Below are 115,343 nucleotides of genomic sequence, written 5' to 3' on the forward strand. Positions count from 1 at the left end.
TGTTCCTCTGTCTGGCCATCGCGGTGAGCTGCACGGCACTCGCCCTGCGGTCCGCCCGCCGCCTAGGCGGCGGGCGCTCCAGCGCGAAACCGGTCAACGGGCGATCTCGGTGACCCGCGACTCGCGGACCACCGTCACCCGGATCTGACCGGGGTACGTCAACTCCTCCTCGATCTGCTTGGCCACGTCCCGAGCCAGCACCGCGGCACCGATGTCGTCCACGTGCTCCGGCTTGACCATCACCCGGATCTCCCGGCCGGCCTGCATGGCGAAGACCTTCTCCACGCCGCCCTTGCCACCGGCGATCTCCTCGATCCGCTCCAGGCGCTTGACGTACGCCTCCAGGCTCTCCCGCCGGGCGCCCGGCCGACCGCCGGAACAGGCGTCGGAGGCCTGGGTGAGGACGGCCTCGACGGTCTGCGGCGGCACCTCGTTGTGGTGCGCCTCGATCGCGTGCACCACCTCTTCGCTCTCGCCGTACTTGCGGGCCAGATCGGCGCCGATGATGGCGTGGCTGCCCTCCACCTCGTGGGTGAGTGCCTTGCCGATGTCGTGCAGGAACGCGGACCGCTTGATCAGGGGCACGTCCAGACGCAGCTCGGCGGCCATCACGCCGGCGATGTGGGCGGTCTCGACGAGGTGCTTGAGCACGTTCTGCCCGTACGACGTCCGGTAGCGCAACCGGCCCAACAGGGTGATCAGCTCGGGGTGGATCTCGGTGATGCCGACCTCGACGAGCGCGTCCTCGGCGGCCCGCCGGCAGAGCTGCTCGACCTCCTGCCGGGCCAGGTCGTAGACCTCCTCGATCCGGTGCGGGTGGATCCGCCCGTCCAGCACCAGCTTCTCCAGGGTGAGCCGCCCGACCTCGCGGCGGACCGGGTCGAAGCAGGAGAGCAGCACCGCCTCGGGGGTGTCGTCGATGATCAGGTTGACCCCGGTCACCGACTCGAAGGCACGGATGTTGCGCCCCTCCCGGCCGATGATCCGGCCCTTCATCTCGTCTCCGGGCAGATGCAGCACGCTGACCACGCTCTCCGCGGTCTGCTCGCTGGCCACCCGCTGGATCGCATCGACCACGATGTGGCGGGCCCGCTGCTCGGCGGTACCGCGTGCCTCGGCCTCGATGTCGCGGACCAGCAGCGCCGCTTCCCGCTTGGCCTGCCCCTCGATCGCCTCGATCAGCTCCGCCCGGGCGGCCTCGGCGGTCAGCCCGGCGACCCGCTCCAGTTCGCACCGACGCCGAATCTCCGCCTCGGCCAGCTCGGCCTCCCGCTGGTCGAGTGCGGCCGACCGAGCGGCCAGCGCGGCGCTCGCGGCGCTCAGTTGCCGTTCGCGCTCGGCGAGCCGCTCGACCTCCTCGGTGTGCAGGCGCTCCCGCTCGTCCATCCGGGCTGCCCGCCGGTCCACCTCGGCGGCCTGCTCGCGGGTGGTCGCGGCGAGTACCGCCACCTCGCGCTCACCGCCGCGCCGAGCGGCCGTACGCAACTGCTCCGCGTCGGCTTCGGCCTGCTTGTGTGCGCGCTCCAGGACCGTGTCGGCCTCGGCGCGGGCATCGTCGAGCACCCGGCGGGCCTCCGCCCGGGCCGCCTTCGCCTCCGCCTTCGCCGCGGCGGCCTCGGCCCGCGCCGCCGCGGCTGCGGACTTCGCCACGTCGATGGTGCTGTTCGCCTCGTCAGCCGCGCTGCGTAACGCGGCGAGGGACTGCTCCTGCCGATCCTTCTCGGCGATGAAGGCCGGGTCCGCCGTGGGGGTGCTGCGCATCCCGCGCAGTGTCCGCAGACCGATCGCCAGCGCGCCGATGACCACGAGGATCAGGATCAGGACCAGGACGAGGAGCACCGTGTCGAAGGCGCTCATGCGGGGACTCCGCGCGGACCACCGGTCAACCTGTGCCGTCCCGCCATGGCCGCCTCCCCTGAACGTCGGCGCCGCAGCAACCGTGCCGGAGGCACGCTCCTGCGGCTCTGGACGCCCGACCGGAGCGACTGGCCGTGGGTAGGTTCCTCCACCGGCGGTGCCCGCAGGCACCGTCGGTGGAGAGTGCAGTTGTCGCGTCAGCCCCGGACCGGCCTGTCCGGAGCTGGCGTATCAGGCCGGCGAGCCGACCAAAGCGTTGCTGTTCTGTTACGCGATCTATGTTGTGCGCTTAGCCTGCGCTGGTCGGGCAATGTGAGCCTGTATGGCGAGGCTAGGTCTCCAAGGGTGCTCTGGTCAAGAACTCATGATCAAACCCCCCGAACGGAGAGAAGTTGCGTCGTCACCCAGCGCTGCTGCCTGTGCGGACACAGGCGGACAAACGCCGCGACGACCGGGATCGGCGATCGTTGTTCCACCCGACTTCCATGAAGTCGGGGCATTCCAGCTCGGCTGATACCCCGACTTCATTGACCTCGAGTTGATCGTGGCACGTCCGACCCGGCCGGCCAGATGCCCCCGACAGGCACGGGCCAGGCCGAGGACCGCGGACCGACCCGCCAAGGACCGAAAACGGGACCGCGCCGAGGGAGCGGAACCGGCCGGACCGAGGGCCGGAAACGGACCACGCCGAGGGACGGAAACCGGTCGGACCGAGGAACCGGAGACGGTCACGCCGCGGAACCGGAGACGGTCACGCCGAGGGACCGGAGACCGGCCAGACCGAGGACGGAGCTGCCTTCGCCAAGGACCGGAAACGGACCGCGCCAGGGAACCGGAGACCGGCCGGGCCGAGGAACCGGAGACGTGGCCGTGGACGGCCGGTCAGTCAGCCGACCGGCCGTCGCGCTCGATCTCGCTCTCCGCCTCGGCCAGGGCGTCCGCGTCGATCTGCTCGGCGAACTCGGCGGCCTCGGCGCTCTGGGCGGCGAGGGCGTCCTTCACCGCTCGGATCGCCACCCCCGGCGGGTAGCCCTTGCGGGCCAGCATCCCCACCAGCCGACGGAAGACCGCGTCCGGCTCGCCCCGGGCGGTACGTAGCTTCCGCTCGACCAGCGCCCGCGCGGTCTCCTCCTCGGTCTCCTCGCTGAGCTCACCGAGCGCCTCGCTCGCGACGTCGCCGTCGACGCCGCGCTGCCGCAACTCGTTGGCGAGCGCCCGCCGGGCCAGGCCACGCCCGGTGTGCCGGCTGCTCACCCAGGCCCGGGCGAACGCGGCGTCGTCGATGATGCCGACCTCGTCGTAGCGGTCGAGGACCTGAGCGGCCACCTCCTCGGAGATGCCCCGTTTCGCCAGGGCACCGGCCAGCTCGGCGCGGGTACGTGGTCGCACGGCGAGCTGCCGCAGGCAGATCTCCCGGGCCATCTCGGCCTCGTCCCGGGGCGGGACGGGGGTGGTGGCCTCCGCCAGGTCAGGCTCCTCGGCCCTCGCCCGGCGCCCACGGCGAGGGCGAGGCGTGGTGGCATCGCCCGAGCGGGGTGGGCTGGCATCCCAGCCTCGCCCCGCGCGGGCTCGTCGTCCTGCCACAGGTCAGATCAGAAGTCGACCGGCGGCAGCTCGGGGCCGCCCGCCGCGTCGCTCCCGGCAACCCCGACGCCGAGCTTCTCCAGGATCTTCTTCTCGATCTCGGCGGCCACGTCCGGGTTCTCGCGGAGGAACTCGCGAGCCTTCTCCTTGCCCTGGCCGAGCTGGTCACCGTCGTACGTGTACCAGGCGCCGGACTTGCGAATGATCCCCTGCTCCACGCCCACGTCGATCAGCGAGCCCTCACGGGAGATGCCCTTGCCGTACATGATGTCGAACTCGGCCTGCTTGAACGGCGCGGCGACCTTGTTCTTCACGACCTTGACCCGGGTCCGGTTACCGACCACGTCGGTGCCGTCCTTGAGGCTCTCGATGCGGCGGACGTCGAGCCGGACCGAGGCGTAGAACTTCAGCGCCCGACCACCGGTGGTGGTCTCCGGGCTGCCGAACATCACACCGATCTTCTCGCGAAGCTGGTTGATGAAGATCGCCGTGGTGCCGGTGTTGTTGAGCACACCGGTGATCTTTCGCAGCGCCTGGCTCATGAGCCGGGCCTGGAGGCCGACGTGGCTGTCGCCCATCTCGCCCTCGATCTCGGCACGCGGCACCAGCGCGGCCACCGAGTCGATCACGATGATGTCGAGCGCGCCCGAGCGGACCAGCATGTCGGCGATCTCGAGCGCCTGCTCACCGGTGTCGGGCTGGGACACGAGCAGCGCATCGGTGTCGACACCGAGGGCCTTCGCGTACTCCGGGTCGAGCGCGTGCTCCGCGTCGATGAAGCCGGCGATGCCGCCGGCCCGCTGGGCGTTGGCCACCGCGTGCAGGGCGACAGTGGTCTTACCGCTGGACTCCGGGCCGTAGATCTCGATGACCCGGCCACGCGGCAGGCCGCCCACGCCGAGCGCCACGTCGAGCGCGATGGAGCCGGTCGGGATCACAGCGGTCTGGATGACCGGCCGCTCCCCCAGACGCATCACCGAGCCCTTGCCGAACTGCTTGTCGATCTGAGCGAGAGCAAGGTCGAGTGCCTTCTCCCGGTCAGGCGCTGCCACCATCGTTGCCACCCCTGCCTTCGCCGGCGTCTTTGCTGAGCTTCGCGTCACGCGGACACGCTAGGCGCTGGGTCCGACAGAAAACCAGCCGACGGGCCGCGAGCTGTGGACGAGCACCCCGCTGTGGACAATAGCCGAACAGGTGTACGACTAGGCAAGCGACACGCGGATCGGCGGAAACCGCTGCTCAGCGTAGCCGTGCCGGCACCCGGTCGGGATAGGCCGCGCAGACCGCCCGCCACACCACATGCGTCTCCTCACCCGCGGCGAGGGCCTGCTCGATGGTCCGTCCACCGAGCTGGGCGAGCACCTGGTCGCTGGCGATGCTGGCCGCGTAGCCGGGGCCGAAGGCCTCCTCCAGCCGCGCCCAGAAGTCGGTCAGCCGCACGTGATCAGTCCTCCTCGTCCGGTGCCCCCGCCGGCACCGGCCGCAACGCTAGCGCCACCAGGGGCACGGTGGCGACCGCGGCGAGCAGGGTGAGGACCGGATAACCGGCGGCCCGCATGACAAACCCGCTGGCCGCCGCGGCCACCGCGCCGGCCAGCCCCATCGTCAGGTCGGAGAAGCCCTGCACGCTCGGACGGACGACCGCCGGCACCGACTCCGAGAGCAGCGTGGAGCCCGCCACCATGGTGCCGGACCAGCCCAGCCCGAGCAGGACCAGGCCGATCGAGAGCCGGGGCGTGTGGTGCCCGGCGGTCCCGGCGACCGCGCACGCGGCGAGCAGCAGCACGACGCCGAGGAGGATCACCGCCCGCCGGCCGAGCCGGTCGGTGAGCCAACCCACCACCGGGGAGAGCGCGTACATGCCCGCGATGTGCAGGCTCAGCACGATGCCGACCACCCGCAGCACGTCCGCGTCGCCGTGCGACTCACCGAGTCGCACCGGGGTCATCGACATGACCGCCACCATCACCATGTGGCCCACCGCCACCGCGGCGATGCCGAGCCGGGCGGCGGGCAGCCCGCGTACCACCTGCCAGGCCGCGCGCATCCCGGCTCCGCGCCGGGCGGTCGTGGCCGGTGGGGTGACGGCCCCGGCCGGTGGGGTGACCTCGGAGGCGGCGGCGGGCGCCACCGGCGCGGCGGGTGCCGCCAGCCGGCGCGCGGTCAGCAGCGGGTCGGGCCGCAGCAGCGCCAGCAGTACGCCGGCGGCGAGCACGAACGCGGCAGCGCTGAACGCGAACGGCCCGGCCAGCGGCGGCAGACCCCAACCGGTGGTGGCGTGGTCGGCCAGGTCGGCGAAGTTCGGAGCGGCCACCGCGCCGATCGTGGTGGCCCAGACGATCAACGAGAGCTGGCGGCCCCGCCGAGCCGGCTCGGCGAGATCCACGGCCGTGTAGCGGGCCTGGAGGTTGGCGGCGGTGCCGCCACCGAAGAACAGCATGCCGAGGAAGAGCAGCGGCACGAAGTCGGTGACCGTGGCGAGCACGACCAGCACCGCCCCGACGGCACCGGCCAGGTACGCGACCGCGAGCCCGGGCCGGCGGCCGTGCCCGTTCATGATCCGGGTGACCGGAACCGCGAGCAGCGCCCCACCGACCACGGAGGCGCTCTGCGCCAGACCGGCCAGCGCGGTGCCGGCGACCCGCGCGGCGAGCAGTGCCCCCACCGAGATGCCGATGGTGACACCGATTCCGCCGACGATCTGGGTGCCGAAGAGCAGGCGCAGGGTGCGCCGCTGGATCGGCGCGACGTCCGGACGCACCGGCGTCGGCGCGGTCAGTTCGGTGGCCATGCAGCTCCTCGCGGGCAGGGGTACCGAGGGCCTTCATACTCGCGCACCCGTCCGCCACCCAGCCCTGTTGATCATGAAGTTGTTGTGCGTCGACCCGGCGTGTCGGGACAATAACTTCATGATCAACGCGCTGGCCCGGCCCGGCGGCGCGAGGGGGTCAGCCGAGGGTGCGGGCGGCGACGGTGAGGTCGGCGACCAGCCCCTCGTACGCCTTGTCCTGGTCGTCGGCGCGCAGCACCGCCGACGGGTGGATGGTGGCGAGCAACTGGGCCGGTGGAGTGTCGGCCAGCTTCCCGGCGCTGTCCACCGGCACGCGCTGGAAGTCCTCCGGGTGCTGAGCGGAGGCCGGCCAGGGCAGCAGCTCGCCGCGCTGCCGGGTGACCCGGAACGCCGGACCGAGCAGCGCCTTGGCCGCGGTGGCGCCGAGCACCACGACGACCTCCGGACGCAGACGGGCGAACTCCGCGACCAGCCAGGGCCGGCAGGCGGTGATGTGCACCTGGTCCGGCGTCTGGTGGATGCGCCGTTTCCCGCGCAGCGAGAAGCGGAAGTGTTTCACGGTGTTCGTGAGGTAGATCGAGCCGGGATCGAGGCCGGCGTCGTCGACCGCCCGGCGGAGCAGCCGGCCGGCCGGACCCACGAAAGGCAGGCCCTTCTGGTCCTCCATGTCGCCGGGCTGCTCACCCACGAACACCACCCGGGCGCTCTCGTCGCCCCGCCCGAAGACGGTCTGCGACGCGTCCCGGTACAGCTCGCAGCCGCGGCAGCCAGCAGCCGCCGCGCGCAGTTCGTCGATGGTGTCCGCCTCCGGCGGGATGAACCGTTGGGCGCCGGGAGCGTTCGCGGTCTGCTCGGCCATGCGGACTGTTATACCCGTTCGGGGATCGATACCGGGTACGCCGCCCCCGCGCCGGACGCCCACGCGCCGACTCCGCAGCCGCACCGGGCCCCGAGTCCGTGCCCACGCGCCGACTCCGCAGCCGCACCGGGCCCCGAGTCCGGGTGCGGCAGGGACGCGGTCGCACGGCCGGCCCGGATCGGCCCGGCACGCCTCAAGCGGCGAAGCCTCCCGGGTACGGCGGTCGGACGGCCCGGGCCAGCGTGTCGGCGAGCGGAGCGATGTCGGCGTCGGCGAGCGAGCTGACCGTGATCCGCAGGCCCGGTTCGGCGGCGATCCGGTACAGCGCACCGGGGGCGACCGACCACCCGGCGTCACGCAGCGCGGTCACCGCGCTGGTCTCGTCCGGAACCGGCAGCCAGACGTTGATACCGCTGTGGCCCCGTGCGTCCAGCCCACGCTCGGCGAGCGCGCCGCGCAGTGCGGACCGCCGCCGCTCGTAGCTCTCCGCCGCGCGGTCGACCAGTTCGGCGACGGCCGGGTCGCGCCAGAGCGCGAGCAGCAGCCGTTGCAGCACGGTGGAGACCCAGCCGGCGCCGACCCGGGCCCGACCGGCCACCCGGGCCACGGTGGTCTCGTCGCCCACCAGCACCGCGATCCGCAGGTCCGGGCCGAAGGGCTTGCTGGCCGAGCGGAGGAACGCCCAGCTTCCGGTCGCCCCGGCCAGCGGGTGCAGCGGTACGCGGGCGAGTTCGGCGGCGTGGTCGTCCTCGATCAGCAGCAGGTCCGGCCGATCGGCGAGGAGCTCCCGCAGCGCCGCCGCGCGGGCGGCGGAGACCGCGGCGCCGGTCGGGTTCTGTGCGCGGCTGGTCACGACCAGGGCGCGGGCTCCGGCCTCGAGCGCGGCCGACACCCCGGCCACCATCGGCCCCTCGTCGTCGACCGGTACGCCGACCGGGCGTAGCCCCAGCGCGGCGATCAGGTCGAGCAGGTTGGCCCAGCCCGGGTCCTCCACCGCGACCGCGTCGCCGGGGCGCAGGTGAGCGCCGAGCAGCCGTTCGATGCCGTCGAGCGCGCCGCCGGTGAGGGTCAGCTCCCCGGCCGGTACGCCGTCGCCGGCCAGCCGGGCGCGGGCCGCCTCGGCCAGCTCGGGGAGCACCCCGCCGCCCGAGTAGCCGATCGGAGGTCCGGCGTCGACGGCGAGGGCGGCCAGGTGGGGGCCGAGCGACGGGAGCAGGGACGGGTCGGGCTCGCCGGCGGAGAGGTCGCGCAGACCGGGTGCGGGCGGCGGACGCAGCGCCGAGCGGCGGGCCGCCACCGGCGGGCGCGGCCGGACCCGGGTGCCGTGCCGGCCGGCGGTGGCGACCAGCCCACGCTGGCGGAGCTCCTGGTAGGCGCGGGCGACGGTGGCCGGGCTGACGGCCAGCTCGGCGGCGAGGGCGCGGACCGGCGGTAGCGCGGCGCCGGGCGGCAGGGCGGCGGTGCGGATGCCGGACTCGATGCTGGCCGAAATCTCGGCGGCCGTCGCCCCAGTGACCTGATAGCGTGCTGACACAATTTAGATATTGTACTAGAACAAAGGCGGACGCGATGGCCACCCCCGGAATCGACCCGACCACCTACCCCCGGACCGAGCGGACGACCGCGAAGCGCCCCCGCGACCGGATGAGCTACGACCGGGCGGCCGTGCACGCGGTGCTGGACGAGGCGCACCACTGCGTGCTCGGGTTCACCGTGGACGGCGAGCCACGGGTCCTGCCGACCATGCACGTACGCGTCGGCGACACGCTCTACCTGCACGGCTCCACCGGCAGCCGGCCGCTGCTCGCCGCCCGAGGCGACGGTTTGCCGGTCGCCGTGGCGGTCACCCTGCTCGACGCGCTGATCTACGCCCGGGCCCAGTTCCACCACAGCGCCAACTACCGGTCGGTGGTCGCGCACGGCACCGCCCGACTGGTGACCGACGAACGGGAGAAGGCCGACGTGATGACAGCTCTGGTGGAGAAGGTCGCCGCCGGACGCAGCGCGGACAGCCGCCCGCCGAACCGCAAGGAGCTGGCCGAGACCGCCGTGCTGGCGCTGCCGCTGCACGAGGTCTCGCTGCGCGGCCGCGCCAGTGGCGTAGGCGACGAGGAAGCCGACCTCGACCTGCCGCACTGGGCCGGGGTGGTGCCGCTGCGGCTCACCCGGGGCCGACCCGAGACGGACGCCGGCGTGACCGCCCCGATCCCGGCGTACCTGCGCCCGAAGCGCTCGCCCTGGCTCGACCCGGCGGTCCTGGGCGGTGAGCACGTGGTGCTCGAACCGCTCGCCCTCGCGCACACCGACGAACTGCACGCCGCCACCGCCGACGCGGAGGTCTGGCGGCACCTGTGGCGTCCCCTGCCGGCCGACGCCCCGGCCACGGCCGCGGTGATCACCGAAGCGCTGGCCGCCCACGACCGCGGCGAGCGGGTGCCCTGGGTGCAGCGTTGCGCGGTCACCGGCGCGGTGGTCGGCAGCACCTCCTACTACGAGGTGGACCCGCAGCGCCGGTCGGTGGCGATCGGCTACACCTGGCTCGGGCGGCCCTGGTGGCGTACGGGGATCAACACCGAGGCGAAACTGCTGCTGCTCACCCGCGCCTTCGAGGACCTGGGCGCGGTCCGGGTGGTCTGGCACACCGACATCCGCAACGAGCGCTCCCAGCGGGCCATCGAACGGCTCGGCGCGACCCGCGAGGGGGTGCTGCGGATGCACCGACGGCGCCCGGACGGCTCGTGGCGGGACACCGTGCAGTACGCCCTGACCGTCGAGGCGTGGCCGAACGCACAGCAGGCGCTGCGGGAAAGGCTTCGCCGGACGGTGCCGGCGGCGTGATGATGGCCGGCGTGCTGGGGATCACCGACATCGGAACGTACGTGCTGGGCACCGTCGCCATCATCCTGCTGCCCGGGCCCAACTCACTGTTCGTGCTCTCCACCGCCGCCAAGCGCGGCGTGGCGGCGGGCTACCGGGCCGCCGGCGGGGTCTTCCTCGGCGACGGGGTGCTGATGTTCCTCTCCGCCGCCGGGGTGGCGTCCCTGCTCAAGGCGTACCCCCCGCTCTTCCTCGTGATCAAGTACGCGGGCGCCGCGTACCTCGGCTACATGGGTCTGACCATGCTGCGCGGGGCGTGGCGGCGCTGGCGCGACCGCAACGACCCGACCACGCCGCGGCTGATCGACGCGGCGGAGCCGGCGGAGATGCGCAGCCCGTTCCGCAAGGCGCTGGTGATCAGCCTGCTCAACCCCAAGGCGATCCTCTTCTTCGTCTCGTTCTTCATCCAGTTCGTCGACCCGGCCTACCACTGGCCGGCGCTCTCGTTCGTGCTGCTCGGATTGATCGCGCAGGTGACCAGCGCGCTGTACCTGACCACGCTGATCTTCACGGGCACCTTCCTGGCCACACAGTTCCGTCGCCGCCGCCGGCTCGCGGCGGGCGCCACCACCGGCATCGCCGCCCTGTTCCTGGGCTTCAGCCTCAAGCTGGCGACCGCGAGCATGTAGCCGGCCGGCCGGCGTGGTGCGCGTCGGGCGCCCGGCTGCGAGCAGGTAGCCGGGCGCCGTAGGTTCGGCTCAGGTGCCGTCGCCGCCCCCGCCACCACCACCGACCCCCGGGCCGCCCGCGGTGCCGCCGAGCCCGGTACCCGGCTGGAGCGGCTCGTCCGGCGGGCGGCTGACGTGCGCGGACTCGGTGATCTTTGCGGACCAGTCGGCATGCGCGGCAGCCGCCGCGTGCCGGTTGATCGCCTCCCGCACCCAGCCGTCCACGATGCCCACCCAGTCCCGCTGCTCGGCGCCGACATGCCAGGCCCGGAAGCGGCTGATGCTCTGGTGGGTCAGCCCGGCCAGGGCGAGCCGGCGGTCCATCCAGAAGATCACCTCCAGGCCGGCCGAATTGGCCACGAAGATCAGCTCGAGTTCCGTGATCGGTCCGGCGTAGAGCGGGGCCACCCAGAATCCGATGCGCTGGTGCAGCGGCAGCGTCTGCTCCACGCCGGGCAGCCGCGCGTCCACCAGCCCGGCCTGCCGCAGGGTGAACCCGAGGGTGTCCAGCGCGGCGAGCACGTGTCCCTGCGTGGGCAGCGGGTGCACGAAGACCGGCACCATCGCACCCTGGTCGAGCGCCGGATCGATCGCGACCTCCGTGCGCAGGCCCATCCGGAGGCTGAGCAGCGGCACACCGCCGAAGATGGTCACCGGGGTCTCCCAGGGCACCGGGAACTGGAACGGGATGGTACGTCCCCGGCCCGCGCGGAGCACGAACGCGCCCGACAGGGCCGCGCCGTGGAACTGCACCAGTCGGCGCGGTGCCGACGGGTCGTCCGGCTCGGCCGTGGTCACCAGGCCGAGCCGGACGTGCCGCACCGGCACATCCGTCGAGCCGGCGGTCACCGTCACCCGGCCGGGCAGCCGCAACCCCGGCCTGGTGCTCGGGTTGGTGAGCGCCGTGTGCACGGTCAGGCCCGTCCAACTGGACTCCGGCGACACCCCCGTGAACCGCACCGGACCCCCTACCTCGCACCCACGTCCACCCCGCCGGCGACAGGGCTACGCCTCGCCGAGCAGGTCCAGTGACGCCCGCCAGAGTCGCTCCGCGGCCTCCGGGTCGAGCGCGTACGCAGCCACTCCGCGGTTCATGCCCGGCTGGTTGAGTGACGCCTCTTCGCAGTCCTCGAAGTAGCGGCCGCCGACACCGGCGAGCCCCGGCCAGGTCGCGACGAGGACGCTCGTGGCGGCCCCCTGCTCCGGCGACTTGAACTCCTCACCCGACGACGCCGCCGCCTCGACCTCCTCCTGGCTCATGTAGCGCGTCAGGTTCGAATCGAGGATGGCGCCCGGGTGCACGGCGTTGGCCCTGATCCCCTCCCCCGCCCACCGTCGGTCCGCCTCGACGGCGAAGAGCACGTCGGCCGTCTTCGACTGCCCGTACGCCACCCATGGGTCGTACGGGCGCCGCTCGAAGTTGATGTCGTCGAAATCGACCGGAGCTGTCAGGTGCCCGCGGGAGCTGAGCGAGACCACGCGGGCGTCGCCCGCCGTTGCCAGCGCGTCGTGCAGACCGGTGGCGAGTGCGAAGTGCCCGAGGTGGTTGGTGGCGAACTGGAGTTCCCAGCCCTGGCGGGTGCGGGTCAGCGGGGGCGCCATGACGCCGGCATTGTTGATCAGGATGTGCAAGGGCCCCTGCCAGCCCCTGACGAACGCCCGCACCGAATCCAGGTCGGCGAGGTCGAGCGGGGCTGCGGTCACCCGCCCGGCGCCGCCGGCGAGCTCGCCTGCAACCCGCTGACCCGCCTCGATGTTGCGGACCGCGAGGGTGACCTCGGCGCCCGCCCGAGCGAGCGCCCGTGCGGTCTCCACTCCGATGCCTCCGGCCGCGCCGGTGACCACGGCCCGGCGGCCGGAGAGGTCCACCCCGGAAACGACCTCCGCGGCGGTGGATCGGGCGTCGAACGGGGTGCTGACACGCTGGTTGGCCATACCCGGTTCCTTCCCGCTACGACGGCGCGCACACGGCCCCAGACGCTTCTGCTGTCGCCGTTCAACCGCCCGAATGCCAGCGGACCCCGACCGGTGGCCGGGGTCCGCTGCGTCACTCGTCCGAGTCGTCCGTTTCGGTCAGGGACCGGAGGTCACCTCAGCCGGCGGCCGCGGGGCACCGGGTCGGTCTCGTCGTCGAACTCGCCGATGACCTCTTCCAACAGGTCCTCCAGCGCCACGAAGCCGACCGGCCGGGTCGGGCCGCCGCCGTTGCGCACCAGGGCGAGCTGGGACTGGCGGGCACGCATGGCGGCGACCGCCTCGGTCACCGACGCCTCCGCCGGCAGGATGAAGGCGTTGCTCATGAGGTCACCGGCCACGGCCTGCTGGCCCGTGGTGACCGCGCGCACCGCCTCCCGTACGTGCACCAGACCGCAGACGTCGCCCGCCGCGTCCAGCACCGCCAGCCGGGACCGGCCGCTCTCCCGGCTGACCTGCTCGATCCGCTCGGCGGAGTCGCCCCGGTAGACCGTCACCATGGTCGAGAACGGCTCCATCACCTGGGCCACCGTGGTGCCCTGCAACTCCAGCATGCTGGTCAGCAACTGGTGCTGCTCGGCGCCGAGCAGCCCGTGCTCCCGGGACTGCTCCAGCAGCATCCGCAGCTCGTCCGGGCCGTGCACCTGCGCCAGCTGGTCCTGCGGGTTGACGCGGGCCAGCCGCAGGATCGAGTTGGCCAGCGCGTTGAGCGCGCTGAGCACCGGCCGGGAAACCCGGGCGAACGCCCGGAACGGCAGCGCCAGCAACATGGCCGAGCGTTCCGCGTCGGTGATCGCCCAGGACTTCGGCGCCATCTCACCGACGATCAGGTGCAGGAAGGTGACCAGCGCCAGCGCGAACACCAGCGCCACGATGTGGCTGGGCGCCTCCGGCAGCCCCACCGCGTGCAGCACGGGACTGGCCAGGTGCTCGATCGCGGGCTCGGCGAGCGCACCGAGGCCCAGCGTGCACAGCGTGATGCCGAGCTGCGCGCCGGCGAGCATCAGCGACAGCTCGCGTACGCCGTCCAGTGCGGCCCGCGCGGCCCGCCCGCCGCCGGCCGCGGCCTGCTCCAGGCGGTACCGCTTGCTCGCGACCAGGGCGAACTCGGCGGCCACGAAGAACCCGTTCAACGCCAGCAGCACCGCCGAGGTGAACAGGGCAACCCCGGGGCTCATGCCGACACCTCCGGGCGGTTGCCGGACTCGGTGACCCGCAGGCGCACCGAGTCGGCCACGTGCCGGTCGACAGCGAGCACCTCCACCAGGGCGCGCGGCTCCGCCTCACCGTCCTCGGCGTCGGGTGCCAGGCTGATCTCGAGCCGGTCACCGACCTCGGGCACCCGCCCGAGTTCGCGCATGACCAGGCCGGAGAGCGTGTCGTACTCGGGCGCTTCGGGCAGTGCGATGCCGGTGCTGTCCGCCACCTCGTCGATCCGCCAGCGGGCCGGCACGACCCAGGAGCCGTCGGCCTGCTGAGCCGGAGCCCGTTCCGGCGGGTCGTCCTCGTCACGGATCGGGCCGACCAGCTCCTCGGCGATGTCCTCGAGGGTGATCACCCCGGCGAAGCCGCCGTACTCGTCGACCACGCAGGCCAGCTGCCGATGGCCGGACCGTAGCCGGTCCAGCACCGTCGGCAGCGGAAGCGTCTCGGGCACCAGCAGCGGCGGTACGGCCACCGCGCTCACCGGGGTGGTGGCCCGCTCGTGCTGGGGTACACCGAGCACGTCGGAGATGCCGACCACCCCGACCAGGTCGTCCACCCCTTCCGCGCCCTGGACGGGGAAGCGGGAGTGGCCGGTGTCCAGCAGCTCGACCACCCGGCTGACCGGCTGGTCGGCGCGTACGGTGTGCACGTCCACCCGCGGCACCATGGCCTCGCCGGCGCTGAGCTCGCGGAAGTCCAACCCCCGGTCGAGCAGGGTGGACATCTCCACGTCCAGGTGCCCCTCGTTGCGGGACTCGGCGATGATCTGTTCGAGGTCCTCCGGGGTGGCGCCGCTGGGCAGCTCCTCGATCGGCTCGATGCCGACGCGACGCAGCAGCCGCACCGCGGACTTGTCGAAGAGCCGGACCACCGGGCCGGCCACTCTCAGGTACATGAGGGTCGACCGCGCGAGCGCCCGGGCCACCGGTTCGGCGCGGGCGATGGCGAGGTTCTTCGGGGCCAGCTCGCCGAGAACCATCTGCACCACGGTGGCGATGATGAGGGCGAGCGCGACGGACAGGGGCAGACTGAGCGACTCGGCGACCCCGGCGAGGCCGAGCAGATCGGCCAGGCCGGCACCGAGGTACGGCTCGGCCGCGTAACCGACCAGCAGGGCGGTGACGGTGATGCCGAGTTGGGCTCCCGAGAGCATGAAGGAGAGCCGGCTGGTCACCTCGAGGGCCCGGGCGGCGGGCTGGTCGCCCTCCTCGGCAAGCTGGCGCAGCTTGCCCCGGTCCACGGCGACGAAGCCGAACTCCTGGGCCACGAAGTAGCCGGTGAGTGCGGTGAGAACGATGATCAGGACCAGGCCCAGGACGATCAGCACGGGAGGTTCAGGGCTCCTCGCAACCGCGTCGGGACCATCGGATGCCGGGCACGACCCGGCTGGCTACTGCTGCCCTCCTGGGCAGAAGAGTCGATCATGCGGGTCATTTTATCGGCGATGGCTGTACGCCCGCTGAAGGTGGGGCGAAGGCTCCCGGTTGTCCGGTTCGATTGCCGAGCCGACGGATCGGGTGACAAGGGCACCTCGGTGCGCGCCGTCAGCGGTTGGCCAGTTCGTCGACGTCGAGGAGGGTGGGGTCCACCCGACCGGCGCGGTACGCGGCCCGCCCGATCATCTGGGCGGCCACCGGAGCCGTGGCCAGCTGGAAGACCGCGACCAGCACCACCATCCCGAGATCGCCCGACGTACGCAGCCGTAGGGCGACCCCGGCCAGCAGGAGCACCACGCCGAGCGTCTGCGGCTTGGTGGCGGCGTGCATCCGGTCCAGCACGTCCGGGAAGCGCAGCACACCGATCGCGGCGACCAGGGCGAGCAGCGCACCGGCCACCAGGCAGACGGCGCCGAGCCAGTCGGCCACGATGCCCAGCATCAGGCGCCCTCCCGGACCGCGAACCGGGCCAGCGAGACCGAGCCGACGAAGCCGAGCAGCGAGAGCACCACCAGCACCGGCAGCGTGCCGGTGTGCCGGTTCACCGCCGCCTCGGCGGCGACCGCGCCGACCATCGTGGCGAGCAGCATGTCGGCGGCGACGACCCGGTCGAGCAGCGACGGACCGCGGTAGAGCCGGACCAGGACGAGCAGCGCGGCCGCTGAGAAGAGTCCGGTGAGGACGACGGCGAGGAACGTGGTCACGAGTTGTTCTCCTTCTCGACGTGAGCGGTCTGCAGCTGGCGCACCTCGGCGGGCGAGCCGATGGTTCGGACGATGCGGCGCTCGATCTCGCGGACCCGCGCCCGGTTGTCGGCCAGGTCCTGCGGCCGGCGTACGTCGAGCACGTGCAGGTAGAGGACGCCCGCTTCCCGGTCCACCTCGAGGATGAGCGTGCCCGGGACGAGTGAGACCAGCTCGGCGGTGAGCGCCAGGTTGAGATCGCTGCGGACCCGCAGCGGTACGGCGATGATCGCGCTACGCGGCTGGAAGCCGGGCTGCACGGCGATCCGGGCCACGCGCACGCTCGCGACGGCCAGTTCGGCGACGAATCGGCCGGCGAGCACCAGCAGCGCCCGCGGGCGCAGCCGGCCGCCGAAGGTGACCGGCGGCAACGGGTAGAAGACCAGCACCGCGGCCGCCACCAGCAGCCCGGAGAGCAGGTTGCCCCAGGTGAACTCACCCCAGAGCAGATTCCAGATCAGCACCAGCCAGCCGAACGCGAACGCCTGGTCGCGCCAGGTCGCCACCCGGCCGCGCAGCCGGCCGGGTCGCTGCGCGCCGGTTCCGCCGGTCACGGTGTACCCCCCGGGAAGACGGCCCGGATGTACGGGGTGCGGGCACGCAGGTCCTCGGCCGCGTCGGCGGTCACGTCGAAGAGCGGCCCGCCGGCCACGGTCAGCACCAGCCCGAGCGCGACGAGAGCCGCGGTGGCCCCCACCATCAGCGCGGGAAGCCGTACGGCCGGTTCGTCGGTGGCCAGCCGGGGCGACCGCCAGAAGGCGATGCTCCACACCCGGGAGGCCACGTAGAGGGTGAGCAGGCTGGTGGCCGTCCCGGCCGCGACCAGGGCGATGGGCAGCGCGCCGCCGACCGCGACCCCGGCCTGGAGCAGGCCGAGCTTGCCGAGGAAACCGGAGAACGGCGGAACGCCCGCGAGGTTCATCGCCGGCACGAAGAAGAGCACGCCCAGCAGCGGCGCCAGCCGCGCCAGCCCACCGAGCAGCCGCAGGTCGGTGCTGCCGGCGCGCACCTCGACCAGACCGGCGACCAGGAACAGGGTGGTCTGGATGGTGATGTGGTGCACCACGTAGAAGATCGCGCCGGAGAGCCCGGCCACGGTGCTCAACGCCACCCCGAAGATCATGTAGCCGATGTGGCTGACCAGCGTGAACGAGAACAGCCGCTTCATGTCCGACTGGGCCACTGCGCCCAGGATGCCGATCAGCATGGTCAGTCCGGCCACCACCATCAGCAGTGGTGCGACCTGCCGGTCCGGGAAGAGCAGCGTCTCGGTCCGGATGACCGCGTACACACCGACCTTCGTGAGCAGGCCGGCGAAGACGGCGGTGACGGGAGCCGGCGCGGTCGGGTAGCTGTCCGGCAGCCAGGCCGACAGCGGGAAGATCGCGGCCTTGACGCCGAACGCGAGCAGGAGCATGAGCTGCAACGCCAGCCGTACGTCGTCCGGCAGCGCGTCCAGGCGCTGAGCGAGCTGGGCCAGGTTGAGCGTGCCGGTGGCGGCGTACACCAGCCCCACGGCGGCCAGGAAGATCATCGACGAGACGATGCTGACCACCACGTACGTCGAGCCGGTCCGGATCCGGACCTCGGTGCCGCCCAGCGTGATCAGCACGAAGCTCGCGGCGAGCAGGATCTCGAAGCCGACGAAGAGGTTGAACAGGTCCCCGGCGAGGAACGCGTTGGTCACGCCGGCGGTCAGCACCAGGTAGGTGGGGTGGTAGATGGTCACCGGGGCGCTCTCGCCAACGTCCCCCTGCCCCTGCCCGATCGAATAGAGCAGCACGCAGAGGGTGACCGCCGAGGAGACCACCAGCATCAGCGCGGCCAACTGGTCGGCGACCAGCACGATCCCGACCGGCGGCGGCCACGCCCCGACGGCGAGCACCACCGGTCCGTGCCGGTACGCCTCGACCAGCAGCACCGCGGCGACCGCCAGGGTGGTGGCCAGGCCGGCCACGCTGATCCCCCGTTGCAGCCGCGGCCACCTGCCCAGCACCAACGTCAGCGCCGCGCCGAGCAGCGGCACCACCACCGGCAGCGGCAGCAGGCGGTTCACCGGTCCACTCCCCGGCGCGGGTGACCGCTCATTCGACACCGTCCCCGCGCCGCAGCCGGCGGCGCGCCGGCTCCGGGTCGACCTGCTCCGGATCGGCGTCCGCCCCCTCTCCGCCGAGGTCCACGGTGGCCGCCTCGTCGCGCTCGGCGCGGCGGACGATGTGCCGGTCCTCGATGTCGTCCGGCACCTCGTCGTCACCGGTCAGGTACCAGCTGCGGTATCCGACCGCGAGCAGGAACGCGGTCAGCCCGAAGGTGATCACGATCGAGGTGAGCACCATGGCCTGTGGCAGGGTGTCGCTCATGTCCTCGACCGGGCCGGTGCCGACCACCGGGGCCACGCCGGGCCGACCGCCCAGCATGATCAGCAGGTTGACCCCGTTACCCAGCAGGATGATGCCGAGCAGGATCCGGGTCAGGCTCCGCTCCAGCAGCAGATTCACGCCGCAACCGACGAGCACGCCGACGATGATCACCAGCACCAGCGTGGGGCCCGGCTCGCCGCCGGTCACGTGCCCTCCTCCCGCTCGACGGCGAGCCCCCGGGCGCCGCCGCCGGCCGCCTCGATGTGCCGGTCCACCTCGGCGCCCAGGCTGCGCAGGATGTCCAGCATCAGCCCGACCACCACCAGGTAGACGCCGATGTCGAAGAAGAGCGAGGTGACCAGGTAGAAGTCGCCGATTCCGGGCAGGTACAGGTCGACGCGGGCGCTCTGCAGCACCGAGCCGCCGGCCAGCAGCGAGACCACCCCGGTGCCGACCGAGACGGCCAGCCCCGCGCCGAGCACGGTGCCGGCGCCGATGGGCGCGGCCTCGGCCAGCTCGTACCGGCCGCCGGCCAGGTAGCGGACGACCAGGGCGAGGCTCGCCACCAGGCCCCCGGAGAAGCCGCCGCCCGGCGCGTTGTGGCCGGAGAAGAGCAGGAACAGCGAGAACAGCACCACGGTGTGGAAGATCAGGCGCGTCACCACCTCCAGCACGATCGAACGCTGCCGTTCCGCCAGGCGGGCACCGCCGCGCAGCCAGATCGGGCGGCCGGGCCGCTGCGCCCGGGCGCCCCGCTGCTCACGGCGAGGCCGGGGCCCGGTGCGCGAGCGCTCGAAGGCCAGGCTGGCCACCCCGGTCGCGGCCACCACGAGCACCGCCATCTCGCCCATCGTGTCCCAGGCCCGGATGTCGACCAGGGTCACGTTGACCACGTTGCGGCCGTAGCCCTCGGCGACCGCCAGGTCGGGGAAGGCCGCCGAGATGGTGGGCGCACCGCGGGCGCTCGCCGCGACCAGTGCGAGGCCGGCGGCCACCAGTCCGACCGCCGCGCCGATGGCCCGGCGTAGCCACCGGCTGCGGCGCAGTGGCCGGGCCGAGAAGCGGGTCGGCAGCCGACGTAGCACCAGGACGAAGACCGCGATGGTCGCGGTCTCCACCAGGAACTGGGTCAGCGCCAGATCGGGTGCACCGTAGAGGACGAAGAGCATTGCGGTGCCGTATCCGGTGACCCCGACCAGCAGCATCGCGGTCAACCGATTGCGGGCGCCCACCGCTAGCACCGCCGCGACCCCGAGCACCACGGCGACGACTAGTTGCAGCGGGGTGTCCCAAAGGACGATCCGTTCGCCCCACGGCCGGGCCGCGAACATCGCGCCGCCGGGCAGCACGACGAGGACGATCAGGATGGTGCCGAGGTACTGCGGGAGGGAGCCGCGCTGCGTGGCTCCGGTGACCTCGACGGCGAACCGGTCGAAGCGGCCGATCACCCATTCGTATCCGGGGTTGCCGCCGACGGGTGCGCGCAGCCGGGCCAGCAGCGGGGCCAGCGGACCCCGCAACGCGAAGAGCGCGCCGCCGGCGACCAGCACCAGCGCCGACAGACCGAGTGCCGGGGTCAGGCCGGGCCAGAGCGCCAGGTGCGTGTGGGCCGCGCCGGCCAACTCGGCGTACGGACGGAACACGACGTCCAGGCCACCGGCGAGGGGACCGGCGACCAGTCCCGCGACGGCGAGCAGGGCGGGGGGCACCAGCAGCGGCGCGGCGATCCGGTTGAGCTGGGCGGGCGCCACCCCGGGTCGGTCGGCGAAGGCGCCCCACAGGAAGCGCGCGCTGTAGGCGACGGTGAGGACGGTGCCGGCCACCAGTCCGGCGAGGATCACCGGCTGGTCGGTGAACGCGGCGAAGGCCGCCTCCTTGGCCACGAACCCGACCAGCGGGGGAATCCCGGCCATGGATGCCGCCGCGAGCAGCGCCACGACGAACAGCGGGGTGGCGCCGTGCCGCAGCCCGGACAGTTCGCGTAGGTCCCGGGTGCCGGCACCGTGATCGATCACGCCGACGACCAGGAAGAGTGCCGCCTTGAACAAGGCGTGCGCGAGCAGCATGGCGAGCCCCGCCAGTGCGGCGTCCGGGGTGCCCGCCCCGGTCAGCACCACCAGCAGGCCGAGCTGGCTGACCGTGCCGTACGCCAGCAGCAGCTTCAGATCGGTCTGCCGCAGCGCCGCCCAGCCACCGACGATCATGGTGGCCAGACCCGTGACGAGCACCACCGGACGCCACGGCCCGACGGTGGCGAGCACCGGCGCGATCAGCCCGATGAGGTAGATGCCGGCCTTGACCATGGCCGCCGCGTGCAGGTACGCGCTCACCGGCGTGGGCGCCGCCATCGCCACGGGCAGCCAGGAGCTGAACGGCAGCACGGCCGACTTGGACAGTGCGCCGGCGAGGATCAGCAGCACGGCGGTGACCAGGTAGCCGCCGCCCGGCAGTGACCCGGCGGCGATCTCCGACCACCGGTAGGTGCCGGCGTGCTCGCCGAGCAGGATGAAGCCGACCAGCATGGCCAACCCGCCCAGGGTGGTGACCATCAGCGCCTGGGCCGCCGCCCACCGGCTGGACCGACGTTCGGTGCTGTGCCCGATCAGCAGGTAGGAGAAGATCGTGGTCAGTTCCCAGCCGACGTAGAGCAGCAGCAGGTCGTCGGCGAGGACGACGCAGAGCATCGCCCCGGCGAACGCGACCAGCACGGCGGTGAACCGGGCCAGCCCGAGTGAGCCGGGGCTGAAGTACCGGGCGCAGTAGATCAGCACGAGGGTGCCGACCGCGCCGACCAGCAGGGTCATCAGCCAGTTGAGCGTGCCGAGCCGGAAGGCGAGGTCGAGCCCGAGCTGCCCGATCCACGGGTACGTCTCGACCACTGCCCGGCCGTCGCGGACCGTCGGGGTCTGCGCGAGCGCCCAGCCGAACGCGGCGGCCGGCGCGAGAGCCAACGGGTAGCAGGCGCGTGCCCCCCACCACCGGACGAGCAGCGGCGCGAGGAGTGCCGCCACGAAGTGGAGGATCAGCAGTACGAGCACCCGCACTCCCGGTCGAGGTGGCAGCGGCGGACGCCTCCGGCGGGTCGGCGCCTAGCTGTGATCAGACGCCAGTTCTGCGCTCTCCGGGGGGATTTACGCAAAGTCACGCGCATTGTCCGTGTTCCGGGGCCTACCGCCTGCACCCCTGCCCGAACCCGGCCGCCCCGACCTCGCCAACCGACCAGCCCGACCGAACCGGGCCGACCTGCCCGACCCAACTGGCCCGACCTGCCCGACCCAACTGGCCCGGCCTGCCCGGCCCCACTGGCCCGACCCGCCCGACCCCACTCGCCCGACCCGCCCTACCCCACTGGCCCGGCCCGCCCGACCCCACTCGCCCGACCCGCCCTACCCAACCGTCCCGGCCCGCCCGACCCGCCCTACCCAACCGTCCCGGCTCGCCCGACCTGGCCCGCCCGGCTCCGGTCCGGATCGGTCCGCCCGGGTCCGCACGGCCCGCCCGGTTCAGTCTCTGGCGATGATCGACTCGGCTTCCTTGATGTCGGGGTGTCCATGACGTGTGGATGCCCCGACATCAAGGAAGCCGAGTTGACCTTGAACTCCGTCAGCGCGCGCCGCCACGGACAACCGGCGCAACCAACCAAGCCCGCCCCGGCATGAACGCAACCGCCGCGGCCACCACCAGGGCGCCGAGCGCACCCGGGCCACGGCCGCACACGTGCCAAGCGGGCCGGCCGCACACGCGTCGAGCGGCGCGGCCCCACACGCGTCGAGCGGCGCGGCCCCACACGTGCCAAGCGGGCGCGGCCCCACGTGCCAAGCGGGCGCGGCCGCACACGTGCCAAACGGGCGCGGCCCCACACGTGCCAAACGGGCGCGGCCGCGGACTCAGCCGGCGACGACGCGGGCGGCGGGACCCGGGTCGGTGGCCCGCACCGACCCGGCGGGGTACGGCTCGGGGCCGGTCCGATCCTCGATCGCCGGCTCGGCCAGCAGGTCGGCGCGCCCGAGCTGCCGGGCAACCCGCTGCACCACCCGCTCGGCGGCGGCCAGCGAGCGCACCGACAGCAGGCGGCCCCGGCTCTCGCGGCGGAGCACGAAGTAGTGCACGGCGGCGCGGACCTGTCCGCGGTCGGCTGCGCTGGCGTGCGCGGTGGAGACGACCAGCTCCCGCAGACAGCGGCCCAGCCGCTCGGCGAGTTCCAGCTCGGGGCCGCGCAATCCGGCGCGGACCGCGGCGAGATGACTGTCGACCTTGCGGATGAGCACGTCGCTGCCGGGCTCGATGTTCCGCTGCTCGACGGCCATCCGATCCCCTCCACCCTTACCGCGTCGCGAGTGAAGTTACTTTATGTTGTGCTGCACAAGCAAGCAGTTAAGTGAGACTTAATACGTCAAGTGTCATATCCACGGTTGAAGGTTTTATAGACGGACATACCTTCCGCTCGTCGACGCGGGTAGTCGCAGGCGCGCGGCAGTATGGATGGGTGGCGGATGTGGCAGCCGGCCCCGAGGCGGGCGGCATGGATGTGCTGGGCGGATTCGGCCCGGCGACGCGGGAGTGGTTCACTGCCGCCTTCGCCGCGCCCACCGCCGCCCAGACCGGGGCCTGGCGCGCGATCTCCGCCGGCCGCAACGCGCTCGTGGTGGCGCCGACCGGCTCCGGCAAGACACTCGCCGCCTTCCTCTGGTCGCTGGACAGGCTGGCCCGCGAGCCGGCTCCGGCAGACGCCCGGCAGCGGTGCCGGGTGCTCTACGTGAGCCCGCTCAAGGCGCTCGCCGTCGACGTGGAGCGCAACCTGCGCGCGCCGCTCGCCGGTATGCGCCAGGCGGCCACGCGGCTCGGCGTCGCGCCGCCCGAGATCACCGTCGGGATGCGCACCGGCGACACCCCGGCCGACGAACGGCGGGCCTTCGCACGCACCCCACCGGACATCCTCATCACCACACCGGAGTCGCTCTTCCTGCTGCTCACCTCCGCCGCCCGCGACTCGCTGCGCGGCGTGCAGACGGTCATCGTCGACGAGGTGCACGCGGTGGCCGGCAGCAAGCGCGGCGCCCATCTCGCGCTCTCCCTGGAACGACTCGACGAGCTGCTGCCCGCACCGGCTCAGCGGATCGGCCTCTCCGCCACCGTCCGTCCGATCGACGGCTGCGCCCGGTTCCTCGGCGGCGCCCGGCCGGTCGACGTGGTCCAGCCGGCCACCGCGAAGACCATCGAGGTCACCGTCCAGGTTCCGGTCGAGGACATGACCCGGCTCGACGAGCAGGAGCAGCCCCTCGATGACGAGCTGGGCGGGCCGGGTCCGCGCCGCGCGTCGATCTGGCCGGCCGTCGAGGAACGGGTCTACTCCCTGATCCGGGCACACCGGTCGACCATCGTCTTCACGAACTCCCGGCGCAGCGCCGAGCGACTCTGCGCCCGGCTCAACGAACTGGCCGCCGAGGAGCTGACCGCCGGGCCCGACGGCGTACGCGACACGGAGGCGTACGCCGTCGGGCCGCTGCGGGCACCCCGACCGCCGGCCGAGGTGATGGCCCAGTCCGGCGCCGCGGTCGGGGCCGCACCGGTGATCGCCCGGGCCCACCACGGCAGCGTCTCCCGCGAGGAGCGCAAGCACATCGAGGAGTCGCTCAAGTCGGGGCAGCTGCCCGCCGTGGTCGCCACCTCCAGCCTCGAACTCGGCATCGACATGGGCGCGGTCGACCTCGTCGTGCAGATCGAGGCACCGCCCAGCGTCGCCGCCGGGCTCCAGCGCGTCGGCCGCGCCGGGCACCAGGTCGGCGCGGTCTCCCGCGGGGTGGTGTTCCCGAAGCACCGTGGCGACCTGCTCTCCTGCGCCGTGGTCGCGGAGCGGATGGGGGCGGGCGCGATCGAGGAGTTGCACTTCCCGCGCAACCCGCTCGACGTGCTGGCTCAGCAGATCGTCGCGATGGTGGCGCTCGAGCCGTGGGGGGTCGGCGACCTGGCCGCCGTGGTCCGCCGGGCGGCGCCCTTCGCCGAGCTGCCCGACTCCGCCCTGCACGCGGTGCTCGACATGCTCTCCGGCCGCTACCCGTCGACCGCCTTCGCCGAGCTGCGCCCCCGGCTGGTCTGGGACCGGGCCACCGATCTGCTCACCGGCCGACCCGGAGCGCAGCGGCTCGCGGTGACCAGCGGCGGCACCATTCCCGACCGAGGTCTCTTCGGTGTCTTCCTGGCCGGGGCCGAGCGCGCCGCCCGGGTCGGCGAGCTCGACGAGGAGATGGTCTACGAGTCGCGGGTCGGTGACGTCTTCCTGCTCGGCTCCTCCTCCTGGCGGATCGAGGAGATCACCCCCGACCGGGTGCTGGTCTCCCCCGCGCCCGGGCAGGCCGCCCGGATGCCGTTCTGGAAGGGCGACACCGTGGGCCGGCCGGTCGAGCTGGGCCGGGCCATCGGGGCCCGGGTGCGTGCCCTGCTCCGGCAGAGCGACGAGGCGGCGACCGCCGCCCTGCGCGCCGGTGGGCTCGACGACTGGGCCGCCGGCAATCTGATGGCCTACCTGCGTGAACAGCGCGCGGCCACCCGGTCCCTGCCGGACGACCGCACGATCGTCGTCGAGCGGTTCCGCGACGAGCTGGGTGACTGGCGCCTCGCGGTGCACAGCGTGCTGGGTGCTCGGGTCAACGCACCCTGGGCGCTGGCCATCGGGCGGCGGCTGACCGAACGCTACGGGGTGGACGCCCAGGTGATGCCCTCCGACGACGGGATCGTCGTACGCCTGCCGGACACCGTCGACGAGCCGCCCGGCGCCGACGTGGTCGCCTTCGAGCCCGACGAGATCGCCCAGCTCGTGGAGGAGTCGGTCGGCACCTCCGCGCTGTTCGCCGCCCGGTTCCGCGAGTGCGCGGCCCGGTCGCTGCTGTTGCCCCGCCGCGACCCCCGCCGCCGGCAGCCGCTCTGGCAGCAACGCCAGCGCGCCGCCCAGCTGCTCGACGTCGCCCGGGAGTACGCCGAGTTCCCGGTCACCCTGGAAGCGGCCCGGGAGTGCCTGCAGGACGTCTTCGACCAGCCGGCACTGGCCGGGATGATGCGCGACCTGGCCGCCCGCCGGGTCCGCCTGGTCGAGGTGGAGACCAGCCAGCCGTCGCCGTTCGCCCGCTCGCTGCTCTTCGGGTACGTCGGCGCCTTCCTCTACGAGGGCGACGCCCCGCTCGCCGAGCGGCGGGCCGCCGCGCTGGCGCTGGACTCGGCGCTCCTCGGTGAGCTGCTCGGCCGGGTCGACCTGCGGGAGCTGCTGGACCCGACGGTCCTCGCCGAGTCGGAACGGCAGCTGCGCTGGCTGACCGAGCAGCGCCGCCCACGCGACGCCGAGGACGTGGTCGAGCTGCTGCGCGTGCTCGGCGACCTCAACGCGTCCGAGCTGGCCGAGCGAGGGGTACCGGCCGGCTGGCTCACCGAGTTGGAGGCGGCTCGCCGGGTGCTGCGCGTACGTATCGGCGGGGAGGAACGCTGGGTCGGTGTCGAGGACGCGGCCCGGCTGCGCGACGCGCTCGGCGTGGCACTGCCGGTCGGCGTGGCCGAGGCGTACCTCGCTCCGGTCTCCGACCCGCTCGGCGATCTCGTCGCCCGGTACGCCCGCACCCACGGGCCGTTCGCGGCGGCCAGCTGTGCCGCCCGGTTCGGCCTCGGCGTCTTCGTGGTGGAGCAGACGCTGCGCCGGCTCGCCGCCACCGGCCGGGTGGTCTCCGGCGAGTTCACCCCGGACACCGTCGGCACGCAGTGGTGCGACGCCGAGGTGTTACGGCTGCTGCGCCGTCGTTCCCTGGCCGCGCTGCGCCGGGAGATCGAACCGGTGCCGCCGCGGGCGCTCGCCGCATTCCTGCCCCGCTGGCAGCAGGTCGGCTCGTCCGCCCGGGGCGTGGAGGCGCTGGCGGCGGCGGTGGAGCAGTTGCAGGGCACGGCGGTGCCGGCGTCCGCGCTGGAACGACTGGTGCTGCCGGGCCGGGTCGCCGACTACTCGCCCGCTCAGCTCGACGAGCTCTGCGCCAGCGGCGAGGTGGTCTGGGCGGGCTCCGGAGCGATCTCCGGCGGGGACGGCTGGGTCACCCTCGCGTACGCGGATGCCGCTCCGCTGCTGCTTCCCCCGCCGGACGAGGCGCTGACGCCGACGCCGCTGCACGAGGCGGTGCTCGACGCCCTCTCCGACGGACAGGCGCTGTTCTTCCGCGGGCTCGCCGACCGCGTCGGCTCGACCGACGACACCGCGCTGGCCGCCGCCATCTGGGACCTGGTCTGGGCCGGCCACCTCACCAACGACACGCTGGCTCCGCTGCGGGCGGTGCTCGGCGCCGGCGGAGCACACCGCTCCCGGCCGTCGGCGCCACGCACCCGCTACCGTCGTCCCGGCCGGGTGGCGCTACCCACCCGCAGCGGCCCACCGACCGTGGCCGGGCGCTGGTCCCGCCTCCCGGACCGGGACACCGACCCGACCCGCCGGGCGGCGGCGCTGGCCGATTTGCTGCTGGAGCGGCACGGCGTACTCACCCGGGGCGCGGTCGTGGCCGAGCAGGTGGTCGGCGGCTTCGCCGCGGTCTACCCGGTGTTGTCCGCGCTGGAGGAACGCGGCGCGGCTCGGCGCGGCTACTTCGTCGAGGGGCTGGGCGCGGCGCAGTTCGCGGTGCCCGGAGCGGTGGAGCGGATCCGGGCGTTGGCCGAGCCGGCCGACGGGTTCCGGGGCCCCGGCGGACCCACCCTGGTGCTCGCCGCCACCGATCCGGCCAACCCGTACGGGGCCGCGCTGCCCTGGCCCGACCGTGCGATCGACTCGGGCGACGGCGACACCCCGGCGACCGGGCACCGGGCCGGCCGCAAGGCGGGCGCCCTGGTCGTCCTGGTCGCCGGCGACCTGGTGCTCTATGTGGAGCGGGGCGGGCGGACCGTGCTCTCCTTCACGGACGACGCCGACGTGCTCGCCGCGGCTGGTAAGGCGCTGGCCGACGCGGTGCACTCCGGCGCGCTCGGGGCCATCTCGGTGGAGCGGGCCGACGGTGAGGCGGTGCACGCCTCACCGCTGCGCGACGCGTTGACCGCCGCCGGTTTCCGGGCCACCCCCCGCGGCCTGCGCCTACGCGGCTAGGCCGTGGCTGGCGCGGGGCGCGGCCGTCGACGCCGGCTGATGGCGGCGGGCCGGCCGCGCGGCCGTGCGCCGGCGCGGGGCGTGGTCGTTCAGCCGAGGCCGGCGAGCACCTTCTCGTAGCGGGGGCGGTCGGCGGCCGGAGTACGCGTCGCCAGATAGTTGAGCACCACCGCACCCCGCCGGTACGACTGTCCGCTCCAGATGTCGGCGATGTCGCTCGCGCTGATCTCGTCCGGGAAGACGTACACCGTCACGGCATCCGTGGCGATGATCTCCGAGCAGCCCAGCCCGAGTCCGTCCGGCCCACAGTCGACCGACAGGTCACGGGGGTTGGGCACCTTCAGGCCGGCGGCCCGGAACGCGTCGACCACCTGCTTCGCGCCGGGAGCACCCGCTGGGCGGCGCGGCAGCACCACCGGTGGCGGGCTGGCCGGTCGGCGCTCGGTGGGCTCCTGCACGGCCGGGGCGTCGTCGGCCGGTGGAACCACCGGAGTCGCAGGACCGGAGCTGGACCCGGCGACGGGCGCACCGGTGCGGGGCGGTGAGACCACCGGGGACGGGCTGGTGGTCGGGGTGCTGGACGCTACGGCAGCGGCCGTGGGCCGTTCCGCGTCGCCGCATCCGGCGGTGAGGGCGACAGCCACGACGAGCACCGCGACCGCGGGCATTCTCCGATGTGTCACCAGGGCAGTCTCTCCAATCCGGCCGGACGGTGGGAGTGGCCGGTCGGCCAGTGCCGCTGTCCCATATCCGGCAGGAGGAGTCGCTCGGTGCGCCGCCAGGGCTCGCGACCGCGAAACTCGCGCGCCATCTCCGCGCCGCCCCGCTACCGTCGCCCGTCGACGCGGACAACCGGCGCGTCGGGCCGACGCGGACAACCGGCCCGACACGCTCAGCCGGGCCGACGGGGCCAACGGGCGGACGAGGGCGACGCGGACAACCGGGCCGACGGGCGGACGGCGCGACGCGGACAACCGGCCTGATGGGCGGACGGGGCGACGCGGGCCGACGGGCGGACGAGGGCGGACGGCGGACGAGGGTCGACGAGAGCCGACGAGGAGTTACGGCATGGGCCGGATCACGGTACGGGCGGCGGAGCCGGGAGACCGGGCGAAGGTGGACGCGCTGCACGAGCGGGAGTGGGGCGGCCCGTACGTCATCGCTCACGACACCCGGTACGACCTGCGTACGCTGCCGACGCTGGTGGCCGTGGACGGCGCCGCCGCCGTGGTCGGTGCGCTCGCCTACCGGTGTGACGCCGAGGGACTGGAGGTGGTGAGCCTGGTGGCCGCCGTACCCGGCGGAGGGGCCGGCACCACTCTGCTGGAGGCGGCCGCGTCGACGGCGCGGGCGGCGGGCCTGCACCGGCTCTGGCTGATCACCACCAACGACAACCTGCGGGCGCTGCGTTTCTACCAGCGGCGCGGCCTGCGCCTGGTCGGGGTGGATCCGGGGGCGGTGGACCGGGCGCGCCGCCTGAAGCCGGAGATCCCGTTCGTCGGCGAGGACGGCATCCCGCTGCACGACGAGCTGACCCTGGAGTTGCGTACCGCCGCTGGACGCTAGCCGGCGCGACGGGGTTGGGCACAACCCGGTTCGCTGACCCGGGGCGACGGTTAGCCTGCGAGCCATGCCCGCCACGCCCTGGATCTCCCTGACCACCGACTACGGCCTGACCGACGGCTTCGTGGCCGCCTGCCACGGGGTGATCGCCCGGATCGCCCCGGCCGCCCGGGTGATCGACGTGACCCACCTGGTCCCACCCGCCGACGTGCGCCGCGGGGCGGCCGTACTCGCCCAGACCGTTGCGTACCTGCCGGTCGGGGTGCACGTGGCGGTGGTCGACCCGGGTGTCGGCACCGCACGTCGAGGCGTCGCCCTGGCCACGCCGGGCGGGCTGCTGGTCGGACCGGACAACGGGCTGCTGCCCGACGCCGCCGACGCGCTGGGCGGGGTCACCGGCGCCGTCGAGCTGACCAACCCGGCCTGGCTGGCTCGGCGGGTGTCCGGCACGTTCCACGGCCGGGACGTCTTCTCGCCGGTCGCGGCCCGGCTTGCGCTCGGCGCGCCGCTGGCCGAGGCCGGGCCCGCGATCGATCCGGCCGGGCTGGTCCGGCTGCCCGAGCCGATCGTGGCGGCGGATCCCGCCGGCTTCACCGCCGAGGTGTTGACCGTGGATCACTTCGGCAACGTGCAGCTCGCCGCCACGGCCGAGCTGCTGGGGGAGCTCCCCCCGATGGTGCGGGTGACCGCGCCGGCCACCCCGCCGCTGCCGGCGCCGGAGCCGGTCGAGGACGGCGCGCCGGGGCGTACGGCGGTGCGCGGGCGGACGTTCGGTGACGCCCGGCCGGGCGAACTGGTGGTGCATCCCGACTCGGCCGACCGGGTGGCCGTGTCGGTCAACGGCGGCCGGGCGGTCGACCGGCTGGGCGTACGCCCGGGTGACCTGGTCCGGATCAGCGGCTGACGGCGGATCCGGCGTCAGCCGGCTCGACCTTCCCGCGCCGGCTCCGCCGACGGGGCCCGGGCCGGGGCACACGGTCCCGGCCCGGGGCCGTGGTCAGCAGCGCGGCACGGTGCCGCCGTAGACGGCGGAGATGTACGCGTTGCTGACGTACTGGCCGGTGGCGAGGCGGTCCCACCGGTTGGTGGTGCGGAACGGACCGGCGACGGTCTGCCCGGTCGCGTAGCACTGGATCGGCACATTGGCGTAGCGGGCGGCGAGCCCGCGGGAGGGGTACGTGGTGCTCGCACCGGTACGGATGTTGAGCGGCCCGTCACCGACGACGCCGTGCGGACCGGAGCCGGTCCAGAGGTAGGCCACGTCCACCCACGCGTTCGTGGTGAGCAGCAGCCCGTCCCAGAAGGTCCCGTCGGCCAGGTCGATGCCGGCCGAGTTGAGCACCACCCGGCCGAACTGGTCCCGCCCGCCGTTGTAGCCGTCCTGGTAGGCGGCCTGGGCCTGCGGTCGGCCCTGCGGCAGGTTCTTCCAGTTCTCCCGTACGGCGCTCGGGTTCCAGTAGTCGTCCCGGGTGTTCCACGGTCCGACGTCCCAGACCGGTGCGTACGTGCAGCGGCTGCCGCTGGTGGTGCAGACCCGGGCGGTGTAGTCGCCGGTGTTGTTCGGGGCGAGCCCGCGACGGGACGGCAACGCCACGAAGTGGTCCCGTGGCTGGATGATCCGCCCGTTCGCGGTCACCTCGCCGACCAGGCCGATCCGGGTGGCGAAGACACGATAGGTACGGCCCGGGCTGGCGGCCGTGACCGCCGCGACCGCGTCGGCGGTGAGTCGTACGGCGCGGACCGTGACGACGGCTCGGGAGTCGCGGGCGGTGAGGACCAGCCGGGTCTGCACCTGTGTGACAGGTTGGTCGAAGACGGCCGTGGTGGCACGCCACTCGGTCCAGCCCCCGCTCGTGCGCCAGCCGCGCACGTGGGTCTCCAGCGTGGCGCCCGGCGTGACCTGTGCGGCGACGTCGGCGCGGATCCGGGTGGCCGGCCTGGGCAGGGTGCGCGGCGCGCTGTGGAGGATGCCCTCGGCGACGCCGCCTGGGCTGTGGGCGGGCCGCGCGGCGCTCGGCCGGGCGTCGTGCAGGCGGAGTCCGGCCGAGGTGGATCGGACGTTCGCGTCGTCGCCGTCGACGGCGGAGAGGTCGATGCTCCACTGCTGGCCGCCCGTCGTGGGAGCGCCGTCCGTCGTGGGAGCGGAGAAGGCGGTGGCGAGTGGTGGAGCGGCCGGCACCGGACCGGCGGCGGGCACGAGCGCGGCGGTGAGGGCGACGATCAGCGAGGCGAGGAGGACGGGTCGGAGGTGACGATGATGATGTCTCATGGGCAAACTCCTCAGAACTCCCTGATAGTGCCCATGTCAGGAGATCAAGCGTAAGCACAGTACAAATAGCGATACACACGAATCCGGCTCGGCCGAGGGAGAATGGCAGGATGCCCGAAGGCGACACCGTCTGGAACACCGCCCGCGTCCTGCACCGGGCGTTGGCCGGCGCGACGCTGACGGCGAGCGAGTTCCGGGTGCCGCAGCTCGCCACAACCGACCTGGCCGGGTGGACCGTGCGCGAGTCGGTCGCCCGCGGCAAGCACCTGCTGCTCCGGCTCGACGCCCCGGCGGGCGGTGACCCCGCCCCGACCGCCCGGCCCGCCGGCACGAACGCCGTCGCACCGGGCGCCACGACGGACGCCGGGGAGGCTCCCGGAGCACGCTGGACGCTTCACTCGCACCTGCGGATGGACGGCGCGTGGCGGGCGTACACGCCGGGGGAACGCTGGGCCGCGCGCCCGGGTCACCTGATCCGGGTGGTGCTGCGCAGCGCGGACGCCGTGGCCGTCGGTTACCACCTGCACGAGTTGGCGCTGGTGCCCACCGTGGAGGAGGAGCGTCTGGTCGGCCACCTCGGCCCGGACCTGCTCGGTTCGGACTGGGATCCGGCCGAGGCGGTACGGCGGTTGGCCGCCCACCCCGACACGCCCGTCGCCGAGGCCCTGCTCGACCAGCGCAACCTGGCCGGGGTGGGCAACCTCTACAAGTGCGAGCTGCTCTTCCTGCGCGGCGTCTCGCCGTGGACGCCCGTACGCGCGGTGCCCGACCTGCCCGGCCTGGTGGCCCTCGCGCAGCGGCTGCTCGCCGCCAACCGGGGGCGCTGGACGCAGAGCAGCACCGGCTCGCTGCACCGGGGGCAGACCACCTACGTGTACGGCCGGCGAGCCCAGCCGTGCCGCCGGTGCGGCACGGCGATTCGCAAGGAGGAGTTGGGCGAGCGGGTCACCTACTGGTGCCCGGTCTGCCAGCCCGACCCGGCCCGTTGATGGGCCGACCGCGGCGCCGGCGAGCTTGCCCGACCGCCCAGCCGGGCCCTGACCTGCCCGTCCGCCCGGCGGAGCCCGGAGCGGAACATCCGGCCGAAGCCGTACCACCCGCTGCCCAGATTGGGACGATTGGGTAATTCCTAACCCGACCCCGACGTCGCATGCTGCGATTGGACGTTCACCAGACGTCAGCAGAGCCGGCCCGACCGGATCCGCCACGCCGGGGTGGCGGCGGTCGTGCCCCGAGCCCGGGGAGAGCCATGGCGATGTTCCGCAGACTCCGGACCACGTGGGCGGACCGCGTGATGCGCGGCGGCAACGGCCGTTCCGCCGACGGCGGACAGGCGGCGACCGTGCCGGCGGCTCGGGCCGCCGAGGAGACGGTCGAGGCCGCACCGGCCAGCCTGGATCCCGCCGCCGTTCCGCGTTACTTCGGTCCGGTGCCGAACTTCGCCCGCAGCCCGCTGCCGGCCTGCGACGCCGACGGCCGGGTGCTGCCCGGGACCGGGCTGCGCAAGTTCGTCGACGCGTTGCCCGGACCGGGTCCGCTCGGCCGCACCCAACTGGGTGGGTATCTGCCGGTGGCGGTGCCGGACACCATCACGTATCCGGGCTGCGACTATTACGAGATCGGCCTCCAGCAGTACGCGCAGCGGCTGCACCGGGACCTGCCCGCCACCCGCCTGCGGGGCTACCGGCAGCTCAACCTCGGCACCGACGAGTCCGGGCACAACACGGTGGCACCCCCCGGCCGCCCCTGGCACCTCGGCCCGCTGATCCGTGCCCGGCGCGGCCGGCCGGTGCGGATCAAATTCATCAACCAGCTGCCCACCGGCCGCTCCGGCGAACTCTTCCTGCCGGTCGACGAGACGCTCGGGGGAGCCGGCATCGGTCCGCTGGACGGCCCGGCGCCGTACCCGCAGAACCGGGCGGTGCTGCACCTCGCGGGCGCGCAGACCGGCTGGATCAGCGCGGGCAACCCGTTGCAGTGGGTCACCCCGGCCGGCGAGATCACCCCGTACCCGACGGGAGTCGGCCTGCACCACGTGCCGGACATGCCGCCGCCCGGAATCGGTGCCACCACGCTCTACTACCCGAACGAGCAGAGCGGGCGGCTGATGTGGTTCCACGACAACACGCTCGGCCTGTCCCGGCTGACCGTCTACTCAGGGCAGATCGCGCTCTACCTGCTCACCGATCCGGTGGAGGAGCAGCTCGTGGTCGACGGGGTGCTTCCCGGCGACGAGCTGCCACTGGTGATCCAGGACAAGACGTTCGTGCCGGACGACACCCAACTCGCCGAGGAGGACCCGACCTGGGACCGGGACCGCTGGGGAGCGCGGGGCAGCCTCTGGTTTCCGCACGTCTACCAACCCCGGCAGAATCCGTACCACAGCGAGGGGATCAACCCGACCGGACGTTGGGACTACGGACCCTGGTCGCGTACCGCCGACGGGGACCCCGACCGCGACGGCGGCCCGGGCCCCGTGCCGAACCCGCACCACGATCCGGTCGCCGCGGCCGAGGAGCCGCCGCTGGCCCCGGGAGTGCCACATCCGAGCGCGGTTCCCGAGGCGTTCGGCGACACCCCGCTGGTCAACGGCGTCGCCTACCCCTACCTGGAGGTGGAGCCGCGGGCGTACCGGTTCCGAATCCTCAACGCCTGCCTGGACCGGGGTCTCAACCTCCAGCTCTACCGGGCCGTCTCGGACGCTCCGATGTGGGACGACGAGGGAAACCTGCTCGACGCCGACGCGGGTGAGGTGCCGATGGTGCCGGCGGCAAGAGCCTCCGGCCGGCCCGTGGACTGGCCGGCCGACGGACGCGACGGAGGGGTGCCCGACCCGCGCGCGGCCGGCCCGGAGCTGATCCAGGTCGGCAACGACGGTGGCCTGCTGCCCGCGCCGGTGGTGATCCGCAACCGTCCGGTCGGCTACCGGTACGACCGGCGCGACCCGACCGTGCTCAACGTCGACGGACACGCGCTGCTGCTCGCTCCCGGTGAACGTGCCGACGTGGTGGTGGACTTCTCCACCGTGCCACCGGGCGGCACGCTGATCCTCTACAACGACTGCCCCGCTCCGCTGCCCGGCTACGACCCCCGCTACGACCACCACACCGACGCGCCCGACCGCACCGCCGAGGGCGGCTCACCCCCCACCCGCCCCGGGTACGGCCCGAACACCCGCACGCTGCTCCAGTTCCGCGTACGCGGCGCCCCGGCGGCGCCGTACGACCTGACCCGGCTGCGCGAGCGGCTGCCCCGGGCGTACGCGGCCAGCCAGCGTCCGCCGATCGTGCCGCACCCGGCGTACGACGCGGCGATCGGTACCCGGACGCCGCGCGAGACGGTGGTCCCGGTGCACGCCGCGAGCGTCACGTTCACCCCGGCCGGCGGTGCCGTCCCGGTCGCGGTGCCGATCACGGTCAAGGCCGTGCAGCAGGTCTTCGAGCCCGGGCACGGTCGGGCCGCCGTCCGTCTCGGCGTCGCCCACCCGCACGCCGGGCCGCTCGCCCCCGCCACCCTGCCGCTCGGCCCCGGCGACCCGGCGACCGAGATCCTCTTCGCGGCCGACCCGGCGGTGCCGATCGGCGCCCCCGCCGACGGCACACAGGTCTGGCGGATCGTGGGCAACAGCCGGCAGACCGAGGCACTGCGCCTGGACGGCTGTGACCTCCAGGTGATCAACCGGGTCGGCTGGGACGGCACGATCCGCCCACCGGCGCCCGGTGAGCTGGGCTGGAAGGAGGTCATCCGGGTCAACCCCCGCGAGGACGTCGTCGTCGCGTTGCGCCCGGTCGCTCCGGCCCTGCCGTTCAAGATCGGTGACAGCGTCCGGCTGCTCGACCCGACCCGGCCGGCCGGCACCCGGACCGGCTCGACCCCGGTCAGTCCGTTCGACGGCCGGCCCGCCCTGGTCGTGAACCAGCTGGTGAACCTCGGCTGGGAGTACCGCTGGCACAGCCAGCTCGGCGGCCACCGCGACCTGGGCACGAACCGCCCGCTCGTGCTTCGGGTGTCGCCCAAGGCGCCCACCGGGCTGACCGCCACCCCGGCGCCGGGCTCGGCCACCGCGCTGCCCGCCATCACGCTCGCCTGGACCGGCAACGGCGGTCGCCCGCCGGCCACCAGTCACCTGCTGCAACGGGCGACCGACGCGTCCTTCACCACCGGGCTCACCACGATCACCGTGGCGGCCACCGCCACCCGGTACACCGACGCCACGGTCACCCCGGGGGTCACGTACCACTACCGGATCCGGGCGGAGAACGCCGTCAGCTGCTCGTCCTGGTCGAACAGCGTGCCCGCCTCGGTGCAGCTCACCGCACCGGCCGGGCTGACCGCGGCGGTCCCGCCGGCCGCCCCGCTGCGGGTCGCGTTGCGCTGGTCGAACCGATCCTTCGCCACCGGCATCGACGTACAGCGGGCCACCAATCCCACCTTCACCAGCGGCCCGGCCACCACCGCCGTCGGGGTCGGCGACAACCACCTGGATCCGGCGGTCGCACCGAACACCACGTACTACTACCGGGTGCGGACCACCTATCTGGGCGCCGCCTCGCCATGGTCGACGGTGGGCACGGTGACCACCCCGCCGGCTCCGGCGACGCCCGGCGCGGTGACCGTCACCGCCAGCGCACCGGAACCCGACACCGCGACGGTGGTCCTGGGCTGGTCACCGGGGACCGCGCCGGGGCCGGGTGCCGGGTTCAGCGTCCAGCGCGCCCTCGACCGGGAGTTCAGCCGCGAGGTCGCCACGTTCACGGTCACCGGACGGAGCTTCACCAACACGGGACTGGCCCGTGGCGTCACCTACCACTACCGGGTCCGCGCCTTCAACGTGGTCGGCAGCTCCCCCTTCACTCCCCCGACAACAATCACCACCCCGCCCTGACCCCCATCCTCACCTCACCGGTGGCCGCACTTTCACGGAAAGAGTGGCTATTCCGCGCGGAATAGCCACTCTTTCCGTGAACGAGTGCCCGAGCGACGGCGGAGGGGTGGGGTTAGGGGCGGGGGGTGGGGGTGCGGAGTTCGGCGAGCGCGCCGGCGACGCCGTGCAGCAGGTCGGTCGCCTCGGTCAGCCGTGCCGCGGCCGGGTGCGGAGCATCGGGCCGGGCATCCTCGGCGACGTAACCGGCCGCGGCGACCACGAGCCGCTCGTACGCGGCCACCCCGCTCTCCAGTTGCTCGGTGAGGACCCGGTGCGTGTCGGCCAGGGGGGCCCGCGCGTCGACCGGCGCGAGCCGGAGCGCCCTTTCTACGCTCGCCACCCGGTGGGCGAGTTCCCGCAGCGAATGGTCGGCGACGTCGGCCTCCCGCAGGGCCGGCTCGGCCAGCCCGGTCAACCGCTGCCGCATGCCGGAGAGGGTGAGCCCCGCCCGGTCCAGCCGGGTCCAGGGCTCGGCCGCGCTGGTGCCGCGCAACGCCACCCTTGCGCGGACACGACGTACCTCGGCGACCACACCGGATCCGGCCGGCAGCCGCTCGACGGCGGCGACCAGCCGGGCCGCGGATCGGGCGGCGGCCTCGGCCGGGTCGACCGGCGGAGGCGCCGGCTGGGCGGCGAGAGCCCGCAGGTCGATCCAGCGCCACGCGGCGAGGGCCACCGCACTGCCCGCCGCGCCGGCCCAGGCCGCGTCCAGCAGCCCGAGACCGGCGTACGGGGTGAGGACGGCAGCCGCGCCGCCGAGGCCACCGGCCAGCACGCTCCACCGTCGTGCCGACCGGCGAAGTCGGGCCAGCCGCCGGAAGTAGCGCGTACGCTCGTCTGCCACCCTGCCTCCTCTGGCCGGCCGCTCAGCCGGCGGCGGTGGTGTCCCCGGTGCCGCGCTCGCGGGCCATGGTCGCGCGGAGTTCGTCGAGGCGGGCAGCGGCGGCCGGGTCGGCCGCCGGAGCAGCGGGCTGCTCGCCGCCCTGCCGCTGCTGCACACCGAGTTGCTCACCGGCCATGCTGGACCGGATCTGCTCCAGCCGCGCCGAGCCGGCCGAGTCGAGAGTCGCCTTCTGGATCTCCAGCATCCGGCCCTCGGTCGAGTTGCCGGCCAGCTCGGCGCGGCCCATCGCGTTGGCGTACCGGCGCTCGATCCGATCGCGGACCTCGTCGAGCGAGGGGGTGGTGCCCGGCGCCGTGAGCGCCGACATCGACTCCAGCGAGCGGGCCACGCCCTCCTGCATCTTCGCCTGCTCCAGCTGGCTGAGCAGCCGGGTGCGCTCGGCGAGACGCTGCTGGAGGATCATCGAGTTGTTCTCCACCGCACGGCGCGCCTGCGCTGCGGCGGCGAGCGCCTGATCGTGCAGGGTCTTCAGATCCTCGGCGGACTGCTCCGCGGAGACGAGCTGGGTGGCCAGGGTCTGCGCGGTCTGCTCGTACCGCCCCGCCTCGGCCTCGTCGCCCCGGGCGCGGGCCTGATCGGAGAGCACGAGCGCCTGGCGGGCGTTGGCCTGGAGGCGCTCGACCTCGGACATCTGCCGGGAGAGCTTCATCTCCAGCTGGCGCTGGTTGCCGATCACCGCGGCGGCCTGCTGCACGAGCGCCTGGTGCTGGCGCTGCGCCTCCTCGATCGCCTGCTGGATCTGGACCTTCGGATCGGCGTGCTCATCGATCCGGGCGCCGAAGAGCGCCATCAGGTACTTCCACCCCTTGACGAACGGGTTCGCCATCTCCGCGGTATCCCCTCAGTAGCGTCGCTTCGCCTGCACGAGCCGGACGGAACGACGGACCACCGGCGCGGCAGCTTCCCCATCGTCTCAGCCGGGCACCAGACCGGCACCCGTACCGGCAAGCAGGCGACCGACACCGTCTGCGATCAACCCTACGCGGAGGGAGCGAGAGCGGCTACGGCTGCGAAGGAGACTCAGGCAGCGCAGACCACGTCACGGTCGCGCTCCGTGGCGCGGACCCGGGTGCTGCGCAGAGTGGCCTTGAGCGGCGACTCCTGGCGTACGGAGACGGCGACCGTGCCGTCGGAGCTGACCTGGCGAACGGCTCGACCAGTGGCCTTGGCGGCCGGAGCCGACGACACCGGGGTGGACCCGGCCGGCTCGTCCTGTACGGGCACCAGCACGTTCGGCATCTGCTCGGCGAGCGCGACAGTGTCGCTCACCTCGCGCAGCAGCTCGGACAGGCGCGCGCCCAGCGCGTCGCAGATCGCGGCCAGCAGCTCGCTGGACGGCTCCTTCTGGCCACGCTCGATCTCGGAGAGGTATCCGAGGCTGACGTTGGCGGCGGAGGAAACCTCGCGCAGGGTGCGGTGCTGCCCCTGCCGGCGTGCCCGCAATGCGTCACCGACCACTCGGCGTAGCAGGACCATCGCACCTCCCCCTCTCCGACCGCATTCTCCCCGGCGGCACGGGTCGAACGCGGTGGACCGCGCCGGCACCGACCGACGGAGTCTTCCCACAACGGTACCCGTTGCCCGGCCCGGCGACATCCCGCCCCGCCCGTCGGATCGCCGCGGCCGGCCGGCGTCGACGTCGACCGAGCCGGCGTCCGCACCGCTGGTGTCGCGGTCGGCGTCCGGTCGGCCTGGCCGGTTTTCGACGTCCTGTCGGCCTAGCCGGCGTCGGCCAGGTCGGCGGCGTCCGCCTCGTGGATCCGCTCGGCGAGCAGGCGCAGCGCCTCGATCACCGCGGCGGAGCGGATGTGGTCGCGGCCACCGGACAGGTCGAGCTGCCGCACCGAGGAGCCACCCGGCCCGGCCACGGCCACGTAGACCAGCCCGACCGGCTTGCCGTCCTGCGGTTCCGGGCCGGCCACCCCGGTGGTGGCCAGACCCCAGTCGGCGTCGCAGCGCCGCCGGCCGCCCTCGGCGAGCGCCACCGCGACGTCGGGATCGACCGGGCCGCGCTGGGCGAGCAGATCGGCCGGTACGTCGGCCAGCTTCGACTTCAGTTCCGTGGCGTAGACCACGAGGCCGCCCCGGTAGACCCCACTCACCCCCGCGATCTCCACCACCGCGGCGGAGAGCAGTCCGCCCGTCAGCGACTCGACGGTCGCCAGCGTCTCGTGCCGCTGGGACAAACTGTGCACGACCCCGGCCGCCGCGCTACCGACCGGCCGCTCCCCGTGCGCGTCGCTCTCCATGCCCCCATCCTTCCCCCACGAGCCGGGCCGAACCGCACCGCCCCACCGGCCATCCGCCCCAGGACTTCCGGGGCGGGGGTCAGGCGTCGGGGCGGGGGCGGCGCAGGCGTACGGCCTGGGCCAGGTAGTCGAAGCCGGTGGCCACGGTCACCACCACGGCGGCGCCCATGATCCAGGGACCGACCGGGGCGAGCGCGGCCGGCATCGGCCAGAGGTACCAGGCGATGGCGATGATCTGGAGCGCCGTCTTGATCTTGCCACCGCGGCTGGCCGCGATGACACCGTGCCGGATCACCCAGAATCGCATCGCGGTGATGCCCAGCTCACGCACGAGGATGAGCGCCGTCACCCACCAGGGCAGCCGGTCGTACCAGGAGAGCAGCACCAGGGCGGCACCGGTGAGCGCCTTGTCGGCGATCGGGTCGGCCACCTTCCCCACCGAGGTGACCAGCCCGAACCGGCGCGCGATCCAGCCGTCCACGAGGTCGGTCGCCGAGGCGAACGCGAAGATCAGACAGGCGGCGATCTGCCAGCCGGCATGCGCCATGGCGGAGACGACCACCGTGGCCGCGAAGACCGGTACCAGCACCAGCCGCAGCGCGGTGAGCGCGTTGGCCGCGTTGAGCAGCGGCACCGGGCCGACCACCCGAGCCGGCGTGGAGTCGGTCGCCTCGGTCACCGCCTCACCCCGTCCGGCCGGCCGTGGCGTCTGCCGTACCCCACCACGTGGCCTCCCCGCTCCGTCCGGGCCCGCCGTCACCGTGCCGCGCCGGGCGCCGCCGAGATCATCTCATCCGGTACGGCCAACAGGTCGACCCCTTCGGTGCCGGTCACCGTTGCGCGTACCAGGTCGCCCGGGCGCAGCGCGGTCAGGTCGACGCCGCCGCCCTCGGGTGCGACCAGGGTGGTGGAGCCGTCCACCTCGGGTGCCTGGTGCGCCGCGCGCCCCTCCACGACGCCGTCGTCGATCGAGTCGACCAGCACCTCGACCGTCGAGCCGAGCCGCTCCTCGGCCCGCTGCGCGCACAGCTCGTCGGCGAGCGCGCTGAGCTTGTCGTACCGGCGCTTGATCGTCGCGGCGGAGACCTTCCCGGGCAGCCCGGCGGCCTCCGTGCCGTCCTCGTCGCTGTAGTCGAACACACCGATCGCGTCGAGTCGTGCCTCGGAGAGGAACCGGACGAGCTCGTTCACGTCGGCCCGGGTCTCGCCGGGGAAGCCGACGATGAAGTTGCTGCGCGCCCCCGCCTCGGGCGCGAGGGCCCGAGCGCCGGCCAGCAGCTCGAGGAACCGGTCGGTGGAACCGAACCGGCGCATCCGGCGCAGCACCGGCTCGCTGGAGTGCTGGAACGACAGGTCGAAGTAGGGCGCGACGCCGGGCGTGGTGGCGATCGCCTCGATCAGGCCGGGCCGGGTCTCGGCCGGCTGGAGGTAGCTCGCCCGCACCCGGACGATGCCGTCGATCGCGGCGAGCTGCGGCAGCAGCTTCTCCAGCGCGCGCGGGTCGCCCAGGTCCTTGCCGTACGAGGTGGAGTTCTCGCTCACCAGCACCAGCTCGCGGACACCCGTCTTGGCCAGCCACTCGGCCTCCGCGAGCAGCTCGTCCGGCGTACGCGAGACGAACGCCCCACGGAACGCGGGGATGGCGCAGAACGCACAGCGCCGGTCGCAGCCACTGGCCAGCTTCAGCGAGGCGACCGGGCCGGTCTCCAGCCGGCGGCGCAGCACCGGGCGCAGGTGGGCGGGGGTGTGCTCGTCGGCCTCGACGGCGGCGCGGGTCGGGGTGCCGTGGCCGGGCAGCGACACCGCGGCCGCACGGCGGTTGACCGGGGTGAGCGGAAGCAGTTCCCGCCGGTCGCGCGGGGTGTGCGCGCCGACGCGCTCACCGGCGAGCACCGCGTCGAGCCGGGCGGCGATGTCCGGGTAGTCGTCGAAGCTGAGCACCGCCTGCGCCTCCGGCAGACTCTCGGCCAGCTCCCGGCCGTACCGCTCGGCCATGCAGCCGGCCGCCACGACCCTGGCGCCGGTGTCGGCGGCGGCGAGCAGCGTCTGGATCGAGTCCTGCTTGGCCTTCTCCACGAAGCCGCAGGTGTTGACGACCACCACGTCGGCGCCCTCGCCGTCGGTGGTGACCTGCCAGCCGTCGGCGTGCAGCCGGGCGGCCAGCTCCTCCGAGTCGACCTCGTTACGGGCACAGCCCAGGGTCAGCAGGGCGACGCGGCGGCCTTCGGCGGCGGGCTCCACGTCGCGGCGCGACGCCGGACGTGCGGAGCTGGAGTGGTCAGAAGCGGAGGTGGCAGACACCATCCGAGGGTACCGGGCCGTCCCGGAGCGCCCGTCAACGGCGGCCCGGCTGGCGAGCGAGAGCGCCATTGATCACCAGCCACCCCCGCTCCGGCGCGGTTGTGCCCGCGACGGCTCAGACCGTGGTCGCGCCGACTCGCACCAGGCGGTCCAGCAGGAAGACCTCGGTGCCGCCGAGGCCGACCGAACAGAAGACCGAGATCTGTTCCGGGTCGGTCCGGCCGGGCTCGGCGCCCGCGAGCACCGCAGCGAGGTCTCGCAGGCGCTCGGCGTGCGGGGGCTCGGCGGCCAGCATCGGCGGGGTGTACGCGCCCGCCTGGGCCGGCGAGTCGGTGGCCAGGACGTCGGCGGCGGCGAGCAGGTCCGGACCGAACTCGGCGCGGTCCCGCTGTTTGAACCCGACGGCGTTCACGTGCGTACCGGGCGAGATATCGGCGGCGTCGACCACCGTGGTGGGGCTGGTGGTGGCGAGGACCACCACGTCCCGGCCGGCGACGGCCCTCGCCGAGTCGTCCACCGCCCGGGCCGCGATGCCCAGCTCGGTGCGGACCCGGGCGGCGAACGCCTCCCGCCGGGCGGCCGAGCGGCTGTACACGGTCACCTCCCGCACCGGGCGCACGGCGGCGGTGGCCCACACCTGCGTCCAGGCCTGCCGACCGGAGCCGATCACGCCGACGGTCGCCGCGTCCGGGCGGGCCAGGACGTCGACCGCCACCCCACCGAGTCCGCCGGTACGCCTGGAGCCCAGCTCCTCGCCGACCGCCACCGCCCGCACCGCGCCGGTCCGCCCGTCGTGCAGCACCACGAGCTGCTGGGAGTCCGGGTGTCCGAACGTGTCGTACGAGCGGTAGCCGTACCACTCGCCGATGAGGTGACCGGCGGTCAGCACCATCCGACCTCCGTCCAGCGACGCCGAGGCCCGGGGCGGGGCGGCCAGCCGTCCTTCGTACGCGGCCAGCAGGGCGGCACGCATGGCGTCGACCGTGGTGGCGGCGTCCAGCGCGGCAGACACCTCCGCGTCGGAGTAGAAGAGGGTCATGACCGGTAATACTGCAAGTTAAAGCGAGGTTTAGGTCAACGCGTCGTGGCGTGGTCGACCCTTACCCGCCGACGTCACGCCCGATGATCGCCAGGAACCCCGGCGCGCAGTGCTACCGTCGGGTCCGGTGGCGCTGGTTCGGCCACCCCGGACGAGCGGTGGGCGTACCCGGTCAGGCGAAGACGCCCCGACATGTGTGAACCGACTCGTCCCGGCCCCCTCTGGTCCGGGCGCTGTGCGAAGGTGGCGGCGATGGCCTGGATCGTGCTTGTGCTCTCCGGACTGCTCGAGACGGCGTGGGCGGTCGCCCTGGACCGCAGCGCCGGGTTCAGCCGCCCCCTGCCCTCGGTGGTCTTCGTGGTGGCCCTGGTGTGCAGCATGGCCGGCCTGGCGTACGCCCTGCGCGACATCCCGGTCGGCACCGGATACGCGGTCTGGGTCGGCATCGGCGCGGTGGGCACCGCCCTGGTCGGCATGCTCGCGTTGAACGAGTCGACCAGCCTGCCCCGGATCCTCTGCCTCCTCCTCGTGATCGCCGGCGTGGTCGGCCTGAAGTTCTTCCACTGAGCCGCGCCGCCCACCGACGGGCCGGCCGAGCCGCGCCGCCCGCCGAAGGGCCGGCGCCGACTCTCGACCGGACGGCGCTGGTGCGCACCCGACCGGCGCGATCCACCGGCATCGACCCCCGTGCGTACGCCGGCGTCGAACTGGGTAGTGCTCCGCCGACAGCCACTGCTCTCACCACGGAGGACGTCATGGCCGACATTCCGAGCACCGCCCGCCCCCGCAGCAGCGCGGCGCGCGTCTGCACGATCCTGGGCTTCGTCTTCGCAGTCCTCGCGCTCTTCCTGTCCCCGCTGATCTTCGGGGTGATCGGCTTGATCCTCGGCATCGTCGGCGCGGTGCTCGGCGACAAGCCGCTCGGCTGGTACGCGGCCGCGGCGAGCGTGGTCGGGGCGATCCTCGGCTTCATCATCGCCATGGCGATCATCAACTCCTGACCGGCGATACCCGGAGCCCGCCGGTCGGCCGGCGGGCTCCGTCGTGATCCGCCGCGGGCGGTCGACCACCACCACCGGCGGTGTCAGTCGTCGCCGCCGCCGCGGATGCCGGCCAGGACCTCCTCGAGTTCGTCCGGCTTGACCAGCACGTCCCGGGCCTTGGAGCCCTCGGAGGGCCCGACGACGCCCCGCGTCTCCATCAGGTCCATGAGCCGGCCGGCCTTCGCGAAGCCCACCCGCAGCTTCCGCTGCAGCATCGAGGTGGAGCCGAACTGCGAGGTGACCACCAGCTCGACCGCCTGCAGCAACAGGTCGAGGTCGTCGCCGATGTCCTCGTCGATCTTCTTCTTGCTCTCCTGCGCCACGGTCAGCACGTCCGAGCGGAACTCCGGTTCGCGCTGGTCCTTGCAGAACTTGACCACGTCGGCGATCTCGCGCTCGGTGACCCAGGCACCCTGGATGCGGATCGGCTTCGACGCACCCATCGGGAGGAAGAGCCCGTCGCCACGGCCGAGCAGCTTCTCCGCGCCGGGCTGGTCGAGGATGACCCGCGAGTCGGCCAGCGACGAGGTGGCGAACGCGAGCCGGGACGGCACGTTCGCCTTGATGAGACCGGTCACCACGTCGACCGAGGGACGCTGGGTGGCCAGGACCAGGTGGATACCGGCAGCCCGGGCGAGCTGCGTGATCCGGACGATGGAATCCTCCACGTCCCGCGGGGCGACCATCATCAGGTCGGCCAGCTCGTCCACGATCACCAGCAGATAGGGGTACGGCCGCAGCTCCCGCTCGCTGCCCGGCGGGGCCTTGATCTCGCCGTTGCGCACCTTGCGGTTGAAGTCGTCGATGTGCCGGACCCCGTTGGCGGCGAGGTCGTCGTAGCGCATGTCCATCTCGCGGACGACCCACTCCAGCGAGTCGGCCGCCTTCTTCGCGTTGGTCACGATCGGCGTGACCAGGTGCGGGATGCCCTCGTAGCCGGTCATCTCGACACGCTTCGGGTCGATCAGCAGCAGCCGCACCTCGTCGGGGGTGGCCCGGGTCAGGACCGACACCAGCAGCGAGTTGAGGCAGCTCGACTTGCCGGCTCCGGTGGCCCCGGCGATCAGGATGTGCGGCATCTTCGCGAGGTTGGCCACCACGAAGCCGCCCTCGATGTCCTTACCGAGCGCCACCACCATCGGATGGTGGTCGGCGGTGGCGGCCCGGGAGCGCAGGACGTCGCCGAGGGAGACGTTCTCCGGGTCGGTGTTGGGGATCTCCACGCCGACCGCGCTCTTGCCCGGGATCGGGCTGAGGATCCGTACGTCCGGCGACTTGACCGCGTACGCGATGTTGCGGGAGAGCTGCGTGATCCGCTCGACCTTGACGCCCGGTCCCAGCTCCACCTCGTAGCGGGTGACCGTCGGCCCCCGGGTGAAGCCCGTCACCGCGGCGTCCACATCGAACTGATCGAAGACGCCGGTGAGCGCGGCGATCACCTCGTCGTTCGCCTTGCTCCGGGTCTTCGGCGCCGCCCCGCTGCCCAGCAGGTTGGCCGGCGGCAGCGTGTAGTCGCCCGCCACCCCGGTCAACGCGAGCTGCTCGGCCCGGGTGGGCAGGGGCGAGTGCTCCGGCGGTTCGGCCGGCTTCCGGCTGACCGGCACCTTGGTGGGCGGCGTGCGGGTCAGCACGAGGGTGTCCTGCAGGTCGACGCCGTCGAGGTCCTCGAAGGCCTCCGGGTCGACCGGCGGCGGCTTACGCTTCGTCGGCCGCTTCCGGGCCGGCTTGGCCGGGGCCTCCGCCGGCTCTTCCTCCTTGGACGGCGAGGCGACCAGCGTGCCGGCCAGCATCCCGAGCCGTTCCGGAATCTTGTTGATCGGGGTCGCGGTGACGACCAGCAGCCCGAACAGGAGCAGCAGGATGAGCAGCGGAATCGCCACCCAGGCGGTGACCGCCCGCTCGAGCAGGCTGCCGATGCCTGCGCCGAGAAGACCACCCGCGAAGTCACGTTCCGCCGGGTCGACCGGATTCTGTCCGATGTGCAGCATGGCCGCCGTGGCGAGCAGCATCGACCCCCAGCCGACCAGCCCACGGCCGCGGTGCTCCGGGTCGGCCGGCTGGCGCATCAGCCGCCACGCGCCGATCCCGAGCAGCACCGGTACGACCACGGAGATCGCGCCCAGGAAGAGGCGTACGGTGTCGGCCAGCCGCTCCCCCACCGGGCCCGCGCCGGAGAACCAGATCCCCACGGCGCTGAGCAGCGCGAGGCCGAACAGCAGCAGCCCGGCCCCGTCGCGCCGGTGCTCCGGATCGAGCTCTCGGGCCGACGCGGCCTGACGGCCGGCGGCCCGGACCGCCCAGCCCATCCCGTGCGCCAGTCCCATCCACAGCGCACCGAGCGCGCGTCCGACGTAGACGGCGGGGCCCGGACGGGTGGCGCGGGTGCGACGCCGGACCGGGGCACGGGTCTTCTTCGCCGGTTGGCGGGCGCGGTTGTTCGTCGCACCGCGCGGCGACGCGCCGCGCCGCCGGCTCGCCTGAGAGGTACGGCCCGCCATAGCATCACCGTAACGGCGCGGCCGGGCGGATCGCCGCTTTTCCGGGTCGTGTCCGCGCGTCGCAGCGCGGACTCCGCCGCATGACGTGATATCTGCCTCAGAAGGGATGCCCGATGGCGTCGCCGGGTAGCGAGGACGGTCCGGACGGTCCCCTGGCCGGACACCCGCGACGGCTGCGACCGCTGACCGGCGAGCTGATCGCCGCCGTGCTGGGCAACCGCGGGTACGCCGTGACCGCCGACGCCGACGGCGAGCTGGTCGGCCGCTGGGAGGACAACCTGGTGTGGTTTCTGCGGCTGGGCGAGGCCGGTGAACTGCTGCAGATTCGCACGATGGTCGCGCCGACCTTCCACATCGAGCAGGTCCCGGCGCTGCACGCCTTCTGCAACTCGTGGAACCACGAACGGCTCTGGCCGAAGGCGTTCGTACACGTCGACGACGACGGTGCGGCCCGGGTCTGCGGCGAGGTGATCACGGACCTGGAACGGGGCGTCACCCCGCACCAGCTGGACCAGCTGCTCGACTGCGGCATCTCCACCGGCTGCCAACTCGCTGCGGCGGTCGGGCGACTTCCCCGGGGGCCCCTGCCGTGAGCGGACCCGGCGGGAGGCCCCGTCGTGAGATGAGCGGGCCCGGTGGTCCGCGCGGCGGCGACACCAGCGGTCCCGCCGGCCGCCCGGACCGTGGCGCCCGCGGACCCGGCGGACGGCCCGCCCCGCCCGGTGACCTCGGCCTCGTCGGGCACGGCCGCGCGCCGGCCGGCCGCAGCCGCGAGCTGATGGCCGCGCTCGCCGAGGTTCGCGACCAGCCCGACGGTCCGGCGCGACTGGTGGAGCTGGAGCGGATCGCCGCCCAGGCCGACGCGGCCGGCGACGACCGGTCCGCCGTCGAGGCGCGGATCGCGTTGATCGAGACGGCCCTGCTCCACGGTGAACGGTGGCGGCTCGTCGAACCGGCACGGCGCTGCCTGGACGTCCTCGACCGCCGCCCGGAGATCTTCACGGAGGCCGAGGGTGAGCTGCTGACGCGCTATCAGCGGTACGCGATCGAGGCGCTGCTCGGCACCCCACGCGTCGGACTCGACCAGGCCCGGACGGTCGACGACCTGGCCCGCCGGATCGGCGCCGACGCCGAGGCGGTGGCCGAACTCCGCTGCCGGATCGCCGACCACCTGGGCGACGAGCCGACCGCCCGGGAGTGGTACGAGCGCTGGGCGGACGCCGAACCCGGCGCGGTCGGTGGCTGCCCCGGCTGCGCGCCGGCGCGGCGGGCGGAACTGCTCGCCGGCTGGGGCGACCAGGCAGCCGCGCTGGACGAGCTGCGCAACGTCCTCGACGGCGCGGTCGACTGCACGGACCAGCCGGAGCGGGCACTCACCGCGGCGCTGCTGCCCTGGCTACGTCAGGGCGAGCCGGAGCGGGCCGGCGCCGCACACGTACGGGCGTACCGGCGGCACCGTGACGAGTCGGGTTCCTTCCCGCACCTCGCCACCCACCTGCGGTTCTGTGTGCTCGGTGGACATCCGGGCCGGGCGCTCGACATGCTCGCCGAGCAGCTGCCCCGACTCGACCACCCGTACGACGATCTGTCCGCGATGGAGTTCGCCGCCGCCGGCGCGCTGGTCTGCAACCTGGCCGTCGAGGCGGGGCTGGGCGGGCGCACGGTGCGCCGACCGGCGTACGGGCAGCGTCCGGCCGCCGAACTCGATCTCGCAACGCTCGGCGGCGTACTGCTCGGTGTGGCCACCGAACTGGCCGGCAGCTTCGACGCCCGCAACGGCACCGGGCACCAGTCCGGCCGGATCGCCGCCTGGCTGGCCGAACGGCCGGTGGCCGTACCGGTGCCGCTTCCCGCGGCGGACCCGGTCGACGGGACGGAGGCCCCGGACGACGATCCGGAGCCGGCCGACCTGGAGCCTTCACCCCTGACGCTGTCCATGATCACCGATGCGCTGGACCGCCGTGGCGACCGGTACGTGGTGGAGTCGGGCGCGACGGTGGTCGGTCGCTGGGGCGATGCGGTGATCCAGTTCCGGCAGCTCGGGGAGCGGGGCGAGATCCTGCACGCCCGGTCGCTGGCCACCCGTCGTCTCCCGGCCGCCCGCCGTGGCGAGGCGTACGCGTTCTGCAACGCCTGGAACCACGACCGGCTGCTGCCGAAGGCGTACGTGCACGACCCCGACGGTGAGCTGGTGCTGGCCGGCGACGTGAGCACCGACCTGGCGCACGGGGTGGCCCCGGCGCAGCTCGCCGTGTTGCTGAACGCCGCGATCACCACAGGCGTCGCGTACGCCGAAGCGGTCGCGGCGCTGCCCTGACGGCCACCCGGCCCGTGCCATTGCGGCCGGGCCGGTGGCGCGTCGGTCCGGTCAGACCTCGACCACGGTGGGCACGATCATCGGGCGGCGGCGATACGCGTCGTTGACCCAGCGCCCCACCGTGCGGCGGACGATCTGCTGAAGCTGGTGGGGGTCGGTGATCCCGTCCGCGGCAGCCCGGTTCAGCGCCTCGGTGACCAACGGAACGACGTCGTTGAACGCCCCCGGGTCCTCCGAGAAGCCCTTGGCCGAGACGGTCGGGCCGGCGACCACCTTGCCGGTAACCGAGTCGACCACGACGGTGGCGGCGATGAACCCTCCGTCACCGAGGATCCGCCGCTCGGTCAGCAGCGACTCGCTCACGTCACCGACGGCGAGACCGTCGACGTAGACGTACCGGCTCTTCACGTGGCCGACCAGGCTGGCCCGCCCCTCGACCAGATCGACGACGTCGCCGTCCTCGCAGAGCACGACCCGGTCGGCGGCCACCCCGGACTCGATGCCGAGCCGGGCGTGCGCGCGCAGGTGACGCCACTCGCCGTGCACCGGCATCAGGTTGCTGGGCCGCACCACGTTGAGCAGGTAGAGCAGCTCGCCGGCCGGGGCGTGACCGGAGACGTGCACCTTGGCCACGTCCTTGTGCACGACCACCGCGCCGGCCCGGGCCAGCCGGTTGATCACCCGGTAGACGGAGGTCTCGTTCCCCGGCACCAGGGAGGAGGCGAGCACCACCGTGTCGCCGGGGGCGATCGTGATGTGCCGGTGGTCGCCGCTGGCCATCCGGCCCAGCGCGCTCATCGGCTCGCCCTGCGAACCGGTGGACATCAGCACGATCTGCTCGGGAGGCAGCGTGGTCGCCTCCTCGATCCCGACGACCAGACCGGCCGGGATGTTGAGCAGGCCCAAGTCCCGGGCGATGCCCATGTTGCGGACCATGGACCGGCCGATCAGCGCGACCTTGCGGCCGTGCTCGGCGGCGGAGTCGAAGACCTGCTGCACCCGGTGCACGTGCGAGGCGAAGGAGGCCACGATGATCCGGCCCTTGGCCTTCGCGAAGATCGAGTCGAGCACCGGCCCGATCTCCCGTTCCGGGGTGACGAACCCGGGGATCTCCGCGTTGGTGGAGTCCGACAGCAGCAGGTCCACACCCTCCGCGCCGAGCCGGGCGAACCCGGCCAGGTCGGTGATCCGGCCGTCCAGCGGGAGCTGGTCCATCTTGAAGTCGCCGGTGTGCAGCACCAGGCCGGCAGGAGTACGCACGGCCACCGCGAGCGCGTCCGGGATCGAGTGGTTCACCGCGAAGAACTCGCACTCGAACGGGCCGAGCTGCTCCCGGCCCCCCTCCCGCACGGTGAGCGTGTAGGGCTGGATGCGCCGCTCGGCCAGCTTCGCCTCGACCAGGGCGAGGGTGAACTGCGAGCCGACCAGCGGGATGTCCGGCTTGTGCGCGAGCAGGTAGGGCACCGCGCCGATGTGGTCCTCATGGCCGTGGGTGAGCACGATCGCCTGCACGTCGTCGAGCCGGTCCAGGATCGGCCCGAAGTCGGGCAGGATCAGGTCCACGCCGGGCTGCTCGACGTCGGGGAAGAGCACGCCGCAGTCGATCACCAGCAGCTTGCCGTCGTACTCGAAGACGGTCATGTTCCGACCGATGGCGCCGAGCCCGCCGAGCGGGATGATCCGCAGCCCGCCCTCCGGCAGCGGTGGGGGGAGTTCCGCCTCGATGTGCGCCTCGGTCACGCTTGCACCTCATTCTGCGACGCCGTCATCGGGCGTCCGTCGTGTCGTTCGGTCATTCGGAAAGCTCGAGGCCCGCTGCGGCGAAGTCGGCGCGCAGCTGGGTGATCTCGTCGTCGGTGGCGTCGACCAGCGGGGGCCGCACCGGCCCGGCGGGCAGGCCGGCCACCTTCAGGCCCGCCTTCACCAGGATGACTCCCTGGGTACGGAAGATGCCCGTGTAGAGCGGCAGCAGCCGGCGGTGCAGGGCGAGCGCGGTGGCGTTGTCGCCCGCGTCGTACGCCTCGATCATCTGCTTGGTCAGTGCGCCGGTGAAGTGGGTGGAGGTGCCGACCACACCGACCGTGCCGACAGCCAGGGCGGGCAGCGTGAGCGAATCCTCCCCGCTGTAGAAGGCCAGGTTGGTGCGGCTGGTCACCCAGCTGGTCGCCGTCAGGTCGCCCTTGGCGTCCTTCACCGCGACGATCCGCCCGTGCTCGGCGAGGCGCACCATCGTCTCGGTGGCGATCGGCACCCCGGCGCGGTGAGGGATGTCGTAGAGCATCACCGGCAGCCCGGTGGCGTCGGCGACGGCGGTGAAGTGTCCCAGCAACCCGCTCTGCGGCGGCTTGTTGTAGTACGGCGTCACCACGAGCAGCCCGTGCGCGCCCGCCTTCTCGGCGGCGACCGCCAGCTCGATGGTGTGCCGGGTGTCGTTCGTGCCGACCCCGGCCACGACCTTGGCCCGGTCACCGACCGCCTCCGTGACGACCCGGATCAGGCGCTCCTTCTCCGCGTCGCTGGTGGTCGGCGACTCGCCGGTGGTGCCGTTGACCACCAGCGCGTCGTTGCCCTGCTCGTCGACCAGATGGTTCGCCAGTCGAGCGGCGCCGTCGAGGTCGAGCTCGCCGTCGGCGGTGAGCGGGGTCACCATCGCGGTGAGCACCCGCCCGAAGGGACGGGACACCGCCCGGGCGGGGGTGTCAGGGTGGTCGTGCGTCATCCTCTTAACCTAGCGGACGACCCGGGAGCACCCGCCGGGGAAGGGCTCAGGAGAGCTGGGGTCCACGCGATCAGCTTCACCTCGGGCTGCGCCATCTCCGGCCTCCTCGGGCTGTCGTGGCGGGCCGGGCCGCCACCCGGATTCGACTCGCCCGGTGCGACATCGGTCACCCGGTTGCGGGCCTGGCGAGCAGTCGCGCCGTGCCCTCGGGTCAGACGTACAGGGACGTGAACGGGGCCCAGGGGAGATTGCGCAACACCGAGAAGGCGAGCCAGGCGGTCATGAAGCCGACGATCATCTTGTTGCTGATGCGCAGCTCCGGCAACCGCCAGCCGAACCCCTGCCGGCCCGCCCAGGCGACGAAGAGGTATGCCAGGAAGGGCAGCGCGAAGACGAAGAGGAAGTGGTGCCGGGCGGCGGCGGGCAGGTCGCCGTGCACCACGTACCAGAGCGCGCGGGTGCCGCCGCAACCCGGGCAGTCCAGGCCGGTGGTCAGCTTGAGCAGGCAACTGGGCGCGGCCGTGGGATCCGACCGGGTCGGATCGCTGATCAACGTGTAGGCGATGCCCAACCCGACGCAACCCAGCGCGGCCAGCGGCACGGCCCACCGGGGCGAGCGATCGTAGAGCCGGACCACGAACCGGGTGAGCCGGTCCTGCTCCGGCACCGGATAGGGCGGCGGGTATGCGGCAGTGGCATCCGTCGGCCAGCCGGCCGGTGGGGTCGTGCCGGGAGCCGCGACAGCTCCGTGAGCCGCGCCGGTTGCAGGAACCGCGCCGACCGGCGGCTGCGGTGGGACGGCGGGCTCGTCAACGCTCGTCACGCGATTCACCGTACACCTGCGACGCCGAGCAGCGCGGCGGCCAGCGGACCGGCCAGGTCGCCCGCGGCGGGCGGCGCCACCGAGTCGAGACCGAGCCAACCGGCGAGCCGGTAGAGCTCCGCGGCGAGCGCCACGGCGGTCTCGCCCGGGTCGGCGCCCGGCTCGACCCAGGCGGCGGGTATCAGCAGCGCAAGTGCCTTCCGGTCGGCCTTCAGGTCGACCCGAGCGGTGAAGCGCTCCCCTTGGAGGAAGGGGAGCACGTAGTAGCCGTGCACGCGCTGCGGGGCCGGGACGTAGATCTCGATGCGGTAGCTGAAATCGAAGAGCCGCTCCGTGCGGTTGCGCTCCCACACCAGCGGGTCGAAGGGGCTGACCAGGGTGTTGCTCCGTACCCAGCGCGGTAGCCGGGCCGAGGCGTGCAGCCAGGCGGGCTGCCGCCAACCCGCCACGGTGACCGGCAGCAGCTCGCCGGACTCGGTGAGCTCGGCGATGGCCTGCCGGGCTCCGGCGACCGGAAGCCGGAAGTAGTCGCGCAGCTCCAGTTCGGCGGCCACCCCGAGCGACCGGGCGGCCACCGCCACCAGCGTCCGGTACGCCTCGGCGTCGGTCGGGGTGGGGGCGTCCAGCGCGGCAGCGGGGAGCACCCGCTCGGGCAGGTCGTAGCGGCGGGCGAACGAGGTGGTGCGCTCGGCCGCGCTCACCTCGCCGGCCCAGAAGAGGAACTCCAACGCCCGCTTCACCGCCGACCAGTTCCACCCCCAGTTGCCGGTCTCGCGAGGCGCGTCGTGCTCGATCTCGGCTGCGGTCAGCGGACCCCGGGCGGCCACCTCGTCACGTACCCAGGCCACCAGCTCGGGTTGTTCCTGAGCGATCCGGCGCATGCCGCCCCAGGCCTCGCTGTGTGCCCGGGCCATCCGCCAGCGCAGCGCCGCGTGCAGCCCGACCGGGACCAGGGACGCCTCGTGCCCCCAGTACTCGAAGAGATCGCGGGGCCGGCGGTAGGCCGCCGTGTCGAGCAGGCTGGTCGGATAGGGCCCGAGCCGGCTGTAGAGCGGCAGGTAGTGCGCGCGTTGCAGCACGTTGACCGAATCCATCTGGATCAGCCCGACCCGGTCCAGCACCCGGCGCAGGTGACGACGGGTGGGCACGCCGGTGGGCGCGGGATCGGCGAAGCCCTGGGCGGCGAGCGCCACCCGGCGGGCCTGGGCGAGCGAGAGCGATTCCGGAGCGGCCATCGCGGCGACCCTAGCCCAACCCACCGACACCACGGCGCGGACACTGGACGGCTCGCCCAAAGGGACATAGAACGGACGCGTGCTGACCATCCGTCCCGAGGAGCCCGACGACGCCGAGGCGATCGCCCGGGTGCACGTACGAGGCTGGCAGGCCGGTTACGCCGGCATCATGCCGGACGAGGTGCTGGGCCGGCTGAACGTGGCCGCCTGGGCGCAGCGTCGACGCGACCTCGGCACCGCCGCCCCGGAGCACCCGTTCACCACACTGCTGGCCGAGTCCGGCGACGCGGGGATCGTCGGCTTCGCCTCCTTCGGGCCGTACCGGGTCGACCAGGATCGGGCCAACCTCGACCAGACCCGCGGCGAACTCCTCGCCCTGTACGTCGACCCGGCGCACTGGGGCGACGGTACGGCGAAAGCCCTGTTCGCCGCCGCCTGTGCGGGGCTGACGTCCCTGGGTTTCACCGGCTACCGGGTCTGGGTGCTGGAGGAGAACCATCGGGCCCGGCGGTTCTACGCGCGGGCCGGGCTGTCACCGGACGGTGAGTGGACCACCTACCCGGTTCCGCTCACCGGCGGGCGCCCGCCCGTCCGGCTCGTCGAACTGCGGTACAGCGGGCGCCTGGTCGCCTGATCCGGACGGGACCAGCCAGCGGCGGACCGGCAGGAAGGCCAGCAGCGCGAGGCTGATCCACACGTACGTGTTGCTGCCGAGGAAGCCGTCCAGCCCGGTGAAGTCCTGCTCCCAGGACCAGACGATCCGGCTGATCAGGAGTCCGTACCCGACGAACGCGGCGGCCAGCAGCAGACGGCGCCGCAGGGTACGGGCGGAGGCGGCCATGGCGTTGTCGACCAGGAGGATCAGCGCCGGCAGCAGCCAGACCAGGTGGTGCACCCAGGTCACCGGGCTGACCAGGCACATCACGGCGCCGGTCAGCGCCAGCCCGGTCGCCTCGTCACCGACGGCCGCGGCGACGCGGGACCGCCACGTCCAGAGAGCCAAGGTGCCGAGTACCAGCACCAGCCAGGCTAGGGTGCTCGGGTGCTCCGGGTCGAGCCGGGCCACCACCCCACGCAGCGACTGGTTGGAGACGAACGCAAGCTCGCCGACCCGGCCGGTGTTCCACAGCGCCTCGGTCCAGAACTCCCGCGAGGCGTCCGGAAACAGCGCGGCGGCCACCAGGGTCGCCGCGGCCGTGGTGACCATCGAGGTGACGGCCGCCCGCCAGCGCCGGGTCACCAGCAGGTAGACGATGAAGATGCCCGGAGTCAGCTTGATCGCCGTGGCCAGCCCGATGCCCACGCCGGCCCAGCGGTTGCCGCGCGGCAGCAGCCGGAGCAGGTCGACCGCGACCAGGAAGAGCAGCAGCATGTTGACCTGGCCGAAGTTGACCGTCTCGCGCATCGGCTCGTACGCGGCGGCCAGGCAGAGCGCCACGGCGAGGACGAACCAGCGGGTCCAGCCCGCCCGCCGGGAGATCGGATCGATCAGCCACCAGAAGAGCACCACGGTCACGACGACGGTAGCGGCCACGCCGACGACGATGGCGGCCAGCCACGGGAGGTACGCCATCGGCAGCATGACCAGGGCGGCGAACGGCGGGTAGGTGAAGCCGTACTGGGTCAGCGGCCGAAGGTAGTCGTAGATCTCCCCACCGTCGTGCACCCACCAGTTGAGCGCACCGTAATAGACCTGGAGATCGAAGAAGCCGTGCCGGACGGCCGCGACGGAGAGGAAGGCGCTCACCGCGACGGCGAGCAGCAACACGCCCACCACCTGCGCGACCGTCCTACTGGCACCCTGCACGATCGCCGCCTCCCTCGCCCTGCGTAGGCTCACGTCCCATGGCTCTCGGGTACGTCCGCCCGGCGCGTCCGGAAGACGCCGGCGAGATCGCACGCATCCAGCTCGCGACCTGGCGGGTCGCCTATCGCCGGATCCTGCCCCGGCACGTCCTGGAGAACCTGGACGAGGCGTGGCTCGCCCGGCGGTGGACCGCCGCGGTGCAGGAACCGCCCTCGGACGCCCACCGGGTGCTGGTCGCCGTCGAACAGGCCGAGCAATCGTATCTTGTCGGGTTCGTCGCCTCCGGGCCCGCCGACGCCGAGGCGCTCGCGCCGAACGAGCCGGCCGAGTCGCTCGGTGGCGGCGTCGCGGCCGTCACCGATCTGCTGGTGGAACCACGGTGGGGCCGGCGCGGGCACGGCAGTCGGCTGCTCGCCGCCAGTGTCGAGCTGTGGCGCTCCGACGGCTTCGACCGTGCGGTGGCCTGGGCGTTCGACGGCGACGAGGCGACCCGCAAGTTCCTCACCAGCACCGGTTGGTCGACCGACGGGGCGGCCCGCGCCCTCGACGTGGACGACATGCTGGTCCCCCAGCTTCGCCTGCACGTGGCGCTCGCCGCCGAGCCGGCCCCCGCCCCGCCCGCCCCGGCCGCGCCGGTCGACTGAGCGACCCGCCGGCGGGCCGGGGGCGTTCGGTTCAGCCCTTGTCGGAGCCGTCGTTGGCGTCGCGCACGAAGTAACGCTGGAACACCACGAAGATGATCGCCACGGGAATCGTGGCGAGCAGGGCAGCGCCGAGCTTGAGCGGGTACTGGCTGCCCTTGCCAAGTGACCCGCTGACCAGGTCGGCCAGACCGCGCGGCAGGGTGAACAGGTCCGGGTCCTGCACAGCCACGAGGCTGTGCGGGAACTCGTTCCAGGAACCTTGGAACGACAGGATGGTCAGGGTGATCAGCGCCGGCTTCGCCATCGGCAGCACCACCGACCAGAAGGTGCGGAAGACGCTCGCACCATCGATGCGGGCCGCCTCCTCGACGCTCACCGGGACCGACTCGAAGAACTGTTTCATGATGAACACGCCGGCCGCGTCGGCGAGCAGCGGCACGACCAGCCCGGCGTAGCTGTTGTAGATGCCGAGCTGGTTGAGCACCAGGAACTTCGGGATGAGCAGCACCACCGGGGGCACCGCCATGACCGCGACGACCGTGGCGAAGAGCCAGGCGCGGCCCCGGAACCGCAGCCGGGCCAGCGCGTAGCCGGCCAGCGAGTCGAAGAACACCCGGCCGGCCGTCACGAGCACGGTGACCAGCAGCGAGTTGCCCAGCCACAGCGGGAAGTTGGTGCCCGCGAAGATCCGCTCGAAGCCGGCCAGCGAGAGCGGGTCGGGCAACGGTGAGAGCGGGTTGGCGGACGCATCGGGCTCGGTCTTGAACGAGTTGCCGAGCTGGATCACGAACGGGTAGAGGAAGACCAGCCCGAAGAAGATCAGCGTGGCGTACCCCAGGACCCGGGAGACCAGGCTGCGGCCGGCGTGGCGCCGCCGCGCGGGTGTCGCCACGGCCGGCGGGCGGTCGGTCAGCACGGCCATGTCACGACCCTTCCGGTACGCGTCGACGCCACCGGCCGCGCGGCCGGTCGACCGGGTCACGGTCGGCCATCACCCGGCGCTGGATCAGGGTCAACACGATGATGATCAGGAACAGCACGAACGAGATCGCCGCGCCGGAGCCGTAGTCGAACTCCCGGAACGCGGTCCGGTACGACAGGTAGGCCGGGGTGAGGGTGGTCTTGGCGGGGTCGCCCTGGCTCATCACGTACACCTGGTCGAAGACCTGCCAGGAGCCGATCAGGCCGAGCGTCACCACCAGGAACATGGTCGGCTTGATCATCGGCAGCGTGACGTAACGGAAGCGCTGCCAGCGGCCGGCGCCGTCGAGGGTGCTCGCCTCGTCCAGCGCCACCGGCACGTTCTGGAGGGCGGCCAGGAACATCAGCATGAACGTTCCGCTGGTGGTCCAGACCACCAGCGTGATGATCGAGACCATCGCGACGCTCGGGCCGGAGAGCCAGTCCCACCAGCTCAGCCCGAACGGGCCGCCGCCGGTCAGTGCGGCGGGCGGCTGGTCGACCCCGAGCGCGCCGAGAAGCAGATGCAGCACGCCCCGGGGGTCGGCGAACCACTGGGGGCCGGCGACGCCGACCAAGCCGAGCAGCTTGTTGACCGCGCCGGAGTTGGCGAAGAGGAACAGGAAGACCACGCTGATCGCCACCGAACTGGTGACCGACGGGAAGTAGAAGGCGCTGCGGAAGAAGCCCTTCCCCTTGAGCCTCCGGTTGTTAACGATCAGCGCCAGGCCGAGGGCGAGCGCGGTCTGCACCGGCACCACGATCCCGACGTAGTAGAGGTTGTTCCGGAGACTCGTCATGAAGTCACGCCGGTCCAGCCCGTCCTCGGCGAAGAGCCGGGTGTAGTTCTCCACCCCGACGAACGGCACGTTCCGGGTGAACGGGCTGCCCTGGCCGTTCCAGTCGGTGAGGCTCACCCAGAGCGCCATCAGGATCGGCAGCAGCAGGAAGAGCCCGAGGATCACGATGACCGGCGCGACGAAGAGCCAACCGGCGAGATTCTCGTTGCTCCGCGTGCCGCGTCCGCGCCGCCGGGGCGCGCCACCGCGTACGGGCACCCGCGCCGGCGTTGCCTGCGTTGCCATCTCCCCTCCCTCACGAGGTAGGAGGTGCGAGGTGAGGACCTCCTGTCAGACAGGAGGTCCTCACGCACACCTCAGCCGCCGAGCGCCGCCTTGGCGTTCTTGTCGAAGTTCGCCAGGATCGTCTTCGGGTCACCGGTGGCCAGCCCCTGCAGGCCCGCTTCGAGATCACGCAGGACGCTGTCCATCTTCGGCGCGTTCACCGGGCCCTGGGCGTACTCGGCACCGTCGATGAAGGGCTTGTCGGCCGGGAAGGCGCTGACGTACTGGTCGCGGACGGACTGGCGGGACGGCATCACACCGAACGCCTGCGCGAAGGACATCTGCTGCTCGCCGCTGGTCATCGCCTCGACGAACTTGATCGCCTGCTCCTTGTACTTCGACTTCGCCGCGATCCCCCAGCACTGGGTGAAGGAGAGCGTGCCTTGCCCCTTCGCGCCGGCCGGCAGTGGGACGACCTTGTACTTCACGTTCGGGAAGTCGTTCTGCAGGGCGCCCTTGATCCAGTTGCCCTCGATGGTCATCACGGCCTTGCCCCGGCCGAACGCCTCACCGGACCAGCCGGCGTCCAGCTGCTTCGGGTACTGGGCCAGCCCCTTGGTGAGCAGGTCCTTCACGTACTGGAGGGCGGCCAGGTTCTCCGGCGTGTCCGCGGTGGGCTGCTTGCCGTCCTCGCTCATCAGCCAGCCGCCGTTCTGCACCATGAACGCGCCGACCCGGTCGCGCGTGTCGCCCAGCGCCAGCGGCACCTGCCCCTTCGCCTTGATCTTCTGGGCGGTAGCGGTGAGCTGATCCCAGGTGGTCGGGACGTCGGCGTCGGTCAGACCGGCCTTGGCCCACAGATCGGTGTTGATTTCCAGCGCCAGCGTGGAGAAGTCCTTCGGCGCGCAGTAGAACTTGCCGTCGTAGGTGAACGTGGTGCGCAGGCTCTCGTAGAAGTCACCGGTATTGCTGATCTTGTCACCGTACGGTTCGAGGGCGCCGACGCTCGCGTAGTCGGCGAACTGGGCCGCGTCGACGTAGAAGACGTCCGGTGGGGTGCCGCCGGCGAGGCCCTGACCGAGCTGCTGAGTGAGGTCCTGCGCGGGTGTCACGGTGGCGGTGTTGCCCGAGGCACTGGCCCACTTGGCCGCCGCGTCCTGCACGGCCTTGGTCTCGGCGTCACCGGACGAGCCGATCAGGATCTGCAGGTTGGCCGGCCCGCTGGACTGGGCGGTGCCCTCGGAGTTGTCGTCGAAGCCGCTGCCACAGGCGGCGGAGCCTAGTAGTGCGACGGCGGCGAGGCCGGCCACCGCCACCCGGGCGAGGGGTCGAGGTGCCATCTGGTTCTCCTGTTCGGGGATGGGTTAAGCGGTGTGCCGGAGCACCAGCGAGGGCTGGAGCAGCACGGGTTCGGGGGACTGCTGGTCCCCGTCGAGGACCGCGGTGAGCAGGTCCACGCAGCTGGCGGCGGCCTCGCCGAGGGGCTGACTGACGCTGGTCAGCCCGACTGCGGCCGCTACCGGGGTGTCGTCGAAGCCGACCACCGCGACGGCGGGGTCCATTGCCCGTACCGCCTGAAGAGCGCCCAGGGCCAGCGAGTCGCTGGCGCAGACCACGGCGGTCGGGGGTTCGCCGGAGTTGAGCAGGTCGCGCATCGACCACTCACCCTCGGCGATGCCGTCCTCGACCGCGCGGTCCAGTCCCGCCGGGTCGATCTCGGCGGCGCGCAGGCTCTCCCGCCAGCCGCTGCGGCGGTCGTCGCCGACGCCGGAGCCGGCGGGCCAACCGAGGAAGCCGACCCGGCGGTGGCCGCGCTCGAGCAGGTGCTCGGTCGCTCGGGCGGTGCCGGCCGCGCCGTCGACGTCGACCCACGGGTGCGCCGTGGGGTCGTCCCAGGGACGGCCGAAGGCGACGAACGCCACCTCCCGTTGGGCCAACCAGGTCGTCCGTGCGTCGCCGTGGTCGGTGCCGGTCAGCACGAATCCGTCGAGGTCGTACGCGCTGAGCAGGTCGTCGTAGGCGGCGATCTCCCGCTCGGTGTCGCCGGCGGTGTAGAGCAGTACGCGGTAGCCGGCCGCTTCCGCGGTCTCGGTGAGGCCGTGCAGGAAGCGGTCGAGCACCGAGCCGTTGATGCCGTCCCGGGTGGGTTCGATCCGCATGGCGATGAGCCGCGAGCGGCCGGTGCGCATCTGCCGGGCGGCCTGGCTGACGCGGTAGCCCAGGACGGCGATCGCCTCCTGGACCCGCTGCCGGGTCTCCTCGCGCACGATTTGCGGGGTGTTGAGCACGTTGGACACGGTCTGGCGGCTGACACGGGCGTGCCTGGCCACCGTCGCGATGGTCACCTTTTCGGCCACAAAATCCCTCTCGCCATCTTGAACGATCCAATTTGGATAAGGCAGGATTGGATCGTTCAAGTTTCTGGAATGTTTCGCACTTTGCACTGGCCGGAACAGCTTTGTCAAGACGTCGTTCCGTGCAGTGACAGGATCTGGAGCCACATCGTGACCGAACGCCAACTGCAACCCCTGCTGCACGAGTTGGTGGGCGTCGTCCTCGCCCCCACCAGCGCGCTGGGGGACGCGGCCGGGCAGATCCGCCCGACCGGAGTCCAGGGCGTCTTCCACGCCGATGCCCGAGTGCTGTCCCGGGCCGAGCTGCGGGTCGACGACCAGGAACCGGAGAGCCTGGCCCGGGCGGCGGTGGGCCCGCACGGCGTACGTTTCGTCGCCCTGGCCAGGTGGCTCGGCGACCCCGGCGCGGACCCCACCGTCCGGGTCGAGCGGCTCCGCCAGGTCGCCTCCGACGGGCTCAGCGAGGAGATCCGCGTCGTCTCCACCGCCGCCGTGCCGGTACGTGCCGTCGTGAGCGTCGACCTCGCCTGCGACCTGGCCCCCATCGAGGTGGTCAAGACCGGCGGTGCCACCGAGCCACTGGAGGCCAAGACGGGCGAGCCCGGCACGTTGGTCTGGGCCGGGTCGGGCATCACGGTCACCGTGACCGGCGAGGGCGCCACGGCCGAGGCGACAGGTGAACGGGCCGCCGCGCCCCGGCTCAGCTGGCCGGTCGAGCTACCGCCCCGCGGCCGGGTGGTGCTGCGTTGGCGGCTGACCGTCGACGACCCGCGGGCGGTCGTGGTCTGCCCGCCGGGTGAGCCCGAATGGTCCCGGCCACGGCTGCGGGCCGACGACCGCCGGCTGGTCCGGCTCCTCGACCGCAGCCTCGACGACCTGCGGGGCCTGCGGCTGGCCGAGGCGGGTGCACCGGGGGACGTCTTCCTCGGCGCCGGAGTCCCCTGGTTCCTCACTCTCTTCGGGCGGGACAGCCTCTGGGCCGCCCGGATGATGCTGCCACTCGGCACCGACCTGGCCGGCGGCACACTGCGGGTGCTCGCCCGGCGGCAGGGCACCCGGGTCGACCCGGCCACCGGCGAGGCACCCGGCAAGATCCTGCACGAGCTGCGTCGGCACGAGTTCGCCCCGGGCGACGGCCTGCACCTCCCGCCCGCGTACTACGGCACCGTCGACGCCACCATGCTCTGGGTCAACCTGCTCCACGACGCCTGGTGCTGGGGGCTGCCCGCGGCGCAGGTCGAGCCGCTGCTGCCGTACCTGGAGGCGGCGCTGCACTGGATCGGGGAGCACGCCGACGCCGACGGCGACGGCCTGGTCGAGTACATCGACACCACCGGGCGCGGCCTCGCCAACCAGGGCTGGAAGGACTCCGGCGACGCGGTCCGGTTCCGCGACGGCACCCTGGCCGCGCCGCCGATCGTGCTCGCCGAGGTTCAGGGGTACGCGCACGAGGCCGCGGTCAAGGGAGCCCGGCTGCTGGACGCGTTCGGGCGCCCCGGCGGGGACCGCTGGCGCGAGCACGCGGCCGGGTTGGCGCGCCGGTTCCGGGCGGCCTTCTGGGTCGACGGGCCGTACGGGCCCGCTCCGGCTCTCGCGCTGGATCGTGACAAGCGGCCCGTCGACTCGCTGACCAGCAACATCGGCCACCTGCTCGGCACCGGCCTGCTCAACGCCGAGGAGGAGGCGCAGGTGGCCCGGCTGCTCGGCACCGATGCGCTGGCGGGCGCGTTCGGGCTGCGCACCATGTCCACCGACGACGCCGGGTTCAGCCCGCTGTCGTACCACTGCGGCTCGGTCTGGGCGCACGACACCGCGATCGTGCTCGGCAACCTCGCCCGGGCCGGCTTCCGAGACACCGCCCTCACCCTCGCCGACGGCCTGCTCGGCGCGGCCGAGGCGTTCGACTACCGCCTGCCCGAGCTGTACGGCGGCGACGACCGCTCGCTGCTCGGCCGGCCGGTACCCTACCCGGCGGCATGCCGGCCGCAGGCGTGGGCCGCAGCCGGGGCGGTGCTGCTGCTCCAGGCCGCCACCGGGCTCTACCCCGATGTGCCCGCCGGCACGGTCCGGCTCGCCCCGCTCGCCGGCGCACAGCTCGGCGCGGTCGCGACGGAGCGCCTGACCGTCGCCGGCACCCCGGTCGACGTGACGGTGGACGGGGCCGGGCGGCCGACGATCAGCGGCCTCCCGGCCGGCCTGACCGTCACGGTGGACGCGGCGCCGACCGTCCCGGCCCAGCGCCCCGCCCCCGCCGACCGCCCGGTCCAGGCGTAGTCCTCCGGGCCCACCCTCCCTTGGTTGATCATGAAGTTGTTGCCGCCCGCTGCGGCGTGTCGCGGCAACAACTTCATGATCGACGGGGTGGGGCGGTGAGTTCGGCGATCACCTCGTCGTCCTCCACAGCGCCGGTGGGGTGGAAGCCGAGGGACGTGTAGAGGGCAGCGGCCGCCTTGTTCTCCGGGTGGTACGACAGCCGCACCGGCGGCTGCCCGTCCCGCGCCGCCAACCATCCGGCAAGGGTCGCCACGGTGGCCCGCCCGATCCCCCGCCCCTGCTCAACGGCATCGATGATCATGCCGCCGATCCAGTACGAGCCGTCGTCGTCGACGCCCCACATGACGTGTCCGACGACCGTCTCGTCCGCGTACACGGCGAGGGAATTCCACACGTCGCCACGCATCGTCAGCAGCAGGTAACGCGCGGCCAGCGCTGCCACCCAGTCCCGCTGGTCGTCGCGGGGCGCCACGTCGGCCACCACCCGCCAGTTGTCGTCGTCCACCGACCGCAGGGTGATGGCGCGTCCGTCCCGATCCTGGTGCCCAGCATCGATCATCGGGGCAGCCTAGAAGCGACCACGGTACGACGGCTAACGATTTCCGCCGATGGACCGCTCAGCCGAGCAGCGGGTCCAGGCCCACGGTGAGACCGGGACGGTCACCCACCGCGCGCACGGCGAGCAGGACGCCCGGCATGAACGAAGCCCGGTCGTACGAGTCGTGCCGGATGGTCAGGGTCTCGCCGGTGGTGCCGAACAGCACCTCCTGATGCGCGACGAGCCCGGTGGCGCGTACGGCGTGCACCCGTACGCCGTCGATCTCCGCACCCCGCGCACCCGGCACCTCGTCCTTCGTGGCGTCCGGCACCGAGCCGAGGCCCGCCTCCGCGCGAGCCCGGGCGATCTGCCGGGCCGTGTGCGTCGCGGTGCCGCTCGGCGCGTCGAGTTTGCGGGGATGGTGCTGCTCGATGATCTCGACCGACTCGAAGTGCCGGGCGGCCCGCGCGGCGAACTGCATCATCAGCACCGCGCCGATGCCGAAGTTGGGGGCGATCACGACGCCGACGCCGGGCCTGTCGGCCAACCAGCCGCGTACTCGTTCCAGCCGTTCCTCGGTGAAGCCGGTGGTGCCGACCACGGCGTGGATGCCGTTCTCGATGCACCAGCGCAGGTTGTCCATGACGACGTCCGGGGTGGTGAAGTCCACGACCACCTGGGCGGCGGCGTCGGCGGCGGCCCGGAGGCCGTCGCCCTGGTCGATCGTCGCCACCAACTCCAGGTCATCGGCGGCGTCGACCGCCTTGCACACCTCGGCACCCATCCGGCCACGCGCACCCAGGACGCCGACCCGCAACGGCTCGGCCGGGTTTGTCTCCCGCTCTTCACTCACGGGGCACAACCTATCCCAATCAGGACGCGACCGACCCCCGCGGGCGGCAGGTGCGGTGGCTCCCGAACCCGTACGTCGGGTCAGCCGGTCGCGAAGTCGTCGGCGCCGAAGGGGCCGACCACCGCCAGCGACATCGGCCGGGCGAGCAGGTCGGCAGCGAGCGCGTTGACGTCCTCGATGGTCACCGCGTCCACCCGGGCGAGCAGCTCGTTCACCGGCATAAGGTCGCCGTAGAGCAACTCCCCCTTGGCCAGCCGGCTCATCCGCGAGCCGGTGTCCTCCAGGCCGAGCACGAACGAGCCCTTCGACATCCCCTTGCCCCTGGCGATCTCCGCCTCGGTCAGTCCGTCGGCGGCCACCCGGGCCAGCCCGGCGCGGGTCAGCTCCAGAACCTCGTCCACCTTGCCCGGGGCGCAGCCGGCGTAGACGGCGAAGAGGCCGCTGTCGGCGTACTGGCTGGCGTAGGAGTAGACCGAGTAGGCCAGCCCCCGCTGTTCGCGGATCTCCTGGAACAGGCGGCTCGACATGCCGCCGCCGAGGACGTTGTTGAGCACGCCGAGGGCGAACCGTCGATCGTCGACCCGGTCGATTCCCGGGCAGCCGAGGATGACGTGAGCCTGCTCGGTCTCCTTCGTCTCCACCAGCGTGGCGGCGGGACGGGTGCGTACCGCCGGGGCCGCCGGACGGTGCGGCGCCGGCGCGGCCGGATCGGTGTCCAGCGGCGTACCGTGCAGCGCCTGCCGGACCAGGTCGACCACCGCCGTGTGGTCCAGGTTGCCCGCGGCGGCGATGACGATCTGCGGGGCGGTGTAGTGCCGGCGGTAGAAGTCCTGGATCCGCGGGCGGGTCATCGGGGTGACCGTCTCCTCCGTGCCGGAGATCAGCCGGCCCAGCGGGTGGTCGCCGTAGACGGCGCGGGCGAAGAGGTCGTGCACCTCGTCACCGGGCTCGTCGTCGTGCATGGCGATCTCCTCGAGGATCACGCCGCGCTCGGTCTCCACGTCCGCCGCGTCCAGCACCGAGTCGGCCACGAGGTCGCACATCACGTCGATCGCCAGCGGCAGGTCCTCGTCCAGCACGCGGGCGTAGTAGCAGGTGTACTCCTTGGTGGTGAAGGCGTTCGTCTCGCCACCCACCGCCTCGATCGCCGAGGAGATCTCCAGCGCGCTGCGCTTACGGGTGCCCTTGAAGAGCAGGTGCTCCAGGAAGTGCGCGGCACCGGAGTCCGGGCCGGTCTCGTCCCGCGAGCCGACCGACACCCAGATCCCGAACGACACGCTGCGCATGGCCGGGATCGCCTCGGTGAGCACGCGCAGCCCGTTGGGGAGCACGGTACGCCGCACCGTGCCGCCCAACGGGTCCTCGCTGATGGTCCGGGTCACCGCCCGACCGGCGACGCCGGAACGCGCTGTCCCGGCCGCCGCCACCTCCCGTCGACGCGCAGGGAACGGCGCACGCTGGGCCCGACTCACGGAAACCTGCTCTCACTTTGACGAGGGGTGGGTGGAACGAGAAAAAACCGGCCGGACGGTGCCCGTAGGGGGCACCGTCCGGCCGGTCGGTGATCAGCTGTGCCGGGTCCGACGGCGCGGACGCGACTCGCCGCCGCCCTCGCCACCTTCGCCACGCTCCGAGCCACGGCCACCGCGCTCGCCACGCTCGCGCGGAGCCCGCTCGCCGCGCTCACGGCCGGCCGGACGCTCGCCGTCGGCGGCCTCCGGGGCGGCCGGCGCCTCGGCGCCCTCGGGACGCACCTTGTCCAGGTAGATCTTGCCGCGCTGGTCGATGTCGGCGATCTCCACCTCGACGCGGTCACCCACGTTGAGGAAGTCCTCCACCTTCTCGACCCGCTTGCCGTCGCCCACCTTGGAGATGTGCAGCAGGCCGTCCCGGCCGGGCAGCAGCGAGATGAACGCGCCGAACGCGGCGGTCTTCACCACCGTGCCGAGGAACCGGTCGCCGACCTTCGGCAGGGTCGGGTTGGCGATCGCGTTGATCCGCTCCACCGCCGCCTGGGCGGACGGGCCGTTGGTCGCGCCGACGTAGATCGTGCCGTCGTCCTCGATCGAGATCTCGGCGCCGGTCTCGTCCTGGATCGCGTTGATGGTCTGGCCCTTCGGGCCGATCACCATGCCGATCTTGTCGACCGGGATCTTGACGGTGGTGACCCGCGGCGCGTAGTCGCTCATCGTGGCCGGGCCCTCGATCGCCGCCTGCATCACGTCGAGGATCGTCTGCCGGGCCTCGTGGGCCTGCTGGAGCGCGCCGGCCAGCACGTCCGACGGGATGCCGTCGAGCTTGGTGTCGAGCTGGAGCGCGGTCACGAACTCCCGGGTGCCGGCGACCTTGAAGTCCATGTCGCCGAAGGCGTCCTCGGCACCGAGGATGTCGGTCAGCGTCACGTACTGGGTCTTGCCGTCGACCTCGTCGGAGATGAGGCCCATGGCGATACCGGCCACCGGCGCCTTCAGCGGCACACCCGCGGAGAGCAGGCCCAGCGTCGAGGCGCAGACCGAACCCATCGAGGTGGAGCCGTTGGAGCCGAGCGCCTCGGAGACCTGCCGGATGGCGTACGGGAACTCCTCGCGCGAAGGCAGCACGGGGATCAGCGCCCGCTCGGCGAGCGCGCCGTGGCCGATCTCGCGCCGCTTCGGCGAGCCGACCCGGCCGGTCTCACCGGTCGAGTACGGCGGGAAGTTGTAGTTGTGCATGTAGCGCTTGGACTTCTCCGGGGAGAGCGTGTCCAGCGCCTGCTCCATCCGGAGCATGTTGAGCGTCGTGACACCCAGGATCTGGGTCTCGCCACGCTCGAAGAGCGCCGAGCCGTGCACCCGCGGCAGCACGCCGACCTCGGCGGTCAGCGGGCGGATCTCGCGCGGGCCACGGCCGTCGATACGGACCTGCTCGCGCAGCACCCGGCTGCGGACCTCGGACTTGGTCAGCGACCGGAACGCGGCGGAGAGCTCCTTCTCGCGGCCCTCGAAGCGGGCACCGAGCTCCTCGGCGACCCGGGACTTGATCCGGTCCAGGGCCTCCTCGCGGTCGGCCTTGCCGGCGATCTTCAGGGCCTCGGCCACGTCGGCGCGGGCCAGCTCGGCCACCGCGTCGTACGCGTCGTCGTTGTAGTCGAGGAAGACCGGGAACTCGGCGACCGGCTTGGCAGCCACGTCGGCGAGCTCGCTCTGCGCCCGGCACAGCTCCCGGATGGCCGGCTTGGCGGCCTCCAGGCCGCTGGCCACGACTTCCTCGGTCGGGGCGGGGGCGCCACCGGCGACCAGCGCCACGGTGTGCGCGGTGGCCTCGGCCTCGACCATCATGATCGCGACATCGCCGTCCGGCAGGGCCCGACCGGCCACGACCATGTCGAAGGTGGCCCGGGCCAGCTCCTCATGGGTGGGGAAGGCGACCCACTGACCGTCGATGTGCGCCATCCGGGTCGCCCCGATCGGGCCGGAGAACGGCAGGCCGGAGAGCTTGGTCGACATCGACGCGGCGTTGATGGCCACGACGTCGTACGGGTGCTGCGGGTCGAGCGCGAGGACGGTCTCGACGACCTGGACCTCGTTACGCAGGCCCTTGACGAACGACGGGCGCAGCGGCCGGTCGATCAGCCGGCAGGTGAGGATGGCGTCCTCGCTCGGGCGACCCTCGCGACGGAAGAACGAGCCGGGGATCCGGCCCGCGGCGTACATCCGCTCCTCCACGTCCACGGTCAGCGGGAAGAAGTCGAACTGCTCCCGCGGCTGCTTGCTGGCGGTGGTGGCGGAGAGGACGACGGTCTCGCCCAGCTGGGCGATGACCGAGCCGGCGGCCTGACGGGCGAGGCGACCGGTCGAGAAGGTGATCTCACGGGTGCCGAAGGACCCGTTGTCGATCACGGCGGTGCGGGATTCGGTGCCGAGGTTGGTCTCGGTCATGGTGCGGTAGTGCTCCTTCGCATCGGAGGGCTCGCGACGCGGGAAGCTGATCAGACGGCCGGTCTTCGATCGAAGCGCCCGGGCCACGGCGGAATGCCGGGTACCCCGGGGGCCACTACCGGAGACCGGTGCGCTGACCGGCTCCCTACTCGATTGGTCGCGCTGCCCTGTTTTCTTCCTGCGGTACCGGAGCGGGGGAGCGGCCGGATGGCCACTCCCCCGTCACGTCACCGACGCAGACCGAGCCGCTCGATGAGCGACCGGTAGCGGTTGATGTCCTTCTTCTGGACGTAGTTGAGCAGCCGGCGGCGACGGCCGACCAGCAGCAGCAGCCCACGGCGGCTGTGGTGGTCGTGCTTGTGCACCTTCAGGTGCTCGGTGAGCTCGGCGATCCGCTTGGTGAGGACCGCGACCTGCACCTCGGGCGAACCGGTGTCGCCCTCGGCGGTCGCGTACTCCGCACGGATCTTGGCCTTGGCTTCCTGGTCGAGCGCCATGTTCTCCCTGTTTCGGTGGGTTGATCACTGATGTCCGTCACCCCGGTCGATGGACCGGAGCCGGACCGGCACCTCGCACCCGCGGCGTCGAGCAGGCACGCGAGGCCCCCGTCGGTCATCCGACGTCCCCGCCAGACTACCAGCCGTGGCCGCGCCCGCCGGGCAAGGGCGGTGGGGTGCCACGCGGACGGCCACGCCGCCGCCGGGCGGTGGGCCGGTGGGCCGACCGGTGGTGGGCCGACCGGACCGAGGAAGTCAGCCGAGCGCCTTGCGGGTCCGCTCCACGTCCTGGTGCATCTGCGCGACCAGCGGCTCGATCGAGTCGTAACGGACCTGGCCGCGCAGGTGCGCCACGAAGTCCAGCGCCAGCCGCTCGCCGTAGAGGTCGCCGGAGAAGTCCAGGGCGTACGCCTCCACCCGCCGCTCCCGTCCGGAGAAGGTGGGGTTGGTGCCGACCGACACCGCCGACATCAACGGCTCCCGCTGGCCCCGCCGGATCAGCCGGGCCGCGTACACCCCGTCGGCGGGGATCGCCGCGTACCGGTGGCAGAGCAGGTTGGCGGTGGGGAAGCCCAGTTCGCGGCCGCGCTGGTCGCCACGGACCACCACGCCCTCCACCCGGTGCGGCCGGCCCAGCGCGGCCGCCGCCGCGCCGACGTCACCGGCGTCGACGCAGGAGCGGATGTACGTCGAGGAGAAGACCGTGCCGTCCGTGGACACCAGCGGCGCGCCCTCCACCGCGAAGCCGAAGGTCCGACCCAGCCGCTCCAGCAGCGCCACGTCACCGGCGGCCCGGTGCCCGAAGCGGAAGTTGTCCCCGACCACGACCTGCGCCGCGTGTAGGTGCTCGACCAGCACGTCGTGCACGAACGCCTCCGCGGAGAGCCGGGAGAACTCGGGCGTGAACGGCACCACGCAGAGCACGTCGACGCCGAGCGCCTCGATCAGCTCGGCCTTACGGGCCGGCTCGGTCAGCACCGCCGGGTGCGAGCCGGGCCGGACCACCTCGGCCGGATGCGGATCGAAGGTGACCACCACCGACTGCAGGCCCAGCTCCCGCGCCCGGGCGACGGTGTGACCGATGGTCGCCTGGTGCCCCCTGTGCACGCCGTCGAAGACACCGATGGTGACGACCGACCGCCCCCATCCACCGGGCGCCGCGTCGTACCCCCGCCACCGCTGCATGCCGCTCCTCCCCTGGTTCCGTCACCGGTTCCCCGGCGCCTGCTGTCTCCACCGATGCCGGTGTCGGCCGGCTGCCGCCCGTCAGGCCGGGGCGAGCACGATCTCCGCCCGGGCGCGACCCTCCCGCTCGCTGACGATAGCGATCAGGCCACCGGCCGGATCGAAGACGGCGTACGGACCGGCGATGCCGGCCGGCTCCAGTGGCCCGCCGTGCGAGAGCACCGCGGCCTCGGCGGCGGTGGCGTCCCGGCGTGGGAAGAACCGGTCGGCCGCCGCGGCGAGCGGCAGGTTGACCACGTCGGGGGCCCGCTGCTCCAGCTCGTCGAGGGTGGCGGCCTCCGTGAGGGAGAAGCTCCCCACCGCGGTACGTCGTAGCGCCGTCAGGTGCCCGCCCACCCCGAGCGCGAGGCCCGCGTCCCGGGCGATGGCCCTGATGTACGTGCCGGACGAGCAGGTGACGTCCACGTCCACGTCCACCACGTCGGGCTGGTCCCGCCGCACGGCGAGCAGTTCCAGCCGGGAGACGGTGACCCGCCGGGCCGGCAGCTCGACGGTCTCCCCTTCGCGCACCCGCTTGTACGCCCGCTGCCCGTTGATCTTGATGGCGCTGACCGCGCTCGGCACCTGGTCGATCTCGCCGGTCAGCGCGGCGAGCGCGTCCCGGACGGCCTCGTCGGTGACCTGGCCGGCGGGGACGGTGCGAACGACCTCACCCTCGGCGTCGTCGGTGACCGTCGCCTGCCCGAGCCGGATGGTCGCGGTGTAGCTCTTGCCCGCGCCGATCACGTAGGTGAGCAGCCGGGTGGCCCGCCCCACTCCGATGACCAGCACACCGGTCGCCATCGGGTCGAGCGTGCCGCCGTGCCCCACCCGCCGGGTCCGGGCCAGGCGGCGGATCCGCGCCACCACGTCGTGCGACGTCATGCCGCCGGACTTGTCCACCACGATCAGGCCGTCTGCGCTCACGGCCGCCAAGCCTGCCAGAAGCAACCGAAGGGCCACGCGTCGACACCGTGCTCGGCGGCGGACATCACCGCCACCGCCGGCCGGACGACTCCCGCCCGGGCCGTGACCGAACGCTGATCAGCGGACCGCGCCGACGACCGCCCACCCGCCGGAGCGCATTCGGAGCAGCAACGCGACCAGGCGGAGGACCACGAAGAGGGTGAGCCCGGCCCAGATCCCACCCAGCCCGAGATCGAGTCCGTAGGCGAGCCAGATCGCGGGGAGGAACCCGCCCAACGCCGCCACCACGGTCAGATTGCGCAGGTAACGCACGTCGCCCGCGCCGATCAGCACGCCGTCCAGGGCGAAGACCACCCCGGCCAGCGGTTGCATCGCGACGAACCACGGCCACGCCACCATGGCCTGGTCGCGCACCGCCGGATCGGAGCTGAACAGGGACGGCACGACGCCGGCCCCCGCGCCGATCAACACCGCGAAGGCGACCCCGCAGACGCCGCCGAGCAGGCCGATCCGGCGGGCCAGCGCCCGGGCGCCGGCCTCGTCGCCGGCGCCGAGCGCCGCGCCGACCAACGACTGCGCGGCGATCGCCAGCGCGTCGAGGACCAGCGCGGTGAAGAACCACAGCTGCAGAGCGATCTGATGCGCGCCCACCGCCGCCGCGCCGAAGCGGGACGCCACGGCCGTCGCGGAGAGGAAGCTGGCCTGGAAGGCCACGCCCCGGATCAGCAGGTCCCGGCTGAGCACCAACTGCTGGCGGATCAAGCGGGGGCGGGGCCGCAGCGACACCCGCTCGCGGGCCAGCGCCGCGGCGAAGAGCCCACCGGCGAGGGTCTGGGCGAGGACGTTGGCGACCGCCGAGCCGGCCAGGCCGAGCCCCGCCGGGTAGACCAGCAGCGGGCAGAGCAGCGCGGAGAGCAGGTTGGGGCCGAGCACGAAGAGCAGCGGGCGACGGGTGTCCTGGACACCGCGCAGCCAGCCGTTGCCGGCGGCGGCGAGCAGCAGTCCCGGGGCACCCAGCGCCGCGATCCGCAGCCACACCGCGGCGGCGTCGGCCACCTCGCCGGAGCTTCCGACGAGGGTACGCGCCAGCGGCCCGCCGCCGAGCTGCATGGCGACGGCGACGAGCACTCCGACGCCGAACGCGAGCCAGGACGACTGCACGCCCTCGGCCACCGCGGCGGTCCGGTCCCCGGCGCCGAACCGGCGGGCCGACCGCCCCGTCGTCCCGTACGCCATGACGGTGCCGAGCCACGCGGTGAGCGACATGACCGTGCCCCCGACGGCGAGGGCGGCGAGCGGTTCCCGACCGAGGTGACCGACCACCGCGGTGTCGACCAGCACATAGAGCGGCTCGGCGGCGAGTACGACGAGCGCCGGGAGGGCGAGTCCGGCGATCCGTCGCGCAGCGACGGGCGGGGCGGGGGCGGTCTGTGTCATCGCCGCAGATCCTGACAGAAGTTTTGTAAGGATCGCAAGAGTGGTGATGACTTACAGCTGACCTCCGGACGCCGGTCGCGGGGAGTTGATCGGCTCCACTGCACGAAATCGGGGTGCCGAGGCGGGAGGTAACCCCGATACCAACGACCAATGGATCAACGGGGACCCGGCCGGATCATCTGCCCCGCGCTCGCCCTACTCGTGGCGCGGGTGCGCGGGGTGCGCACCGAGGTGGCCGGGACGGAAGTCGGGCCGGCCGGTGGTCGGGCGGCCCGAGCGGGTGCCCCGAGGCGCGGTGACGCTGTCGGCGCGGCGCGTCGACGGCGTCACCGCCGGCCGGTACGGGTCACTGACGGGTGTCCATCGACGTCTGCAGTGCGCGGCGGGCCTGCTCGCGGGCCTCGTCGACGGGCTTGGGCTCGGGCTTGGGCTTGCTCTGCATGTGGTGCTCCCTTCCAGGGCGTGAGCCACCGGCGAGCGGCGGCCGGCACGGGCGATCCTGCGAAGCACCGCTACGGCGGTCCGGGGTCACCGGAGCGGCCGGTCGGGCGGCGCGGACCCGGGTCTGTCGACCCTGGAAGGAGGCGGGACCGGGTGCGGCACCACCCCCACGGCCTGCGCCGATGGGCACGACGCGAGCCGTTTCCCAAATTAGCGTTCAGTCAGCCGGGTCGCGTGTGGTTCCCGGCATTCGGACGGTCGGGACTGTGCCGTCAACGGGCCAGGAAGTGCCAACCCAACCACCACCAGAAGCCGAAGAGTCCGATCCGGCCCACCGGCACCGGACCCACCTCGTAGCGCATCACGTACGCGCACATCTCGCCGAGGGTCGGGATCCGGGAACCGTCGCGGCGGGCCAGCCACTCCAGGACGGCGAAGAACGCCAGCGAGGCGAGGAAACCACTGATGGCCAACGCCCGCATCATCGCCGCACCAGTTCCCAGAACGCGCCCAGCCAGGCGAACCAGGCCACCGAACGGATCAACTGGCCCTCGAGCAGCGGATCGGCCAGCCGGGAGAAGGTCGGGAAGTCATCGCCCGCCGCGACCACGAAGGTGACGCCCTCGAAGACCCCGAACACCACGATCGGCAACACCCACCAGGCGGCGCCGGAACCGAGCCGGGTCGGGGCGGGCCGACGTGGCACCCGGTTGCTCAGACCGAGCCAGATCAGTAGGCCGCCGGTGCCGAGGACGTAGAGATTGGCCTCGGTGGAGAAGGAGGCGAACCGGCCACCAACCAGCGAGAGGCAGGCCAGCACCGGAATGGAGAAGGTGGGACGGTCCCAGGCGCGCGGCGCCTCGACGGTGAGCTCGCGGGGCTGCTCCATCCCGTGATTCTCCCTGCGCTCGCCGCCTGCGGAAAGGCCGGCGGCACCGCAACACGCGGTGCCGGGCCGACGAGGACGATGCGCCCGGGCCGAACCCGGATCAGGAGGCGGCGGACGGGATCACCGCGGCGTCGAGCTGCCCGCGGATACGTTCGACGACCTCCTCGGCCGTACCACGTCCGGTGAATCCGGCGGCGAAGCGGTGCCCGCCGCCGCCCAACGCGAGCGCCACGCGGCTGACGTCCACCCCGCCCTTGCTGCGCAGCGAGACCGCCCACTCGCCGGGCGCGGTCTGCTTCAGCACGCAGCTGACGTCTGCCTCGGCCGTGCAGCGCACCGAGTCGATCAACGCCTCGAGGACGTACGGGCGCTGATCGTGCCGGGCCAGATCGTCGAGGGTGGCCCAGGTCCAGACCAGTCCTCGACCGCCGGCCGGAGCCGGCTCGAGCCGGGCCCGCCCGAGCACCTCGCCGAAGAGCCGCACCGCACCGAACGGACGGGTGTCGAAGACCCGACGGGAGATGTCGCCGGGACGGATGCCGGTGGCCAACAGTCGGGCCGCCAGGTGATGTACCGCCGGGGTGGTGGCCTCGAAGCGGAACGAACCGGTGTCGGTGGTGAGCGCGACGTAGAGGCACTCGGCGATCCCGGCGTCCAACCCGACTCCGAGCCGGGTCAGCAACTGCTCGGCGACCACCGAGGTGGCGGCCGCGTGCGGGTCGACCAGGTTCACCCCGCCGAAGCGGGTGTTCGAAGCGTGGTGATCGAGCACCAGTGACGCACCTGCCGTGTCCAGACGATCGACCAGCTCACCCAGGCGCGACTCACTCGCCGCGTCGAAGCAGATCACCAAATCCGGATCCGGGTACGCCTCGGTCGCCGGCACCAGCAGGTCGAGCCCCGGCAGGCCCTGGAACGGCACGGGCACCTCCGGTGGGCCCGGGAAGGTCGCCTGCATTCCGCGTACGCCGAGCCGGCGCAGACCCAGCGCGAAGCCGAGCATGCTGCCCAGGGCATCCCCGTCCGGATTCACGTGGCAGATCAGCAGCACCCGCGCGTCGGGCGACAGGTTCCGTAGCAGCGACTCGGCAGCCGCCCAGTCGCCCGCGCCCGGGCCGGAGTCGACCGGGGTCGCCTCGACGACGGCGGCCGTGCCGGACGACCCGCTCACCGCCGTTCCCCGCCGGCTGGCGGGTTGTCGTCCTCGGCGTCCTCGGTGTCCGCATCGTCGTCCTCGTCGAGCCGGTACGGCTGGGCGTCGCCGGCGTACTGGGCGCTGGCCGCGATCCGCTGCACCTCGGCGTCGGCGCTGCGGGCCGCCGCGAGCAGGTCGTCGATGTGCTTGACCTGGTCCTGGACGTCGTCGAGGACGAAGGTCAGGGTCGGCGAGTGCCGCAGCCCGAGGGCCTTGCCCACCGTGCTGCGCAGCATGCCCTTCGCGCTCTCCAGCGCGGCGGCCGTGCCGGCCTGCGCGGCGGCGTCGCCGAGTACGGTGTAGAAGACCGTGGCGTCGCGCAAGTCAGCGGTGATCCGGGCATCGGTGATGGTGATCATGCCGAGCCGCGGGTCCTTGATCTGGCTCCGCACCACCGACGCGACCAGTTCGCGCACCCGCTCCGCGTGCCGGCGTACCTTGGCCGGATCCGTCATCTCGCCACCTCCACGGTGTCCCGCTCCCGGCCGGGACACGGCCACCTGACGCGCCGCCGGCCCGACCGGCCAACATCTCGAACACTACCCGCGCGGTCTCTCCCGGCGCGCGGAGCCGGGGGCGGCGCCACCGAGGGGGCGACGCCGGCCGTGGCCGCAGTTCAGTCGTCCTCGCCGTAGAGCCGACGACGGACCGACAGCAGTTCGGTCTCGGGACGGCCGGCGACCAGGCGCTCGCACGAGTCGAGCACCTCCCGGACGTGCGACGCCTCGGCGGCCACCACGGCCACCGCCACCTGTGCCCGACCGTGCAGGTCGAGCGCCCCCACCTCGGCGGCGGAGACCTCGAAGCGGCGCAGCGCCGCGACGATGGGTCGTACGTATGATCTCTTCGCCTTGAGCGACCGGGAGTCGCCTGGCAGCAGCAGGTCGAAGACCGCGGTTCCGGTGAACATCGCCCCGGACGATACCCGCAGCCCACCCGGCATGATCAAGGGGTTTACGCCGTACGGCGTAAACCCCTTGATCAGCGTGTCAGCACGGGATCAGACCCGCGGCTTCTCCCGCATCTCGAAGGTCTCGATGATGTCGCCGACCTGGAAGTTGTTGAACCCTCCCAGGGTCAGACCACACTCGAAGCCCTCCCGGACCTCCGTGGCGTCGTCCTTGAACCGCTTCAACGAGTTGATCGTGAGGTTCTCGGCCACGACCGCCCCGTCCCGCAGCAGACGCGCCTTCGCGTTGCGGCGGATGAGACCGGAGCGGACGATACAACCGGCGATGTTGCCGATCTTGGACGAGCGGAACACGTCGCGGATCTCCGCGGTGCCGAGCTCGACCTCCTCGTACTCCGGCTTGAGCAGCCCCTTGAGCGCCGCGTCGATCTCCTCGATGGCCTGGTAGATGACGGTGTAGTACCGAATCTCCACGCCCTCGCGGTCGGCGATCTCCCGGACCTTGTTGGCGGCCCGGACGTTGAAGCCGATGATCGTGACCGCCTCGGTCGAGGCGCTCGCGAGCATGACGTCGCTCTCGGTGATCGCACCGACGCCCCGGTGGATGATCCTGAGCTGGACCTCCTCGGGGATGTCGAGGTTGAACAGCGCGTCCTCGAGAGCCTCCACCGAACCGGAGACATCGCCCTTGAGCACCAGGTTGAGCGAGGTCTTCTCGCCCTCCTTGAGCTGCTCCATGAGCGTCTCGAGAGTGGCCCGGCCGCGCGAGTTGGCGAAGGACGCCGCCCGCCGCCGTGCCTGCCGCTGCTCGGCGATCTGCCGCACCGTGCGGTCGTCCTCGGCCGCCAGGAACGTGTCACCCGCTCCGGGCACCGCGGTCAGACCGAGCACCAGCACCGGACGGGCCGGGCCCGCCTCGGCCACCGCGTTGCCGTTCTCGTCGAGCATCGCCCGGACCCGGCCGTGCGCCCCACCGGCGACGATCGAGTCGCCCGCCCGCAGGGTGCCCTTCTGCACCAGCACCGTCGCCACCGCACCGCGGCCCTTGTCCAGGTGCGCCTCGATGGCCACACCCTGCGCCGGCCCGTCGATCGGAGCGGTCAGCTCCAGCGACGCGTCGGCGGTGAGCAGGACGGCCTCGAGCAGGTCCTCGATGCCGATGCCCGGCTTGGCGGCCACGTTGACGAACATGGTGTCGCCGCCGTACTCCTCGGCGACCAGGCCGTACTCGGTCAGCTGCTGGCGGACCTTGTCCGGGTTCGCCTCCGGCTTGTCGACCTTGTTGACCGCCACCACGATCGGCACGTCCGCCGCCTTGGCGTGGTTGAGCGCCTCGATCGTCTGAGGCATCACACCGTCGTCGGCCGCGACCACCAGGATCACGATGTCGGTGACCTGAGCACCACGGGCACGCATGGCGGTGAACGCCTCGTGACCCGGGGTGTCGATGAAGGTGATCGCCCGTTCCTCGCCGTCGTGCGGGACGTGGACCTGGTAGGCACCGATGTGCTGGGTGATGCCACCCGCCTCACCGGCCACCACGTTCGCCTTGCGGATCGCGTCGAGCAGCTTGGTCTTACCGTGGTCGACGTGACCCATGACGGTCACCACCGGCGGCCGGCTGACCAGACGGTCCTCCGCCACCTCGGCGTCGAGGTCGATGTTGAACTGCGCGAGCAGCTCACGGTCCTCGTCCTCCGGGCTGACGATCTGCACGTTGAAGCCAAGGTGCTCACCCAGCAGCAGCAGGGTGTCGTCAGAGCAGGACTGGGTCGCCGTCACCATCTCGCCCAGGTTGAACATCTCCTGGACCAGCGAGCCCGGGTTGGCGTTGATCCGGTCGGCGAAGTCCGACAGCGAGGCGCCACGGGAGAGCCGGACGACCTGACCCTGACCCCGGGGGGCGCCCGAGCTCATGGTCGGGGCCGACAGGTTGTCGAACTCCTGTCTGCGCTGCTTCTTGGACTTGCGACCGCGGGTCGGCCGACCACCCGGACGCCCGAAGGCACCCGCGGCGCCACCGCCACGGCCACGACCGCCGCCACCGGGGCGACCGCCGCCACCGGCCGGGGCACCCGGACGGAAACCGCCACCCGGAGCACCGCCACCGCCGCCCGGACCGCCACGGTAGCCACCGCCACCGCCGCCACCGGGGCCACCGCGGTAGCCACCGCCACCGCCGCCGCCACCGCCGGGACCGCCACGGAAGCCACCGCCACCGGGACGACCCGCGCCGCCGCCGGGGCCACCACGACCGCCACCGGGGCCGCCGGGGCGACCGGTGGTGGGGCGCTGGCTCGGCATGGAGGCCGGGCTGGGCCGCGGCGGCATCGAGGCCGGGCTGGGCCGCGGCGGCATGCCGGCCGGGCTCGGCCGGGGACCGCCGGCACCAGCGGCCGGCGGCCGCTGCTGCTGGCCGCCCTGGATGCCGAACGGGTTGTTACCGGCGCCGCGCGCCGGCGGACGACCACCCGGTCGGGGACCCGGACCCGGGGTCGGGCCACCGGGACGACCGGCCGCCTGGGTACCCGGACGCGGCGGTACCGCGTTCGGACCCGGACGCGGACCCGGACGGGGACCGCCCTCGGCCGGAGGCTCCCGGCGGACGTTCTCCCGCTGCTGCTGGCGGGCGGCCTGCGCGGCCTTGACCGCGGCCTCCTGCTCAGCCTTGAGAGCGGCGGCGCGCGCCTCGGCGGCCGCCACCTCGATGTCGTGCGCGCTCGCCGGCTTGGCGACCGGGGTCGCCGGCTGCGGCGGGCCGGGGACCGGGCCCTTGGGCTTCGGTCCAGGGGTAGCCGCGGCCGGCCGCCGGGGCGGCATGGGCCGAGCCGAGACCCGAGGGGTACCCGGGGTCGGCGCCGGCGTCGGCGTCGGGGATGGCGTCGGGGTCGAGGTCGGCGCCGGGCTCGGGGCCGCCGCCGGGGCGGACGGCGCCGACGAACCACCGGCGGACGCGACGAATGCGCCCCGCAGCCGTCGGGCGACAGGCGCCTCAACGGTGCTGGACGCTGACTTCACGAACTCGCCCATCTCCTTGAGCTTGGCGAGAACGGTCTTGCTTTCGACCCCGAGCTCTTTCGCAAGCTCGTGTACGCGGGCCTTACCTGCCACTGCACTCCTCACTCCGAGGTCGTGCGGGCAGCACCCGCAGCGACCTCACTCGTGCACTTGAAGCCTGGTCATTTCTGCGACTTCATCGTGTGCTCATGTCGGTCGTCCTACCCTGCTAGCGACCCGCGCCCGGTCGGGATGACCGGACGTCGTGGTTGGCGCATCGATGTGCTCCGCAAGCTCACCGTGGTCGAGGACCCCGGCGATGCGCAGCGCCCGCCCGAAGGCGCGTCGCCGCACTGCCAGCGCGAAGCAGGCCGGATCCGGGTGCATGTTCGCTCCCCGACCCGGCAGTCTGCGGTCTGGATCGGGCCGGAGACTGTAACCAGCCTCGTCGCCGACCGCTACGACCCGCAGCAGTTCGCCGGCCGGCGCTCGCCGCCGACAACCCACACAGGTGCGCTCCGGCTGCGCGCGTCGTGCCACTGAGAAAGTCTACCCCTAGCTGCCGGAGATCGCGCTGCCCGGCTCCCGCACGTGATCAGCTCCGCTCCGACCCGCCGGTGCGGACTGCTCCGCGTCGGAACGAATGTCGATGCGCCAACCGGTCAGACGGGCGGCCAAGCGGGCATTCTGCCCCTCACGACCGATCGCGAGCGAGAGCTGGAAGTCCGGCACGGTCACCCGGGCGGTCCGGGTGGCCAGGTCGACCACCTCGACCCGCAGTGCCTTCGCCGGCGACAACGCGTTGCCGACGAAGGTGGCCGGGTCGTCCGACCAGTCGATGATGTCGATCTTCTCGCCGTGCAGTTCGCTCATCACGGCCCGGACCCGCTGACCCATCGGGCCGATGCAGGCGCCCTTGGCGTTGACACCCGGCGCGGTGGAGCGAACGGCGATCTTCGTACGGTGACCTGCCTCACGCGCGATCGCACCGATCTCCACGGTGCCGTCGGCGATCTCGGGCACCTCGAGCGCGAAGAGCTTCTTCACCAGCCCCGGGTGGGACCGGGACAGGGTGATCTGCGGTCCGCGCAGACCCTTGGCGACGTGCACCACGACGCACCGGATGCGCTCACCGTGCACGTAACGCTCGCCGGGCACCTGCTCGGACTGCGGCAGGACGCCCTCCAGCTTGCCCAGGTCGACGCTGACGATGCCCTTCTCGGCCCGCGCCTCGTGCGCCTGCACCACGCCGGTGACCAGGTCACCGTCCCGGCCGACGTACTCACCGAAGTGGGCCTCGTCGGTGGCCTCCCGCAGCCGCTGGAGGATCACCTGCTTGGCGGTCATGGCGGCGATCCGGCCGAAGTCGTGCGGAGTGTCGTCCCACTCCCGCACCACCGCGCCCTCGTCGTCCAGTTCCTGCGCGTACACCGAGGCCGCGCCGGACTTGCGGTCGATCTCCACTCGTGCGTGCGGCTCGGCACCTTCGGTGTGCCGATACGCGGTGAGCAACGCGGTCTCAATCGCCGCGAGGATCGTGTCGAACGGGATCTCCCGCTCGCGCTCGAGTGCGCGCAGCGCCGCGAGGTCGATGTTCACCTCTCCTCGTCCTCCACATCTTCGTCGTCGATCTCGTCTGAATCACCGGTCTCACCGGTGTCATCGAACTCGTCCGCCTCATCGATCTCGTCGAGGCGGCTGAACTCCACCTGCACCCGCCCGGGGCCGAGTTCGGCGTAGGCCCACTCCGCGCGGCCGGTGTCGGTCTCCAACACCACGCGCTCGTCGTCGGCCGTCACGATCCTGCCGGTCACCTGCCGGTCGCCGGTCGGCTGCTCACCACGCTGCTCCGGCAGCGCCGCGGCGGCCCGGGTGGTCACCTTGACCAGCCGGCCGACGTTCCGCCGCCAGTGCCGGGGCAGCGTGAGCGGCCGGTCCACGCCCGGCGAGCTGACCTCCAACTGGTACTCGCCGGCGACGATGTCACCGCCGGTCTCCTCCGCGGAGTCGAGCGCGGCGGAGACCGCCCGGGAGACGTCCGCGACGGCGTCCAGGTTGATCCCGCCGTCGGCGTCCACGATCACCCGCACCACGTGCCGCCGGCCGGCCCGGGAGACGGAGAGGTCCTCGAGGTCGTAGCCCGCCTCGGCGACCACCGGCTCGATCACGTCCCGCAACCGGTTACGCCGGGCGGCGAGGTCGCCACCGCGGGGGCGCTCCGCGCCGCGGGGCCGCCCCGTCGACCTGGTGGCACGGCCACGCTGCGTCATCTCGCACCCTCTCCTACCAAGCGGCGACCCTTGTCCCGCCCCATGCCGGCACGCCACCGGGGCGGACGCGCCCGGTGGCTGCGCAGAGCGTAACGCGCCGCGCAGCCACCCGGCCGGGCGGCGCACCGACAGCGATGCCCCACCGACCGTGGCGGATGGTGTTGACTTGTGCGGTGGTCAGAGGCACGAATGCACAGCGCATCGACGCATCCCGGCATTCCCGGCGCAATCTGCTGCGCACCGGAGGGCTGTTGGCCCTCGGTGCCGCGGCGGCACCGCTGACCGCCTGCGACCCCTTCGGCCGCGAGGAGGCGGCACCCCGGCCGCCCGACCCGCTGCGGCCGCTGCTCGACGAGTCGCTGGCGCTCGCCGCCGCGTACCGGGACGCCGCCACGGCGCACACCGACCTTGCCGCACGGCTCACCCCGATCGCCGAGGCACACCAGGCGCACGCCGCCGAACTCGCCGGGGTTCTGGGGGTCGACCTCCCGTCGGCCGGCGCGACACCGGGCAGCAGCACCGCCACCGACCCGGACGCCACCATCGCCGACCTTCGGCAGCGGGAACGCGTCGGCCGGGACGGCGCCGTGACGGCCTGCGCCGCCGCACCCGCGGCACGTGCCGCGCTCGTCGGCTCGATCGCGGCCGCCCGCGCCACCCACCTGGAGGCCCTGAAGTGAGCGAGCGCAGCGCACCGCCCACGCCCGCCGAGGCGCTCGCCGCGGCGCTCAACGCCGAGTACGCGGCCATCTTCGCCTATGGTCCGATCGGGGTACGGCTCTCCGGCTCGGCTCGCACGGACGCCCGGCAGGCCGAGGCCGCGCACCGGCGCCGCCGGGACGCGCTGGTCGTGCAGCTCAGCACGGCGGGCGCCACCGTCCCGCCGGACCGGGCCGGGTACACGCTGCCGTTCCCGATCACCGACCGGGCGAGCGCGCTGCGGCTGGCGATCGAGGTCGAGGAGCGTACGGCGGCGCACTGGCGGGCGGCGCTGGCCGCCACCAGCGGCAGCGATCGTGACCAGGCGCTGGACGCCCTGGTCGACTACGCCGTGCGGGCCACCCGCTGGCGGCGGACGGCGAAGATCACCCCGCTGACCGTGCCGTTCCCCGGTCGATCCACCTGAGGCGTCCGGAGCGGCGCAGATCACCACCGGTTGCGGACCGCATACCAGGTATGCATACTCCGGGCCATGTCCATCCGTCACGGGCTGCTCGCCCTGCTCGAACGCGGCCAGATGTACGGCTACCAGCTGCGCGCCGCGTTCGAGGAGTCGACCGGCTCGACCTGGCCGCTGAACATCGGGCAGGTGTACACCACGCTCGCCCGTCTCGAGCGGGACGGGCTGGTGCGTTCCCTGCCGGAGAGCGAAGCCGGGCAGCGCCCGTACGAGATCACCGACGCCGGCCGGGCCGACCTCACGTTGTGGTTCGCCACCCCCGTGAGCCGGACCGACCGGCCCCGCGACGAGCTGGCGATCAAGCTGGCTCTCGCACTCACCACCCCCGGGGTGGACGTACGGTCGGTGGTGCAGACCCAGCGCGCCGCGACCATGCGGACGTTGCAGGAGTTGACCCGGTTGAAGTACGCCAGCGACCAGCCGGAGGAGCTGCCCTGGCGGCTGGTGCTGGACGCCATGGTGTTCCAGGCCGAGGCCGAGGTGCGTTGGTTGGACCACTGCGAGACCAGCCTCGTGCGCTACCGGCCCGGCGTTTCTGGACGGCGACTGCCGGTCGAAGTGGACGGATCCGCCGAGGCGGTGCTACCGACCGACGAGGAGGCGCGGCGGTGAGCGGAGTGGACGGCGCCGTCCTCGAGCTGCGTGACGTCCACCGCACCCACGGCACCGGCCCGGCCGCCGTACACGCCCTGCGTGGAGTGAGTCTGGCCGTGCAGCCCGGCGAACTGGTCGCTGTGATGGGGCCGTCCGGGTCGGGCAAGTCCACCCTGTTGGCGCTGGCCGGCGGCCTCGACAGTCCGACCGCCGGGGAGGTACACGTCGACGGGCAACCGCTGGCCTCGCTCGACCGTCGCGGGCTGGCCCAGCTGCGCCGACGCCGGGTGGGCTACATCTTCCAGGACCTCAACCTGCTGGGCAGCCTGAACGCGGTGGAGAACGTGGCGCTGCCACTGGAGCTCGACGGCACCGGGGTGCGGCGCGCCCGCGCGCTGGCCCTGGCCGCGCTCGCCGAGGTGGGCCTGCCCGAACTGGGCGACCGTTTCCCGGACCAGCTCTCCGGCGGTCAGCAGCAACGGGTGGCGATCGCCCGGGCGCTGGTGGGTGAACGGCGGCTGGTCCTGGCCGACGAGCCGACCGGCGCGTTGGACTCGCAGACCGGCGAGGCGGTGCTGCATCTGCTGCGCCGCCGGGTGGACGCCGGCGCGGCCGGACTGCTCGTCACCCATGAGGCGCGGCACGCCGGCTGGGCGGACCGGGTGATCTTCCTACGCGACGGGGTGCTGGTCGACTCGACGGCACCGTTGAGCAGCGTCGAGCAGCTGTTGAGCGGCAGCGGCCGGTGACCGTACGCCCCGGCGCCCGTATCCGCCTCCGGGCCGACTCGCGACCGGCGGACCCGCCGCCGTCCGTCGTCGACGGCCGGCGGCGCGGCGCCGAACTGATCGGGTCGTGGCGGGCGGCGCTGCGTATCGCCCGGCGGGAGGCGCGACGGGCCCGCGGCCGGACCGGTCTGGTGCTGGCCATGATCACGCTGCCGGTGCTGGCGTTGACCTTCCTCGCGGCCAGCTACGACATGTCGGAGCTGACCCGGAACGAGCGGATCGCCCGCCAGGTCGGCATCGCCGACGCCAGGCTGAACTGGGCCGGCGATTTCCCGGTCGTCCAGGACGAGTGGGGCGAGGAATGGTTTCCCCGTGACGAAGCGGGCGTGACCGCAGGCGTGCCGCCCACCACCGAACTGGTCACGCGGCTGCTCGGGCCGGGGAGCCGGGTCGCCGAGGTGCGCGGATGGATTCCGGTCGACCTCAGGGTGGACGGTCGGCGGAACAACCTCGTCGGCCGGGCGCTCGATCTCACCGATCCGCTCGCCCGGGGTGCGGCGCGGCTACGGGAGGGACGGGCTCCGGCCGGTCCCGACGAGATCGCGGCGAGCCGGGCCGCCCTACGGGACCTACGCGCACGGCTCGGCGACACGGTTTTCCGCGCGGACGGCGGCTCGTACCGCGTCGTCGGGGTGGTCGAGTTTCCGGACGACCTGGGCCCGCTCATCGCCCTGCACCCGTCCGCGGTTGCGCCCCCCGAGCCCGGGACCACCGAGGCGAGCTGGCTGGTCGACCTGCCGAGGACGATGAACGCCGGCCTCGTCCAGCGGCTCAACGAGCGGGGCTTCGTCGTCATCAGACACACCGGCGCCGACGAGCATCCGTTCCTGCACGCCTGGCCCGGCTCGGGTACCGCCGACGTGGGTGACCTCGGCACCGGCGTGCTGATCAGCGGGCTGGGTCTGCTGGAGGTGGTGCTGCTCGTCGGACCCGCCTTCGCGGTCGGCGTACGCCGGAGGCGCCGCGACCTCGCCCTGGTCGCGGTGGCCGGTGGAGATGCCGCACAGCTGCGCCGGGTGGTACTGGCCGACGGGGTGGTGCTGGGTGTCCTCGGGGCCGCGGCCGGTCTGCTGCTCGGCGTGGTGGCGGCGTTCGCCGCCCGTCCCCTCGTCGAGCAGTACATCTTCGGCGCCCGCTTCGGCGGGTACCGCTGCTGGCCAGTGGCCTTGGTGGCGATCAGCGGAGTCGCGGTGCTGGCCGGGGTGCTCGCCGCGCTGGCACCGGCCTGGACGGCGGCCCGGCAGGACGTGGTGGCCGGATTGGCCGGCCGGCGTACCCCACCCCGCAGCCACGGCCGCTGGTTGGCGCTCGGATCGGCCCTGACGGCCGGCGGTGCCATGATCGCCGCTTTCGGTGCCACCCAGACCCGCACCTGGGTGATTCTCATCGGCCTGATCCTCGGCGAGCTGGGCCTGGTCTTCTGCACCCCCACGCTGATCGGCCTGCTCGCCCGCCTCGGCCGGGCGTTGCCGCTGGCACCGCGGATCGCACTGCGCGACGCGAGCCGCAACCGCGCATCCGCCGCACCCGCCATCTCCGCCGTGATGGCCGCCGTCGCCGCGAGCGTCGCGCTCGGCACCTACCTGGCCAGTGACTCGGCCCGGGACGCCAAGAACTTTCAGCCCGGCGTGCCCAGCGGGACGGCGCAGTTGTTCTGGACGGAGCAGGACGGTCGGCCACCACCGCTCGCCGAACTCGCCTCGGCGGCCCGCGCCCACCTCGGTGCGGACACCGTGACGCCGATGAACTTCGCGGGATGTGATCGGGAGCGCCGACCGCCGGAAACCTGCTCGGCCGAACCGGTGCTGCCGCCGGATCAGGTCTGCCCCTGGCGGCCGGGCGACGGGCTGAGCGTGGAGCAGCGCCGCCTCGCCCGCGCCGACCCCCGCTGCCAGCTGTCCGATCCCGGCTTCGACAGCGAGTACTTCCAGGTCCTCGTGGACGACGGCACCGCGCTGCCGGTGCTCACCGGCTCCTCCGCGGAGCAGACCGCGGCGGCCACCGCCGTGCTGCGGGCCGGTGGCGTGGTGGTGACCGATCCGCGCTACCTGCACCGGGGCTCCGTGGCGGTCGCGGTGGATCGCACCCTCGAGACCGAGGGGACGCAGTCCGCGGCCCGCACGGTGAGCGTGCTGACCGGCTACGCGCTGCCAGACGCCGTCGGGCCCACCCGGCTGGTGCTCTCCTCCACGGCGGCCACCCGGCTCGGCCTGACCTGGTACACCCGGTCCTGGGCGATCCCGGTTCCGGAAGCGCCCGACGAGCAACAGCAGCAACGGCTCGTCGACGCGTTGCGGCCGTACGGCGAGTTCGTCCTGGATGTGAACCGGGGCCGGCCGTCCTTCAACGACCCGCTGCTGCTCCTGCTCGTCGCCGCGGCAGGCATGATCACCTTGGGTGCGGCGGGGATCGCCACGGGGCTCGCCGCCGCCGAGGGCCGCGCCGATCTGTCCATCCTCGCCGCGGTCGGGGCCAGCCCGCGGGTACGCCGGATGCTCGCGCTCTGCCAGGCCGGAGTGATCGCCGGCCTCGGCTCGGTGCTCGGCATCGTGGCCGGCCTCGGCACCGCCGTCATCATCCTCAGCTCGAGGAACCGGCAGTACGCGGACACCTGGCCGATCCAGGATCCGTACCCGCTCGTCGTGCCCTGGGCGACGCTCGGCGTCCTCGTGGTGGTGCCACTGGTGGCGATGCTCGGCGCGGGGCTGTTCACCCGGTCACGGCTGCCGATCGAGCGCCGCCTCGACTGAGCCGTGCAGCCCGTGCCGACGGCCGTGCGAGGGGTGTCGCCGGAACCCGCCAGGCGGCAGACTGTCCCCGTGTCCGTGCTCGGAGCCATCACCCGCCGCGTCGGCCACCACCGCTGGTTCGGCGCCGCCGCCCGCCTCCTGGTGCCGGCCGATCGGGCCGTGGGGCGGCTCACCCGGGGTCGGGTGGTCGCACTCGGGCTCGTCCCCTCCCTGATCCTGACCACCACCGGCCGCCGCTCCGGCAAGCCGCGGAGCAACCCGCTGCTCTACGTGCCGGACGGCGACGCGTACGTGGTGGTCGGCTCGAACTGGGGCCAGACCCACCAGCCCGGCTGGTCGTTGAACCTGCTCGCCGAGCCTGCGGCGGAGGTGGCCGTGAAGGGTCGCCTGATCCCGGTACGTGCCGAACTCGCCACCGGCGCCGAACGTGACCGCCTCTGGCAGTTGCTGGTCACCGAGTGGCCGGCCTACCGGACGTACGAGCGGCGGGCCGGCGGCCGGGAGATCCGCGTCTTCCGGCTGGTTCCGACCGGGCGCGGCGCGCCGGTCGACGGCGAAGCCGCACTAGGGTGATGAAGCGGCGCGGGCCTGACCGGCCGGCGGCGCCTGCGGTCGATGAAACGGGCTGCGCAGGCCTGCCGTCGACCCCCTGACCGGGCAGCGGACGCGCGCGTCCCACAAACGTCGCAGGAGTGGCCGGCGTGCATACCGACAGCGAGGACGTCGAGACAGACCGGCACCTGGCCGACCCCCGATGGACGGTCGCCGAGCAGGTGGCGCAAGCCGCGCAACGCCGCTTTCCCGCCGATGTGCTCGCCGTCGCGGTGCACGGTCCGCTGGCCCACGGCGACGACGACGGCGGCGGTGACGGCGAGGTCGGGGTGCTCGTGGTGACCTACCGGCCGGGTACGGGGCCGGTCCCGGCGACCCGCCGGGTGGACAAGGTGCTGGTCGACCTGAGCGTGGCCGGCGCCGACGAATACCTCCGGCAGGCCCGGGTGATCGATTCACGCTGGCCGCTGGCCGCCGACCGGTACGTCACCACCCGGCCCCTGCACGACCCGACCGGCTGGCTGCGCACCCTGCGCGACGAGCACCTCGGCCGGTTGGCCCGGGCCCGGCCGGCCGAATTCAGTGCCGCCGCGCGGCAGGCCTGGTACCGGGGGTACGCGGCGCACGCCCGGGCCGCCAAGCTCGCCGAGTGGTACGAGACGGACCAGGCCCTACTCATGCTCGGCAAGGCCCGGCTGGCTGCGGCGACGGTCAACGGCCTGCTCGGCCGCACCTACTTCCGTGACCCGGGCGACGCGGTTCGGCGTACCGGCCTGGCCGGTGCGGACATGACCGAGGTGGGCGCGGTGCTGACCCGGCAGGCCGAGGAGTTGGCCGCCCGCGGCCAGCCCGTCGACGGCACCGTCGACGAACTCCTCACCCCCTGACCTTCCCAGTTCCCGGTCGGCCTCGTTCACGGAAAGAGTGGCCATCCCCTGGGTGACAGCCCCTCTTTCCGTGGCGGAGGCGGCCTGAGCCCCTGGGGGTTGAGGGTCAGGCGAGAGCGTTCGTGCCTATCAGGGTGCCGATGCCGTACGTGGCGGCGGCGGCCAGGGCGCCCAGCAGGAGCTGGCGAAGCCCGCTGGACCACCAGGGCCGGTTGGTGAACCGGGCCACCACCGCCCCGGCGGCGAAGAGGCCGAGCCCGCCGACGCCCAGGGCGAGCCAGAGGTTCGTGAAGCCGAGCAGGTAGGTCAGCAACGGCACGAGCGCCCCGGCGGAGAAGAAGAAGAACGACGAGATCGCCGCCGCCCAGGGACTGGGCTGGTCGTCCGGGTCGACGCCCAACTCCTCCCGGACGTGCACCCGCAGCGCCTCCTCCGGGTTGCGGCGGACCGCCTCGGCGACCTGCTGGGCGAGGTCCCGGGGCAGCCCTCGGGCCACCCACGCGTCGGCCAACTCCCGGGCCTCCGCCTCGGGGTGCCGCTCCAGCTCCCGCCGTTCCTTGGCCACCTCCGCGGCGACCTGCTCGTTGGCCGACCGGACGCTCGTGTACTCGCCCAGCCCCATCGAGATCGCGCCGGCCACCAGCCCGGCCGCGCCGGTGAGCACGATGCTGCGTGGCGACACCCCGCCGCCGCCGACGCCGGCGATCAGGGCGATGTTGGTGACCAGCCCGTCCATGGCTCCGAACACGGCCGGCCGGAGCCAGCCACCGGAGACGTCCGCGTGGTGTGCCTCACGCAAGGCGGCCGGACCATCGGTCACGGCAGGGTCAGGATCTCGTGGCCGTCCTCGGTCACCAGGATGGTGTGCTCGAACTGGGCCGTCCACTTCCGGTCCTTGGTGACCACGGTCCAGCCGTCGTCCCACATGTCGTACTGGTAGGTGCCGAGCGTGATCATCGGCTCGATGGTGAACGTCATGCCCGGCTCGATGACCTCGGTCGGCCGGGGGCTGTCGTAGTGCGGCACGTAGAGCCCGCTGTGGAAGGACTCCCCGATGCCGTGGCCGGTGAAGTCGCGGACCACGCCGTAGCCGAACCGCTTGGCGTACGACTCGATGACCCGGCCGATCACGTTGATCTGCCGACCCGGGGCGACCGCGCGGATGCCCCGCATCATCGCCTCGCGGGTCCGCTCGACCAGCAGCCGGGCCTCCTCGCTCACCTCGCCGACGCAGAAGGTGGCGTTCGTGTCGCCGTGCACCCCGTTGAGGTACGCGGTGACGTCGACGTTGATGATGTCGCCGTCCTGCAGCACGGTGGAGTCCGGGATGCCGTGGCAGATGACCTCGTTGAGGCTGGTGCAGCACGACTTCGGGAAGCCCCGGTAACCGAGCGTCGACGGGTACGCGCCGTGGTCGCAGAGAAATTCGTGCACCACCCGGTCGATCTCGTCGGTGGTCACGCCCGGCTTGCAGTGCTCCCCGGCGAGCTGGGTCGCCTGCGCGGCCAGCCGGCTCGCGACCCGCATCTTCTCGATCGTCTCCGGAGTCTGCACGTGCGACCCACGCCACTCCTTGGGCGCCTTCTTGCCCACGTACTCCGGGCGGGCGATGCGGGCGGGAACAGCTCGCATCGGGGAGAGCGTGCCTGGGGTCAGCGGCGCACGGACGGTCATGGAACCAGCCTATCGCCGCGACACGGCCCGGTCCCGTCGCGGTGGGCGTCCGACGCTTGTTGCCCCGTCTGCCCCGCTGTGCCATGGTTGCGGGGTGGATCTAGGGGCCCCGCCGCCCGTCTTCTCGGCCACCGTCGAGACCGCCGACGACCACGTCCGCGTCACGGTGACCGGCGAGGTCGACATGGCCACCGCGGACACGATGTACCAGACGGCGCTGCGCGAACCCGCCGCCCGGGTGACGCTCGACCTGCGTGCGGTCACGTTCTTCGACTCGGCCGCGATCCACGCCCTGGTCCGGCTCGCCCGGCAGCTCCCCGACGCGCTCACCGTGCTGCCGTCCCGGCAGGTCCGCCGGGTGCTCGACATCTCCGGCCTCGGCGGTCAGGCCTGGTTGCGACCGGACTGACCGGCGGCGCCGCCCACCGCCCGGCCACGCCGGCGCGGTTGCACCTTCACTCCTGCAACCGGCGGCGCAGTGTCACCTCGGTACCGGTGGGGGTACGCCCGACGGACAGCTCACCCAATGCCCGGATCAACGACAGCCCACGACCCCGGAATCCGGCACCGGTCGGCTCCCGCCAGCGCCCGCTGTCCCGCACCGTGGCGACCACGGTCCGGTCCTCGATCGCCACCTCGACACCGATCGTGGGCTCGGCCGGATCGACCGGATGCTCGATCGCGTTGGCGGCGGCCTCGGAGATCGCCACGGTCAGGTCGAAGAGATCCGTATCGCCGACACCGTGCGCCTCGAAGAAGTCCTCCAGCCGCTTGCGCAGCACGCTGAGTCGGGTCGGGTCGGCCGGCAGACGCAGGCTGAACCGGTGCGGTTCGGCCGCCTCCAGCGCGATCACCGCCACGTCGTCCCGCCGGGGCCGTCCGTCGACCTGCCCCAGCAGGGCGTCGATCAGGTCCGCCACGTGCTCGCGCGGGCGGGCCGCGTCGGCGCACAGCCGCGTCAGGGCCTCGTCGATGTCGACCTGCCGATCCTCGATCAGGCCGTCGGTGTAGAGCAGGAGGCGGTTACCGCACGGCAGTTCCCCCTCGACGGTGCGATACGTGCCGTCCGGCACGGCCCCCACCGGCGGCCCCAAGGCACGGTCGTGCAGGAAGGCCACCGCGCCCCCGCCGATCAGCAACGGGGACGGGTGGCCGGCACTCGCGTACCGCAGGCGCCCGGTGCCCGGATGGAAGAGCAGGCAGAACACGGTGGCGAAGGAGCGGCGCTCGGTCGACGCGACCAGGCGGTTCAACCGGGTCAACGACTCCCCCGGGTCGTAGCCCTCGAGCAGGTACGCACGCAGCGCGTTGCGCAGCTGACCCATCGCGGCGGCCGCCTGCACACCCTTGCCGACCACGTCCCCGATGACGAGCACCAGCTCCTGACCGTTCAGGACGATCGCGTCGTACCAGTCGCCGCCGACCTCGACGTCGGCCGTGCCCGGCAGGTACCGGCTGGCCACCACCGCGCCGGCCAGTCGGGGCAGCGACCGGGGCAGCAGGCTGTGCTGCAGGGTGGTGGCGACCCGGTGCTCGGCCTCGAAGAGCTGGGCGTTCTCCAGCCGCACGCCGACCAGCCGCGCCAGCTGGGTCAGCGCCGCCTCGTCGGTCTCCGCGCCGTCGATGGCCGGACCCCACACCCGCAGCTCTCCCAGCGGCGCGGTGCCGGTACCGGTGAGCGCGAGCACGAACGAGGGGTCCGTCACGGCGCCGCCCCCGGTGTCCTCCTCGGCACGGATCCCACCCGCGGTCACCATCACCCGGACCACCTCGACGAGGTTGAGCGCGTGCCGGGCGGCGACGCGGAGCACGTCCGCGGTCGAGCGGGCGGTGTTGACCGCCACCGCCGCGTCGGCGAGCGCCCGCAGGCGCCGGATGATCTGGCCACGTTCCACCGATCGGGAGATCTGGACCGCCACCAGGTTGAAGAGGTCGCGGTAGCCGCCGGTCAACGGGAGACGGCGGGACACCCCCACGACCAGGACGCCGGCGGTCTGGTTCGCCGCGGTGATCGGCAGCAGGAGCGCCCGGTCGGCGGCTTCGACCGGCGGTTCGTCGAGCAGGTCGCGCGCCGCGGCGCTGCCGACGCGATTGTCGAGCGCCCGGACGAGCGCCGCCGGTGCGGCTGCCGGTGGCACAGCACCGCTGTGCCCCACGAGGGTGAGCTGCTGCGCCTCGTCGCGCAGCCAGACCTGGGCGAACGGGACGTCCGACCGGTGCCGGTCGAGCACCGCGGCGGCGGCCTGTCCGAGTGCGGTGGCGGTTCCGACGTCGGCGAGTTCGGAGCCGAGCTCGGCCAGCAGACGCAGTCGCCGCTCGCCGAGCACCCGGCCGGTCGTCTCGGCGACGATGCAGAAGACACCGCCGACCGAGCCGTCCGCGACGCGGACCGGATCGTACGAGACGTTGAAGTACGTCTGCTCCAGGAACCCGTGCCGGTCGAGCAGGAACGGGTGGTCCTCGGCGTGGTAGGAGCGACCCGTTCGGCGTACCCCCGCCAGCAGCGGCGCGAGCACGTCCCAGGTCTCGGCCCAGTGCGTACGGGCCGGCTGGCAGAGCGCGTCCGGGTGCTTGCCGCCGATCGTCGGCAGGTAGGCGTCGTTGTAGAAGGCGAGCTCGTCCTCGCCCCAGAACATGACGATCTGCGCGCTGGAGGCGAGCATCATGCCCACCGCGTTCACGAGAGCGGCCGGCCAGTGCCGGGGGTGTCCCAGCGGCGTGCCGGACCAGTCGAAGCCGGCGAGACGCCGCCCCATCTCGCCGCCGGCGGCGAACGCCGCGGCCAGCTGCGGGGACAGTTCCCCGTCGGTGGCCCCCAAGCGCGCCGCGCCCGCGTCCCCCAGCGCCGAACTCATGCAACCTCCCGGCCCGGCCGCTCCGAGGATGATCTTCAAGTTGCCGTGCACCGCCTTGTACCCAGGCGGGCCCGCGACGTAACACTTCTGCCTCGCGGCGCGCTGTTTTGGCGCCTCGCGCCGGCCGGGCGGGCCGTCGCCCGCCGTCGCGCACCGCCGGGAGAGGACGTGTCAGAGCGGGGTGACGTACGCCCCGGTGATGCCGCCATCCACCACGAACTGCGTGGCGGTCATGAAGGACGCGTCGTCGCTGGCCAGGAACGCCACCGCCGCAGCGATCTCCTCGGGGCTGCCGAACCGGCCCATCGGCACGTGTACCAGCCGGCGGGCGGCCCGTTCCGGGTCGGCGGCGAAGAGTTCGAGCAGCAGCGGGGTCGCGACCGGGCCGGGACAGAGGGCGTTCACCCGGATCCCCTCCCGGGCGAACTGCACGCCCAACTCCCGGGTCATCGCCAGGACACCGCCCTTGCTCGCGGTGTACGCGATCTGCGAGGTGGCCGCGCCCATCAACGCCACGAACGAGGCGGTGTTGATGATCGAGCCCCGGCCCTGCCGCCGCATGTGCGGGATCACGTACTTGCAGCACAGGTAGACGCTCGTGGTGTTGACCCGCAGCACCCGCTCCCAGGCGTCGAGCCCGGTCTCCAGGATGGAGTCGTCGTCCGGCGGGGAGATGCCGGCGTTGTTGAACGCCACGTCGACCCGGCCGTGTCGTTCGACCACCCCGTCGAACAACTCCCGGACGGCTGCCTCGTCGGCGACGTCCGCCGCGACGAACTCACCGCCCACCTCGGCCGCGGCCCGCTCGCCCGCCGCCGCGTCGATGTCCACGCAGATCACGCGGGCACCCTCGGTGGCGAACCGCCGCACCGTGGCCAGCCCGATCCCGCTGCCCGCGCCGGTGACCACGGCCACCCGGTCCCGCAACCGATCCCGCACCCTGTTCACTCCTCCGTCGCGATGAAGACGTTCTTCACATCGGTGAATGCGTGCAGCGCGTCGGGGCCCAACTCGCGGCCGAGGCCGGAGCGCTTCATCCCGCCGAAGGGAGTCCAGTAGCGCACCGAGGAGTGCGAATTGACGCTCAGGTTCCCGGACTCGACGGCTCGGGCCATCCGGAGCGCCCTGCCGACGTCGCGTGTCCAGATCGAGCCGGACAGTCCGTGGTCGGTGTCGTTGGCGAGACGGATCGCGTCCGCCTCGTCCTCGAACGGCAGCACCGACACGACCGGACCGAAGATCTCCTCCCGCCAGTGCCGGTCCGCCGGCGAGTCGGCGAGCAGCACCGTCGGGGCGTACCAGAAGCCGGGCCCGTCCGGGCGGACACCGGTGAAGGCGACGGTCGCTCCGTCGACGTAGCCGGCCACCCGCTCCCGCTGGTCTGCCGAGATCAGCGGGCCCATCTCGGCCGTCTCCCGGGCCGGGTCCTCCACCCGGAACGCGCGCACCGCCGGTTCGAGCAGTTCCAGGAAGCGGTCGTACACCGAGCGCTGAACGAGCAGCCGGGAACGGGCGCAGCAGTCCTGGCCGGCGTTGTCGAAGACCGCGTACGGCGCGGCGGCCGCTGCCTTCGACAGGTCGGCGTCGGCGAAGACCACGTTCGCGGACTTCCCACCCAACTCCAGCGTCAGCCGCTTCACCTGCGCCGCGCAGCCCGCCATGATCCGGGTGCCGACGGCGGTGGAGCCGGTGAAGCAGATCTTGCGTACCGCCGGGTGGGTGACGAGGCGCTCCCCCACCATCGCGCCCTCGCCGGGAAGCACGGTGAGCACGTCCGCGGGCAGGCCCGCCTCGCGACCCAGCTCGGCCAGACGCAGCGCGGTGAGCGGGGTCAGCTCGGCCGGTTTCAGCACCACGGTGTTGCCGGCTGCGAGCGCCGGTGCGAAGCCCCAGGCGGCGATCGGCATCGGGAAGTTCCACGGCACGATCACCCCGACCACGCCGAGCGGCTCGTGGAAGGTGACGTCCAGCCCGCCGGGCACCGGTACCTGCCGGCCGGTGAGCCGCTCGGGAGCACCGGCGTAGTAGTCGAGCACGTCCCGGACGTTGCCGGCCTCCCAGCGGGCGTTGCCGATCGTGTGCCCGCTGTTGCGTACCTCCAGCTGCGCCAGCTCCGCCAGGTGCGCGTCGACGACGGCCGCGAACCGGCGCAGCAGCCGCGCCCGCTCCCCCGGCGCCGTCCACCGCCACCGCTCGTACGCCGCCGCGGCCCGCGCGACGGCCGCGTCGACCTCCTCCGGTGCGGTGGCCGCGACCTCGCCGATCTGCTCCCCGGTGGCCGGGTTCACCAGCGTCGTCACGCCCACCGTCCCAGCGCCGTCGACCGGGTGCCACGGGTGAGGACGCCCGCACGGCCACGCCGGACGGGCCGAGTGGGCGGGTCAGAGCCGTTCGAAGCCACGGAACAACTCCCAGTCGGTGACCGCGGCGTCGAAGGCGGCGAGCTCGACCCGGGCGTGGTTGGCGTAGTGGGCGACCACCTCGGCGCCGAAGGCCTCCGCGGCCGGCGCGGAGGGCTCCCAGAGGGTGAGCGCGTCACGCAGCGTGCCCGGCACCCGCTCGACGGACGGGTCGGCGTACGCGTTGCCGGTGCACTCCTCGCCGAGCTCCAACTCCTGCTCGATCCCGTGGACCGCTCCGGCGGCCAGCGCGGCGATCGCGAGGTACGGGTTCACGTCCGCGCCGGGCACCCGGTTCTCCACCCGCAGATCCGGGCCGTGCCCGACGAGGCGCAGCGCGCAGGTGCGGTTGTCGGTGCCCCAGCGCAGCGCGGTCGGTGCGAACGAACCGGGCTGGTAGCGCTTGTACGAGTTGACGTTCGGGGCGAAGAAGAGGCTGAACTCGCGCATCGTGGCGAGCAGCCCGGCGAGCACCCGTCGACCGGTCACGCTCAGCCGTGCCGGCCCGTCACCGAGCAGCGCCGGATTGCCGTCGCCGTCACGCAGCGAGAAGTGGATGTGGCAGGAGTTGCCCTCCCGGGCGTTCGGCTTGGCCATGAAGGTGATCGCCATGCCCTCCTGGGCGGCGATCTCCTTCGCGCCGTTCTTGTAGACGACATGGTGGTCGGCGCAGGCGACCGCCTCGTCGTAGCGGAAGGCGATCTCGTGTTGGCCGAGGTTGCACTCGCCCTTCGCGCTCTCCGGCGTCAGCCCCGCGCCGGCCATCTCGGTGCGGATGCGCCGTAGCAGCGGCTCGACCCGGGCCGTGCCGAGCAGCGAGTAGTCCACGTTGTACTGGTTGGCGGGCGTCAGCTCCCGGTAGCCACGCCGCCAGGCATCCTCGTACGAGTCGCGGTAGAGCACGAACTCCAGCTCGGTGCCGGCGTACGCGGTCAGCCCGTGCCGGGCCAGCCGATCGAGCTGGTGACGGAGGATCTGCCGGGGTGAGGCGACCACCGGGCCGGAGCCGTCCAGCCACGCCAGGTCGGCCAGGACCAGAGCCGTCCCCGGCTGCCAGGGCACCCGCCGTAGCGTCGTCAGGTCGGGCTTCATCGCGAAGTCGCCGTAGCCCCGCTCCCAGCTCGACATGGCGTACCCGTCGACGGTGTTCATCTCCACGTCCACGGCGAGCAGGTAGTTGCAACCCTCACTGCCGTGCGCGACCACATGGTCGAGGAAGTAGGGGGCGTGGAATCTCTTGCCCTGCAACCGGCCCTGCATGTCCACCAGCGCCAGCACCACTGTGTCGATCTCGCGCTCGGCCACCGCGACGCGGAGCTGCTCCAGCGTCAGCGGCGCTCTCATCGGCGGGGCTCCATCCCCAAGGTCTACTGGCAAACCCGACGACCGTCAATGCCTACGTCGGGCGAATTGTGGTTGCCGCAGACCCACCGGCGGCGCATCCTTGAAGCCGTGACCAGGCCCGATCGCGACGGGCCACCGCCGGACGCTCGGACCGTCCGGCAGCGCGGCGGCGCGGGGCGGTCACCTCTCTCTCACCCGTACGGCGATCCGCCGTGCGCGACACACGCCCCGTGCCGCCGCCGTCCCGGGCACCCCTGAGGCGTTGCCGGCCGGCGTGGTCGACGACGACCGCAGGCCCCGCCCGGAGTCATGCCAGGAACAGCCCGGCCAGCCAGAGCGCGGCGATCACCAGGCCGGCGAGGAACTCCAGCAGCATCGACAGGCCGGCTGCGGCGACCGCGCGCTTCGTGGCGGGCCAGGCGAGCCGCGAGTCACCGAGCCTCAGCCGCTCCGCCGCCCACACCCCACCGACGAAGCCGAGCACCAGTCCGGCCACCGGGATGACGAAGAAGCCGACCAGGCCGAGCAGCCCTCCGGCGAGCAGCGACGAGGTGGGCACGCCGCTGCGTTTCAGATTGCGCCCCGGCCAGGCGTACTTGACCACCGTGCCACCGGTCGCGACCAGCGTCGCGGCGGCGAGCACCAGCCACCGGCCGGCACCCGCGCCACCGAAGATCGCCCAGACCAGCACCCCGCCCCAGCAGAGCGGCAGCGCCGGCAGGCCCGGCACGATCACGCCGGCCAGCCCGGCCACGATCAACAGGGCCGCGATGACCGAGACGGCGGTACCGGAGTCCGTCAGGCTCATCGGAGCCACCCTTCGTAGGCGACAGCGAGGTGTGCGGCTTCGATCCTCACCGGTACCTCCGACCGCCCGGCAGCGCTCCGCGGGCTTCCGGGGCCGACCGGGCGCCCGCGAACTGGTCGTCGCACGCGGACCGGCGCTGCCTGTCGGCGGGGGCGGCGTCCCCGGTGCCGGACGATCCGCCCGCTCACGCCGCCTCCGTGCCGGCCAGGCGGGCGGCGATCCGGTCGGCCGGCACCGGAACACCGAAGAGTCGTCCCTGACCGGTGTCGCAGCGCAACGCCCTGAGCCGCTCGGCCTGCACACCCGTCTCCACCGCTTCGGCGGTCACCCACAGCTCCAGCGCGTGCGCCAGCCGGACCAACGCGTCCACGATCCGCTCGTCGCGATGGTCGGCCACCGTCACCGCGTCCTCACCCCGAATGCCCTCGACGAACGGGCCGGCCAGTTTCAGGCAGTGGATCGGCAGCCGGCGCAGGTACGCGAGGTTCGAGTAACCGGTGCCGAAATCGTCGATGGCGAGCTGTACGCCCAACGCCGCGAGCCGGTGCAGCGCGCGCAGCGGCTCCCCGGCGGTGCCCATCACCGCGCTCTCGGTCAGTTCCAGCTGCAGCAACTCGGCCGGCAGGCCGCTGGAGGCCAACGCGTCCGCGACGGTGTCCACGATCGCCGGGTCGTCGGTCTGCCGGGCGGCCAGGTTGACGCTCACCACCAGGCGGGCGTCCGGGAACCGGCGCCGCCACTGTTCGGCGTCGTGGCAGGCCTGCCGAAGCACCCACTCGCCGAGCCGGACGATCAACCCGGTCTCCTCGGCGAGCCCGATGAACCGGTCCGGGCCGAGCAACCCGAGTTCGGGGTGCTGCCAGCGGACCAACGCCTCGACGGCGAGCATCCGCCCTTCGAGCAGCGACACGATCGGCTGGTAGCGGAGGACGAACTCGCCCCGGTCCAGGGCGGCGGGCAGCTTGGCGGCCAGCGAGGAGCGGGCGATGTCGCGGGCGCCGCGTTCCGGGTCGTAGACGGCCCACCGGCCCCGCCCTTCGGCCTTGGCCCAGTAGAGGGTGGTGTCCGCGGCCTTCATCAGCTCCGACGCACTGGTCTCATGGACCGGGCACTCGACGATGCCGACGCTGGCCGAGACGGTGAGCTGCTGGTCGCCGATGTGCACCGGGGTGGCGACCGCGGCCAGCGCCGCGTCCGCCACGGCCACCGCGTCGTTGAGCCCGTCGCCACCGTCGACGAGGATGACGAATTCGTCGCCGCCCATCCGGGCGACGAGGTGTCCGTGGTCGGCGACGCAGTCGGCGAGCCGGCGGGCGATCACCACGAGCAGCTTGTCACCCAGGTCGTGCCCGAGGCTGTCGTTGATCGCCTTGAACCCGTCGAGATCGAGGAAGCAGACGCCGATCCGCTGGTCCGGGCCGGCGTTGTCGAGAAGCCGGCCGAGTGTCTCAAAGAAGAGGGTCCGGTTGGGCAGCCCGGTGAGCGGATCGTGCAGGGCCTGGAAACGCAGCCGCTGTTGCAGGGCATACCGCTCGGTGATGTCCTCGATCATCGCGACGGTGAACCGCGGCCGGCCGTCGTCCTGCCGGACCAGGGAGACGGCCAGATCGGCCCAGAGGCTGCCGCCGTCCTTGCGGTGGTAGCGCTTCTCGACGCGGATCGAGTCGTGCTTGCCCTCGACCAGCCCCTGGTACAGCTCCCACATCCCGGCGGCGTCGTCGGCGTGGAACAGCGAGGCCACGTCGACCTGGCGCAGTTCGTCGACCGAGTAGCCGAGCATGTCGGCGAACGACTGGTTCACGTCGAGGATGCGGCCGTCGACGTCGGCGATGCCGATCCCGATCGCCGCGCCGGTGAAGACCGCCCGGAACCGCGCCTCACTGTCCCGCAACGCCCGTTCCACCTGGTCACGCGCCTGCCAGGCCGAGCGGGCGATCCGCTCCTGCTGCAGGAACGTACGGTCGCGCAGCGCACGGGCGAAGCCGGCCGCGAGCGCGCCCTGCAGCCCCGCGACCCGCTCCCCCGTCTCCGCTGTCGCCGCCCGGCTCGGAACCACCCGCGCGGCGAGGTTCTCACCGAGGGCGCGCACCGACCACTCCAGCATCCGCGGCTCGGCCAGATGCGCCTCGACCATCGCCCGTCCGACGTCCTCGGCCGCCTGGTCGGAGAAGGGCTCGGCGCGCAGCGCCTGCGCGAGTCGTACGGTGTGCACGAGCAGCAGCCGCTCGGTCTCGGCCGCGCTGAGCGGCACGAAACCGAAGCGGCGCACGGCGCGAGCCCATTCGGCGGCGTACTCCTGCGCGCCGGCCCGGCTGACGTCGTCCCCGGAGGGGTGCGGGACGCCGGCCATGACGGTCAGCCGACGACCGGCCGGTCGTTGCGGGCCACCCCGCAGAACGCGCCGAACCGCTCAGGGCGATCGTCCGGGTCGGACGGTGAGTCGGGGCGCCAGAGCGGCATGTGCACCACACCCGGTTCGAGCAGGGTCCAGTCGCCGAAGAAACCGGTGATCTCGGCCCGGGACCGCAGAGTGATCTCGGTGTCGGTACGCGCCGACAACCGCTGCGCGTCGAGCATCTCCTGCGGCTGGTCCTCGAAGGTCGAGTGGGAGATGACCAGGTGGCTGCCGGGTGCGGCGGCGGCCCGCAGGGTGGCGAGCAGCTCGGCGGGATGGTCCGCGTCCGGGATGAAGTGCACCACTCCGCCGAGCAGGATGCCGACCGGGCGGCCGAGGTCGAGCAGGCCGCGGGCCTCGGTGAGGATCCGCTCCGGTTCCCGCAGGTCCGCGTGGAGCACGGTGGTCAGTTCGTTGCCGGCGAGCAGCTCCCGGCTGTGCGCGACCGCCACCGGGTCGATGTCCACGTAGACCACCCGTGCCTTCGGATCGGCCTCCTGGGCCACCTCGTGCACGTTGCCCACGGTGGGGATGCCGGAGCCGATGTCGAGGAACTGGTCGATGCCCGCGTCCAGCAGGACCCGTACGGCCCGGCGCAGGAACTCCCGGCCCGCCCGCATGGTGGCCGGCAGGTGTGGCGTCATGGCCGCGATCTGCTCGGCGAGCCGCCGGTCGATCTCGAAGTTGTGCGCGCCGCCCAGGAAGTAGTCGTACACCCGGGCGGCGCTCGGCCGGGTCAGGTCGATCTCGGTCGGGATTGCTTCCGGCATCTGCGCGCTCCCCAGTTCTTCGCCGTGGAGCGGGTCGGCCTCGGCGTCGGGATGTGCCGGCACCCCGCGGCCCACCGACCCGCGGAGGGTGTGGTGAAGAACACTCTAGGCCGCGGACTCCATCATCAGGGAGATGCCTTGTCCGACCCCGATGCACATGGTGGCCAGCGCCCGCCGCCCACCACGCCGGCGCAGCTCGAGCGCGGCGGTGAGCGCCAACCGGGCGCCGCTCGCGCCGAGGGGGTGGCCGAGCGCGATGGCGCCACCGTTGGGGTTGACGTGTTCGGCGTCCTCGGGCAGGCCGAGTTCGCGCAGCACGGCCACGGACTGCGCGGCGAACGCCTCGTTCAGCTCGATCACGTCGACGTCGCCGAGTCCGAGTCCGAGGCGGTCCAGCAGCTTGCGGGTTGCCGGCACCGGCCCGACGCCCATGATCCGGGGCGGCACGCCCGCCGCTGCGGCGCCGGTGACCCGGGCCAGCGGGGTCAGGCCGTACCTGCCGACCGCGGCCTCGGACGCGACCAGCAGGGCGACCGCGCCGTCGTTGACGCCGGAGGAGTTGCCGGCGGTGACCGTGCCGCCCTCGCGGAACGGCGTGGGCAGCGCGGCGAGCTTCTCCAGTGACGTCTCCCGCGGGTGCTCGTCGGTGTCCACCTGCTTCGTCTCACGCTTGCCGGCCGGCACGGTGACCGGAACGATCTCCTCGGCGAGCCGGCCGTCGGCCTGCGCCTTCGCCGCGCGCTGTTGCGAGCGGAGGGCGAACTCGTCCTGCGCCGCCCGGTCGACGCCGAACTCGGCGGCCACGTTCTCCGCCGTCTCCGGCATCGAGTCGATGCCCCACTGCTTCTTCATCAGCGGGTTGACCAGCCGCCAGCCGATCGTCGTGTCGTAGATCTCCGCCGCCCGCGAGTACGCCGTGCCGGCCTTCGGCATGACGAACGGCGCCCGGCTCATGCTCTCCACCCCGCCGGCCACGATCAGTTCCGCCTCGCCGGCCACGATGGCCCGGGTGGCGGTGGCGAGTGCGTCCAGGCCGGAGCCGCAGAGCCGGTTCACGGTGCTGCCCGGCACCTGCTCGGGCAGCCCGCCGAGCAGCGCGGCCATCCGGGCGACGTTGCGGTTGTCCTCGCCCGCCTGGTTGGCGCAGCCGAGGATCACGTCGTCCACCCGCTCCCAGTCCACCGTCCGGTGGCGGTCGACCAGTTCGCGGATCACGTGGGCGGCCAGATCGTCCGGTCGTACGCCGGCCAGGATGCCGCCGTAGCGGCCGATCGGGGTGCGAACACCGGCCACCAGGTATGCCACGGTCATCGGGAGTCCTCCGGGGGTGGAAGAGGCAGGTCCTCGGGGCGGGGATCGAGCGCCCACCGGGTCACGGGGGAACGCCCCGGCAGCCAGGATATCGGCGGCGGGAAGGGATAGGTTGACGGCATGGCCCGGGCCCAGTTCAACGCGGAAGTCGGTGCGAGCGGCGAGTTCGTCCGCCAGGCCAACCGGTTCACCGACCGGGTCACCCCGCACTCGACGTCCCCACCCGGCGGCGGGCCCGACGAGCAGGGACGGTGGCCCCTGGAGGCCGGCCGCTACCGGCTGATCTGGTGCCGCGCCTGCCCATGGGCGCACCGGGCCCGGATCGTCCGGAGCCTGCTCGGTCTGGAGGACGTCATCTCGTTGGGCACCGTCGACCCCATCCGCGATGAGCGGGGCTGGCGGTTCGCCCTCGACCCGGACGGGTTCGACCCGGTGCTCGGCATCGGTTTCCTCTCGGAGGCGTACCTCGCCACCGACCCGGACTACTCCGGTCGGGTGACCGTGCCCGCGCTGATCGACACCGTCACCCAGCGGGTGGTCACCAACGACTACCCGCAGCTCACCCTCGATCTCTCCACGGAGTGGCGGCGCTTCCACGCCCCGGACGCACCCGACCTCTACCCGGTAGAGCTACGGCCGCAGCTGGACGCGCTGATGGCGGAGATCCACCGGGATGTGAACAACGGCGTCTACCGGTGCGGCTTCGCCACCTCCCAGCAGGCGTACGACGAGGCGTACGAGGCGCTCTTCGCCCGGCTGGACGTGCTGTCGGAGCGGCTGACCGGGCAGCGCTACCTGATGGGCGACGCGATCACCGAGGCCGACGTCCGCCTCTTCACCACGCTGGTCCGCTTCGACGTGGCCTACCACGGGCACTTCAAGTGCAATCGGCAGAAGCTCACCGAGATGCCGGTGCTCTGGGCGTACGCCCGGGACCTGTTCGCCACGCCCGGGTTCGGCGAGACGGTGGACTTCGACCACATCAAACGTCACTACTACGCCACCCACCGTGAGATCAACCCCACCGGGATCGTCCCGGTCGGCCCGGACACCTCCGGCTGGACCACGCCGCACGGACGTGGCTGAGCCGGACCGGCCCGGGCCGCCGATCACTCGCCGCGCCGCCGCCGCGGCGGCGGCCGCCGGTTGCACGCTCGTCGGGGCGGGCGCGGTCACCACCGCCGTGCTGGCCGGTCCCGGCCCGGGTTTCGCCGGGTACGTGAGCGAGGCCGGCATCGCCGGCAGTGGTCATGCCCCGATGTACCGGATCGGGGTGTTCGCCCTGGCCGCCGGGTTGCTGCTGCTCGCCGTGGCGCTGCCGCCGCAACTGCGGGTGGCCGCCGCTCTGCTCGGCGCCGGCAGCGCGAGCACGGCGCTCTCCGGTGCCGTGACGTGCAGCGCGGGCTGCCCGTTACCGCCGTTCGAGCGCGCCACCGTGGCCGACCTGGTGCACGGCGGAGCGAGCATCGCGGCCACCGCCACGGTCGTCCTCGCGATGGTCGCGGTCACGCTCTGCCGCGCGGCCGGCGAACGGCTGCGGCGACTCTCCGCCATCGCGGCGACGCTGGCGCTGCCGCTCTGCGCGGCGATCGGTCTGGCGATGCTGCTGGTCGGTCGCAGCACGCTGGTGGGCGTGCTGGAGCGGGTGGTGCTCGCGATCGCGGTGCTCTGGGGGGTCGCCGCGGCCATCACGGTCGGGCTCGGGCACCACGCGGAGCCGACCCGCGCGGCGAGTTCACCCACGTCGAGAGGTACCGGCCATCGACTACCGCCTTTGTAAGGATCGTCACGGTCACCGGCTCTTCCGACGCCGGCACTTTCCGCGTACCGTCCTCCAACGATGACCAACATCTGGTGCCTGACCGTGCGCCTGTACGTCGATCTCCGACTGCAGGCCAGCGGCGTCTGTCCAGGGCAGCCTGTCTCCTGACGCTGCCCTGACCGACCTCACCAGACCCTTGGACACATCCTTATGCCTATCGGCCTGCGCAAGATTCCCTTCTCCGTACAGATCCTGCTCGGCCTCGTCCTCGGCGTGGCGCTCGGCTTCCTGGCCCGCTCCAACGACCTGAGCTGGCTGACCAGCACCCTGCACACCGTCGGCAGCCTCTTCGTCCAGCTGCTGAAGCTGGCCGTACCGCCCCTGGTCTTCACCGCGATCGTCGTCAGCGTGGTCAGCCTCCGCGGGGTGGCCAACGCCGCGCGGCTGGCGCTGAAGACGCTGCTCTGGTTCGGCATCACCGCCCTGATCGCGGTGGGTGTCGGCATCGGCCTCGGCCTGCTCACCAACCCGGGCCGGGGTGTCACGCTGGACATCGCCGGGGCCACCGAGCCGAAGAACACCGGCTCCTGGACGGACTTCCTCACCGGGATCGTGCCGACGAACCCGGTCGGCGCGTTCGTCGAGGGCAAAGTCCTCCAGATCGTCTTCCTGGCGATCGTCGTCGGCGCCGCCGCCCTGCTGGTCGGCGAGAAGGCCGAGCCGTTCGTGGCGCTCAACCGCTCCCTGCTGGAGATCGTCCAGAAGGCGCTCTGGTGGGTGATCCGGCTCGCCCCGATCGGCACCCTCGGTCTGATCGGCAACGCCATCGCCTCCTACGGCTGGGACCTGCTCGCCCCGCTCGCCAAGTTCACCACGGCGGTCTACGTCGGCTGCGCGATCGTGCTGGTGGTGGTCTACCCGCTGCTGCTGGTGGGTGCCGGTCGCCTCAACCCGCTGCGCTTCTACGCCGGCGCCTGGCCCGCCATCCAGCTGGCCTTCGTCTCCCGTTCGTCGGTGGGCACCATGCCGGTGACCCAGAAGGCCGTGGAGCGGCTCGGCGTGCCCCGCGAGTACGCCTCGTTCGCCGTGCCGTTCGGCGCGACCACGAAGATGGACGGCTGCGCCGCGATCTACCCGGCGCTCGCCGCGATCTTCGTGGCCCAGGTCTTCGGCGTGCACCTCGGCGTCACCGACTACCTGCTGATCGCGTTCGTCTCGGTGGTCGGCTCGGCCGCCACCGCCGGGCTGACCGGCGCAATCGTGATGCTCACCCTGACTCTCAGCACGCTGGGTCTGCCGCTGGCCGGCGCCGGCCTGCTGCTGGCCATCGACCCGATCCTGGACATGATGCGGACCGCCACCAACGTGGCCGGTCAGGCGCTCGTACCGACCGTCGTCGCGGCCCGCGAGGGCACCCTCGACCGGACCGCGTACGACGCGGCGGGTCGCCGCGAGCTGATCGACGCGGAGCCGGTGGAGGGCAGCCGCAAGGAGGGGTTGACCCCGGTACCGGCATGATCAGGTGCCGTACGTCGCCGGAGGCGGTGACGGACCCGCAACCGTGAATCCGAAGGAGGGCCTCGCATCCGAGGCCCTCCTTCGCATCTCCGAGAGGACGAACGCGATGAGCACCCTCTTCTCGCCGCTGACCCTGCGCGCGGTGACCCTGCCGAACCGCATCGCGATGGCGCCGATGTGCCAGTACACGGCCGGCCCGGACGGCCTGCCCACCGACTGGCACCTGGTGCACCTGGGCGCTCGCGCCGTCGGCGGGGTGGGCCTGGTGATCAGCGAGGCGAGCGCGGTGCTGCCCGAGGGGCGGATCAGTCCGCAGGACACCGGCATCTGGTCCGGTGCGCACGTGGACGCGTGGCGTCCGATCACGGCCTTCCTCACCGCGCACGGGGCGGTACCGGCGATGCAGCTCGCGCACGCCGGGTTCAAGGCCTCGACCTACCGGCCGTGGGCCCCCGAGCGGGGCGGGGTGCCGGACGCCGAAGGTGGCTGGACGCCGGTGTCTCCGGGCACCGCACCGTTCGCACCGAACTACCGGACGCCCAGCGAGCTGGACACGGCGGGCATCGCCGGCGTCGTCGAGGCGTTCGCGGCCGGCGCCGCCCGGGCGGTGGACGCCGGCTTCGCCGCTGTGGAGATCCACGCGGCGCACGGCTACCTGCTGCACGAGTTCCTCTCACCGCTCACCAACCAGCGCACCGACGAGTACGGCGGTGACCGGGCCGGACGGATGCGACTCACCCTGGAGGTCGCCCGGGCGGTACGCGCCGTGGTGGGTGAGGACGTGCCGGTGCTGACCCGGATCTCCAGCACCGACTGGGTGGCCGGCGGCTGGACGGTGGACGACAGCGTGGCGCTGGCCGCCGAACTGGCCGGCGCCGGAGTGGACCTGGTCGACACCTCCTCCGGTGGGGTCAGCCCGGCCCAGCAGATCCCGCTCGGCCCGGGCTACCAGGTGCCGGCGGCCGCGCGGATCCGCCGTGAGGCGGGCGTACCGACCGGTGCGGTCGGTCTGATCGTCGAGCCGGAGCACGCCGAGCAGATCGTGGCCGACGGCGAAGCCGATCTGGTGCTGCTCGGCCGGGAGCTGCTGCGCGAGCCGTACTGGCCGCTGCGTGCCGCCGCCAAGCTGGGCGTCGCCGCCACCTGGCCGAACCAGTACCTCCGCGCCACCTGACACTGTCGATCACGAGGTCGGCGGGGCGTCCTGTCCGGTCCCGCCGACCTCGTGATCGACGCAGTGGTGGTGCAGGTCAGCCGGCCAGGTGGGCCCAGTCGGGTTCCAGGTCGCGCCAGTGGCCCTGGGCCGCGACGGTGCCGCCGATCAGCACCACCACGTGGTCGGCGCGGACCAGTGCCGCCCGCTTCGAGGTCGAACCGACCACCGTGACACCGTGCTCCCGCAGCGCCGCCCAGAGCGCCAGCTCGGTAGTGACGTCCAGCGCGGACGACACGTCGTCGGCGACCAGCAGCTCCGTACGCGGTGCCAACGCCCGGGCCAGCGCGAGCCGCTGCAACTGCCCGCCGGAGAGCCGGGTGCCCTTGTGCCCGATCAACAGCCCCAGTCCACCGCCGGCCGCGGCCAGGTCGTGCTCGAGCTGTGCGGTGGAGACGGCAGCCGACGCGTCGACCTCGTGACCGAGGGCGATGTTCTCCGCGACCGTGCCGGAGAGCACCCGGGGTAGCTGCCCCACGTACCCGACCTGGTTGGGTCGCAGGAACAGCTCCGGCTCGGTGACCGGCTCCCCGTTCCAGCTCAGCCGACCCGTGTGGTGCACGATGCCGGCCAGGGCACGCAGCAGCGACGACTTGCCCGAGCCCACCGGCCCGACGACCAGCACCAGCTGCCCCCGCTCGACGGTGAGGTCCACGTCCCGGACGGCGAGCGTCCCGTCCGAGTGCAGGGCCCCGAAGCGGCGCAGCTCCAAGCGTTGCAGCGGCCGCCGCGGCGGCGGCTCCGGTGCGGGTGCCGTCCCGGCGGCCAGGTCCACCGCGGGCACCGCCGCCGCGTAGTCGGCGACCCCGCTCATCGCCACCGTCCGCCGGGTCCAGACCCGCGCCGACGGGTACTGGGAGACCAGTGAGGCAGTGGTCCAGGCGAACCAGCGGGCCGCTCCGAGCGTGGAGACCGCCACCAGCACCGCGCCGGCGGAGAGCCCGCCGGCCAGGTAGAGCGCCCACGCGCCGATCGGCAGCAGCCCGCTGACCACCGACGGCGTGGACCTCGCCCACACCTGCATGGCGATCTCCCGGCGCTGCCGGTCGCTGCGTACCGAGTCCAGCTTGGCCAGATGGGCCAGCACCGGCTCGCCGGCGCCGGCGAGCTTCACCGTACGGGCGGCGGACAGCGAGGAGACCAGGGCGGTGGCGAACGCGGCGCGGGCCTTCACGGTGCCGCGGGCACTGCGTTCCAGTCGTGGCCCGAACAGCGTCGCCGCCAGCCCGGAGACCAGCATGGTCCCCACGAAGAACAACGCCGGCACGAAACTGCCGGTCACCACGGTCATCGTGACCACGATCACCAGCGAGATGAACTGGTCCATCAGGTTGTCGGCGAGCTGCACCACCCGCTCGGTGTCACCGCCCTGGGCGACCACCTCGGCCGGGGTGTGTCCGCTGACCCGCCGCGGCCCGGTCTGTCCGTGCACCAGGCGCAGGCTGATCCGCAGCATCTGCCGGATCCACCACTGCGGGAACCGCAGGTTGGTCAGGTAGGGGAGCGGCAACACGACCAGCAGCGCGCCCGCGATGCCGAGCGCCGGCAGCCACGGGTCGCCACCGTCGACCACATCCGCCCAGAGCCACGGCAGCACCGAACCGTCCAGGCCGAGCAGCGTCATCACCATGAACATCGCGATGGAGGCCAGCCCGAAGCGCGGGTCGTTGAAACCCAGCCGCAGGATCTGTCGCATCGTTCGCGCGGGTGGCGGCGGGGGTACCGGCGGCGGGTCGGTCCTCGGTACGGCGGCCGGACGCTCAGCCGGCGCCGGCTCGACGAGTCCGGCCGGCTCGACAGGTTCCGCCGACTCGGTGAGCTCCCACAGGGTGGCCGGCGCCGGCAGCAGGTCCACCCCGCCGCGCCCGCCCGTCCCGGCGTACGCGCCCGCGGTCGCCAGCAGCTCGGCGAAGCGCGCCGACTCGTGCAGCGGCCCGGCCTCCAGCACCTCGCCGTCGGCGAGCACCACCACCTCGTCGCACCGGCGCACCGAGGAGAGCCGGTGCGCGATCACGATGCCGATGCGGTCGGCGAGCAGCCTCTCGGTGGCCTGCCGTACCCGGGTCTCGGTGACCGGGTCCAGCCGCGCGGTGGCCTCGTCGAGGATCACCACCTGCGGATTGCGGACCAGGATCCGGGCGAACGCCACCAGTTGCTCCTGCCCGGCGGAGAGCACGTGGCCGCCCTCACCGAGCCGGGTGTGCACCCCGTCGGGCAGCTCGGCGATCCACCCGGCCAGCCCCAGCTCCGTCAGCGCCCGGCTCGCGCCGTCGAGCAGGTCCGGGTCGAAGAGCGCGACGTTCTCGGCCAGCGTGCCGGCGAGGATCTCGGTACGCTGCGGCACCACCGCGATCCACCGGCGCAGCTCCTCGACGTCCAGGTCGACGAGGTCGGTGTCGCCGAGGAAGACGGTCCCCCGCGGCACGTCCACGGCCCGGGTGAGCACCTTGGCCAGCGTGGACTTCCCCGAGCCGGTACGCCCGACCAGGGCGTACGACCGCCCGCGGGCGAAGGTCAGCCGGACGTCGCGCAGCGCCGGGCCGCGCTCGTCGTCGGACGCGTACCGGAAGGTCAACCCTCGGACGGTGAGGTCGCCGTCGGTCGGGGCCACCCCGCCGGTCGGCTCCTGCGGCGCGGCGGAGAGCAGCTGCACCCGGGCCCAGGCACCGAGCGCGTACTGCAGGTGCGGCACCCAGCGGGCCATGTGCTCGACCGTCGCTCCGAAGGCGATCGCGAGCAGCCAGATCGCGGTCAGCCGGGCACCGTCGACGCGGCCGCTGGCCAGCGCCCACGCTCCGGCGAGCACCACGGCGGCGATCCCGGCCCGGATGCCACCGGCGGCGATCGCGGTGACCTGGGCCGACATGCGGAACACCCGGCCGGCCCGGGCGATCACCTCGGCGGCCCGCCGGGCGTAGAGACGCAGCACGTACGGTCGGGCCAGACTGGTGCGGACGTCGTCCTGGCCGTGTACCGCCTCCTCCATCACGGCGGCCAGGTCGGACCAGGCCTCCTCCTCGGCCATCCGCGCCGGGGCGATGCGCCCGGTGGGCCGGCGCAGGACGACGGCGAGCAGGGTGGTCAGCACGACCATTCCCACGCCGGCCGGCCACCAGACGAACAGCGCGCTCGCCGTCGCGAGCAGGCACACCGCGAGGCCCTGGACCAGTCGTACGCCGGTGTTCCGCAGTTCGGCGGCGACCTGGTAGACGTCGTTGTCGATGCGGTCGAGCAGCTCGCCGACGGGGGTGGTCTCCAGGGTCGGCAGATCCTGCCCGAGTGCCACCCGGCAGAGCCGCCGCCGGACGTCGGCGGACCAGTCGGCGGTCAGCCCGGCCATCAGCAGCCCCACCACGAGGTCGGTGAGGACGGCGGCGACCAGCGCGGCGGCCAGGGCGGTGAACCAGCCTGTCGAGCGGTGCACCAGCACCGGTCCGGCGAGCGCGGAGGCGGCCGCCTGACCGCCGGCACCGACCACGATGAGCAGGAGGACCGCCGTCATCCGGCGTGGTGCGGTTGCCCAGAGGTCTCGGAGCAGGCGCATGAGGGTCCTCCGGACTCTGGTGGGGTGGGGGCGGTGACTCCAGCCTCACCCGCCGGGCCTCGGCGATCAACGCATTTTCGCTGCGATGGTCCCTGCTCACGGGGTCACGGCGGACGCCCACGCACTCACGGCGGGCGCGCTCACACCATCAGCCGGGCCGGGCTCACACCATCAGGCCGGCCCGGGCCCACGCGGTCAGAACAGCACGGTGGCGAGCGTGCCGACCGGACGGAACCCGCAGCGCTCGTAGACCCGGCGGGCGGGCAGGTTGAAATCGTTCACGTAGAGGCTGACCGTCGGCGCGACGCGCAGCAGCGCGTCGCGGACCACGGCCGCCATGGCGGCGGTGGCGATGCCCCGGCCCCGCCACTCGGGCGCCACCCAGACCCCCTGAATCTGCGCGGTACGCCGGGTCACCACCGCCAGCTCGGCCTTGAAGATCACCCGGCCGTCGACGAAGCGGGCGTACGCCCGGCCGCCGCGTACCAGTTCGTTGACCCGCCGCCGGTAGCTGCGCCCGCCGTCCTCGGCCAGGGGCGAGACCCCGACCTCCTCGGTGTACATCGCCACGGCGGCCGGGAAGAGGCGGTCGACCTCCCCGGCGCGTACCCGGCGCACCTCCGGATCGGCGGGGACGACGGGAAGCGCCTCGGTGGCCAGCAGCGGCTGGTTCGGGCGTACGTCCCGGGCGGGTCCCCACACCTCGGAGAGGCGGTCCCAGAGCCCGAGGACGGCGTCGGCCCGGCCGACGATCGACGAGCAGAGCCGCTCCTCGCCGGCGAGCAGGTCGGCGAACGCCTCGACGGCCGGTTCGGTGGCAAGCACGGGGGTCAGGTTGCCGCCCAGCCAGCAGATCGACTCGAGGTTGCGCCGGGCGCCGTAGCCGAGGATCCGACCCTCGGCCCGCCACCAGGAGAGACCGCGCGCGGCGACCCGCTCGGCGACCTGCGCGCCCGCGTACGGGTCGAGGTCGAGCAGGCGCTCGACCGCGCGTCGTTCCGATTCCCCCAGTTGCCGTACCGGCACCGTCAGCACGCCTCCAGCGTGCCAGATCCGGCCCCCGGCCCGCGGGCTGAGTACCGACTCCGCGTCACGCGGCCAGTGGTAGGGCCACCCGGGTGCCCTCGGCCCATCGCACCACGGGGGGCACCAGCGCACCGACGAGCAGGAAGAACACACCGAGGACCAACCAGCCCGGTACGCCCCACCCGACGGCGAGCGTGGTCACCACCGCGGGCGCCACCATCGACCCGAGCTGCATGCCCATCCCGTATGCGCCCTGGTACTGCCCCTGGGCGTTGGCCGGTGCCAGGCCGAACGAGATGCCCCAGCCGGCCGCTGAGTGCCACAGCTCCCCCACCACGTGTACCAGCGCCCCGGCGAGCAGCAGCACCACGGCGACCGGGCCGGGTACGCGGCCACTGGCGGCGAAGAGCAGGCAGGCGACCGCGATCACCACGCCGGCCCGACGGGCGGCCCGGCCGGCCCCGGCCAGCTCCTCGGTGCCGCGTGAGGCGCGGACCTGGAAGAGCACCACCATCACCGTGTTGACCAGCATGCAGGCGGAGATCAGCCAGTGCGGCGCGGTGGTGCGCTCGGCGATCCAGAGCGGCAGGGCGATGTTGAGCAGCCCGAAGTGCATCGACATCAAGCCGTCGAGCACGGTGAAGGCGAGGAACGGGCGGTCCCGAAGGGCGATCAGCCGTGGCCCGTGGGTGGGCGCCGGGACCGGCGGGACGACCGGCAACCGGAGCAGGATCGCCGCCGCGACCAGGTACGTCGCGCAGTCCAGCAGGATCAGCGCCACGTACGCGGTCCGGGTGTCGGCGGCCAGGCCGACACCGGCGACCACCGCACCGACGGAGATCCCCACGTTGGTGACGGCGCGCAGGTAGGCGCGGGTTCGTACGCGCTGTTCGGCGGGGACGGCGCCGGCGATCAGCGCGCCCCGGGCGCCCCGGTTGGCTGCGTCGGCGATCGCCATGAGCATGCCGACCAGGAGGAAGGTCGGGAACGATCGGACGCCGACCAGGGCGGCGGTGCACGCGGCGGAGGCGAGCAGCGCGGCGAGTTGGAGGCCACGCGGGCCGTGCCGGTCCGCGAGGTAGCCCATCGGGGCACTGGCGATCAGGCTGACCAGCGCCGTGAGGGTTAGTCCGAGGCCGACCTGGGCCACGGTCAGTCCGACCGAGCGGGTCAGGAACAGCGCGCTCGCGGTCAGCCAGGTGCCACGGCCGACGGTGTTGATCAGGCTGGAGAGGGCGAGGGTCCGGGCCGGCCCCGGGTCGGGAAGCAGTCGCACGACTTGCAGCCTAGCAAGACGTACGTACGGTTTGTAAATTCCATTTGTCGACGACACGTTGCCGATATATCGTCGACGCATCAGCGATACGCCAAACGGGAAGAGGAACCATGCGATTCGATCGACGGCACCAGGTGATGCACGAAGCGATGCACGAGGCGCTGCACGGCGCCGTGCGCGGGGCCGCGCACGGCGCGATGCGCGAGGTCCGGATGCGGGGCGGCTTCGGCTTCCCGCCCGTCCCGCCCATGCCGCACGGTCACGGCTGGGGCGGGCGCGGCCGTGGCGGCAGGCGACACCGCCCGAACGTGCGCGGAGCCGTACTGGCGCTGCTCACCGAGCGGCCGATGCACGGCTACGAGATGATCCAGGAGATCGACTCCCGCACCGGTGGGGCCTGGCGGCCCAGCCCGGGCTCGATCTACCCGACGTTGCAGCTGCTCGAGGACGAGGGCGTCATCGCCGCCGCCGAGGACTCCGGCGGCGGGCGGAAGCGGTTCACCGTCACGGACGCCGGCCGCGCCGAAGCTGCCGAGGCCGCCGAGAATCCGCCGTGGGCGGAGCTGGCTCAAGACACGGTGAACAGCTGGCACGAGATCCGGGACGCCGGCACACAGGCGATGCAGGCACTGCGGCAGGTGATGATGACCGGCACCGACGACCAGCGCGAGCGAGCCGCCCAGGTGCTCGCCGAGACCCGCCGCAAGCTCTACGCCATCCTCGCCGAATCCGAGTAACCCCCCCCCTCCCTCCCCTCCCACCCCTCCTCGTCCACCGCCGCGGCGACGGACGAGGGGCCAAATACACGGAAAGAGTGGTCATTCCTGCGGGAATGACCACTCTTTCCGTGTAAGCGTGCCCTGCCCTGGTGGTGTGGCGCGCGGGGCGGGGTGGGTGGGGTGGGGGGTGGGGGGTGGGTGGGGGGGTTAGTGGACTGTGACGGTGGGGGTGGTGGTGAGGCCGCGGAGTTCCTCGGGGAGCTCGGCGCCCATCTCCTCGGCCAGCCGGAGCGCCTCCTCGATCAGCGTCTCCACGATCTGCCCCTCGGGCACGGTCTTGATGACCTGCCCCTTCACGAAGATCTGCCCCTTGCCGTTGCCGGAGGCGACGCCGAGGTCGGCCTCCCGGGCCTCACCCGGGCCGTTGACGACGCAGCCCATCACGGCGACCCGCAGCGGCACCGGCAGCCCCTCCAGGCCGGCGGTGACCTCCTCGGCGAGCTTGTAGACGTCCACCTGGGCGCGCCCGCAGGACGGGCAGGAGACGATCTCCAGGCCACGCTCGCGCAGGCCGAGCGACTCCAGGATCTGGCTGCCGACCTTCACCTCCTCCACCGGCGGCGCGGAGAGGGAGACCCGGATGGTGTCGCCGATGCCCTCGGCGAGCAGCGCGCCGAACGCCACCGCCGACTTGATGGTGCCCTGGAAGGCCGGCCCGGCCTCGGTGACGCCGAGGTGCAGCGGATAGTCGCACTGCTCGGCGAGCTGCCGGTAAGCCCGGATCATGACCACCGGGTCGTTGTGCTTCACCGAGATCTTGATGTCCCGGAAGCCGTGCTCCTCGAAGAGCGAGCACTCCCACAGTGCCGACTCCACCAGCGCCTCGGCGGTGGCCTTGCCGTACTTGCTGAGCAGCCGCTTGTCGAGCGAGCCGGCGTTGACGCCGATGCGGATCGGCACCCCGGCGTCGCCGGCCGCCTTCGCGATCTCCTTGACCTTGTCGTCGAACTGGCGGATGTTGCCCGGGTTGACCCGGACGGCCGCGCAGCCCGCGTCGATCGCGGCGAAGACGTACTTCGGCTGGAAGTGGATGTCCGCGATCACCGGGATCTTCGACTTCTTGGCGATCGCGGGCAGCGCCTCGACGTCGTCCTGGGACGGCACCGCGACCCGGACGATCTGGCAGCCGCTGGCGGTGAGCTCGGCGATCTGCTGCAACGTGGCGTTGACGTCGGCGGTGAGCGTGGTGGTCATCGACTGCACCGACACCGGCGCGCCGCCACCGACCGGTACGGAGCCGACCATGATCTGGCGGCTGGCCCGGCGCGGCGCGAGCGGCGGAGGCGGCACGGGAGGCATACCGAGGCTGACTGCGGTCACTTCAAACACTCACCTTGAGAAGAGCGTGATCGGGTTGACCACGTCCGCGGTGATGGTCAGCAGCGTGAACACGCCACCGATCAGGATCACCGCGTACGTGAAGGGCATGAGCTTGAGGTAGTCGACCCGCCCGGGGTCACGGCGACCGACCCGGGCGTAGACCCAGGAGCGGGCCCGTTCGAACCAGGCGATGGCGATGTGGCCCCCGTCGAGCGGGAGCAACGGCAGCAGGTTGAACACGCCGATGAAGAAGTTCAGCGACACGAAGAGCATGAAGAAGACCAGCCAGGCGTTGTTCTCCACCGCCTCGCCGCCGAGCCGGCTCGCGCCGACCACGCTGATCGGGGTGTCCACGTCCCGCTCCCCGCCGGTGATCGCGTGCCAGAGCGCCGGGACCTTCTGCGGGATCCGCTGCAGGGCCTGCAGGGTGCCGACGGCCATGTCCCCGGTGAAGTCGGCGGTGGCGCCGAACGCCTCGACCGGCCCGTACGTCACCCGGGTGGGCGTGCTGGGGATGAGCCCGACCCCGAGCGCGGCGACCGGGCCGACGGCGCCGTTCGGGTCGTCCAGCGGCGGTCGTTCGGTCCGCGCGAGCGTCGCCCGGGTCTCAGCCGGCTGCCCGTCGCGGACGTAGCCGATGGTCGCGGTGCTGCCGGGCTGGACGCCCCGCAGCGCGACGAGCAGCTCGCCGTAGTTGTTGATCGGCTGGCCGTTCAGTGAGGTGATCCGGTCGCCGTCGCGGAGCTGCGCCTGGGCGGCCGGGCTGGCCGCGTCGCCGGGCGCGCAGGCCCGGGCCGCGTTCTCCGGCACCACGCAGTCGCTGAGCGCGACGACGGCCGGCTCCTGGCGGACCTGCTCCTCCGTGCTCGGGAAGTTCGGGTTGGGCAGGCCGGCGGAGATGGCCAGGATCCAGAGGGTGACCAGGGCGAGCGCGAAGTGCGTGATCGAGCCCGCGGACATCACGATCGTCCGCTTCCAGACCGGGTAGCGCCACATGGCCCGGGGCTCGTCAGCCGGGTCGACGTCGTCGTCCTGCGGAGTCATCCCCACGATCTTGCAGAAGCCACCGAGCGGGACGCCCTTGACGCCGTACTCGGTCTCGCCCCGCTTGAACGACCAGAGGGTGGGACCGAAGCCGACGAAGTACTTGGTGACCTTCATCCCGAACGCCTTGGCGGTGATCATGTGCCCCGCCTCGTGCAGGCTCACCGAGATGAGGATCGCCAGGGCGAAGAGCACCACCCCGAGCAGGTATGCCATCAAGCTCCTTCCACCACCGCGGCGATGATCTCCTGCGCATGCGTACGTGCCCACGACTCGGCCGCGAGCACGTCCTCGACGGTACCTGGTTCGCCGAAGTCCGGAGCGTCGTCCAGCACCCTCGCGACGGTGTCCACGATGCCGAGGAAGGGCAGTCGGCCGGCCACGAACGCGGCCACACACTCCTCGTTCGCCGCGTTGTACACGGCCGGGCGACAGCAGCCGGCCTGGCCGGCCGCCTTGGCCAGGGCGACCGCCGGGAACGCCTCGTCGTCGAGCGGGGCGAACTCCCACTTGTGGCTGGTCGTCCAGTCGACCGCGGCGGCGGCGTCGGGCACCCGGTCCGGCCAGCCGAGGCCCAGGGCGATCGGCAGCCGCATGTCCGGCGGGCTGGCCTGGGCGAGGGTGGAGCCGTCGACGAACTCGACCATCGAGTGGATCACGGACTGCGGGTGCACCATCACCGCGATGTCGGCGTACGGGACGTCGAACAGCTCGTGTGCCTCGATCACCTCGAGCGCCTTGTTGACCATCGTGGCGGAGTTGATCGTGACGACGGGCCCCATGTTCCACGTCGGATGCGCCAGCGCCTGCTCGGGCGTGACCTGGGTCAACTCGTCGCGCCGCTTGCCCCGGAACGGGCCGCCGCTCGCGGTGACGACCAGCCGGCGCACCTCGCCCCGGGTACCGCCGCGCAGGCACTGGGCGAGCGCCGAATGCTCCGAGTCGACCGGCACGATCTGCCCCGCCCGGGTCACCGCGGCCTTGACCAGCGGGCCGCCGGCCACGAGCGACTCCTTG

Annotated in this window: 98 protein-coding genes and 1 riboswitch (2 of these 99 running past the window's edge); of the genes, 28 read left to right on the forward strand and 70 right to left on the reverse strand. The window is 72.9% G+C overall.

What is annotated here, in order from left to right; translation table 11 throughout:
- On the forward strand, positions 1 to 113 hold the end of the coding sequence (locus AB0F98_RS02575; RefSeq protein WP_357727511.1) for a hypothetical protein. The gene continues 241 nt to the left of window position 1, outside the view; 113 of the gene's 354 nt are visible here — the last part of the coding sequence; the start codon falls outside the window, past its left edge; its stop codon occupies positions 111 to 113.
- Here AB0F98_RS02575 and rny read toward each other — a convergent pair.
- From rny to AB0F98_RS02610, 7 genes are all read right to left on the reverse strand, one after another.
- On the reverse strand, positions 94 to 1,857 hold the full coding sequence (gene rny / locus AB0F98_RS02580) for a ribonuclease Y (protein WP_357727514.1): 1,764 nt from the start codon (positions 1,855 to 1,857) through the stop codon (positions 94 to 96). The genes AB0F98_RS02575 and rny overlap by 20 nt on opposite strands.
- An 882-nt stretch (positions 1,858 to 2,739) precedes the next feature.
- A complete protein-coding gene (locus tag AB0F98_RS02585) occupies positions 2,740 to 3,441 on the reverse strand; it encodes a regulatory protein RecX (RefSeq protein ID WP_357727517.1) in 702 nt (233 codons plus the stop codon).
- An 8-nt stretch (positions 3,442 to 3,449) separates the two neighbouring features.
- Entirely contained in the window at positions 3,450 to 4,496 is a 1,047-nt protein-coding gene (gene recA / locus AB0F98_RS02590) for a recombinase RecA (protein ID WP_357727520.1), read from the reverse strand.
- Between the two features lie 184 nt (positions 4,497 to 4,680).
- Positions 4,681 to 4,881, reverse strand: a complete 201-nt coding sequence (locus AB0F98_RS02595) for a DUF3046 domain-containing protein (RefSeq protein WP_132349983.1) — start codon at positions 4,879 to 4,881, stop codon at positions 4,681 to 4,683.
- 4 nt (positions 4,882 to 4,885) lie between these two features.
- Positions 4,886 to 6,232 (reverse strand): MFS transporter, encoded by a 1,347-nt coding sequence (locus tag AB0F98_RS02600; protein ID WP_357727523.1) that lies wholly within the window; start codon positions 6,230 to 6,232, stop codon positions 4,886 to 4,888.
- A gap of 157 nt (positions 6,233 to 6,389) precedes the next feature.
- On the reverse strand, positions 6,390 to 7,091 hold the full coding sequence (locus AB0F98_RS02605) for a UdgX family uracil-DNA binding protein (protein ID WP_357727526.1): 702 nt from the start codon (positions 7,089 to 7,091) through the stop codon (positions 6,390 to 6,392).
- 193 nt (positions 7,092 to 7,284) lie between these two features.
- Positions 7,285 to 8,625, reverse strand: coding sequence for an aminotransferase class I/II-fold pyridoxal phosphate-dependent enzyme (locus AB0F98_RS02610; RefSeq protein ID WP_357727529.1), 1,341 nt, complete (start codon positions 8,623 to 8,625; stop codon positions 7,285 to 7,287).
- A gap of 35 nt (positions 8,626 to 8,660) precedes the next feature.
- Between AB0F98_RS02610 and AB0F98_RS02615 the strand changes: the two genes are divergently transcribed.
- Positions 8,661 to 9,929, forward strand: a complete 1,269-nt coding sequence (locus AB0F98_RS02615; protein WP_357727532.1) for a bifunctional pyridoxamine 5'-phosphate oxidase family protein/GNAT family N-acetyltransferase — start codon at positions 8,661 to 8,663, stop codon at positions 9,927 to 9,929.
- Positions 9,929 to 10,597: a leucine efflux protein LeuE gene (leuE, locus tag AB0F98_RS02620; protein WP_357729020.1), complete on the forward strand. Its 669-nt coding sequence runs from the start codon at positions 9,929 to 9,931 to the stop codon at positions 10,595 to 10,597. Before AB0F98_RS02615 ends, leuE begins: the two co-directional genes overlap by 1 nt.
- A gap of 69 nt (positions 10,598 to 10,666) precedes the next feature.
- Here leuE and AB0F98_RS02625 read toward each other — a convergent pair whose 3' ends face one another.
- The 11 genes from AB0F98_RS02625 to AB0F98_RS02675 all read right to left on the reverse strand — a co-directional run bounded on the left by AB0F98_RS02625 (position 10,667) and on the right by AB0F98_RS02675 (position 22,662).
- The gene (locus AB0F98_RS02625; protein ID WP_357727535.1) at positions 10,667 to 11,596 is read right to left on the reverse strand and encodes a sporulation protein; all 930 of its coding nucleotides are present in this window, start codon (positions 11,594 to 11,596) and stop codon (positions 10,667 to 10,669) included.
- 45 nt (positions 11,597 to 11,641) lie between these two features.
- Positions 11,642 to 12,571 carry an SDR family NAD(P)-dependent oxidoreductase gene (locus AB0F98_RS02630; protein WP_357727538.1) on the reverse strand — a complete coding sequence of 310 codons (930 nt, stop codon included), beginning with the start codon at positions 12,569 to 12,571 and terminating at the stop codon, positions 11,642 to 11,644.
- A gap of 152 nt (positions 12,572 to 12,723) precedes the next feature.
- The gene (locus AB0F98_RS02635; RefSeq protein WP_357727541.1) at positions 12,724 to 13,788 is read right to left on the reverse strand and encodes a hemolysin family protein; all 1,065 of its coding nucleotides are present in this window, start codon (positions 13,786 to 13,788) and stop codon (positions 12,724 to 12,726) included.
- Positions 13,785 to 15,143 carry a hemolysin family protein gene (locus AB0F98_RS02640; RefSeq protein WP_357727545.1) on the reverse strand — a complete coding sequence of 453 codons (1,359 nt, stop codon included), beginning with the start codon at positions 15,141 to 15,143 and terminating at the stop codon, positions 13,785 to 13,787. The genes AB0F98_RS02635 and AB0F98_RS02640 overlap by 4 nt, the downstream gene beginning before the upstream one ends.
- A 217-nt stretch (positions 15,144 to 15,360) precedes the next feature.
- Positions 15,361 to 15,693, reverse strand: a complete 333-nt coding sequence (mnhG, locus tag AB0F98_RS02645; protein WP_357727548.1) for a monovalent cation/H(+) antiporter subunit G — start codon at positions 15,691 to 15,693, stop codon at positions 15,361 to 15,363.
- Positions 15,693 to 15,956 (reverse strand): monovalent cation/H+ antiporter complex subunit F, encoded by a 264-nt coding sequence (locus tag AB0F98_RS02650; RefSeq protein ID WP_355144951.1) that lies wholly within the window; start codon positions 15,954 to 15,956, stop codon positions 15,693 to 15,695. Before AB0F98_RS02650 ends, mnhG begins: the two co-directional genes overlap by 1 nt.
- Complete coding sequence (locus AB0F98_RS02655) at positions 15,953 to 16,549, reverse strand: Na+/H+ antiporter subunit E (RefSeq protein ID WP_357727551.1); 597 nt, start codon at positions 16,547 to 16,549, stop codon at positions 15,953 to 15,955. Before AB0F98_RS02655 ends, AB0F98_RS02650 begins: the two co-directional genes overlap by 4 nt.
- Positions 16,546 to 18,051: a Na+/H+ antiporter subunit D gene (locus AB0F98_RS02660; RefSeq protein ID WP_357727555.1), complete on the reverse strand. Its 1,506-nt coding sequence runs from the start codon at positions 18,049 to 18,051 to the stop codon at positions 16,546 to 16,548. The genes AB0F98_RS02655 and AB0F98_RS02660 overlap by 4 nt, the downstream gene beginning before the upstream one ends.
- 28 nt (positions 18,052 to 18,079) lie before the next feature.
- Positions 18,080 to 18,562 carry a Na(+)/H(+) antiporter subunit C gene (locus AB0F98_RS02665; protein ID WP_357727558.1) on the reverse strand — a complete coding sequence of 161 codons (483 nt, stop codon included), beginning with the start codon at positions 18,560 to 18,562 and terminating at the stop codon, positions 18,080 to 18,082.
- Positions 18,559 to 21,393: a Na+/H+ antiporter subunit A gene (locus tag AB0F98_RS02670; RefSeq protein WP_357727561.1), complete on the reverse strand. Its 2,835-nt coding sequence runs from the start codon at positions 21,391 to 21,393 to the stop codon at positions 18,559 to 18,561. Before AB0F98_RS02670 ends, AB0F98_RS02665 begins: the two co-directional genes overlap by 4 nt.
- A gap of 849 nt (positions 21,394 to 22,242) precedes the next feature.
- Positions 22,243 to 22,662 (reverse strand): hypothetical protein, encoded by a 420-nt coding sequence (locus tag AB0F98_RS02675; RefSeq protein ID WP_357727563.1) that lies wholly within the window; start codon positions 22,660 to 22,662, stop codon positions 22,243 to 22,245.
- 215 nt (positions 22,663 to 22,877) lie between these two features.
- Between AB0F98_RS02675 and AB0F98_RS02680 the strand changes: the two genes are divergently transcribed.
- Complete coding sequence (locus AB0F98_RS02680; RefSeq protein ID WP_357729023.1) at positions 22,878 to 27,455, forward strand: ATP-dependent helicase; 4,578 nt, start codon at positions 22,878 to 22,880, stop codon at positions 27,453 to 27,455.
- 89 nt (positions 27,456 to 27,544) lie between these two features.
- On the opposite strand, the gene AB0F98_RS02685 is transcribed toward AB0F98_RS02680, so the two are convergent.
- Positions 27,545 to 28,138: a hypothetical protein gene (locus tag AB0F98_RS02685; protein WP_357727566.1), complete on the reverse strand. Its 594-nt coding sequence runs from the start codon at positions 28,136 to 28,138 to the stop codon at positions 27,545 to 27,547.
- A gap of 385 nt (positions 28,139 to 28,523) precedes the next feature.
- Between AB0F98_RS02685 and AB0F98_RS02690 the strand changes: the two genes are divergently transcribed.
- Together AB0F98_RS02690 and AB0F98_RS02695 are read left to right on the forward strand one after the other, a co-directional pair.
- The gene (locus tag AB0F98_RS02690) at positions 28,524 to 29,021 is read left to right on the forward strand and encodes a GNAT family N-acetyltransferase (protein ID WP_357727569.1); all 498 of its coding nucleotides are present in this window, start codon (positions 28,524 to 28,526) and stop codon (positions 29,019 to 29,021) included.
- A 64-nt stretch (positions 29,022 to 29,085) separates the two neighbouring features.
- On the forward strand, positions 29,086 to 29,922 hold the full coding sequence (locus AB0F98_RS02695) for an SAM-dependent chlorinase/fluorinase (RefSeq protein WP_357727572.1): 837 nt from the start codon (positions 29,086 to 29,088) through the stop codon (positions 29,920 to 29,922).
- 93 nt (positions 29,923 to 30,015) lie between these two features.
- Here AB0F98_RS02695 and AB0F98_RS02700 read toward each other — a convergent pair whose 3' ends face one another.
- Positions 30,016 to 31,287 carry a hypothetical protein gene (locus AB0F98_RS02700; RefSeq protein WP_357727575.1) on the reverse strand — a complete coding sequence of 424 codons (1,272 nt, stop codon included), beginning with the start codon at positions 31,285 to 31,287 and terminating at the stop codon, positions 30,016 to 30,018.
- Between the two features lie 110 nt (positions 31,288 to 31,397).
- Between AB0F98_RS02700 and AB0F98_RS02705 the strand changes: the two genes are divergently transcribed.
- A complete protein-coding gene (locus tag AB0F98_RS02705; RefSeq protein ID WP_357727578.1) occupies positions 31,398 to 32,276 on the forward strand; it encodes a zinc finger domain-containing protein in 879 nt (292 codons plus the stop codon).
- 260 nt (positions 32,277 to 32,536) lie between these two features.
- Entirely contained in the window at positions 32,537 to 36,172 is a 3,636-nt protein-coding gene (locus AB0F98_RS02710) for a hypothetical protein (protein WP_357727581.1), read from the forward strand.
- A gap of 112 nt (positions 36,173 to 36,284) precedes the next feature.
- On the opposite strand, the gene AB0F98_RS02715 is transcribed toward AB0F98_RS02710, so the two are convergent.
- From AB0F98_RS02715 to AB0F98_RS02745, 7 genes are all read right to left on the reverse strand, one after another.
- Positions 36,285 to 37,055: a hypothetical protein gene (locus tag AB0F98_RS02715; protein ID WP_357727584.1), complete on the reverse strand. Its 771-nt coding sequence runs from the start codon at positions 37,053 to 37,055 to the stop codon at positions 36,285 to 36,287.
- Positions 37,056 to 37,077: 22 nt separating this feature from the next.
- Positions 37,078 to 37,941 (reverse strand): PspA/IM30 family protein, encoded by an 864-nt coding sequence (locus tag AB0F98_RS02720; RefSeq protein WP_357727587.1) that lies wholly within the window; start codon positions 37,939 to 37,941, stop codon positions 37,078 to 37,080.
- A gap of 194 nt (positions 37,942 to 38,135) precedes the next feature.
- Entirely contained in the window at positions 38,136 to 38,591 is a 456-nt protein-coding gene (locus AB0F98_RS02725) for a helix-turn-helix transcriptional regulator (RefSeq protein WP_357727590.1), read from the reverse strand.
- 242 nt (positions 38,592 to 38,833) lie between these two features.
- Positions 38,834 to 39,364, reverse strand: coding sequence for a CinA family protein (locus tag AB0F98_RS02730; RefSeq protein ID WP_357727593.1), 531 nt, complete (start codon positions 39,362 to 39,364; stop codon positions 38,834 to 38,836).
- A 79-nt stretch (positions 39,365 to 39,443) separates the two neighbouring features.
- The gene (gene pgsA / locus AB0F98_RS02735) at positions 39,444 to 40,043 is read right to left on the reverse strand and encodes a CDP-diacylglycerol--glycerol-3-phosphate 3-phosphatidyltransferase (RefSeq protein WP_357727596.1); all 600 of its coding nucleotides are present in this window, start codon (positions 40,041 to 40,043) and stop codon (positions 39,444 to 39,446) included.
- Positions 40,044 to 40,120: 77 nt separating this feature from the next.
- Entirely contained in the window at positions 40,121 to 41,668 is a 1,548-nt protein-coding gene (gene rimO / locus AB0F98_RS02740; RefSeq protein WP_357727599.1) for a 30S ribosomal protein S12 methylthiotransferase RimO, read from the reverse strand.
- A gap of 112 nt (positions 41,669 to 41,780) precedes the next feature.
- Positions 41,781 to 42,704 carry an ornithine cyclodeaminase family protein gene (locus AB0F98_RS02745; protein WP_357727601.1) on the reverse strand — a complete coding sequence of 308 codons (924 nt, stop codon included), beginning with the start codon at positions 42,702 to 42,704 and terminating at the stop codon, positions 41,781 to 41,783.
- Between the two features lie 122 nt (positions 42,705 to 42,826).
- A riboswitch (guanidine-III (ykkC-III) riboswitch) is annotated at positions 42,827 to 42,896 on the forward strand.
- A gap of 60 nt (positions 42,897 to 42,956) precedes the next feature.
- Between AB0F98_RS02745 and AB0F98_RS02750 the strand changes: the two genes are divergently transcribed.
- Positions 42,957 to 43,271, forward strand: a complete 315-nt coding sequence (locus AB0F98_RS02750; RefSeq protein WP_357727604.1) for an SMR family transporter — start codon at positions 42,957 to 42,959, stop codon at positions 43,269 to 43,271.
- A 188-nt stretch (positions 43,272 to 43,459) separates the two neighbouring features.
- On the forward strand, positions 43,460 to 43,705 hold the full coding sequence (locus AB0F98_RS02755; RefSeq protein WP_357727607.1) for a hypothetical protein: 246 nt from the start codon (positions 43,460 to 43,462) through the stop codon (positions 43,703 to 43,705).
- Between the two features lie 83 nt (positions 43,706 to 43,788).
- Here the strand turns inward: AB0F98_RS02755 and AB0F98_RS02760 are convergent, their stop codons facing one another.
- Complete coding sequence (locus AB0F98_RS02760) at positions 43,789 to 46,245, reverse strand: DNA translocase FtsK 4TM domain-containing protein (protein ID WP_357727610.1); 2,457 nt, start codon at positions 46,243 to 46,245, stop codon at positions 43,789 to 43,791.
- A 113-nt stretch (positions 46,246 to 46,358) separates the two neighbouring features.
- Here AB0F98_RS02760 and AB0F98_RS02765 point away from each other — a divergent pair, with 113 nt between their 5' ends.
- Together AB0F98_RS02765 and AB0F98_RS02770 are read left to right on the forward strand one after the other, a co-directional pair.
- On the forward strand, positions 46,359 to 46,838 hold the full coding sequence (locus AB0F98_RS02765) for a YbjN domain-containing protein (RefSeq protein WP_357727613.1): 480 nt from the start codon (positions 46,359 to 46,361) through the stop codon (positions 46,836 to 46,838).
- Between the two features lie 185 nt (positions 46,839 to 47,023).
- The gene (locus AB0F98_RS02770; protein ID WP_357729025.1) at positions 47,024 to 48,562 is read left to right on the forward strand and encodes a YbjN domain-containing protein; all 1,539 of its coding nucleotides are present in this window, start codon (positions 47,024 to 47,026) and stop codon (positions 48,560 to 48,562) included.
- Between the two features lie 51 nt (positions 48,563 to 48,613).
- Here AB0F98_RS02770 and AB0F98_RS02775 read toward each other — a convergent pair whose 3' ends face one another.
- From AB0F98_RS02775 to AB0F98_RS02790, 4 genes are all read right to left on the reverse strand, one after another.
- On the reverse strand, positions 48,614 to 50,302 hold the full coding sequence (locus AB0F98_RS02775; RefSeq protein ID WP_357727616.1) for a ribonuclease J: 1,689 nt from the start codon (positions 50,300 to 50,302) through the stop codon (positions 48,614 to 48,616).
- Between the two features lie 52 nt (positions 50,303 to 50,354).
- Positions 50,355 to 51,281, reverse strand: coding sequence for a 4-hydroxy-tetrahydrodipicolinate synthase (gene dapA / locus AB0F98_RS02780; protein ID WP_357727618.1), 927 nt, complete (start codon positions 51,279 to 51,281; stop codon positions 50,355 to 50,357).
- A gap of 211 nt (positions 51,282 to 51,492) precedes the next feature.
- Entirely contained in the window at positions 51,493 to 52,104 is a 612-nt protein-coding gene (locus tag AB0F98_RS02785) for a DUF2752 domain-containing protein (RefSeq protein WP_357727621.1), read from the reverse strand.
- A gap of 5 nt (positions 52,105 to 52,109) precedes the next feature.
- Positions 52,110 to 53,339, reverse strand: coding sequence for a crosslink repair DNA glycosylase YcaQ family protein (locus tag AB0F98_RS02790; RefSeq protein WP_357727624.1), 1,230 nt, complete (start codon positions 53,337 to 53,339; stop codon positions 52,110 to 52,112).
- A gap of 79 nt (positions 53,340 to 53,418) precedes the next feature.
- Between AB0F98_RS02790 and AB0F98_RS02795 the strand changes: the two genes are divergently transcribed.
- Positions 53,419 to 53,973, forward strand: coding sequence for a GNAT family N-acetyltransferase (locus AB0F98_RS02795; protein ID WP_357727627.1), 555 nt, complete (start codon positions 53,419 to 53,421; stop codon positions 53,971 to 53,973).
- On the opposite strand, the gene AB0F98_RS02800 is transcribed toward AB0F98_RS02795, so the two are convergent.
- The gene (locus tag AB0F98_RS02800) at positions 53,872 to 55,149 is read right to left on the reverse strand and encodes a glycosyltransferase 87 family protein (RefSeq protein ID WP_357729028.1); all 1,278 of its coding nucleotides are present in this window, start codon (positions 55,147 to 55,149) and stop codon (positions 53,872 to 53,874) included. The two genes, AB0F98_RS02795 and AB0F98_RS02800, sit on opposite strands and share 102 nt — an antisense overlap.
- A 35-nt stretch (positions 55,150 to 55,184) precedes the next feature.
- On the opposite strand from AB0F98_RS02800, the gene AB0F98_RS02805 reads away from it, so the two are divergent.
- Positions 55,185 to 55,790 (forward strand): GNAT family N-acetyltransferase, encoded by a 606-nt coding sequence (locus AB0F98_RS02805; RefSeq protein WP_357727630.1) that lies wholly within the window; start codon positions 55,185 to 55,187, stop codon positions 55,788 to 55,790.
- 31 nt (positions 55,791 to 55,821) lie between these two features.
- Here AB0F98_RS02805 and AB0F98_RS02810 read toward each other — a convergent pair whose 3' ends face one another.
- From AB0F98_RS02810 to AB0F98_RS02825, 4 genes are all read right to left on the reverse strand, one after another.
- On the reverse strand, positions 55,822 to 56,712 hold the full coding sequence (locus tag AB0F98_RS02810) for a carbohydrate ABC transporter permease (RefSeq protein ID WP_357727633.1): 891 nt from the start codon (positions 56,710 to 56,712) through the stop codon (positions 55,822 to 55,824).
- Position 56,713: 1 nt separating this feature from the next.
- Positions 56,714 to 57,835, reverse strand: a complete 1,122-nt coding sequence (locus tag AB0F98_RS02815) for a sugar ABC transporter permease (RefSeq protein WP_357727635.1) — start codon at positions 57,833 to 57,835, stop codon at positions 56,714 to 56,716.
- Positions 57,836 to 57,906: 71 nt separating this feature from the next.
- The gene (locus AB0F98_RS02820) at positions 57,907 to 59,154 is read right to left on the reverse strand and encodes an extracellular solute-binding protein (protein ID WP_357727637.1); all 1,248 of its coding nucleotides are present in this window, start codon (positions 59,152 to 59,154) and stop codon (positions 57,907 to 57,909) included.
- Positions 59,155 to 59,178: 24 nt separating this feature from the next.
- Positions 59,179 to 60,144, reverse strand: coding sequence for a LacI family DNA-binding transcriptional regulator (locus tag AB0F98_RS02825; RefSeq protein ID WP_357727639.1), 966 nt, complete (start codon positions 60,142 to 60,144; stop codon positions 59,179 to 59,181).
- Positions 60,145 to 60,318: 174 nt separating this feature from the next.
- Here AB0F98_RS02825 and AB0F98_RS02830 point away from each other — a divergent pair, with 174 nt between their 5' ends.
- A complete protein-coding gene (locus tag AB0F98_RS02830; protein ID WP_357727641.1) occupies positions 60,319 to 62,442 on the forward strand; it encodes a glycogen debranching N-terminal domain-containing protein in 2,124 nt (707 codons plus the stop codon).
- 73 nt (positions 62,443 to 62,515) lie between these two features.
- Here the strand turns inward: AB0F98_RS02830 and AB0F98_RS02835 are convergent, their stop codons facing one another.
- The 17 genes from AB0F98_RS02835 to rimP all read right to left on the reverse strand — a co-directional run bounded on the left by AB0F98_RS02835 (position 62,516) and on the right by rimP (position 80,537).
- Entirely contained in the window at positions 62,516 to 63,001 is a 486-nt protein-coding gene (locus AB0F98_RS02835; protein ID WP_357727643.1) for a GNAT family N-acetyltransferase, read from the reverse strand.
- A gap of 58 nt (positions 63,002 to 63,059) precedes the next feature.
- A complete protein-coding gene (gene dapB, locus AB0F98_RS02840; RefSeq protein WP_357727645.1) occupies positions 63,060 to 63,833 on the reverse strand; it encodes a 4-hydroxy-tetrahydrodipicolinate reductase in 774 nt (257 codons plus the stop codon).
- 80 nt (positions 63,834 to 63,913) lie between these two features.
- Positions 63,914 to 65,305 carry a pitrilysin family protein gene (locus AB0F98_RS02845; RefSeq protein WP_357727647.1) on the reverse strand — a complete coding sequence of 464 codons (1,392 nt, stop codon included), beginning with the start codon at positions 65,303 to 65,305 and terminating at the stop codon, positions 63,914 to 63,916.
- 93 nt (positions 65,306 to 65,398) lie between these two features.
- Positions 65,399 to 67,750 (reverse strand): polyribonucleotide nucleotidyltransferase, encoded by a 2,352-nt coding sequence (locus tag AB0F98_RS02850; RefSeq protein ID WP_357727649.1) that lies wholly within the window; start codon positions 67,748 to 67,750, stop codon positions 65,399 to 65,401.
- Positions 67,751 to 67,977: 227 nt separating this feature from the next.
- The gene (gene rpsO / locus AB0F98_RS02855; RefSeq protein WP_043962418.1) at positions 67,978 to 68,247 is read right to left on the reverse strand and encodes a 30S ribosomal protein S15; all 270 of its coding nucleotides are present in this window, start codon (positions 68,245 to 68,247) and stop codon (positions 67,978 to 67,980) included.
- Between the two features lie 255 nt (positions 68,248 to 68,502).
- Positions 68,503 to 69,432 carry a bifunctional riboflavin kinase/FAD synthetase gene (locus tag AB0F98_RS02860; RefSeq protein ID WP_357727651.1) on the reverse strand — a complete coding sequence of 310 codons (930 nt, stop codon included), beginning with the start codon at positions 69,430 to 69,432 and terminating at the stop codon, positions 68,503 to 68,505.
- A gap of 81 nt (positions 69,433 to 69,513) precedes the next feature.
- Positions 69,514 to 70,398, reverse strand: a complete 885-nt coding sequence (gene truB / locus AB0F98_RS02865; protein ID WP_357727654.1) for a tRNA pseudouridine(55) synthase TruB — start codon at positions 70,396 to 70,398, stop codon at positions 69,514 to 69,516.
- Between the two features lie 117 nt (positions 70,399 to 70,515).
- On the reverse strand, positions 70,516 to 71,835 hold the full coding sequence (locus tag AB0F98_RS02870) for an MATE family efflux transporter (RefSeq protein ID WP_357727657.1): 1,320 nt from the start codon (positions 71,833 to 71,835) through the stop codon (positions 70,516 to 70,518).
- A 713-nt stretch (positions 71,836 to 72,548) separates the two neighbouring features.
- Complete coding sequence (locus tag AB0F98_RS02875; RefSeq protein ID WP_357729031.1) at positions 72,549 to 72,758, reverse strand: DUF6186 family protein; 210 nt, start codon at positions 72,756 to 72,758, stop codon at positions 72,549 to 72,551.
- Complete coding sequence (locus AB0F98_RS02880) at positions 72,758 to 73,165, reverse strand: hypothetical protein (RefSeq protein ID WP_357727660.1); 408 nt, start codon at positions 73,163 to 73,165, stop codon at positions 72,758 to 72,760. Before AB0F98_RS02880 ends, AB0F98_RS02875 begins: the two co-directional genes overlap by 1 nt.
- 100 nt (positions 73,166 to 73,265) lie before the next feature.
- Positions 73,266 to 74,246, reverse strand: a complete 981-nt coding sequence (locus AB0F98_RS02885) for a bifunctional oligoribonuclease/PAP phosphatase NrnA (RefSeq protein WP_357729034.1) — start codon at positions 74,244 to 74,246, stop codon at positions 73,266 to 73,268.
- An 86-nt stretch (positions 74,247 to 74,332) separates the two neighbouring features.
- Positions 74,333 to 74,815 (reverse strand): 30S ribosome-binding factor RbfA, encoded by a 483-nt coding sequence (rbfA, locus tag AB0F98_RS02890; protein WP_357727663.1) that lies wholly within the window; start codon positions 74,813 to 74,815, stop codon positions 74,333 to 74,335.
- Positions 74,816 to 74,976: 161 nt separating this feature from the next.
- Positions 74,977 to 75,270 (reverse strand): DUF503 domain-containing protein, encoded by a 294-nt coding sequence (locus tag AB0F98_RS02895; RefSeq protein ID WP_357727666.1) that lies wholly within the window; start codon positions 75,268 to 75,270, stop codon positions 74,977 to 74,979.
- 90 nt (positions 75,271 to 75,360) lie between these two features.
- Complete coding sequence (gene infB / locus AB0F98_RS02900) at positions 75,361 to 78,381, reverse strand: translation initiation factor IF-2 (protein ID WP_357727669.1); 3,021 nt, start codon at positions 78,379 to 78,381, stop codon at positions 75,361 to 75,363.
- Positions 78,382 to 78,474: 93 nt separating this feature from the next.
- A complete protein-coding gene (locus tag AB0F98_RS02905; RefSeq protein ID WP_357727672.1) occupies positions 78,475 to 78,807 on the reverse strand; it encodes a YlxR family protein in 333 nt (110 codons plus the stop codon).
- A gap of 15 nt (positions 78,808 to 78,822) precedes the next feature.
- Positions 78,823 to 79,866, reverse strand: a complete 1,044-nt coding sequence (gene nusA / locus AB0F98_RS02910; protein WP_357727675.1) for a transcription termination factor NusA — start codon at positions 79,864 to 79,866, stop codon at positions 78,823 to 78,825.
- Positions 79,863 to 80,537: a ribosome maturation factor RimP gene (gene rimP, locus AB0F98_RS02915; RefSeq protein WP_357727678.1), complete on the reverse strand. Its 675-nt coding sequence runs from the start codon at positions 80,535 to 80,537 to the stop codon at positions 79,863 to 79,865. Before rimP ends, nusA begins: the two co-directional genes overlap by 4 nt.
- Positions 80,538 to 80,767: 230 nt before the next feature.
- Between rimP and AB0F98_RS02920 the strand changes: the two genes are divergently transcribed.
- The 7 genes from AB0F98_RS02920 (at position 80,768) to AB0F98_RS02950 (ending at position 87,288) form a co-directional block, all read left to right on the forward strand.
- Positions 80,768 to 81,217: a hypothetical protein gene (locus AB0F98_RS02920; protein ID WP_357729037.1), complete on the forward strand. Its 450-nt coding sequence runs from the start codon at positions 80,768 to 80,770 to the stop codon at positions 81,215 to 81,217.
- On the forward strand, positions 81,214 to 81,663 hold the full coding sequence (locus AB0F98_RS02925; RefSeq protein ID WP_357727681.1) for a ferritin-like domain-containing protein: 450 nt from the start codon (positions 81,214 to 81,216) through the stop codon (positions 81,661 to 81,663). Before AB0F98_RS02920 ends, AB0F98_RS02925 begins: the two co-directional genes overlap by 4 nt.
- Before the next feature lie 66 nt (positions 81,664 to 81,729).
- A complete protein-coding gene (locus tag AB0F98_RS02930; RefSeq protein ID WP_357727684.1) occupies positions 81,730 to 82,329 on the forward strand; it encodes a PadR family transcriptional regulator in 600 nt (199 codons plus the stop codon).
- The gene (locus AB0F98_RS02935) at positions 82,326 to 83,060 is read left to right on the forward strand and encodes an ABC transporter ATP-binding protein (protein ID WP_357727687.1); all 735 of its coding nucleotides are present in this window, start codon (positions 82,326 to 82,328) and stop codon (positions 83,058 to 83,060) included. Before AB0F98_RS02930 ends, AB0F98_RS02935 begins: the two co-directional genes overlap by 4 nt.
- A complete protein-coding gene (locus AB0F98_RS02940) occupies positions 83,057 to 85,849 on the forward strand; it encodes an FtsX-like permease family protein (RefSeq protein ID WP_357727689.1) in 2,793 nt (930 codons plus the stop codon). Before AB0F98_RS02935 ends, AB0F98_RS02940 begins: the two co-directional genes overlap by 4 nt.
- A 69-nt stretch (positions 85,850 to 85,918) precedes the next feature.
- Entirely contained in the window at positions 85,919 to 86,422 is a 504-nt protein-coding gene (locus tag AB0F98_RS02945; RefSeq protein ID WP_357727693.1) for a nitroreductase family deazaflavin-dependent oxidoreductase, read from the forward strand.
- A 128-nt stretch (positions 86,423 to 86,550) separates the two neighbouring features.
- Entirely contained in the window at positions 86,551 to 87,288 is a 738-nt protein-coding gene (locus AB0F98_RS02950) for a nucleotidyltransferase domain-containing protein (RefSeq protein ID WP_357727696.1), read from the forward strand.
- Between the two features lie 106 nt (positions 87,289 to 87,394).
- On the opposite strand, the gene AB0F98_RS02955 is transcribed toward AB0F98_RS02950, so the two are convergent.
- Positions 87,395 to 88,108: a VIT1/CCC1 transporter family protein gene (locus AB0F98_RS02955; protein ID WP_357727699.1), complete on the reverse strand. Its 714-nt coding sequence runs from the start codon at positions 88,106 to 88,108 to the stop codon at positions 87,395 to 87,397.
- Positions 88,105 to 88,962 carry a type I methionyl aminopeptidase gene (gene map / locus AB0F98_RS02960; protein WP_357727702.1) on the reverse strand — a complete coding sequence of 286 codons (858 nt, stop codon included), beginning with the start codon at positions 88,960 to 88,962 and terminating at the stop codon, positions 88,105 to 88,107. Before map ends, AB0F98_RS02955 begins: the two co-directional genes overlap by 4 nt.
- A gap of 94 nt (positions 88,963 to 89,056) precedes the next feature.
- Here map and AB0F98_RS02965 point away from each other — a divergent pair, with 94 nt between their 5' ends.
- Complete coding sequence (locus AB0F98_RS02965; RefSeq protein WP_357727705.1) at positions 89,057 to 89,371, forward strand: STAS domain-containing protein; 315 nt, start codon at positions 89,057 to 89,059, stop codon at positions 89,369 to 89,371.
- 46 nt (positions 89,372 to 89,417) lie between these two features.
- On the opposite strand, the gene AB0F98_RS02970 is transcribed toward AB0F98_RS02965, so the two are convergent.
- From AB0F98_RS02970 to pcaF, 8 genes are all read right to left on the reverse strand, one after another.
- Positions 89,418 to 91,817: a SpoIIE family protein phosphatase gene (locus tag AB0F98_RS02970; RefSeq protein ID WP_357727708.1), complete on the reverse strand. Its 2,400-nt coding sequence runs from the start codon at positions 91,815 to 91,817 to the stop codon at positions 89,418 to 89,420.
- A gap of 171 nt (positions 91,818 to 91,988) precedes the next feature.
- Entirely contained in the window at positions 91,989 to 92,756 is a 768-nt protein-coding gene (locus tag AB0F98_RS02975; RefSeq protein WP_357727711.1) for a 3-oxoacyl-ACP reductase, read from the reverse strand.
- A 5-nt stretch (positions 92,757 to 92,761) separates the two neighbouring features.
- Positions 92,762 to 94,117: an aldehyde dehydrogenase family protein gene (locus AB0F98_RS02980; protein WP_357727714.1), complete on the reverse strand. Its 1,356-nt coding sequence runs from the start codon at positions 94,115 to 94,117 to the stop codon at positions 92,762 to 92,764.
- Between the two features lie 81 nt (positions 94,118 to 94,198).
- The gene (locus AB0F98_RS02985) at positions 94,199 to 95,560 is read right to left on the reverse strand and encodes a glutamine synthetase family protein (RefSeq protein WP_357727717.1); all 1,362 of its coding nucleotides are present in this window, start codon (positions 95,558 to 95,560) and stop codon (positions 94,199 to 94,201) included.
- Positions 95,561 to 95,867: 307 nt separating this feature from the next.
- Positions 95,868 to 96,368 carry a DUF456 domain-containing protein gene (locus AB0F98_RS02990; RefSeq protein ID WP_357727720.1) on the reverse strand — a complete coding sequence of 167 codons (501 nt, stop codon included), beginning with the start codon at positions 96,366 to 96,368 and terminating at the stop codon, positions 95,868 to 95,870.
- A gap of 184 nt (positions 96,369 to 96,552) precedes the next feature.
- Positions 96,553 to 98,718: an EAL domain-containing protein gene (locus AB0F98_RS02995; RefSeq protein WP_357727723.1), complete on the reverse strand. Its 2,166-nt coding sequence runs from the start codon at positions 98,716 to 98,718 to the stop codon at positions 96,553 to 96,555.
- A gap of 5 nt (positions 98,719 to 98,723) precedes the next feature.
- Positions 98,724 to 99,533, reverse strand: coding sequence for an SAM-dependent methyltransferase (locus tag AB0F98_RS03000; RefSeq protein WP_357727725.1), 810 nt, complete (start codon positions 99,531 to 99,533; stop codon positions 98,724 to 98,726).
- Between the two features lie 105 nt (positions 99,534 to 99,638).
- Positions 99,639 to 100,844, reverse strand: coding sequence for a 3-oxoadipyl-CoA thiolase (gene pcaF / locus AB0F98_RS03005; RefSeq protein ID WP_357727728.1), 1,206 nt, complete (start codon positions 100,842 to 100,844; stop codon positions 99,639 to 99,641).
- 120 nt (positions 100,845 to 100,964) lie between these two features.
- On the opposite strand from pcaF, the gene AB0F98_RS03010 reads away from it, so the two are divergent.
- The 4 genes from AB0F98_RS03010 to AB0F98_RS03025 all read left to right on the forward strand — a co-directional run bounded on the left by AB0F98_RS03010 (position 100,965) and on the right by AB0F98_RS03025 (position 105,298).
- Positions 100,965 to 101,930 carry a glutathione S-transferase C-terminal domain-containing protein gene (locus AB0F98_RS03010; protein ID WP_357727731.1) on the forward strand — a complete coding sequence of 322 codons (966 nt, stop codon included), beginning with the start codon at positions 100,965 to 100,967 and terminating at the stop codon, positions 101,928 to 101,930.
- The gene (locus tag AB0F98_RS03015; RefSeq protein ID WP_357727734.1) at positions 101,923 to 102,624 is read left to right on the forward strand and encodes a DUF998 domain-containing protein; all 702 of its coding nucleotides are present in this window, start codon (positions 101,923 to 101,925) and stop codon (positions 102,622 to 102,624) included. Before AB0F98_RS03010 ends, AB0F98_RS03015 begins: the two co-directional genes overlap by 8 nt.
- Before the next feature lie 204 nt (positions 102,625 to 102,828).
- A complete protein-coding gene (locus AB0F98_RS03020) occupies positions 102,829 to 104,124 on the forward strand; it encodes a dicarboxylate/amino acid:cation symporter (protein ID WP_357729040.1) in 1,296 nt (431 codons plus the stop codon).
- Positions 104,125 to 104,230: 106 nt separating this feature from the next.
- Positions 104,231 to 105,298: an NADH:flavin oxidoreductase/NADH oxidase gene (locus AB0F98_RS03025; protein WP_357727737.1), complete on the forward strand. Its 1,068-nt coding sequence runs from the start codon at positions 104,231 to 104,233 to the stop codon at positions 105,296 to 105,298.
- Between the two features lie 76 nt (positions 105,299 to 105,374).
- Here AB0F98_RS03025 and AB0F98_RS03030 read toward each other — a convergent pair whose 3' ends face one another.
- The 3 genes from AB0F98_RS03030 to AB0F98_RS03040 all read right to left on the reverse strand — a co-directional run bounded on the left by AB0F98_RS03030 (position 105,375) and on the right by AB0F98_RS03040 (position 111,183).
- On the reverse strand, positions 105,375 to 108,881 hold the full coding sequence (locus tag AB0F98_RS03030) for an ABC transporter ATP-binding protein (protein ID WP_357727740.1): 3,507 nt from the start codon (positions 108,879 to 108,881) through the stop codon (positions 105,375 to 105,377).
- A gap of 195 nt (positions 108,882 to 109,076) precedes the next feature.
- Entirely contained in the window at positions 109,077 to 109,916 is an 840-nt protein-coding gene (locus AB0F98_RS03035) for a GNAT family N-acetyltransferase (protein ID WP_357727743.1), read from the reverse strand.
- A gap of 55 nt (positions 109,917 to 109,971) precedes the next feature.
- Positions 109,972 to 111,183: an MFS transporter gene (locus AB0F98_RS03040; protein ID WP_357727746.1), complete on the reverse strand. Its 1,212-nt coding sequence runs from the start codon at positions 111,181 to 111,183 to the stop codon at positions 109,972 to 109,974.
- Positions 111,184 to 111,332: 149 nt separating this feature from the next.
- On the opposite strand from AB0F98_RS03040, the gene AB0F98_RS03045 reads away from it, so the two are divergent.
- Complete coding sequence (locus tag AB0F98_RS03045) at positions 111,333 to 111,920, forward strand: PadR family transcriptional regulator (RefSeq protein ID WP_357729043.1); 588 nt, start codon at positions 111,333 to 111,335, stop codon at positions 111,918 to 111,920.
- 189 nt (positions 111,921 to 112,109) lie between these two features.
- Here the strand turns inward: AB0F98_RS03045 and ispG are convergent, their stop codons facing one another.
- The 3 genes in view from ispG to dxr are tightly spaced (at most 9 nt apart) and all read right to left on the reverse strand, a layout consistent with a single transcriptional unit that may run on beyond the window.
- Positions 112,110 to 113,282, reverse strand: a complete 1,173-nt coding sequence (gene ispG / locus AB0F98_RS03050) for a flavodoxin-dependent (E)-4-hydroxy-3-methylbut-2-enyl-diphosphate synthase (RefSeq protein ID WP_076470556.1) — start codon at positions 113,280 to 113,282, stop codon at positions 112,110 to 112,112.
- 9 nt (positions 113,283 to 113,291) lie between these two features.
- Positions 113,292 to 114,542: a site-2 protease family protein gene (locus AB0F98_RS03055; protein ID WP_357727750.1), complete on the reverse strand. Its 1,251-nt coding sequence runs from the start codon at positions 114,540 to 114,542 to the stop codon at positions 113,292 to 113,294.
- Positions 114,542 to 115,343, reverse strand: the 3' portion of a protein-coding gene (gene dxr / locus AB0F98_RS03060) for a 1-deoxy-D-xylulose-5-phosphate reductoisomerase (protein ID WP_357727753.1). It continues 410 nt past the right edge of the window; only the last 802 of its 1,212 coding nucleotides appear in the window; its start codon lies off the right edge, out of view; it ends in the stop codon at positions 114,542 to 114,544. The genes AB0F98_RS03055 and dxr overlap by 1 nt, the downstream gene beginning before the upstream one ends.

It is taken from the genome of Micromonospora sp. NPDC023737 (assembly GCF_040639715.1).
GTDB lineage: Bacteria > Actinomycetota > Actinomycetes > Mycobacteriales > Micromonosporaceae > Micromonospora.

Coding starts and splice junctions, on each gene's coding strand:
- rny (WP_357727514.1), bottom strand. CDS start 1,857: ATGAGCGCCTTCGACACGGTGCTCCTCGTCCTGGTCCTGATCCTGATC.
- recA (WP_357727520.1), bottom strand. CDS start 4,496: ATGGTGGCAGCGCCTGACCGGGAGAAGGCACTCGACCTTGCTCTCGCT.
- AB0F98_RS02600 (WP_357727523.1), bottom strand. CDS start 6,232: ATGGCCACCGAACTGACCGCGCCGACGCCGGTGCGTCCGGACGTCGCG.
- AB0F98_RS02605 (WP_357727526.1), bottom strand. CDS start 7,091: ATGGCCGAGCAGACCGCGAACGCTCCCGGCGCCCAACGGTTCATCCCG.
- AB0F98_RS02615 (WP_357727532.1), top strand. CDS start 8,661: ATGGCCACCCCCGGAATCGACCCGACCACCTACCCCCGGACCGAGCGG.
- leuE (WP_357729020.1), top strand. CDS start 9,929: ATGATGGCCGGCGTGCTGGGGATCACCGACATCGGAACGTACGTGCTG.
- AB0F98_RS02630 (WP_357727538.1), bottom strand. CDS start 12,571: ATGGCCAACCAGCGTGTCAGCACCCCGTTCGACGCCCGATCCACCGCC.
- AB0F98_RS02635 (WP_357727541.1), bottom strand. CDS start 13,788: ATGAGCCCCGGGGTTGCCCTGTTCACCTCGGCGGTGCTGCTGGCGTTG.
- mnhG (WP_357727548.1), bottom strand. CDS start 15,693: ATGCTGGGCATCGTGGCCGACTGGCTCGGCGCCGTCTGCCTGGTGGCC.
- AB0F98_RS02675 (WP_357727563.1), bottom strand. CDS start 22,662: ATGGCCGTCGAGCAGCGGAACATCGAGCCCGGCAGCGACGTGCTCATC.
- AB0F98_RS02680 (WP_357729023.1), top strand. CDS start 22,878: ATGGATGTGCTGGGCGGATTCGGCCCGGCGACGCGGGAGTGGTTCACT.
- AB0F98_RS02690 (WP_357727569.1), top strand. CDS start 28,524: ATGGGCCGGATCACGGTACGGGCGGCGGAGCCGGGAGACCGGGCGAAG.
- AB0F98_RS02695 (WP_357727572.1), top strand. CDS start 29,086: ATGCCCGCCACGCCCTGGATCTCCCTGACCACCGACTACGGCCTGACC.
- AB0F98_RS02700 (WP_357727575.1), bottom strand. CDS start 31,287: ATGAGACATCATCATCGTCACCTCCGACCCGTCCTCCTCGCCTCGCTG.
- AB0F98_RS02705 (WP_357727578.1), top strand. CDS start 31,398: ATGCCCGAAGGCGACACCGTCTGGAACACCGCCCGCGTCCTGCACCGG.
- AB0F98_RS02710 (WP_357727581.1), top strand. CDS start 32,537: ATGGCGATGTTCCGCAGACTCCGGACCACGTGGGCGGACCGCGTGATG.
- AB0F98_RS02720 (WP_357727587.1), bottom strand. CDS start 37,941: ATGGCGAACCCGTTCGTCAAGGGGTGGAAGTACCTGATGGCGCTCTTC.
- AB0F98_RS02725 (WP_357727590.1), bottom strand. CDS start 38,591: ATGGTCCTGCTACGCCGAGTGGTCGGTGACGCATTGCGGGCACGCCGG.
- AB0F98_RS02730 (WP_357727593.1), bottom strand. CDS start 39,364: ATGGAGAGCGACGCGCACGGGGAGCGGCCGGTCGGTAGCGCGGCGGCC.
- rimO (WP_357727599.1), bottom strand. CDS start 41,668: ATGGTGTCTGCCACCTCCGCTTCTGACCACTCCAGCTCCGCACGTCCG.
- AB0F98_RS02745 (WP_357727601.1), bottom strand. CDS start 42,704: ATGACCCTCTTCTACTCCGACGCGGAGGTGTCTGCCGCGCTGGACGCC.
- AB0F98_RS02750 (WP_357727604.1), top strand. CDS start 42,957: ATGGCCTGGATCGTGCTTGTGCTCTCCGGACTGCTCGAGACGGCGTGG.
- AB0F98_RS02755 (WP_357727607.1), top strand. CDS start 43,460: ATGGCCGACATTCCGAGCACCGCCCGCCCCCGCAGCAGCGCGGCGCGC.
- AB0F98_RS02760 (WP_357727610.1), bottom strand. CDS start 46,245: ATGGCGGGCCGTACCTCTCAGGCGAGCCGGCGGCGCGGCGCGTCGCCG.
- AB0F98_RS02765 (WP_357727613.1), top strand. CDS start 46,359: ATGGCGTCGCCGGGTAGCGAGGACGGTCCGGACGGTCCCCTGGCCGGA.
- AB0F98_RS02770 (WP_357729025.1), top strand. CDS start 47,024: ATGGCCGCGCTCGCCGAGGTTCGCGACCAGCCCGACGGTCCGGCGCGA.
- dapA (WP_357727618.1), bottom strand. CDS start 51,281: ATGACGCACGACCACCCTGACACCCCCGCCCGGGCGGTGTCCCGTCCC.
- AB0F98_RS02790 (WP_357727624.1), bottom strand. CDS start 53,339: ATGGCCGCTCCGGAATCGCTCTCGCTCGCCCAGGCCCGCCGGGTGGCG.
- AB0F98_RS02805 (WP_357727630.1), top strand. CDS start 55,185: ATGGCTCTCGGGTACGTCCGCCCGGCGCGTCCGGAAGACGCCGGCGAG.
- AB0F98_RS02810 (WP_357727633.1), bottom strand. CDS start 56,712: ATGGCCGTGCTGACCGACCGCCCGCCGGCCGTGGCGACACCCGCGCGG.
- AB0F98_RS02815 (WP_357727635.1), bottom strand. CDS start 57,835: ATGGCAACGCAGGCAACGCCGGCGCGGGTGCCCGTACGCGGTGGCGCG.
- AB0F98_RS02820 (WP_357727637.1), bottom strand. CDS start 59,154: ATGGCACCTCGACCCCTCGCCCGGGTGGCGGTGGCCGGCCTCGCCGCC.
- AB0F98_RS02835 (WP_357727643.1), bottom strand. CDS start 63,001: ATGATCGATGCTGGGCACCAGGATCGGGACGGACGCGCCATCACCCTG.
- AB0F98_RS02850 (WP_357727649.1), bottom strand. CDS start 67,750: ATGACCGAGACCAACCTCGGCACCGAATCCCGCACCGCCGTGATCGAC.
- rpsO (WP_043962418.1), bottom strand. CDS start 68,247: ATGGCGCTCGACCAGGAAGCCAAGGCCAAGATCCGTGCGGAGTACGCG.
- AB0F98_RS02860 (WP_357727651.1), bottom strand. CDS start 69,432: ATGCAGCGGTGGCGGGGGTACGACGCGGCGCCCGGTGGATGGGGGCGG.
- AB0F98_RS02870 (WP_357727657.1), bottom strand. CDS start 71,835: ATGACACAGACCGCCCCCGCCCCGCCCGTCGCTGCGCGACGGATCGCC.
- AB0F98_RS02875 (WP_357729031.1), bottom strand. CDS start 72,758: ATGCGGGCGTTGGCCATCAGTGGTTTCCTCGCCTCGCTGGCGTTCTTC.
- AB0F98_RS02880 (WP_357727660.1), bottom strand. CDS start 73,165: ATGGAGCAGCCCCGCGAGCTCACCGTCGAGGCGCCGCGCGCCTGGGAC.
- rbfA (WP_357727663.1), bottom strand. CDS start 74,815: ATGACGGATCCGGCCAAGGTACGCCGGCACGCGGAGCGGGTGCGCGAA.
- AB0F98_RS02895 (WP_357727666.1), bottom strand. CDS start 75,270: ATGTTCACCGGAACCGCGGTCTTCGACCTGCTGCTGCCAGGCGACTCC.
- rimP (WP_357727678.1), bottom strand. CDS start 80,537: ATGACGCAGCGTGGCCGTGCCACCAGGTCGACGGGGCGGCCCCGCGGC.
- AB0F98_RS02930 (WP_357727684.1), top strand. CDS start 81,730: ATGTCCATCCGTCACGGGCTGCTCGCCCTGCTCGAACGCGGCCAGATG.
- map (WP_357727702.1), bottom strand. CDS start 88,962: ATGACCGTCCGTGCGCCGCTGACCCCAGGCACGCTCTCCCCGATGCGA.
- AB0F98_RS02970 (WP_357727708.1), bottom strand. CDS start 91,817: ATGAGTTCGGCGCTGGGGGACGCGGGCGCGGCGCGCTTGGGGGCCACC.
- AB0F98_RS02985 (WP_357727717.1), bottom strand. CDS start 95,560: ATGAGAGCGCCGCTGACGCTGGAGCAGCTCCGCGTCGCGGTGGCCGAG.
- AB0F98_RS02990 (WP_357727720.1), bottom strand. CDS start 96,368: ATGAGCCTGACGGACTCCGGTACCGCCGTCTCGGTCATCGCGGCCCTG.
- AB0F98_RS02995 (WP_357727723.1), bottom strand. CDS start 98,718: ATGGCCGGCGTCCCGCACCCCTCCGGGGACGACGTCAGCCGGGCCGGC.
- AB0F98_RS03000 (WP_357727725.1), bottom strand. CDS start 99,533: ATGCCGGAAGCAATCCCGACCGAGATCGACCTGACCCGGCCGAGCGCC.
- pcaF (WP_357727728.1), bottom strand. CDS start 100,844: ATGACCGTGGCATACCTGGTGGCCGGTGTTCGCACCCCGATCGGCCGC.
- AB0F98_RS03010 (WP_357727731.1), top strand. CDS start 100,965: ATGGCCCGGGCCCAGTTCAACGCGGAAGTCGGTGCGAGCGGCGAGTTC.
- AB0F98_RS03025 (WP_357727737.1), top strand. CDS start 104,231: ATGAGCACCCTCTTCTCGCCGCTGACCCTGCGCGCGGTGACCCTGCCG.
- AB0F98_RS03030 (WP_357727740.1), bottom strand. CDS start 108,881: ATGCGCCTGCTCCGAGACCTCTGGGCAACCGCACCACGCCGGATGACG.
- AB0F98_RS03045 (WP_357729043.1), top strand. CDS start 111,333: ATGCACGAGGCGCTGCACGGCGCCGTGCGCGGGGCCGCGCACGGCGCG.
- AB0F98_RS03055 (WP_357727750.1), bottom strand. CDS start 114,542: ATGGCATACCTGCTCGGGGTGGTGCTCTTCGCCCTGGCGATCCTCATC.